Source organism: Clostridium sp. UBA7791, from assembly GCF_002480755.1.
Lineage (GTDB): Bacteria > Bacillota > Clostridia > Clostridiales > Clostridiaceae > Clostridium_J > Clostridium_J sulfidigenes.
Window position 1 is genome coordinate 522,668 of the sequence record NZ_DLCT01000005.1, and the last position, 115,343, is coordinate 638,010.

At 29.7% G+C, this 115,343-nt stretch carries 106 protein-coding genes, 1 tRNA gene, 1 other RNA gene, 3 pseudogenes and 1 other annotated feature (2 of these 112 running past the window's edge); of the genes and pseudogenes, 99 read left to right on the forward strand and 12 right to left on the reverse strand.

All coding sequences use genetic code 11. The features are described from left to right. The 22 genes from B3Z56_RS07890 to spoVAE all read left to right on the forward strand — a co-directional run. Nucleotides 1-278 carry the 3' end of a Gfo/Idh/MocA family oxidoreductase gene (locus B3Z56_RS07890; protein WP_346848616.1) on the forward strand. The gene continues 823 nt to the left of window position 1, outside the view, so 278 of the gene's 1,101 nt are visible here — the last part of the coding sequence; the start codon falls outside the window, past its left edge; the stop codon is at nt 276-278. A gap of 13 nt (nt 279-291) precedes the next feature. After that, entirely contained in the window at nt 292-1,593 is a 1,302-nt protein-coding gene (locus B3Z56_RS07895) for a flippase (protein WP_346848617.1), read from the forward strand. A 1-nt stretch (nt 1,594) separates the two neighbouring features. Continuing rightward, nucleotides 1,595-2,689 (forward strand): leucine-rich repeat domain-containing protein, encoded by a 1,095-nt coding sequence (locus tag B3Z56_RS07900; RefSeq protein WP_346848618.1) that lies wholly within the window; start codon nt 1,595-1,597, stop codon nt 2,687-2,689. Between the two features lie 14 nt (nt 2,690-2,703). Continuing rightward, nucleotides 2,704-4,062, forward strand: coding sequence for an O-antigen polymerase (locus B3Z56_RS07905; RefSeq protein ID WP_346848619.1), 1,359 nt, complete (start codon nt 2,704-2,706; stop codon nt 4,060-4,062). A gap of 75 nt (nt 4,063-4,137) precedes the next feature. Then, nucleotides 4,138-5,241 carry a glycosyltransferase family 1 protein gene (locus tag B3Z56_RS07910; RefSeq protein ID WP_346848620.1) on the forward strand — a complete coding sequence of 368 codons (1,104 nt, stop codon included), beginning with the start codon at nt 4,138-4,140 and terminating at the stop codon, nt 5,239-5,241. A gap of 23 nt (nt 5,242-5,264) precedes the next feature. Next, entirely contained in the window at nt 5,265-6,359 is a 1,095-nt protein-coding gene (locus tag B3Z56_RS07915) for a glycosyltransferase (protein WP_346848621.1), read from the forward strand. A gap of 20 nt (nt 6,360-6,379) precedes the next feature. Then, nucleotides 6,380-7,432 (forward strand): non-hydrolyzing UDP-N-acetylglucosamine 2-epimerase, encoded by a 1,053-nt coding sequence (gene wecB, locus B3Z56_RS07920; RefSeq protein ID WP_346848622.1) that lies wholly within the window; start codon nt 6,380-6,382, stop codon nt 7,430-7,432. A gap of 22 nt (nt 7,433-7,454) precedes the next feature. After that, nucleotides 7,455-8,675, forward strand: coding sequence for a glycosyltransferase family 4 protein (locus B3Z56_RS07925; protein ID WP_346848623.1), 1,221 nt, complete (start codon nt 7,455-7,457; stop codon nt 8,673-8,675). A gap of 12 nt (nt 8,676-8,687) precedes the next feature. Next, nucleotides 8,688-9,857 (forward strand): DegT/DnrJ/EryC1/StrS aminotransferase family protein, encoded by a 1,170-nt coding sequence (locus B3Z56_RS07930; protein WP_346848624.1) that lies wholly within the window; start codon nt 8,688-8,690, stop codon nt 9,855-9,857. 218 nt (nt 9,858-10,075) lie between these two features. Further along, complete coding sequence (locus B3Z56_RS07935; RefSeq protein WP_414632888.1) at nt 10,076-10,750, forward strand: sugar transferase; 675 nt, start codon at nt 10,076-10,078, stop codon at nt 10,748-10,750. Between the two features lie 122 nt (nt 10,751-10,872). Next, a complete protein-coding gene (locus B3Z56_RS07940; protein WP_346848625.1) occupies nt 10,873-11,757 on the forward strand; it encodes a DMT family transporter in 885 nt (294 codons plus the stop codon). Nucleotides 11,758-11,899: 142 nt separating this feature from the next. Then, entirely contained in the window at nt 11,900-13,036 is a 1,137-nt protein-coding gene (locus tag B3Z56_RS07945; RefSeq protein ID WP_346848626.1) for a glycosyltransferase, read from the forward strand. Between the two features lie 236 nt (nt 13,037-13,272). Then, nucleotides 13,273-14,796, forward strand: a complete 1,524-nt coding sequence (gene hutH / locus B3Z56_RS07950) for a histidine ammonia-lyase (RefSeq protein WP_346878553.1) — start codon at nt 13,273-13,275, stop codon at nt 14,794-14,796. A gap of 116 nt (nt 14,797-14,912) precedes the next feature. Beyond that, on the forward strand, nt 14,913-15,809 hold the full coding sequence (gene ftcD, locus B3Z56_RS07955; RefSeq protein ID WP_035134405.1) for a glutamate formimidoyltransferase: 897 nt from the start codon (nt 14,913-14,915) through the stop codon (nt 15,807-15,809). A 22-nt stretch (nt 15,810-15,831) separates the two neighbouring features. Continuing rightward, nucleotides 15,832-17,088 carry an imidazolonepropionase gene (hutI, locus tag B3Z56_RS07960; protein WP_346848629.1) on the forward strand — a complete coding sequence of 419 codons (1,257 nt, stop codon included), beginning with the start codon at nt 15,832-15,834 and terminating at the stop codon, nt 17,086-17,088. A 17-nt stretch (nt 17,089-17,105) separates the two neighbouring features. Beyond that, the gene (locus B3Z56_RS07965) at nt 17,106-17,741 is read left to right on the forward strand and encodes a cyclodeaminase/cyclohydrolase family protein (protein ID WP_346878554.1); all 636 of its coding nucleotides are present in this window, start codon (nt 17,106-17,108) and stop codon (nt 17,739-17,741) included. Nucleotides 17,742-18,151: 410 nt separating this feature from the next. Continuing rightward, complete coding sequence (spoIIAA, locus tag B3Z56_RS07970; RefSeq protein ID WP_035134409.1) at nt 18,152-18,487, forward strand: anti-sigma F factor antagonist; 336 nt, start codon at nt 18,152-18,154, stop codon at nt 18,485-18,487. Nucleotides 18,488-18,504: 17 nt separating this feature from the next. Next, a complete protein-coding gene (gene spoIIAB / locus B3Z56_RS07975; protein WP_035134411.1) occupies nt 18,505-18,936 on the forward strand; it encodes an anti-sigma F factor in 432 nt (143 codons plus the stop codon). Nucleotides 18,937-18,945: 9 nt separating this feature from the next. After that, nucleotides 18,946-19,701 (forward strand): RNA polymerase sporulation sigma factor SigF, encoded by a 756-nt coding sequence (sigF, locus tag B3Z56_RS07980; protein WP_035134413.1) that lies wholly within the window; start codon nt 18,946-18,948, stop codon nt 19,699-19,701. A gap of 266 nt (nt 19,702-19,967) precedes the next feature. Further along, entirely contained in the window at nt 19,968-20,420 is a 453-nt protein-coding gene (spoVAC, locus tag B3Z56_RS07985) for a stage V sporulation protein AC (RefSeq protein ID WP_346848631.1), read from the forward strand. Between the two features lie 4 nt (nt 20,421-20,424). Further along, nucleotides 20,425-21,444 carry a stage V sporulation protein AD gene (gene spoVAD / locus B3Z56_RS07990; protein WP_150844476.1) on the forward strand — a complete coding sequence of 340 codons (1,020 nt, stop codon included), beginning with the start codon at nt 20,425-20,427 and terminating at the stop codon, nt 21,442-21,444. 2 nt (nt 21,445-21,446) lie between these two features. After that, nucleotides 21,447-21,806, forward strand: coding sequence for a stage V sporulation protein AE (gene spoVAE, locus B3Z56_RS07995; RefSeq protein ID WP_346848632.1), 360 nt, complete (start codon nt 21,447-21,449; stop codon nt 21,804-21,806). Nucleotides 21,807-21,878: 72 nt separating this feature from the next. Here the strand turns inward: spoVAE and B3Z56_RS08000 are convergent, their stop codons facing one another. Continuing rightward, nucleotides 21,879-24,464, reverse strand: a complete 2,586-nt coding sequence (locus B3Z56_RS08000; RefSeq protein WP_346878555.1) for a transglycosylase domain-containing protein — start codon at nt 24,462-24,464, stop codon at nt 21,879-21,881. Between the two features lie 184 nt (nt 24,465-24,648). Here B3Z56_RS08000 and yunB point away from each other — a divergent pair, with 184 nt between their 5' ends. Both yunB and B3Z56_RS08010 read left to right on the forward strand, forming a co-directional pair. Then, nucleotides 24,649-25,281: a sporulation protein YunB gene (yunB, locus tag B3Z56_RS08005; protein ID WP_346878556.1), complete on the forward strand. Its 633-nt coding sequence runs from the start codon at nt 24,649-24,651 to the stop codon at nt 25,279-25,281. A gap of 144 nt (nt 25,282-25,425) precedes the next feature. Then, nucleotides 25,426-26,157 (forward strand): class I SAM-dependent methyltransferase, encoded by a 732-nt coding sequence (locus tag B3Z56_RS08010; RefSeq protein WP_035134424.1) that lies wholly within the window; start codon nt 25,426-25,428, stop codon nt 26,155-26,157. 139 nt (nt 26,158-26,296) lie between these two features. Here B3Z56_RS08010 and hpt read toward each other — a convergent pair whose 3' ends face one another. Next, nucleotides 26,297-26,824: a hypoxanthine phosphoribosyltransferase gene (hpt, locus tag B3Z56_RS08015; protein WP_346848635.1), complete on the reverse strand. Its 528-nt coding sequence runs from the start codon at nt 26,822-26,824 to the stop codon at nt 26,297-26,299. A 150-nt stretch (nt 26,825-26,974) separates the two neighbouring features. Here hpt and hflX (B3Z56_RS08020) point away from each other — a divergent pair, with 150 nt between their 5' ends. The 7 genes from hflX (B3Z56_RS08020) (at nt 26,975) to B3Z56_RS08050 (ending at nt 33,053) form a co-directional block, all read left to right on the forward strand. After that, nucleotides 26,975-28,762, forward strand: coding sequence for a GTPase HflX (gene hflX / locus B3Z56_RS08020; protein WP_346877786.1), 1,788 nt, complete (start codon nt 26,975-26,977; stop codon nt 28,760-28,762). 71 nt (nt 28,763-28,833) lie between these two features. Next, a complete protein-coding gene (locus B3Z56_RS08025) occupies nt 28,834-29,538 on the forward strand; it encodes a HEAT repeat domain-containing protein (protein WP_346878557.1) in 705 nt (234 codons plus the stop codon). Then, nucleotides 29,531-30,439, forward strand: a complete 909-nt coding sequence (locus B3Z56_RS08030) for an EamA family transporter (protein WP_346848637.1) — start codon at nt 29,531-29,533, stop codon at nt 30,437-30,439. Before B3Z56_RS08025 ends, B3Z56_RS08030 begins: the two co-directional genes overlap by 8 nt. Nucleotides 30,440-30,512: 73 nt before the next feature. Beyond that, nucleotides 30,513-31,166 (forward strand): YigZ family protein, encoded by a 654-nt coding sequence (locus B3Z56_RS08035; protein WP_346878558.1) that lies wholly within the window; start codon nt 30,513-30,515, stop codon nt 31,164-31,166. A 95-nt stretch (nt 31,167-31,261) separates the two neighbouring features. Beyond that, nucleotides 31,262-32,002 carry a YebC/PmpR family DNA-binding transcriptional regulator gene (locus B3Z56_RS08040; RefSeq protein WP_035134436.1) on the forward strand — a complete coding sequence of 247 codons (741 nt, stop codon included), beginning with the start codon at nt 31,262-31,264 and terminating at the stop codon, nt 32,000-32,002. Nucleotides 32,003-32,374: 372 nt separating this feature from the next. Next, on the forward strand, nt 32,375-32,521 hold the full coding sequence (locus B3Z56_RS08045) for a hypothetical protein (RefSeq protein ID WP_346848644.1): 147 nt from the start codon (nt 32,375-32,377) through the stop codon (nt 32,519-32,521). Nucleotides 32,522-32,804: 283 nt separating this feature from the next. Beyond that, nucleotides 32,805-33,053 carry a BhlA/UviB family holin-like peptide gene (locus B3Z56_RS08050; protein ID WP_150843415.1) on the forward strand — a complete coding sequence of 83 codons (249 nt, stop codon included), beginning with the start codon at nt 32,805-32,807 and terminating at the stop codon, nt 33,051-33,053. A gap of 232 nt (nt 33,054-33,285) precedes the next feature. Here B3Z56_RS08050 and B3Z56_RS08055 read toward each other — a convergent pair whose 3' ends face one another. The 4 genes from B3Z56_RS08055 to B3Z56_RS08070 all read right to left on the reverse strand — a co-directional run bounded on the left by B3Z56_RS08055 (nt 33,286) and on the right by B3Z56_RS08070 (nt 38,430). Then, nucleotides 33,286-33,453 (reverse strand): hypothetical protein, encoded by a 168-nt coding sequence (locus B3Z56_RS08055; protein WP_198028596.1) that lies wholly within the window; start codon nt 33,451-33,453, stop codon nt 33,286-33,288. A gap of 446 nt (nt 33,454-33,899) precedes the next feature. Further along, nucleotides 33,900-36,392, reverse strand: a complete 2,493-nt coding sequence (locus tag B3Z56_RS08060) for a CoA-disulfide reductase (RefSeq protein WP_346878559.1) — start codon at nt 36,390-36,392, stop codon at nt 33,900-33,902. Nucleotides 36,393-36,550: 158 nt separating this feature from the next. Continuing rightward, nucleotides 36,551-36,844: a metalloregulator ArsR/SmtB family transcription factor gene (locus B3Z56_RS08065; protein WP_346848646.1), complete on the reverse strand. Its 294-nt coding sequence runs from the start codon at nt 36,842-36,844 to the stop codon at nt 36,551-36,553. A 194-nt stretch (nt 36,845-37,038) separates the two neighbouring features. Beyond that, complete coding sequence (locus B3Z56_RS08070; protein WP_346878560.1) at nt 37,039-38,430, reverse strand: hypothetical protein; 1,392 nt, start codon at nt 38,428-38,430, stop codon at nt 37,039-37,041. Between the two features lie 233 nt (nt 38,431-38,663). Between B3Z56_RS08070 and B3Z56_RS08075 the strand changes: the two genes are divergently transcribed. The 19 genes from B3Z56_RS08075 to ssrS all read left to right on the forward strand — a co-directional run bounded on the left by B3Z56_RS08075 (nt 38,664) and on the right by ssrS (nt 57,582). Then, nucleotides 38,664-39,077, forward strand: a complete 414-nt coding sequence (locus B3Z56_RS08075; RefSeq protein ID WP_346848648.1) for a DUF3785 family protein — start codon at nt 38,664-38,666, stop codon at nt 39,075-39,077. A 205-nt stretch (nt 39,078-39,282) separates the two neighbouring features. Then, nucleotides 39,283-39,942, forward strand: a complete 660-nt coding sequence (locus B3Z56_RS08080) for a hypothetical protein (protein ID WP_346848649.1) — start codon at nt 39,283-39,285, stop codon at nt 39,940-39,942. Between the two features lie 294 nt (nt 39,943-40,236). Beyond that, nucleotides 40,237-40,830, forward strand: coding sequence for a Holliday junction branch migration protein RuvA (gene ruvA, locus B3Z56_RS08085; protein ID WP_346848650.1), 594 nt, complete (start codon nt 40,237-40,239; stop codon nt 40,828-40,830). Between the two features lie 37 nt (nt 40,831-40,867). Further along, on the forward strand, nt 40,868-41,875 hold the full coding sequence (ruvB, locus tag B3Z56_RS08090; RefSeq protein ID WP_346878561.1) for a Holliday junction branch migration DNA helicase RuvB: 1,008 nt from the start codon (nt 40,868-40,870) through the stop codon (nt 41,873-41,875). Between the two features lie 38 nt (nt 41,876-41,913). Further along, entirely contained in the window at nt 41,914-42,942 is a 1,029-nt protein-coding gene (queA, locus tag B3Z56_RS08095) for a tRNA preQ1(34) S-adenosylmethionine ribosyltransferase-isomerase QueA (RefSeq protein ID WP_346848652.1), read from the forward strand. A 16-nt stretch (nt 42,943-42,958) separates the two neighbouring features. After that, nucleotides 42,959-44,086, forward strand: coding sequence for a tRNA guanosine(34) transglycosylase Tgt (tgt, locus tag B3Z56_RS08100; RefSeq protein WP_346848653.1), 1,128 nt, complete (start codon nt 42,959-42,961; stop codon nt 44,084-44,086). A 51-nt stretch (nt 44,087-44,137) separates the two neighbouring features. Further along, complete coding sequence (gene yajC / locus B3Z56_RS08105) at nt 44,138-44,428, forward strand: preprotein translocase subunit YajC (RefSeq protein ID WP_346848654.1); 291 nt, start codon at nt 44,138-44,140, stop codon at nt 44,426-44,428. Between the two features lie 54 nt (nt 44,429-44,482). Next, the gene (locus tag B3Z56_RS08110; RefSeq protein WP_035134467.1) at nt 44,483-44,851 is read left to right on the forward strand and encodes a TIGR04086 family membrane protein; all 369 of its coding nucleotides are present in this window, start codon (nt 44,483-44,485) and stop codon (nt 44,849-44,851) included. A gap of 27 nt (nt 44,852-44,878) precedes the next feature. Further along, a complete protein-coding gene (gene scfA / locus B3Z56_RS08115; RefSeq protein WP_035134469.1) occupies nt 44,879-45,016 on the forward strand; it encodes a six-cysteine ranthipeptide SCIFF in 138 nt (45 codons plus the stop codon). A 58-nt stretch (nt 45,017-45,074) separates the two neighbouring features. Beyond that, the gene (scfB, locus tag B3Z56_RS08120) at nt 45,075-46,439 is read left to right on the forward strand and encodes a thioether cross-link-forming SCIFF peptide maturase (RefSeq protein WP_346848655.1); all 1,365 of its coding nucleotides are present in this window, start codon (nt 45,075-45,077) and stop codon (nt 46,437-46,439) included. A gap of 168 nt (nt 46,440-46,607) precedes the next feature. Beyond that, nucleotides 46,608-48,752, forward strand: coding sequence for a protein translocase subunit SecD (gene secD, locus B3Z56_RS08125; protein WP_346848656.1), 2,145 nt, complete (start codon nt 46,608-46,610; stop codon nt 48,750-48,752). A gap of 252 nt (nt 48,753-49,004) precedes the next feature. Continuing rightward, nucleotides 49,005-49,850 carry a DHH family phosphoesterase gene (locus B3Z56_RS08130; RefSeq protein ID WP_035134475.1) on the forward strand — a complete coding sequence of 282 codons (846 nt, stop codon included), beginning with the start codon at nt 49,005-49,007 and terminating at the stop codon, nt 49,848-49,850. Between the two features lie 123 nt (nt 49,851-49,973). Then, nucleotides 49,974-50,492, forward strand: coding sequence for an adenine phosphoribosyltransferase (locus B3Z56_RS08135; RefSeq protein ID WP_346877795.1), 519 nt, complete (start codon nt 49,974-49,976; stop codon nt 50,490-50,492). A 106-nt stretch (nt 50,493-50,598) separates the two neighbouring features. After that, a complete protein-coding gene (locus tag B3Z56_RS08140) occupies nt 50,599-52,770 on the forward strand; it encodes a bifunctional (p)ppGpp synthetase/guanosine-3',5'-bis(diphosphate) 3'-pyrophosphohydrolase (RefSeq protein ID WP_346848657.1) in 2,172 nt (723 codons plus the stop codon). A gap of 15 nt (nt 52,771-52,785) precedes the next feature. Then, entirely contained in the window at nt 52,786-53,235 is a 450-nt protein-coding gene (dtd, locus tag B3Z56_RS08145) for a D-aminoacyl-tRNA deacylase (RefSeq protein WP_346848658.1), read from the forward strand. Between the two features lie 36 nt (nt 53,236-53,271). Continuing rightward, on the forward strand, nt 53,272-53,874 hold the full coding sequence (locus B3Z56_RS08150; protein WP_346848659.1) for an MBL fold metallo-hydrolase: 603 nt from the start codon (nt 53,272-53,274) through the stop codon (nt 53,872-53,874). 60 nt (nt 53,875-53,934) lie between these two features. After that, nucleotides 53,935-55,383 carry a coproporphyrinogen III oxidase gene (locus tag B3Z56_RS08155; RefSeq protein WP_346878562.1) on the forward strand — a complete coding sequence of 483 codons (1,449 nt, stop codon included), beginning with the start codon at nt 53,935-53,937 and terminating at the stop codon, nt 55,381-55,383. Between the two features lie 93 nt (nt 55,384-55,476). Continuing rightward, nucleotides 55,477-57,261, forward strand: coding sequence for an aspartate--tRNA ligase (gene aspS / locus B3Z56_RS08160; RefSeq protein WP_346878563.1), 1,785 nt, complete (start codon nt 55,477-55,479; stop codon nt 57,259-57,261). A 141-nt stretch (nt 57,262-57,402) separates the two neighbouring features. Then, a non-coding RNA gene (ssrS, locus tag B3Z56_RS08165) (6S RNA) lies at nt 57,403-57,582 on the forward strand. A 238-nt stretch (nt 57,583-57,820) separates the two neighbouring features. Here the strand turns inward: ssrS and B3Z56_RS08170 are convergent. Together B3Z56_RS08170 and B3Z56_RS08175 are read right to left on the reverse strand one after the other, a co-directional pair. Beyond that, nucleotides 57,821-58,396 (reverse strand): response regulator, encoded by a 576-nt coding sequence (locus tag B3Z56_RS08170; protein ID WP_346848662.1) that lies wholly within the window; start codon nt 58,394-58,396, stop codon nt 57,821-57,823. 8 nt (nt 58,397-58,404) lie between these two features. Next, a complete protein-coding gene (locus B3Z56_RS08175; RefSeq protein WP_346878564.1) occupies nt 58,405-60,234 on the reverse strand; it encodes a sensor histidine kinase in 1,830 nt (609 codons plus the stop codon). Nucleotides 60,235-60,430: 196 nt separating this feature from the next. Here B3Z56_RS08175 and B3Z56_RS08180 point away from each other — a divergent pair, with 196 nt between their 5' ends. From B3Z56_RS08180 to B3Z56_RS08205, 6 genes are all read left to right on the forward strand, one after another. Then, complete coding sequence (locus B3Z56_RS08180) at nt 60,431-60,811, forward strand: hypothetical protein (protein ID WP_346848664.1); 381 nt, start codon at nt 60,431-60,433, stop codon at nt 60,809-60,811. A 1-nt stretch (nt 60,812) separates the two neighbouring features. Then, entirely contained in the window at nt 60,813-61,178 is a 366-nt protein-coding gene (locus tag B3Z56_RS08185; RefSeq protein ID WP_346878565.1) for an NAD-binding protein, read from the forward strand. Nucleotides 61,179-61,180: 2 nt separating this feature from the next. Next, nucleotides 61,181-61,588 (forward strand): NAD-binding protein, encoded by a 408-nt coding sequence (locus B3Z56_RS08190; RefSeq protein WP_051824143.1) that lies wholly within the window; start codon nt 61,181-61,183, stop codon nt 61,586-61,588. After that, nucleotides 61,573-62,262, forward strand: a complete 690-nt coding sequence (locus B3Z56_RS08195) for a TrkA family potassium uptake protein (protein WP_346878566.1) — start codon at nt 61,573-61,575, stop codon at nt 62,260-62,262. The genes B3Z56_RS08190 and B3Z56_RS08195 overlap by 16 nt, the downstream gene beginning before the upstream one ends. A 77-nt stretch (nt 62,263-62,339) precedes the next feature. Then, nucleotides 62,340-63,866: a TrkH family potassium uptake protein gene (locus tag B3Z56_RS08200; RefSeq protein ID WP_346878567.1), complete on the forward strand. Its 1,527-nt coding sequence runs from the start codon at nt 62,340-62,342 to the stop codon at nt 63,864-63,866. Then, nucleotides 63,845-64,351, forward strand: coding sequence for a hypothetical protein (locus B3Z56_RS08205; RefSeq protein ID WP_346848668.1), 507 nt, complete (start codon nt 63,845-63,847; stop codon nt 64,349-64,351). The genes B3Z56_RS08200 and B3Z56_RS08205 overlap by 22 nt, the downstream gene beginning before the upstream one ends. 56 nt (nt 64,352-64,407) lie before the next feature. Here the strand turns inward: B3Z56_RS08205 and B3Z56_RS08210 are convergent, their stop codons facing one another. Next, the gene (locus tag B3Z56_RS08210) at nt 64,408-64,869 is read right to left on the reverse strand and encodes a threonine/serine exporter family protein (RefSeq protein ID WP_346878568.1); all 462 of its coding nucleotides are present in this window, start codon (nt 64,867-64,869) and stop codon (nt 64,408-64,410) included. 1 nt (nt 64,870) lies between these two features. Beyond that, nucleotides 64,871-65,638: a threonine/serine exporter family protein gene (locus B3Z56_RS08215; RefSeq protein ID WP_035134500.1), complete on the reverse strand. Its 768-nt coding sequence runs from the start codon at nt 65,636-65,638 to the stop codon at nt 64,871-64,873. Nucleotides 65,639-65,875: 237 nt separating this feature from the next. On the opposite strand from B3Z56_RS08215, the gene B3Z56_RS08220 reads away from it, so the two are divergent. The 9 genes from B3Z56_RS08220 to B3Z56_RS08260 all read left to right on the forward strand — a co-directional run bounded on the left by B3Z56_RS08220 (nt 65,876) and on the right by B3Z56_RS08260 (nt 76,234). Further along, on the forward strand, nt 65,876-67,234 hold the full coding sequence (locus B3Z56_RS08220) for a sigma-54 interaction domain-containing protein (protein ID WP_346848670.1): 1,359 nt from the start codon (nt 65,876-65,878) through the stop codon (nt 67,232-67,234). Between the two features lie 332 nt (nt 67,235-67,566). Further along, nucleotides 67,567-68,613, forward strand: a complete 1,047-nt coding sequence (gene ord, locus B3Z56_RS08225; protein ID WP_346877804.1) for a 2,4-diaminopentanoate dehydrogenase — start codon at nt 67,567-67,569, stop codon at nt 68,611-68,613. Nucleotides 68,614-68,650: 37 nt separating this feature from the next. Continuing rightward, complete coding sequence (gene ortA / locus B3Z56_RS08230; RefSeq protein ID WP_346848672.1) at nt 68,651-68,947, forward strand: 2-amino-4-oxopentanoate thiolase subunit OrtA; 297 nt, start codon at nt 68,651-68,653, stop codon at nt 68,945-68,947. Between the two features lie 24 nt (nt 68,948-68,971). Next, a complete protein-coding gene (ortB, locus tag B3Z56_RS08235; RefSeq protein WP_346878569.1) occupies nt 68,972-70,384 on the forward strand; it encodes a 2-amino-4-oxopentanoate thiolase subunit OrtB in 1,413 nt (470 codons plus the stop codon). A gap of 72 nt (nt 70,385-70,456) precedes the next feature. Beyond that, nucleotides 70,457-70,819, forward strand: coding sequence for an ornithine aminomutase subunit alpha (locus tag B3Z56_RS08240; RefSeq protein ID WP_346878570.1), 363 nt, complete (start codon nt 70,457-70,459; stop codon nt 70,817-70,819). Then, on the forward strand, nt 70,819-72,999 hold the full coding sequence (oraE, locus tag B3Z56_RS08245; protein WP_346877805.1) for a D-ornithine 4,5-aminomutase subunit OraE: 2,181 nt from the start codon (nt 70,819-70,821) through the stop codon (nt 72,997-72,999). Before B3Z56_RS08240 ends, oraE begins: the two co-directional genes overlap by 1 nt. A 166-nt stretch (nt 73,000-73,165) precedes the next feature. After that, the gene (locus tag B3Z56_RS08250; RefSeq protein WP_346878571.1) at nt 73,166-74,494 is read left to right on the forward strand and encodes a GlmL-related ornithine degradation protein; all 1,329 of its coding nucleotides are present in this window, start codon (nt 73,166-73,168) and stop codon (nt 74,492-74,494) included. A 45-nt stretch (nt 74,495-74,539) separates the two neighbouring features. After that, nucleotides 74,540-75,694 (forward strand): ornithine racemase Orr, encoded by a 1,155-nt coding sequence (gene orr, locus B3Z56_RS08255; RefSeq protein WP_346878572.1) that lies wholly within the window; start codon nt 74,540-74,542, stop codon nt 75,692-75,694. Between the two features lie 30 nt (nt 75,695-75,724). Next, complete coding sequence (locus B3Z56_RS08260) at nt 75,725-76,234, forward strand: flavin reductase family protein (RefSeq protein WP_346878573.1); 510 nt, start codon at nt 75,725-75,727, stop codon at nt 76,232-76,234. A 212-nt stretch (nt 76,235-76,446) separates the two neighbouring features. Here B3Z56_RS08260 and B3Z56_RS08265 read toward each other — a convergent pair whose 3' ends face one another. After that, nucleotides 76,447-76,713: a DUF1294 domain-containing protein gene (locus B3Z56_RS08265; RefSeq protein WP_346878574.1), complete on the reverse strand. Its 267-nt coding sequence runs from the start codon at nt 76,711-76,713 to the stop codon at nt 76,447-76,449. Between the two features lie 311 nt (nt 76,714-77,024). Here B3Z56_RS08265 and B3Z56_RS08270 point away from each other — a divergent pair, with 311 nt between their 5' ends. The 33 genes and pseudogenes from B3Z56_RS08270 to hcp all read left to right on the forward strand — a co-directional run bounded on the left by B3Z56_RS08270 (nt 77,025) and on the right by hcp (nt 112,791). Further along, nucleotides 77,025-84,833, forward strand: a complete 7,809-nt coding sequence (locus B3Z56_RS08270) for an RHS repeat-associated core domain-containing protein (RefSeq protein ID WP_346878575.1) — start codon at nt 77,025-77,027, stop codon at nt 84,831-84,833. Between the two features lie 138 nt (nt 84,834-84,971). Further along, nucleotides 84,972-85,172: a hypothetical protein gene (locus B3Z56_RS08275; RefSeq protein WP_346848231.1), complete on the forward strand. Its 201-nt coding sequence runs from the start codon at nt 84,972-84,974 to the stop codon at nt 85,170-85,172. Between the two features lie 560 nt (nt 85,173-85,732). Next, nucleotides 85,733-85,891: pseudogene (locus B3Z56_RS08280) on the forward strand (RHS repeat-associated core domain-containing protein); the annotation flags it as partial. A 427-nt stretch (nt 85,892-86,318) separates the two neighbouring features. Continuing rightward, nucleotides 86,319-86,645: a hypothetical protein gene (locus B3Z56_RS08285; protein WP_346878576.1), complete on the forward strand. Its 327-nt coding sequence runs from the start codon at nt 86,319-86,321 to the stop codon at nt 86,643-86,645. Nucleotides 86,646-87,055: 410 nt separating this feature from the next. Beyond that, entirely contained in the window at nt 87,056-87,919 is an 864-nt protein-coding gene (locus B3Z56_RS08290) for an RHS repeat-associated core domain-containing protein (RefSeq protein ID WP_346878577.1), read from the forward strand. 97 nt (nt 87,920-88,016) lie between these two features. Further along, complete coding sequence (locus B3Z56_RS08295; protein WP_346878578.1) at nt 88,017-88,448, forward strand: hypothetical protein; 432 nt, start codon at nt 88,017-88,019, stop codon at nt 88,446-88,448. 216 nt (nt 88,449-88,664) lie between these two features. Further along, nucleotides 88,665-88,850 (forward strand): hypothetical protein, encoded by a 186-nt coding sequence (locus B3Z56_RS08300; RefSeq protein WP_346878579.1) that lies wholly within the window; start codon nt 88,665-88,667, stop codon nt 88,848-88,850. A gap of 12 nt (nt 88,851-88,862) precedes the next feature. After that, a complete protein-coding gene (locus tag B3Z56_RS08305) occupies nt 88,863-89,528 on the forward strand; it encodes a hypothetical protein (RefSeq protein ID WP_346878580.1) in 666 nt (221 codons plus the stop codon). Between the two features lie 189 nt (nt 89,529-89,717). Next, nucleotides 89,718-89,927, forward strand: coding sequence for a hypothetical protein (locus tag B3Z56_RS08310; protein WP_346878581.1), 210 nt, complete (start codon nt 89,718-89,720; stop codon nt 89,925-89,927). Between the two features lie 450 nt (nt 89,928-90,377). Next, complete coding sequence (locus B3Z56_RS08315) at nt 90,378-90,686, forward strand: hypothetical protein (RefSeq protein ID WP_346878582.1); 309 nt, start codon at nt 90,378-90,380, stop codon at nt 90,684-90,686. Beyond that, nucleotides 90,687-90,815 carry a hypothetical protein gene (locus B3Z56_RS08320; protein ID WP_346848257.1) on the forward strand — a complete coding sequence of 43 codons (129 nt, stop codon included), beginning with the start codon at nt 90,687-90,689 and terminating at the stop codon, nt 90,813-90,815. Nucleotides 90,816-90,980: 165 nt separating this feature from the next. Beyond that, the gene (locus tag B3Z56_RS08325) at nt 90,981-91,364 is read left to right on the forward strand and encodes a hypothetical protein (protein WP_346848258.1); all 384 of its coding nucleotides are present in this window, start codon (nt 90,981-90,983) and stop codon (nt 91,362-91,364) included. 82 nt (nt 91,365-91,446) lie between these two features. After that, a complete protein-coding gene (locus B3Z56_RS08330; RefSeq protein ID WP_346876412.1) occupies nt 91,447-91,902 on the forward strand; it encodes a hypothetical protein in 456 nt (151 codons plus the stop codon). A gap of 1,043 nt (nt 91,903-92,945) precedes the next feature. Continuing rightward, nucleotides 92,946-93,851 (forward strand): AEC family transporter, encoded by a 906-nt coding sequence (locus B3Z56_RS08335; protein WP_346878583.1) that lies wholly within the window; start codon nt 92,946-92,948, stop codon nt 93,849-93,851. Between the two features lie 72 nt (nt 93,852-93,923). Then, nucleotides 93,924-94,346: a MarR family transcriptional regulator gene (locus tag B3Z56_RS08340; RefSeq protein ID WP_346848262.1), complete on the forward strand. Its 423-nt coding sequence runs from the start codon at nt 93,924-93,926 to the stop codon at nt 94,344-94,346. 99 nt (nt 94,347-94,445) lie between these two features. Continuing rightward, nucleotides 94,446-94,799 (forward strand): carboxymuconolactone decarboxylase family protein, encoded by a 354-nt coding sequence (locus B3Z56_RS08345; protein WP_035134524.1) that lies wholly within the window; start codon nt 94,446-94,448, stop codon nt 94,797-94,799. 96 nt (nt 94,800-94,895) lie between these two features. Continuing rightward, complete coding sequence (gene lpdA / locus B3Z56_RS08350) at nt 94,896-96,590, forward strand: dihydrolipoyl dehydrogenase (protein WP_346878584.1); 1,695 nt, start codon at nt 94,896-94,898, stop codon at nt 96,588-96,590. Then, a complete protein-coding gene (locus tag B3Z56_RS08355; RefSeq protein ID WP_346878585.1) occupies nt 96,583-97,524 on the forward strand; it encodes a lipoate--protein ligase in 942 nt (313 codons plus the stop codon). Before lpdA ends, B3Z56_RS08355 begins: the two co-directional genes overlap by 8 nt. A gap of 253 nt (nt 97,525-97,777) precedes the next feature. Beyond that, nucleotides 97,778-98,011, forward strand: a complete 234-nt coding sequence (locus tag B3Z56_RS08360) for a TIGR04540 family protein (protein ID WP_035134530.1) — start codon at nt 97,778-97,780, stop codon at nt 98,009-98,011. Nucleotides 98,012-98,336: 325 nt separating this feature from the next. Continuing rightward, the gene (locus B3Z56_RS08365) at nt 98,337-99,686 is read left to right on the forward strand and encodes a TrkH family potassium uptake protein (protein WP_346848265.1); all 1,350 of its coding nucleotides are present in this window, start codon (nt 98,337-98,339) and stop codon (nt 99,684-99,686) included. A 54-nt stretch (nt 99,687-99,740) separates the two neighbouring features. Beyond that, nucleotides 99,741-100,193, forward strand: coding sequence for a peptide-methionine (R)-S-oxide reductase MsrB (gene msrB, locus B3Z56_RS08370; protein ID WP_346848266.1), 453 nt, complete (start codon nt 99,741-99,743; stop codon nt 100,191-100,193). Nucleotides 100,194-100,363: 170 nt separating this feature from the next. After that, on the forward strand, nt 100,364-102,376 hold the full coding sequence (locus B3Z56_RS08375) for an ATP-dependent DNA helicase (RefSeq protein ID WP_346878586.1): 2,013 nt from the start codon (nt 100,364-100,366) through the stop codon (nt 102,374-102,376). Nucleotides 102,377-102,758: 382 nt separating this feature from the next. Next, the gene (locus B3Z56_RS08380) at nt 102,759-105,665 is read left to right on the forward strand and encodes an acyl-CoA dehydratase activase (RefSeq protein ID WP_346878587.1); all 2,907 of its coding nucleotides are present in this window, start codon (nt 102,759-102,761) and stop codon (nt 105,663-105,665) included. Nucleotides 105,666-105,668: 3 nt separating this feature from the next. After that, nucleotides 105,669-106,985, forward strand: coding sequence for a 2-hydroxyglutaryl-CoA dehydratase (locus B3Z56_RS08385; protein ID WP_346878588.1), 1,317 nt, complete (start codon nt 105,669-105,671; stop codon nt 106,983-106,985). A 150-nt stretch (nt 106,986-107,135) separates the two neighbouring features. Then, a tRNA-Glu gene (locus tag B3Z56_RS08390) sits at nt 107,136-107,210 on the forward strand. 26 nt (nt 107,211-107,236) lie between these two features. Then, nucleotides 107,237-107,362, forward strand: a pseudogene (locus tag B3Z56_RS08395) (Gp15 family bacteriophage protein); the annotation flags it as partial. 159 nt (nt 107,363-107,521) lie between these two features. Continuing rightward, a complete protein-coding gene (locus B3Z56_RS08400) occupies nt 107,522-107,743 on the forward strand; it encodes a hypothetical protein (RefSeq protein ID WP_346848270.1) in 222 nt (73 codons plus the stop codon). A gap of 118 nt (nt 107,744-107,861) precedes the next feature. Next, a pseudogene (locus tag B3Z56_RS08405) lies at nt 107,862-108,366 on the forward strand (IS3 family transposase); the annotation flags it as partial. Nucleotides 108,367-108,548: 182 nt separating this feature from the next. After that, entirely contained in the window at nt 108,549-108,746 is a 198-nt protein-coding gene (locus B3Z56_RS08410) for a hypothetical protein (RefSeq protein ID WP_035133185.1), read from the forward strand. 158 nt (nt 108,747-108,904) lie between these two features. Further along, nucleotides 108,905-109,075 carry an aspartyl-phosphate phosphatase Spo0E family protein gene (locus B3Z56_RS08415; protein WP_346848271.1) on the forward strand — a complete coding sequence of 57 codons (171 nt, stop codon included), beginning with the start codon at nt 108,905-108,907 and terminating at the stop codon, nt 109,073-109,075. Nucleotides 109,076-109,258: 183 nt separating this feature from the next. Next, a complete protein-coding gene (locus B3Z56_RS08420) occupies nt 109,259-110,227 on the forward strand; it encodes a lysylphosphatidylglycerol synthase domain-containing protein (RefSeq protein ID WP_346848272.1) in 969 nt (322 codons plus the stop codon). A 34-nt stretch (nt 110,228-110,261) separates the two neighbouring features. After that, nucleotides 110,262-110,942 (forward strand): Crp/Fnr family transcriptional regulator, encoded by a 681-nt coding sequence (locus B3Z56_RS08425; protein ID WP_346848273.1) that lies wholly within the window; start codon nt 110,262-110,264, stop codon nt 110,940-110,942. 208 nt (nt 110,943-111,150) lie between these two features. Beyond that, nucleotides 111,151-112,791: a hydroxylamine reductase gene (gene hcp / locus B3Z56_RS08430; protein ID WP_346878589.1), complete on the forward strand. Its 1,641-nt coding sequence runs from the start codon at nt 111,151-111,153 to the stop codon at nt 112,789-112,791. Between the two features lie 101 nt (nt 112,792-112,892). On the opposite strand, the gene B3Z56_RS08435 is transcribed toward hcp, so the two are convergent. After that, a complete protein-coding gene (locus B3Z56_RS08435; protein WP_346876423.1) occupies nt 112,893-113,219 on the reverse strand; it encodes a hypothetical protein in 327 nt (108 codons plus the stop codon). Between the two features lie 644 nt (nt 113,220-113,863). On the opposite strand from B3Z56_RS08435, the gene hflX (B3Z56_RS08440) reads away from it, so the two are divergent. Beyond that, nucleotides 113,864-115,111 (forward strand): GTPase HflX, encoded by a 1,248-nt coding sequence (gene hflX / locus B3Z56_RS08440; RefSeq protein WP_346878590.1) that lies wholly within the window; start codon nt 113,864-113,866, stop codon nt 115,109-115,111. Between the two features lie 78 nt (nt 115,112-115,189). Next, nucleotides 115,190-115,343, forward strand: a binding site (T-box leader); it runs 116 nt beyond the window's last position.

Below are 115,343 nucleotides of genomic sequence, written 5' to 3' on the forward strand. Positions count from 1 at the left end.
CTTGGAGAATTGAAGGCTCAGAAGAAAGTGAGGAAAAAGTTTTGGCAGCACAAGAAGCAGATCCAGATAGTGTTTATGGATTTGGACATACTTTATTATTTAAAGATGTAGTAGACTCTATCATAGAAGATAGACAGCCACTGGTAAGTGGAGAAGAGGCTAAAAAACCTCTAGAAATAATATTAGCTGCTTACAAGTCTACAGCAACTGGAATGCCTGTTAAGTTTCCATTAGGCGATTTTTCTACTATGGATATGAAGGAAATGAAAAATAAGTAAGTGAGGGTTCACTGTGGGATATAAAAAGAATATAGCAAGTAACTTTGTTACTCAAATAATTACGTCAGTTTTGGCCTTTATAGTGAGCATTATAGTTTCTAGAGTGCTAGGAGCAGAGGGAAAAGGTGAGGTGGCATACTTTCTATTGTTTTTTACAACAATAGGACAGTATGGTCACTTTGGAATAACTTATGCTACACCGTATTTTAGTAAGAAGACACAGTATAGTAGTGAGGAAGTTTTTAATAATAATTTTTCTTATATAATATTTATGTGTATTATACAGTCCATTATAGTGGTTATTGGTAGAAGTTCAGGTTTGATTTTCCAAGGTTATAATTATGGAATGATTTTATTGGGGATATTAATATTATCTTTTACTATGATAACTGAATTTTTATCAACAGTATATATATCTAATGAGAAAATTATTGAAGTAAATAAAATTACATTAACATCAAACATAGTGAAAATTGCATTGACTATAATATTATGGTTTACTGGATTGCTAAATATATATAGTTACTTAATGATTTTATCCTTACCAGTAATATTTAATGCTATATTACTAGGAAGAAGATATAATCAAAGATTTAAATTATTAATAAATAAAAGCATAATGATTAAAGAATTTAAGTTTGGAATAACTATATATTTAGCAACTTTATTTATTTTTATGAATTATAAAATAGATCAATTTTTCATAAAATTTATGTTAGGAACTACAGATTTAGGAGTATATAGTATAGCTGTATCTTTAGCAGAACTATTATTTTTAATCCCTGGTAGTGTGGCAAGTGCAATTTTGGGAAGATTATATAATATGAAAAATGATACATCAGAAGAAAGAGCAAGACTAACTAGCAATACTATAAAGGTTACGTTTTACGTTACATTTGTACTTATGATAATTGGTATTTTATGTACATATATTATTCCTGTTTTATATGGAGAGCAGTATCGAGGTGCTATAATGCCTACAATTATATTATTTGTTGGAATTTTATTTGCATCAATAGGTAAAATATCTTCATCATACTTTCAAAGTTCTGGTCAACCTAAGGTACATTTATATATAACTTTTACTGTATTTGTAATAAATATTGTATTTAACACGGTGTTAATTCCAATTTGGGGGATAAGTGGTGCTGCAATTGCTTCTAGTATTTCATATTTTGCATATGGAATTATATATGTAATTATTTTTATTAAAAAAGAAAATTTTACATTTGAGGGACTGTTTTTATTTAGTGAAAATGATAAAAATGTGATTAGAGAGATGAAATACAAGGTTTTGAAAAAGCGTTGGAGGTAATATGAAAAAATATTTAGATTATATCAAAGAAAATAAGCAAAAAGCAGGAATATTATTATTTATAATAATAATAGTTTTATTAACCATATCAATATGTGTTAAAATTAGTATTACAAAGAAACAGAATGCTGAAAAATATAAATATGATAAAATTATAACTTTTAAAGATAATAATTTTGAAAAATCTATAAGAAGAGAAATTAAAAAGTATATTGGTAATATTTATGAGAGTGATTTGGTTGGTATTGGTACTTTAGATTTAAGTGAAAGTAAAATTGAAAGCATTGAAGGAATCCAATATTTTCATTCACTTACTGATTTAAACTTAAGCAAAAATAAAATAATAGATATAGAACCATTAAAAGGATTAACGTATCTTAAAATATTAAATTTAAGTTCTAATCAGATTGAAGATATAACTTTTTTATCAAATCTTAATAATTTATTAGATCTGGATTTATCTTACAATAGTATACGTAATGTTGAACCTTTAGGTAAAATAGATAGTATAATATGCTTGGATATAGCTAGAAATAATATTAGTAGTGCAACTACACTAACTAACTTAAAAAACTTAAAAATTCTAAATATAGCTAATAACAGATTAAATAAATTTGATGATTTAACTAAAATAACACAGTTAGTAAATCTTGATATTTCAAATAATTCAATTATGAGTTTAAAAGGAATTGAAAATTTAATTTATATTAATGAATTTAAAGCAAATGGAAATGGTATAGAGGAAATAGATAGCCTTAAAAGTAATGAATATTTACAAATACTAGAGCTATCTAATAATAATTTAGATAATTTAAGATTTGTTGAAGAAAACATAAATCTTCAAAGTTTAACAGTTTCTTACAATGATATTTCAGATTTGAGTTATATAAATAGACTACATAACTTGGAAAAAATCAATATAAGATATACTAATATAGAAAATATTGAATTATTAGTAAAACTTCCGAGTTTAAATGAAATATATGTAGATGATAGATTAGATAGAACACCGTTATTAGATATGAAAACAAGATTTAAAAATGCAGATACAAAGACTAAAGAATTTTTTATGGATGATATATACAACAATAAGTAAAGGAAGAAAAGTTTATGACTTTAAAAATATTATTAGTTACATTAGGATTGACAATAAGTACTTATTTGTTCAAAAAAGCAGCAGGAACATTAAGTATAAGAAAATTAAATTTAATATCTTATACATTTTATTTATTCATACTTCAAACATATATTGGTACTAGTTTGGTGTTTCTTGGAGATAAGCAGCACTATACTATTAACTATATTTTAAATAATGATACTATACCAAGAACTTTTTTCTATGTACTTTTAACAGCTATATTATTTCCTTCAGTTATAATTATATTATATAAAATATTAAAAGTAGATGTGAGAGATAGTTATAGTGAATATTTAAAGTGTGATACTAATATAGATAATGAAAAATTAGTTTTTTATATTGTTCTAGTATTTTCAAGCTTTTCTATAATTTTAATGATTCTTTTATTCATTAAGATTGGTTATATACCATTATTTAAAATGATATTTACAGAACAAGGATTTAACTTTAAAACAGCTAGAATAAATATTTCTAATATTACTATAATACATCAATATGTAAAGAATATACTTATTCTTTCTTTAATACCTGTATTTTCATATATATCTTTTGTTTACGCATATAAAACTAGGAAAATAAAATGGGCATTATTATTTGTTACTTTAGCTATATGCTCTATACTCACTAAGACATATAATTTTGCAAAAACGCCAGTTATATTTTACTTGTTTACATTTGTAATAGTATTTGTGATGTTAAATGATGGTATTAAAAGATACTTCTTATATATAATTATAGGATTTTTAAGTGGGTTAATTATTTTGTTCTATAAAGTAATGGGATATGTGCTTGAATTTTCTATTCATACAGGACCTATAAGTAGGTTGATATTTACTCAAGCTGGAACGCTTATGTATCATTTTGATTTCTTCCCTAATCACTTTCCATTTTTAATGGGTAGAAGTTTTTCAGGAACGATGCTTAGAATATTAGGTTCAGACTTGACGCCTTTACGTTCTGCTAAATTAATTATGGCATTCTATGGTTCGAGAAGTGTATTTGAAGGAACAGCTGGTGTTATGAATGCTCTTTTTATAGGAGAGGCTTATGCCAATTTTGGTTCAATAGGTGTACTCCTAAGTATAGTGTATGTGGCAATATTATTTGGGATAATATATTATTTATTTACTAAGAAGCTACGTAAAACTGCACTAAATGTTGCGTTATTTGGAATTTTAACTGGTGAATTAGCAAGTATTACTCAAGGTGGATTCTTTGACTTTATATATAATGCAAATATAATAATTATAGTGTTACTATTTATTTTTATTAACTATTTAAGCAAATATATATGTATTTATTTGAAAAATAGAAGAAGTAAGTCTAGTTAATAAGACTATATGTGATAAAATAATAAATTAGAGCAAAAGCCTGTTAATGTTGTAATTTTGTAAAGAGGTGAAAAAATGAAAAAATGTATTATATATTATCCATTTTATATTAATACAAGTTATCCTAGTGCATCTAATATTAGACCGATGAAGTTTATTGAAGGATTTAAATCTGCTGGATATGAAGTAGAAGTTGTTAAGGGGTACGGTGAAGAAAGAAAGAAAAAAGTAAAAGAGTTAAAAGAGAAAATTAAAAATGGAGAAAAATATGATTTTATATACACAGAAAGTGCTACAGAACCTACATTATTAACTGAAGCAAATCATATTCCAATGTTTCCATTTTTAGACTTTGATTTCTTCAATTTCTGTAAGAAGCGTGATATTAAAATAGGGTTATTCTATAGAGATATTTATTGGAGGTTTGATCAGTATAAGAAGAGTGTTCCTTTTATAAAAAGAATACCAGCATATATGTTTTATTATTATGATCTGCTAAAGTATAAAAAATATCTAGATGCATTATACTTACCATCTATAATGATGAAGGAGTATATTCCTATAGATTTAAATATACCAACTTATGATTTGCCATCAGGATGTGATGAATTAAGTGTTGATACTAGCTCAAATAAGAAAAGTAATCAGATTAAGATACTTTATGTAGGTGGTTTAGATAAAGAACTATATAATATAGAAGGTATAGTAAGGGCAATATATAAAAATGAAAAGTTCGCTTTAGATATTTGTTGTAGAGAAAATGAATGGCAAGCAGGAAAGCAAGATTATGAAAAATATTTAAATGATAGAATTAAAGTAATTCATAAAAGTGGTAAAGAGTTAGATGAAATTGCGATGAAAGCAGACTTCTTCTCTTTAGTAGTGGAAAGTTCAGAGTATAGAAAGTTTGCTATGCCGATGAAGTTATTTTCATATGTAGCTTATAGAAAGCCTATACTAGGTATTAAAGGAACTGCTGCAGGAAGATTTATAGAAGAAAATAATATTGGTTATGTTGTAAACTATACAGATAAGGATATAGAAGATATGTTAGATCATATTGCAAATAACTCAGAAAAAGAGAAAAATGATAAGTTAAAGGCAGTAGAAGTAGCCTATGAGAATAATACATGGAAAATGAGAGCAAAAACGGTAATGGAAAGCCTTATTGGTAAATAAGGACTAGTTCAAAGGAGATAAAAATGAAGATTTGTTATTTATCCGATGCAAATAGTATACATACAAAAAAGTGGTGTCAATTTTTTAAGACCAAGGGATACGATATACATGTAATTTCATTAAATGATGGTGAGATAGATGGAGTTACTGTACATAGTCTAAAAATACAATTAGAGAATGTAAGAAATGGAAGCTTTATGAGTAAGCTTCAATATCTTACGTATACAGGTAAGGTTAGAGCTTTAGTTAATGAAATAAAGCCAGATATATTGCATGCACACTATGCAACTAGCTATGCGTTTTTAGCTGGAGCTACTAATTTTCATCCTTACGTTATTTCTGTTTGGGGAAGTGATGTTTATGATTTTCCAAAACAGAATATATTATGTAGAAAATTTGTTGAGCGAAATTTATCTAAAGCAGATGTGTTGCTATCTACAAGTAAAGTTATGGCTGAGGAAACCAAGAAATATACTAATAAATCTATAGAAATAACTCCATTTGGTGTAGATATTAACTTATTTAAACCTAATAATAATAAATATGATGATAGAGAAGGTATAGTAATTGGAACAATTAAAGCCTTAGAAACTAAATATGGAATTGAGTATTTAGTAAGAGCTTTTGGAAGTCTAACAAAAAAATATGAAAATATTTACCTAGAAGTAGGAGGAATAGGATCTCAAAAGGAATATTTAGATAATCTATGTAAAGAATTAAATATAGAGAATAAAGTTAAATTTTTAGGATTTATAACCCAAGGAGAAGTAGTTCAGTCATTTAATAGATTTGATATTGCAGTATTTCCTTCAACGTTAGATAGTGAAAGTTTTGGAGTAGCAGCTGTAGAAGCTCAAGCTTGTGGTACTCCAACTATAGTATCAAATGTAGGTGGGTTACCAGAGGCTACATGTCCTGAAAAAAGTAGTATTGTAATTCCTAAAGAAAATGTTATTGACCTTGAGAAAGCCATAGAAAAGCTAATTATAGATAAAGAACTAAGAGTTTCTATGGGGAAATATGGAAGACGGTTTGTTGTTGATAACTACAATGTTAAAGATAATTTCAATAAGGTAGATGATATATATAAGCAACTGTTAACTAGTCAACGTAAGTAAGTTAAAAAGGAGTAGAAATTATGAAGATAATAACAGTTATTGGTGCTAGACCTCAATTTATTAAAGCTGCGGCAGTATCTAATAAGTTAAGAGAAAAACATGAAGAAATATTAGTTCATACAGGACAACATTATGATGAAAATATGTCAAAGATATTTTTTGATGAGTTAAACATACCTTATCCTAATTATAATCTTTCAGTTGGGTCTGGAGGACATGGAAAGCAAACTGGAGAGATGATGACAAAGTTAGAGGAAATATATGAAAAAGAAAAGCCAGATATGATTTTAGTATATGGTGATACAAACTCTACTTTAGCTGGAGCATTAGTTGCAAGTAAAATGTTAATTCCTGTAGTTCATGTTGAAGCGGGACTTAGGAGCTTTAATAAAGCTATGCCAGAAGAGCAGAATAGAATACTTACAGACCATTTATCATCCAAATTGTTTGCACCTACTGAAACAGCTATTAGAAACTTAAAAAATGAAGGTATAGTGGAGAATGTATATAATGTAGGAGATGTAATGTTTGATGCAGTTCTTCATTTTGGTGAGATCGCTAAGAAGAACAGTACAATAATTGAAAGATTAAATTTAGAAAATAAAGAATTTATATTAACTACAATACATAGGGCTGAAAATACTAATGATATTTCAAGATTAAAAAATATAATAGAAGCTCTTAATGCTAGTGATAAGACCATAGTTCTTCCATTACATCCAAGAACTAAAAAGTATATGAGTGATTATAACTTAGAGTTCGGTGATAATATAATAGTAATTGACCCAATAGGATATCTAGATATGCTTGCGTTAGAAAGCAACTGTATAAAGGTGGTAACTGATAGTGGCGGAGTACAAAAAGAAGCTTTCTTCATGAAGAAACCATGTATAACAATGAGAGATGAAACTGAATGGGTAGAGACTGTAGAAAATGATTGGAATAGAATTGTTGGAACTGATAGAGATAAAATACTAGATGCTATAGTTAATTTTATACCAAGCAAACCACAAATGGATATATTTGGAGATGGGAAATCTTCTGAAAAGATTTGTATCATTATAGAAAAATAAGATTGGTAAAGAGGGAATTCTAATGAAGATATTATTTTTAACTCAGTATTGTCCTCCAGAAGTAGGAGCTCCTCAGAATAGGATTTTTGAGTTTGCCAAACAATTAAAGAAATTTGGTCATGAGGTTACGATATTGACTGCTATGCCGAACTATCCAAGAGGAGAAATATTTGAAGAATATAGGGGCAAGAAGATAGTTAAAGAAACTATTGATGGAATAGATATAGTACGAACAGGAATTTATGCTACTAAAAGTAAGGATTTTGTAAAGAGACTTAGAAATTATTTATCATTTACTTGGAGTAGTGTATTTAGTGGAGCAAAACATATAGAAGAGCAAGATGTGATAATAACAGAATCACCGCCATTATTTCTGGGATGGTCAGGATATGTTTTATCAAAGATGAAAAAGGCTAAATTTGTATTTAATGTATCTGATTTATGGCCAGAGTCGGCAGTAAAATTAGGTGTTCTACATAATAAAGCTATGATTAAAGCATCTACATGGTTAGAAGAATTTTGTTATAGAAAAGCGGCAGCAGTTACCGGGCAAACCAAGGGCATTGTTGATAACATAGTTTCTAGAGGATTTGACAAGAACAAAGTTCATATTATAACAAATGGTGTTGATACAGAATTTTTTAAAAAGGAAAATAAATCTGAAGAGTTTAGAGAAAGTATAGGAATAGAAGATAAATTTGCAGTTGTTTATGCAGGTATTCATGGAATTGCTCAAGGACTTGAAGTGTTAGTTGATGCAGCTGAAATTATAAAAGAAGAAAAAGAGATACAAATTGTATTTATAGGAGAAGGCCCAGAAAAGCCAATGCTTATGAATAGAGTTAAAGAAAAGAAACTTGAAAATGTTACTTTTTTACCTATGCAGCATAAGAAAGATATGCCTAAGATTATAGCTTCAATGGATGCAACTGTAGTACCACTAAAAAAATTAGACATATTTAAAGGTGCACTACCATCAAAGATGTTTGAAAACTTAGCTTCAGAAATACCTATTGTATTAGCTGTTGAAGGTGAGGCAGAAAATTTAATTAATAGTGCTAAAGCTGGAATTGTAGTTGAACCTGAAAATTCTAAGGAAATTGCAGAAGCCATTTTAAGACTATACAAAGATAAAGAACTGAGAGAAAAACTTGGGGAAAATGGGAGAGAATATGCTATAAGAAACTTTTCTCGAGAAGCAATTGCGAGAAAGTTAGAAAATATATTACTAGAGTTAAAGTAAGGAGGCATTAATATGGTTAGAAAAAGAGAAACTTTTTTACCTTATTCAGTACCACTACTTGAGGATGATGACATAAATGAAGTAGTAGATACATTAAAATCAGGATGGGTAGCTAAGGGTCCTAGAACTATTGAATTTGAGAAGAGATTCGCAGAATATACAGGTGCAAAATATGCTATCGCTATGAATTCAGCTACTGCTGCATTACATATTGCTTTAATAGCAGGAGGAGTTAAACCGGGAGATGAAGTTATAACAACTCCAATTACTTTTGCAGCTACTGTTAATACTATAATTCACGTAGGTGCGACACCTGTATTTGTAGATGTAGATCCGAATACATTTTGCATTGATGCAAATAAAATAGAAGAGAAGATAACAGATAAAACTAAAGCGATAGTTCCGGTGCATTATACAGGCCATGCTTGTGATATGGACAAAATAAGAGCTATTGCTGAGAAGTACAATCTTTTTGTATCTGAGGATGCAGCACATGCCATCGATACTTACTATAAAGGTGATTTAATAGGGAAAAAAGGCGATTGTGCATCTTTCAGTTTCTATGCAACTAAGAATATATGTACAGGTGAAGGCGGAATGCTTACAACTAATAGAGAAGATATAGCTGAAAAAGCAAGAGTTATATCAACTCATGGGATGAGTAAAGCTGCGTGGAATAGATATGGCAAAGGTGGGTCATGGAGATATGATATAGAATATCCGGGGCATAAGTACAATATGTTTGATATTCAAGCAGCTTTAGCTAAAACTCAAATGAATAAGTTAGAGTTTATGCAAGATAGAAGAAAAGAAATAGTGAAAAAATATGAAGAAGCATTTTCTCATCTTGATGGAATAAAACTTCCACCAGAGGCAGAGTATACTACTCATTCATGGCACCTTTATGTAGTAAGATTAGACCTTGATAAGCTTACAATAGACAGGGATAAATTTATAGAGCTTATGGCAGAAGCTAATATTGGAACTAGTGTTCATTTTATACCTGTACATTTAATGAGTTATTATAGAGAGAATTATGGCTATAAAGAAGGTGACTTCCCGGTAGCTGAAAGTTACTTTGATACTATACTTTCATTACCATTGTATCCAAAGATGAATGATGATGATGTTGAAGATGTTATTAATGCAGTTACTAATATAATAAAAGAAAATCATAAATAATATCTTACTATATTATGCTAAAGACTTAGTTCTTTTAAAGTAGAATTAAGTCTTTTACTTTATGATTTATATAAATATAACAATTAATTAAATTGTATGAAATATAGGCTTTAGCATTAAAAATATATGATATTAATTCATGCATGATAAATACAAATTAATAAATTCATAATAATTAAAAAATATTTTTTTTGTAAAATAAATGATATAATAGTCTTATGTTCGTACAAGGAGGAAATATTTTGGAGAACAATATAGTAATAGATAAAAAAGAAAAAATAGAAAATAAAAAAATGCAATTTTTTTTAAAAAGAGTTTTTGATATGATACTATCGATTATAGGAATATTATTATTATCACCCATATATTTAATTATTGCTATAGCAATAAAACTAGATAGTAAGGGGCCAGTATTATTTAAGCAAGTTAGAGTAGGAAAAGATAGAAAAAATTTTACCATATATAAATTTAGAACTATGGTGATATCAGCTGAAAGCAAGAGAGAATTGCAAATAGATCCAACTAATATGGATAACTTTGTATTTCAGAGTAAGAGTGATAATAGAATAACAAAAGTAGGTAGTTTTCTGAGAAACACAAGTCTTGATGAAATACCACAATTATTTAATGTTTTATTTGGTCATATGAGCTTGGTTGGACCAAGACCTGAAATACCGGAAGTTGTAAAATATTATCCGGAGAACTATTATCAAAGATTATTAGTTTTACCTGGAATTACAGGTTTAGCACAAGTAAGTGGAAGAGGAGAAATTGAATTAGGAAAAACTATATATTATGATTTAACTTATATAAGCAACTTTTCTATATGGTATGATATTAAGATTTTATTGACTACTATTTTTAAGGTATTTAAACGAGAAGGAGCTTTTTAGTAAACAGCAATATTATTTAATAAAACAAATTGACTGTTATATAGAGTGGATTAGTTTGGTATATTCCTTTCATGAGTATTTAAAAAAGTTTAAATATCATGAGTCATAGGGGAGGAAAAATTATGGACAAGAGTAGCAATAAAATTAAGGGGATTTTTTATATTGCAGTAGCATCTATAGCCTTTGGATTAATGCCAATTTTAGCTAAGTTAGCATATAGTGGTGGAGCAAATCCTATAAGCACTTTAGCACTCAGGTTTACTTTTGCGTCAATAATACTTTTATTATACATAAGGAGTAGGAATATTTCACTTAAATTAAATAGATGTCAAATAAGAATTATATTATTTTTAGGTGTAGTGGGATATTCAATGACATCAATTTTATTATTTGTATCGTACCAATATATTGATGTAGGGATAGCTGGTATGATACTTCATACGTATCCGTTAATGGTTATGGTTTTATCTGTATTATTTAATAAAGAAAGATTCAATCCGAAAAAATTTTTATATTTGATTATAACAATTATTGGTATATTTATTATGCTAGATGTAAAAGTTCAAAAGGTAAGTAATGTTGGAGTAATATTAGTTCTATCATCAGCTCTATGTTATGCTATTTATGTAATCGGTGCATCAAATGAAAATATTAAAGGATTAAATAATTTTGTTATAACATTCTATATATCTTTAATTTCAGCAATAGTTGGAGGATGTATAGGAGTTATAACTGATAGTTTTAATAGTGTTATAAATTTTTATGGAATTATATCCATATTATTGATTGCATTTATATCTACCGTTGTTGCATTAATGGCATTTCTAAAAGGAGTAAAACTTATAGGAGCAACAAATGCTGCTATTTTTAGTGCTTTAGAACCTATAGTATCTTTAGTTTTAGGGGTTATTGTTTTAGGAGAACCCATATCATTTAAAATAATCATTGGAAGTTTTATAATAATAGTAATCATGGTTAAATTGGCAAAAGATACCGTAAAAAAATAAAATTTACTTTATGAAATGGATTATGTCACTTAAAGATAGTTATTTATATTGATAATATGTGATGAAAAATGGAAATTAATCTTATATATAAGTTATAATGATATAGTAAGGTATATTGATAAATATAATAAAGGAGTTTTATATGAATGTATTAATATTACCAGCCTGGTATCCTAATAAAAAAGATTATGTTGGAGGTATTTTTATAAAAGAACAGGTTAAAGCTCTTAGAAGTATTGGCATTAATCCAATAGTATATTATCCTTTTGATGAGGAAATTTTACCCAATAATCTAAGTTTGAGCATAGAAGATAAAGTTAAGATATATAGAGCTAATACGGATTATATGAGAAATAGCAAACTGTCTAAGTTTAATAGCTTCAAAAATGCAATTAGATATTTAAAAAAAATAATTAAAGATAATAGTATCGATTTAATTCATGCTCATGTTGGCTATCCAGCAGGAGTCATAGCTTATTTGAATTGTTTTACAAATACGAGTAAACCTTATATTCTAACTGAGCATAGATCTAATACAAGAGAATTTGCAGATAGATTTTATAATATAGTTCTTAAACAAGTATATAAGAATGCAAAAAAAGTTATAACTGTTAGTGAATTTTTAAAAAAAGAACTTGAATGTTTAGGATATGTTTTTAATGGGAAGGTCATAGGAAATGTAGTAGATATTTCTAAAGATAGAGTTGCAAATAATCCTATAAAGGATAAGGTTACTATACTCTTTATTGGAAGTATGGAATCTAATGAAGTTAAAGGAATAAAATATCTAATTCCTGCATTGGAGCGATTCATTAAAAATACACATCTTAAAATTGAAGTTTTATTTATAGGTGAGGGTACATATAAAGAAAATTATGAAAATCTTGCTCAAAATTTTGGAATACAGAATAATTGTACTTTTATTGGAAAAATCCCAAATGGAAAAGTTGGTTATTATATAAAAAAAAGTAACTTTTTAATATCTTCTAGTATAAAAGAAACTTTTGGGGCAGTGTTAATTGAGAGCATGAGCTATGGAAGACCCGTTCTTGCAACTAAGTGTGGTGGGCCTGAAGAATTTGTAAATGAAACAAATGGTATTTTAGTTGAAAAAGAAAATGTGGATGCATTGTATAACGGATTAAATATGATGGTAAGTAAATATTCACAATTTTCTAGTGAAACTATTCGAAGATATGTGGAAGACAACTTTTCTTTAAAGGTGGTAGGAGAAAAATTAAAAAAAGAATATGATGATATAGTAAAGTCTATAAAATAAGCATAAGATATAATAACTGTTGTATTATAATGATTTAATTATCATAATACAACAGTTATTGTTTTGTTAAATCATTATTAAATTAATAGAACAAAGAATAACTAATTCTTTAGTAAGTTAAAATGATAATACATTAAAAATATTCATAATATTCAGACGTAATAATTAAAAGGTTATTTTGATTTTATAAAGAATAGTAATTATATAGGAAAGTATATTGTAAAGGGGAGATATTAATGAATAAAGTAATAATCAATGGAAATGACTTAAGACTTGAAGATATAGTAAATGTGGCTAGAAATAATTATCAAGTTGAGCTTAGTGAAGAAGCCATAAAAAGAGTAGAAAAATCTAGAGGAATTGTAGATAAAATTGTTGAAGAAGATAGAATAGTCTACGGAATAACTACAGGGTTTGGAAAATTTTCTGATGTATCTATATCAGGTGAAGATTGCAAAACTCTTCAAAGAAATTTAATTATATCTCATGCTTGTGGCTTTGGAAACAGCCTTGATACAGATATAGTGAGAACAATAATTTTGCTTAGAGCTAATGCTTTATCCAAAGGATATTCAGGAATAAGATTATCAACACTACAAACCTTGGTGGCTATGCTAAATAAGGGAGTTCATCCAGTAATACCAGAGAAAGGGTCTTTAGGAGCATCCGGTGATTTAGCACCATTATCTCATATGGTATTACCAATGTTAGGAGAAGGAGAAGCTGAGTATCAGGGTAAAATAATAAGTGGTAGAGAAGCTATGAATAAAGCTGGTATAGAAGTAGTTCAATTAATAGCTAAAGAAGGTCTTGCATTAATTAACGGTACTCAAGTTATGACTGCTGTTGGAGCTTTGGCTTTATGGGATGGAATAAACTTAATTAAGAGTGGCGATATAGCTGCTGCATTAACAGTAGAAGCACTAAGAGGAATAAGAGATGCGTTTGATTTAAGAACTCATAACATACGTCCTCATGAAGGGCAAATTGAAACAGCAAAGAACATATTAGCTTTAGTAGATGGAAGTTCTCTTGTGACATCTCAAGGGGAAATTAGAGTACAGGATGCATATACTTTAAGATGTATACCACAAATTCATGGAGCTTCTAAGGATGCATTAAATTATGCAAAACATAAAGTAGAAATAGAGATTAATTCAGTAACAGATAATCCAATAGTAACAGAGGAAGGAGACGTTATTTCAGGAGGAAACTTCCATGGTCAACCTATGGCATTAACTTTTGACTTCTTAGGTATAGCTATGAGTGAAATTGCCAATGTATCTGAAAGAAGACTTGAAAGATTAATTAACTATCAATTAAATGATCTTCCAGCTTTTCTTGTTAAACATGGTGGCCTAAATTCTGGATTTATGATAACTCAATATGCAGCAGCAGCTTTAGTTTCTGAAAATAAAATCCTTGCTCATCCTGCTAGTGTTGATTCAATACCTTCTTCTGCAAACCAAGAAGATCATGTTAGCATGGGTACAATAGCAGCTAGAAAGGCAAGGGATATAATAAGAAATGCAGAGAGAGTCGTAGCTACTGAAATTTTAGCTGCATGTCAAGCTATCGATTTTAGAGAGGATTATACTTTAGGTAAAGGAACTAAGGTTGCCTATGAATCAGTTAGAAACGTAGTTAACTTTATAGAAAATGATGTAGTTATGTATAAAGAGATAGATAAGGTTACAGATCTTCTTCGTAGTGGAGAACTAGCTAATAAAGTTGAAGAAGTAGTTAAGGTTAATTATTAATGCAACCCTAAAGACTTTAAAGAATTAGTATATTATAATTTAAAAATAAAAAGTGATACCAATATCTATAAATACAGGTATTGGTATCAACTACAAATAAATAGGAGGAGTTAATTATGGCAAGAATAGTAGAATGTATACCTAACTTTAGTGAAGGTAGAGACAAGGAAAAAATTGAAGCTATAGTAAATGTATTTAGAGGAGTAGAGGGAGTAAAGTTACTAGACTATTCTAGTGATGCAGACCATAATAGATCTGTTGTTACTGTGGTAGGAGAACCAGAAGCTCTAGAGAAAGCGATAATAAATATGGCAGAAAAGGTTTATGAAAATATAGATATGAGTGCTCATACAGGAGCTCATCCAAGAATGGGTGCTCTAGATGTAGTTCCATTTGTACCTATCGATGGAATTACCATGGAAGAGTGCGTAGAAATAGCTAATAGAGTTGGTAAAGTAATTGCAGAAAGATTTAATATTCCAGTATATTTATATGAAAAAGCTGCTACAGCTTCACATAGAGAAAATTTAGCAACGGTAAGAAAAGGTCAATATGAAGGCTTCTTTGAAAAAATAAAAGAAGATAAATGGGCACCAGACTATGGTCCAAAAGAAGTTAATGTTAAGGGTGGATGCGTTGCTATTGCTGCAAGACAACCTTTAGTAGCCTTCAATGTAAATTTAGGAACAGACAATTTACAAATAGCAGATACTATTGCTAAGACAGTTAGACATTTAGGTGGTGGATTAAGATTTGCAAAGGCTATGGGAGTAATGCTTGAAGATAGAAATATAGCACAAGTATCTATGAACTTAGTAAACTATGAAAAAACAGCAGTATACAGAGCTTTTGAAATGGTTAAGATGGAAGCAAAACGCTATGGAGTACCAGTAGTTGGTAGTGAAGTTATAGGACTTGTACCAATGGCTGCTTTAATCAATAGTGCTGAGTACTATCTTCAAATAGAGAATTTCTCCATGGATCAAATACTAGAAAGAAGAATAAGCGAATAAAATAGCTTAGGAGTTGAAAGACATGTCTATATTAATTAGGAATATTGATTGCTTGGTTACCTGTGAAGGTAGCCATAGAAAAAAAGGCAAGGAAATGAATGATGCCAATATCATAGAAAATGGTTTTGTATTTATAGAAGACGATATAATATCTGCTGTAGGAAAAGATGAGGAATATAAATCCTATATAGATGAAGATACCATAATTATTAGTGGTAAAGGCAAAACAGTTACACCGGGACTTGTAGATCCCCATACTCATTTAGTTTATAGTGGAAGTCGTGAAAATGAATTACCTCTAAAATTAAATAAGGTAGGATATATTGAAATCCTAAATATGGGTGGAGGAATATTAAGTACCGTAGAAAACACTAGAAAAGCATCTCTAGATGAATTAGTAGCAGAAGCTAAAAGTAGACTTAATATAATGTTAAATCACGGTACAACTACTGTAGAGAGTAAATCAGGCTATGGTTTAGACTTAGAGACCGAGAAAAAAATATTAGAAGTAAATAAAAGATTAGATAAGACTCATCCAATAGATGTGGTATCTACTTTTATGGGAGCCCATGCTATTCCTAAGGAATATAAAGGTGATAGAGAAGGTTTTATAAAACTTATAATGGAAGAAATGATACCAGGTATAGCAAAAGAAAATTTAGCAGAATTTATAGATTGCTTCTGTGAAGAAGGAGTATTCACTACTGAGGAATGTAGAAAAATCCTTGAAAAGGGTAGAGAATATGGAATGAAACTCAAGCTTCATGGTGATGAAGTTGAATCTGTTAAGGGAGCAGAGCTTGCAGGAGAGTTGAAATGTATTTCAGCAGAGCATTTAATAGCAGCTTCGGATGAAGGAATAAAGGCTTTAAGTGAAAATGATGTGGTAGCGGTATTATTACCATCTACAGCTTTCTATTTAATGCTTGGTAAGTTTGCAAGAGCAAGAGATATGATCGATAATAACGTGGCCGTTGCACTTGCTACAGATTGTAACCCAGGAACATCTCCTACTGAATCCATGCAAAATGTTATGACCTTTGCATGTTTCGGAATGAGAATGCTTCCTAATGAGATAATCAATGCTATGACTATAAATGCAGCTTGTGCTATTAATAGAGAAAAATCTGTAGGTTCTATAGAAAAAGGTAAAAAGGCCGATATAGCTATATTTAATAGCAAAAACTTAAATTATCTAGTTTATCACTTTGGAATAAATTCTATAGACAAGGTAATAAAAAATGGTAAGATAGTTGTAGATAGAGAAAAAAATAAGTAATTACAGGAGGAATATTTATGTTAGATACAAAAACTGTGAGAGAGTTTATTGGAGAATTAGGTTCAAATTCACCAGCTCCAGGTGGTGGAAGTGTAGCAGCTCTTTGTGCATCATTATCTAGTGCATTATCATCAATGGTTTTTAACTTAACTGTAGGCAAAAAAGCTTATGAAGCATTAAATGAGGAAGAAAAAGCATTAGTAAATAAATATTTAGAAGTATCAGGAAGAGAAAAGGATGAATTCTTAGACCTTATGAATGAAGATACAGAAGCTTTCAATGAACTTATGGCTGCATTTAAAATGCCTAAGGATACTGATGAAGAAAAAGCTGCTAGAAGTAGTAAAATACAATTAGGGTATAAGGCAGCAACACAAGTACCATTAAAAGTAGCAAGAAGATCCTATGAAATTTATGAAGGAATTCTTGTATGCGTTAAATATGGTAATAAAAACGCTATTTCTGATGGTGGTGTAGCAGCATTATTGGCTCAAAGTGCTATAGAAGGAGCAATTTTAAATGTAAAAATAAATCTTTCTTCTATAAAGGATGAAGCTTATACAGAGGAAATTAGAAGTAAATTAAAAAAATTAAGTGAAGATGGTATGAAAAAGCAAAAAGAGATATTAGCTATTGTAAATCAACATATGTAGCTTAAGATAATTACAAACACTATATAAAAGAGAATGTCTCAGGGAAGAATATCCATTGAGTGCATTCTCTTTTTTAATAAGATTATATTTATAAATATAGTTATAAATATGAAGAACTCACTAAATAATTTTTAAATTAATAAGATACAGAGAAGCGATACCACTAATTTTTATTACGCTAAGTTGCTAAGTTTTAAATCAATATTATTTGTGCAAATATGAAAATTATGCTTAAATGTAAAATAATGAAGGCGATGAATGTAAAAATATGTTGACAAGTAAATATTTTTGTATTAAATTTCTCAAATAAATTTTGGAAAAAACTGTAACGGATTAACAATATAGTGTATAATTAGTGTATGTTCTAAATGTAAAAATTTATGAATATAATATAGGTTGGAGGGAAGCGTATGTTACTTAGGTTTGAACCATTAGATGACAAAATCGTAGTTACACTTCAAGGAGAACTTGATCATCACAGTGCAGAAGAAGTTAGAACTAGGATTGATGATATTTTAGATAAAGATGGATATAAGGCTTTAATTTTCAATTTTTCTGGTGTGAATTTTATGGATAGTTCAGGAATTGGAGCAGTAATAGGAAGATATAAGAAGATGTCCTTAAGGGGTGGCAAGGTGTGCTTAACAAATGTTACACCTACAGTTAAGAGAATATTTGAACTTTCAGGTATGTTTAAAATAATTTCAATGTATGAAAATGTTGAAGAAGCACTAAGGAACATTTAGTGGGAGGAATTAATGATATGGAAAATAAAATCAAAGTTGAATTTAGTAGTTTATCTAAAAATGAAAGCTTTGCAAGAGTTGTAATAGCAGCTTTTGCTGCGCAGTTAGATCCTACATTAGACGAGCTTAGTGATATAAAAACTGCAGTATCAGAAGCAGTTACCAATGCAATTATTCATGGCTATGGCAATGAAAGTGAAGGTAACTTTGTAAAATTAGAGGCTACAATTATTGAGAATGAGTTTACAGTAAAAGTAATAGATAATGGTGCGGGAATAGATAATGTAGATATGGCAATGCAACCTCTATATACATCTAGACCTGACCTAGAGAGATCAGGAATGGGCTTCACAGTTATGGAAACTTTTATGGATAGCCTAATAGTAGAATCTGTAAAGGGTGAGGGAACAACTGTAACAATGAAAAAAGCTTTCAACACTGTAAGATAGGTGAAAAATATGAGTGAGAAAATTCATAGAAATAATAACTATAATTATGACGATAATAAGGAACTTATAAAACGGGCTAAAGAAGGAGATAATGAAGCTTTAGAATATTTAACAGAAATGAATTTACCTTTAGTTTCTTCTATAAGCAAAAAGTTTTTAAATAGAGGCTATGAGTACGATGATATATTTCAAATAGGATGCATAGGCCTAGTGAAAGCTATAAATAACTTTGATGAGAACTTTAATGTAAAATTTTCTACATATGCTGTTCCAATGATTATAGGAGAAATAAAAAGATTTTTAAGAGATGATGGAATGATAAAGGTAAGTAGAAGCATTAAAAATACGGCTAGAAAGTTACACTATGATAAGGATGCATTAACCAAAGAACTCGGAAGAGAACCCACCATTGAAGAATTATCAGATTATTCAAAAGTAGATAAAGAAGATATAATCACTGCACTAGAATCTGCTAGTAGCATGCAATACTTATATGACACTATTCATCAAGATGACGGAGCTCCAGTATTACTTATAGATAAGCTTAGTGAGGATTATGAAGAAGATAATGAGGTAATTGATAAGCTAGCATTGAAGGAAGCCTTAAATAAATTGGATGTTAAATCAAGGCAAATTATAATACTTAGATATTTTAAAGATAAAACTCAAATTCAAGTAGCTAAGATGATGGGCATAAGTCAAGTACAAGTTTCTAGAATTGAAAAAAAAGTTCTAAAAATTATGAGAGATAGGCTATCTGGGTAAACAGAGTTCTTAGCTTCTTCGAAGGTTAGAAATCGTTATCCAGGGACGTAGCAGCTCTTTACTACCAATTTGAAAAAGATGGGAGTATTAGAGCTGATAGTCATCGGGTAAACAGAGTTCTTAGCTTCTTCTAAGGTTAAAAAAATCATAAGTTTTTAATTTGTAAATTTGAAAAAGATGCGTAAGCATCTTTTTTTGTTTAAATTTTAGTAAAATGCAGATACTATCATTAATACTTTTACAATTTTGATGTTAGGAGGATAATAATGAAAGTAAAAGAAACTAAAATAAAAGCTAAGTTTCAAAATGTATATGAAAGTTCCAAACCTAAACCTACTATATTTAAGAATTCTTTCAGAGCCTTTTGGACTGGTGGATTAATATGTGTAGTTGGAGAGATTATTTTTAAAACATTGATTTATTTAGGTCAAGATAAATTACAAGCTACTGCATGGGAAACAGTTATTATGATATTTCTAGGAGCCCTTTTAACAGGGATAGGTATATATGACAGAATTGGAGATTATGCAGGAGCTGGATCGGTAGTCCCAATAACAGGCTTTGCAAACTCTATTGTATCACCAGCCATAGAATTTAAAAAAGAAGGATATGTGTTTGGAGTTGCATCAAAGATGTTTACTATAGCAGGACCAGTGCTTGTTTATAGCATTAGTGCCTCTGTTATACTTGGAATATTATATTATATTTTTAGGTGGTAATAATATGGGAAGAAAAGTAGGATTACAAACAGTAGAATTATTGACAAAACCAAGACTTATAGCTACATATACCGTTGTTGGTCCCAAAGAAGGGGAAGGTCCATTAAAGGATAATTTTGACGAGATTCTAGAGGATGATTTATGTGGTTGTAAGACCTTTGAATCGGCAGAAAGTAAAATGCAACTACATGTAGTTCAAGAAGTACTTAAAAAAGCACACCTTAAAGAACAAGATATCTCTTATGTTTTTGCCGGGGATTTAATAAATCAATTAATGCCATCTTGTTTTATGGCAAGAGAAGTAGATATTCCATTTTTGGGTTTATATGGGGCATGTTCAACATTTATAGAAGCACTTTCACTAGCATCAATATGTTTAGAAGCAGATATAGGTAATCATATGATGGCAGTATCTTCATCTCATTTCTCATCATCAGAGCGTCAGTTTAGAGTACCTCTAGAAATGGGAAGTCAACGAGCTCCATCATCTCAATGGACGGTTACAGGTGCAGCAGCGGTGGTATTAGCTAAAAAGGGAAACAATGTACCTCGTGTAACTCATATTACCCTTGGTAAGGTAAAGGATTATGGAATAACTGACCCTAATGAAATGGGAGCAGCCATGGCTCCAGCAGCAGTTGATACTATAAAACAACATTTTCAAGACACAGGTAGAAAGCCTAGTGATTACGACATCATTGTCAGTGGAGATTTAGGTTCTGTTGGTAAGCAAATAACTACTGAGTTATTAAAGGAATATGGCTATAATATAGGATCAAATTATATTGATTGTGGTGATGAAATATTTGATTGTAAATCACAGAGTACCAACTGTGGAGGTAGTGGAGCAGGATGTTCTGCTACAGTTATGAGTAGTATGATTTATAAAGGAATGATACAGAAAAAGTATAAAAAGGTGTTACTAATTGCTACAGGAGCTCTTCTAAGCACCATATCTAACTATCAAGGTGAAACTATACCAGGTATAGCCCATGCCATTGCTCTAGAGTTTGGGGGTGAATAAATATGTGGGGAGATTTTCTAAGGGTTTTTGTAGTTGGTGGAATCATTTGTGTAATAGGTCAAGTTTTAATGGATACCACAAAATTAACTCCATCTAGAATATTAGTTATCTTTGTAGTATCAGGGGTAGTTCTTCAAGGATTTGGCATATATGAAAAGATAGCTGAGATTGGTTTATCGGGAGCTAGGATTCCTCTACCTGGATTTGGATATTCCTTAGCTAAAGGTGTTATGGAGGAAGTTGATAAAAATGGTTTATTAGGAATTGTTACAGGAGGTGTAAGTGCTACTTCTGCAGGTATAGCGGCTGCTGTAGTATTCGGATACCTAATGTCAGTACTATTTGACTCTAAAACGAAGTAAAGCATATAAAAAGTCTTCTCAAATTTGTGTATTTGAGAAGACTTTAATTTTATAGTTTTATAATAGAATTATTTAGCCTCTTATACTATTACTAAATATTTTAGGGATCATAGTATAGATATTTAACAGATGATTGAAAGCTTCAGGCTTACTTTCACTATTTCCAGTGTTACCTTCATCTCCAGTATCACCACCAGGATCAGATGGGCCTACAGGAGGTGTAGTTGTATCACCAGGATTTGTATTTTCACCAGGTTTATTAGGATTAGGTATTTTATCTTTATTTTTATCTTTATCCTTTTCTTTATCTTTATCTTTATCTTTTTCTTCAACCTTATATTCTGTAGGATCTTTAGCCACTGGAGCTAGGTATTTATTATCAAGCATGTTACCAGAATATAATCTAGTATCACGAGTTATAAATACTACCTTTTGTATTTTATCTTTAGGTGTTTTATCAGAAGGTAAGTAGTATTTACCATCAGCAGCCTTTACAACGTCAAGTTCCACATGGATATTATCCAGAGTAGTTGGTTGAGTACCACTTATAAAGATTTCAGAGTAAATTCTATTTCCCCTAGGATCCCTCTTAGTAAGCGCCGTTGGAAGGGTTCCAGAATCTTTAGAAATATAAGCACTAGTTAATCCACCAGGAGCCTGAAGAGATTTATATTCAAGCCCCTCATGAGCTGCTGCCATAATCTTACCCCATAGACCAGCTGGAACGCTACTACTAGTAAAAGGTAATTCCTTACTATTATCATAGCCCATCCATACAGCGCCTGAGTAGTAAGGTGTTAATCCACTGAAATAAAGGTTTTTGGTAGATTCAGAGGTACCAGTTTTACCCCTAACTTCCATATTCCCAAATCTTGCTTGTGGACCTGTGTTGTTCACAGAACCTTCAAGCATATCATAAACAATATAAGCTGTTTGTGGAGAAATTACTTGTTTAGATTCAAGTTTTGGCTCGAGTAGAACTTTACCATTCTTATCAGTAACCTTAGTATATATTCTTGAAGTAGTCATATTTCCTTGATTTCCAAAGGTACCAAAGGCTTGAGCCATTTCATAAGGTGTAGTTCCATCTATTTCACCTAGAGATAAAGCAGAAATACTAGTTCTATCTCTATCAGTTATACTTAATCCAAATTTTTCTCCATAGGATGCTGACGTATCTAAACCTATTCTATCAACTACAGATACTGCCACGGTATTTTTAGAAAGAGCAAGAGCATCACGGATAGTAATATATCCGTCAAATACATAATTCCAGTTCTGTGGAACGTAGGAACTGCCTTTATCTGGATATTTAGAACCAATAGAAGTTGGTAATGGACCATCTACAAATACCGACCCTGCAGTTAAAGTTTTACCTTCAATAGCTGGAGCATATACAGTAAGTGGCTTTATACTAGAACCTGGTGAACGTAGGAAGGTTTGACCATCCTTTCCAACAGAGATAGCTCTATTATAAGACATAGCTGGTTGATCACCAATACCACCAATTATAACTTTAACTTCACCCTTAAGATAATCTGTTATTATAGCAGAGGCTTGAACTCCATCTGCCTTAGAGCCTTGAGTATCTTTAAGATAATTGTTCATAATTTTTTGTACTGAATCCTGAAGTTTTCTATCCATGGTTGTATATATTCTTAAACCACCAAAGGTGATTTTTTCATAGGCTTCAGCTTCAGTATATCCATAGGTTTTCATTAAATCCTTTGCCACTTGTTTTATTACAGGTCTTGAAAACCATTCATAAACCATTTTGTCACCCTCTAAAGTTGAGAAATTTAGCATAAGAGGTTCTGCTAAAGCAGTATCATATTCCTCTTGAGTTATTTTTCCCAGCTCTAGCATTTTAGCAAGAACCAATTTAGTTCTTGGTGAGTCAAAGGCTTCTTTCTTTTCAAAGGCTTCATAGGCATTCATATAAGATATAGTTGGATTCTGAGCAGCACTTGCTAAAAATGCACATTGCTTAAGGGTTAAACCATCTGCTACAGATTTTCCAAAATACATGGTTGAAGCAGCTTCAATTCCGTGAGCGTTACCGCCTAAAAAGATAGTATTCATGTATTCGTTAAGAATTTGTTCCTTAGATAGAAGCTTTTCTAACTTACGTGCCAAATAAATCTCCTGAACTTTTCTTTCTATATTAGCTCTATTATTTATAGAATCTTCAAGGAAAAACTTATACTTAACCAACTGTTGAGTAATAGTTGATGCACCTTGGATTTCATCATTAGATAAACCAAGAATTATTTTAGCATCTTGGATTACAGCTCCTCCAAGTCTTCTTATGTCAACACCTTTATGTTCTAAAAATCGTTGATCTTCAATACTTACAAAGGCGTCCTGTAGATATTTAGGTACTGTAGATATATCTACAGAGATTCTCTTTTCAGGAGTCTTATACTCATCCATTTCTTTTCCTTTATTGTCATATAGAAGTGTAGTTTCTCCATTAGATAAAAATATATCAAGATCAAGCTCTGGAGCTGTTTTAATCATGCCAGATATAATACCAAAACCAGCAGCTGCACAAGTTATTATTAAAAGTAGTAAAACTATATATATTACTTTAAAGACTTTACGACTTTTCTTCTTGGGCTTTTTTTGCTTAGGTTTAATTTTTTTATTTTCTCCCATATTCTCCTCCTTTTATGATGAACATATCTTCGATACTATATTATAACTTATATGCTAGTATAAATACAATATAGTATTCTTCAATGAAGTTCTTATACATATACATATATTAGATATTGAATAATTTTATGTAACATATTATACATTTATTAACATTATACCACATTTATAAAGGAGTAATACTATGAAATCATCTTTGAAGTTAAAATTTACCATAATAACTTTTTTAATTATGACTTTTTTAATAACTTTTATATATACTTTAGATAAAATTATAATGCCAACGGTAAAATTAGTGGCAGATGCACAGATGAGAGCAGAGGTCACTAATATAATAAATAAAACAATTTTCCAGGAATACTCTAAGAATTTTAATTATAATGATATAATAAAATTTGATAAGGATAATGATGGAAACATCATAATGATGTCAGCAGATACTTTAAAACTAAGTGAAATTGCTACATTGACTGTATTAAAAGCACAAGATGAATTAGAGGAAAAATCTAAAGTAGACATAAAGATACCCATGGGATATGTGACTAAAAATAATATTTTAGGTAGATTTGGTCCAGATGTAAAAATAAGAATGAGGCCAATAGGGCATATTACTACTAGATATATATCCGAATTTGAAGATGCAGGAATAAATCAAACTAGGCATAAAATTTATATAGAAACAACCACTAGAGTAAAGATGATTATGGCAGTATCTTCTAGTGAGTTAGAAATAGTTAATGAAATACCTATAGTTGAAACCATTATAGTTGGAAGGGTACCAAGTACTGCAATACAAATGGATCTTAACGGTAATTAGAAAGTGTGATGCTAATCACTGAATAAATTCTTTATATATCATACTATTTATGTAAATAAATATAGATATATGAAAATATATAATTAATTTAAATAGTAGGAATTTCCTATAGAATAAATAATTAAAGAACAGGAGATGAGTAATATGGATCAATGTATAAAATTTTATAATGCCTTAGCTAAATATTATGATGATATTTTTCCAGCACCATTAGGTAAAAAGAAGTTTGCTTTAAAGAATATAGAAAAGGGTGGATTTGTTTTAGATATTGGATGTAGTACTGGAGAAACTACAGAATATATTTCTTCACAAGGATATAGGGCTTTAGGCATAGACTTAGACCAAGAAATGATAAGAATAGCTAAGGATAGGTATAAGGAAAGTGATACTTTGAAGTTTGAAGTTATGGATATGAAAACTATAGCTAAGTCCTTTGGAGAAGAGTTTAATGGTATTGTATGTATAGGGAATGTACTTCCTCACCTAGGCGGAAAAAGTCAAATAAAAGAATTTTTAAAAGGATGCTATGAAGTATTAAAAAAGGATTCACCATTATGTATTCAAACTATTAATTTTGATAAGGTGAAGAGAGAGCATATTAAAGAATTGCCTCTTATTGATGGTCCTAAAGTTAAATTTGAAAGGTTTTATAGTATTAAACCAGATAGTGATATTGTAAAGTTTACGGGAAGAATAACTGATAAAGAAAATAATGAGATTTTAGAAAACACAGTAGATCTATTTATGTTAGAAAATGAAGAGTTATTTGAAATGTTAAAGGAAATTGGATTTGAAAAATCCTGGAGCTACGATGATTTTAATAGAAGTACCTATACAGGAAATGCTCTTCCTTTAATAGTAGAGGCTATTAAGTAGAAAATTATAGTAATGTAAATATATAATTTAATAAATAAAAAAACATACTAGAAGTTAATAAGTTAATATTAGCTTTTAGTATGTTTTCATGTTTTTTCTTCTATTAATATATTAAGTATTTAAAACATTTGTAAGGTTATTATTTAGATTCCCAGTTAAATATGTAAGGAATATTTCTATATAAGTCACCATAATTTAAGCCATATCCAACTACAAATAAATCAGGAATCTCAAAACAACAATAGTCTGGAGATATTTCTACAGTTCTTCTTTCTGGTTTGTCTAAAAGAGTACAGCATTTTACACTTTTAGCACCCAACTTTTTAACGTGTTCAACCACAAAGTTCATAGTAATACCACTATCTACAATGTCATCTACTACAAGTACATCCATACCTTCAATATTATCAGGTACATCTTGAACTATTTTACAAGTACCACTAGTTTCTTCGCCATGACCATAGCTTGATGTAGTCATAAAACCTATAGTTGTAGGTACAGTAATTTCTCTAACTAAGTCAGCAGCAAATATGAAGCTTCCTCTAAGTAGAGATAATACGTAAACAGTTTTTCCATCATAGTCTTTAGAAATTTTTGCTCCAATTTTAACTACAGCCTCATTGATTTCTTCTCTAGAAAAGAGAACATTTCTTTGTTTATCTTCCATGTAATCACACCTCAATTTATATTTACATTAATGTTTTCATAGTATAAAATTAAGGTGAAATTGTCAATAGTATAAAATGTATAAGAATGCAGTGTTTGTTTAATGTAGAAAAATTATTAATAAAGAAAAATAAGGTTTGGAGATGATTATATGATAAATGGAAATACTGATGGAGTTAAAAACTTCATCTTGAAAAAGTTAGATACTATATATGATATGAGATTTCAAAAATCAGACATATTAACTGAAGAGTTAGCAGAACTTCTAAGAGAGGTTACCCTTGAAATTGAAAGAGAGGTTAGCGTTGCTATAGATAGAAAAGGAAGTGTTGTTAGTGTTGCCATCGGAGACAGCTCAACAGTTGAAGTTCCTATGATTGACACTAGAGAGGGGAGATTATCTCAAGTGAGAGTAATCCATACCCATCCCAATGGAAATCCTAAACTATCCGCATTAGATTTATCTGCACTTCTAAAATTAAAACTAGATTGTATAGTTGCCATTGGTGTATCAGAGGATAAACCTCTAATTTATAATATGGGTTTCTGTGATGTGAAGGATAACATGCTCATAGAAGAAGAAGTTGAAAATTTAACTATCAATAAAGTTTTAAGCTACAAGTTTTTAGATAAGGTTAGATATATTGAAGATGTTTTTAAAGTAGATAACATAGTGGAAGATAATTCAGAAAGAGCGATATTAGTATCTATAGAAGATGAGGAAAGCCTAGCTGAGTTAAAGGAACTTACTAAAGCCTGTGATGTAGAGCCAGTTTTTGAAATACTTCAAAAACGTAATAAAATTGATTCAGCTTATTTTATAGGTAGTGGTAAGGTTGAAGAAATAGCATATTTAAGACAGTCACTAAGAGCCAATGTAGTAATATTTGATGAGGAATTATCAGGATCTCAAGTAAGAAATCTAGAGCAAGCTATAGGAACAAAGGTAATTGATAGAACTACTCTTATTTTAGAGATATTTGCAAGGAGAGCCAGAAGTAAGGAATCTAAAATTCAGGTAGAGTTATCCCAGTTAAAATACAGATTAAGCAGGCTTAGTGGATTAGGAACTATGCTTTCAAGAACAGGAGGGGGTATAGGAACAAAGGGACCAGGAGAGAAAAAGCTAGAGACAGACAAAAGAAAGATCAGAGATACTATCTATGATTTAAATAAAGAATTAGAAAAGATAAAAAGTATAAGAGCAACCCAAAGAGAAAGAAGAAGTAAGGATAATATTTCTAAGATATCATTAGTGGGATATACTAATGCAGGAAAATCTACCCTTAGAAATGCTCTTTGTGAATACTCACCAGTTAAGTCAGCTACGGTAAAAGAAAAAGTTTTTGAGGCTGATATGTTATTTGCAACCTTAGATATTACAACCAGGGCTATGGCTCTTCCAGACAATAGAGTTGCCACAGTAACAGACACTGTAGGCTTTATAAGAAAATTACCTCACGATTTAGTAGAAGCTTTTAAATCAACTTTAGAAGAGGTAGTTTATTCAGACTTATTACTTCACGTAGTAGATGCATCTAGTAATGCAGCAGAAAAGCAAATAACAGTGGTAGAGGAAGTACTTAAGGAGTTAGGTGCAGGAGATAAGCCAACTTTATTGGTGCTCAACAAAATTGATAATTCTAATGATGATATTTTAAATTCTTTAAAGGAAACATTTAATAACTATTCTATTTTAGAAGTTTCAGCTAAACATAAAATCAATTTTGAAGAGTTGCTAAATAAATGTACAGAAATACTTCCTTATAAATTAAAAACCTTTAAGGTATTAATACCATATAGCGATTCATCATCAGTTGCATATCTACATAGAAATGCTTTGGTAGAAAGTGAAGAGTACGGTGAAGAAGGTACTATTCTTGTAGTTCAAGGTGATGATGAGGTCTATAACAAAAGTTCAAAATATATTATAGAGTAGTAACTAAAGTATCATTATATTGTTAGGAGCGAAGTTAGAGCATTATTTGAAGGGGAGAGTAGGGAGAAAATTTGAGTACAGGATTAGTTAAATATGATTGGAATTTCATTGAAAATTATAGTGATGAAGAAATCAGCTATTTTCTAAGCTTAGAAGGAAAATCTATAGAAGCCATATGTAAAATTAGAAATTTAGATAGAGCCACAGTTCAAAAACATCTCATAAATTGCAAAATAAAATACAGGTTTTTAGTTAAAAGTGAATCGTCATCAGATCTATTTAAATCCCTAATCTTAGCAGCTAAGGAAGAAAGAATTTTGGTTTTGAATAGTTTAGATAGAGTTAATAAAGAAAAGTTAATTCATTTTTTAGTTAAAAACTATATGGAGCTAGGACTTAAGGACAAAGAAGCCGCCATATGGATCATGGGTGAACTTAGAAGTAATGTCACTGTAGACATACTTATAAAGGCAACGGTTAATAATCATGTAAATATTAGAAGAATGGCAATTTCAGCTCTTGGAAAAATAGGTAATTCAAGAGCTGAGAGAGCCCTTATTAGAGCTTTGGAGGATAAAAATCCTCAAGTAATAAGTTATGCAGTTAAGTCCTTACAGAAGATAAGCAGTGGAGAAGCCGATGATAAAATAAGAGCTTTATTTAATAGTACTGATAAAGAGTATATTAAAAAGGCTTGTGAGGGTTATATTAAGCAAAGAGATAATGAAGAATTAAATTTTCAAGATATAAGTGACGGAGATAAAAATAATGATTAATATTTTATTATCTATATTATGCAGTTCTTTAATAGCTATTGTATTTAAGTTTAGTGAAGGTAGAGAAAGTAATAGATATATGGTAACTAGCATAAATTATCTATCAGGAATGATGGCAAGTATAATAATGATGGGAAGTTTAAATATTTTCCACATAAATTGGTTTTCTATGTTTATGCAGGAATTTAATCAGGTACTTATAAGTGGACAACTTTTCTCTAAAGAAGGAACAGGAGCTTTAGCAATAATTCTAGGTATAATAACAGGTATTTTATATTTTTTAAGTTTTATTCTATATCAAAAATCTGTAGGAAAGAATGGAGTATCTGTATCTGCAACTTTTATGAAGCTAGGAGTATTAATACCTACAATTTTATCTGTTATACTATTAGGAGAGACCATAGAATTATTACCTATATTAGGAATAATCTTGTCTATCATAGCTATAATAGTTATAAATCTAAATAACAAAGAAGAACAAAAGGTTAAAGATACTATGAAAGTAGATTTAATACTTCTTTTTATACTAGCTGGTGGAGGAGATTTTGTAACAAAGCTATTTCAAAACTTTGGTATGGTACAATATAAAAATTTATATTTATTTTATACTTTCCTAACGGGATTTACTATAAGCTTAATTATGTTAATTATTAAAAATAGAAAAGTAAAGTTAATAGATATGTGTTTTGGTGTCATGGTAGGTATTCCTAATGTATTAATGCCAAGCTTTTTAATAAAGGGCTTAGAAGAAGTAAGAGCAGTTATAGCCTTTCCTATGGTAAGTGCAGGAACTATTTTAATCACAAACTTTTGTGGAGTTATATTCTTTAAAGAAAAGTTAGGGAAGAAGGAGATTACTGCTATAGTACTTACCATAATAGCCATAATACTTATGAGCTAACAGTCTTCGAGAAATCTTCATTATGGTTTAGAGTACAGAAATCTATTTTAAATATTATAGAGGGGGCTTAAATATGAGTTATTTTACAGTGAAAGGGAGTGCTACTTCAGAATTTCAAGAAAAGAAATCTACATTTATAGGATACATAAAGAGAGTAAATACTGAAGAAGAAGCAAAGAACTTTGTAAATGAAATAAAGAGTATGCATAAAGAAGCAACCCACAATGTTTATGCTTATATGGTGGGAGAAAATAAAGGCATACAAAGATACAGTGATGACGGTGAACCCCAAGGAACAGCAGGCATTCCAGTTTTAGAAGTCATAAAGAAAAATGATTTAACCGATGTAGCGGTGGTAGTTACTCGTTACTTTGGTGGTATTCTTTTAGGGGGAGGTGGGCTAATAAGAGCTTACTCTAAAGGAGCCTCTTCAGCCATTGAAGAAGTAGGTGTTGTAGAAAAAGTAAAGGGCTTAAAATTAAGATTTACTTTAGAATATGATTTAATAGGTAAAATACAATACCTATGTGGTACAAATAATTGGCATATTGAAGATACCATATATACAGATAAAGTGGAGTTATCACTGTTCACAGAGGTAGAAAATAAGGAAACAATAATTGCAGATTTTGTAGAGGCTACTAGTGGAAAAGTAACTATATGTGAAGAGGATGAAGAGTATTTATTTAAAGAAGGATACAGATATTATAGAGCTATTGAAGGATAGCTCTTGAAATTTGAAATTATTAGACATATTATGTTATAATAGGTACATTGATTTTAAAGTTAATAATTATATATATAGTACAGGAGGAAGTTAATATGTCAGGACATTCAAAGTGGCATAATATCCAAGCTAAAAAGGGTAAAGCAGATGCTAAGAGAGGTAAAATATTTACTAAAATAGGTAAGGAAATAGTTGTTGCAGCTAAAAACGGTGGCTCTAATCCAGAGACAAATGCTAAGCTTAGAGACGTTATAGCAAAAGCAAAAGCAGCTAATATGCCTAATGATACAATTACTAGAGCAATTAAAAAAGCCGCAGGAGAGTTAAGTGCAGTAAACTATGAAACTATAATCTATGAAGGATACGGACCAGAAGGAATAGCAGTTATAGTTGAGTGTCTTACTGAGAATAAAAATAGAACAGCAGGAAATGTAAGATACGCCTTCTCTAAACAAGGTGGAAATATGGGAACCGTTGGATGTGTAGGCTTCATGTTCCAAAGTAAAGGTGAAATCATCATAGAAAAAACTGATTCAGTAGATGAAGATGAGTTAATGATGATGGCTTTAGATGCAGGTGCTGAGGACTTTGTAGCTGAAGATGAAGTATTTGTAGTAACTACAACTCCAGAAGACTTTGGTACTGTGAGAGAAGCCTTAGAATCTAACGGAATAGAATTCTTAGAAGCAGATGTTAAAATGATTCCAGACACATACACTGAAATTAATGAAGAAGTTGCGACTAAATTCCAAAAGATGTTAGATGTTTTAGAAGATGATGATGATGTACAAAATGTATATCATAATGCTGAATTCCCAGAAGGATGGGAAGGGTAGTAGTGAGTAACCGTTGGTATTACTAACTTTGAAATTTATTCATTAATTACTAATAAATAATATGATTATGACATACAATGATTATGAATGATATGTGTTTAAAATTGCAAGTTGCTTTCTATAAATAGGATAGTAAGTAACTTGCAACCATATAATTTAACTTTAATGTTGCATTATTAATAACAATATACCCTTAATGATACTCTTGTTGAATTTCATGTTGCGTTTCATCCATCTTAGGCTTTATTAGTTGTATTATTATTGATTGTAGCATAAACTATAACAAAATATCATAAATGATAATTGAACTAGTTGTCTTTTACATAAAATAACTTCTTATTTTATTAAGTAATCTTAAGGAGGATGTATAGAATGGGATTAATAGTGACTCTAGTGAAAGAAGCAAAACCTTATGATAAGAATAGTATGGAATCATTGTTAATTAAATTTGATTCTATTACTAATAGTTTACCAAGGAAGCTAAGATATGACTGTGCTAAAAATAATTTATTTAATTAGGGAATATCTTTAACTTATCTGAGGGAACATTAGTAAATTACATCAAGAAATCCTTATATTAGATTATTATAGTCTAAATAAAACTCATATTTAATGAAGTTGAAATGGATAATTAATTTTCAGAATTATCAGATAATTTGTAGTTATAAAAATAGAATACTTTTATATTAATTTATAGGCTTTAGGCATATAAATAATAAACCCAAAATGTGTTCTCTTAGCAAAAAGTCATTACAGTCTTACTAATAAATAAATATATCAAGTAAGGAGTGTGAAATAAATGATGGAGAATGAAATTCTAAAGGTAGCTTTATCCCAAGGTATTTGGGCTGTACTAAGTATATTTTTATTATTCTATATACTAAAAGCTCAAGAAAAAAGAGATGTGAAGCAAGAAGAAAGAGAAAAAAATTATCAAGATGTGATATCACACCTTACCGATAAATTAAGGATAGTAGATGAAGTGAAAAAAGATGTAGAAGATCTAAAAAAGGATGTAGGTGATCTAAAAAATTATATGAGAAAAAGTTAATAAGTCAAAAATATAATCAAAGCATTAATTCTTATATAAAATCATAACACTCCCATATTAAAATCTCTGAAACCCGCATGGACAGAACAAATAGTTAACTAGTTAACTAGCGAAATAGGCATATATTTATATATTTAAAGATTTCCCTATATAAATAGTTATATAGGGAAATTTTTTAATAATACATCTAGTAAATTAGCAATTTCTATAAAGACTTCTCTGCTAATCTTTATTAATAAGTTATTTCATCCTTCTCAGAATGATCTTTGCTATTAGCGTAGGAGCCTATTTTAACTCCATCTATTATTCCTACATCTGCACCATCCTTAGGATACATTTTTCTTAGTTCAGCTTGACTTCTTTTTTGATCCTTAAGACGACTTTTATTATTATCAACCATAAAAACACCTCCTTAAATGATATAAAGGATAACTACACAATTATTTTGTCCTTAAAGTAAGAAATTATTAAGGAAAGTAAAGGATTAGCTTCCTTAGAAAGAGACATTACCATTTTATTAAAGGTATAGATTGAATGTTTGGACACATAATAATATTGACAATAAAATTATATGGGAGGTATTAAAAATGGCTAAAAATCATAAAAAGCATGAACATACTCCAAGTAACCCTAAGACTGGAAATGTAAAAGATCATATATCTTCAAAGGCAGGAATTAAATCTCCTAAGGAAAAAGAATAGCTTAATATATTTACGTAAGGTATAGGTTATTTTGAATAAGTAAATGACTATCTCAATAAAGAGATAGTCATTTACTTAAATAGAAACATAAAGTTTTAATTAAGGAACTATTCATCTAGAGGTAGACAAATATATGAGTTATACATTAGATAAATAAGTTAAGTCCAGCATCTTCTGTGGAAGCTAAATACGTTGCAACTCCACCAACCTCAACTTCAGGAATTAATTCTTCATGTTTAATACCCATTAAATCCATAGACATAGCACAAGCAATGATTTTAACTCCCATTTTAAGAGCATTAGCAATTAAAGTATCAAGGTCATCTACATTATTTTTAGCCATAATGTTTTTAATCATAGCAGGGCCCATACCAGCCATATTCATTTTAGATAATGGAAGCTTTCCAGTGCTGCTTGGAAGCATCATATCAAACATTTTTTCCATGGTATCCTTTTTAACAGAAGGCTTATCTTTTCTTTTTAAGATATTAAGTCCCCAGAAAGTAAAGAACATGGTAACTGGTTTTCCCATGGATGCTGCACCAGTAGCTATGATGAAGGAAGCTATAGCTTTATCAAGGTCACCACTGAAAACTACAAGGGTTGCACCATCCTTTTTAGAAATATCACAACTAATAGGCGATGAGCTACTTGTTAGATCTTGAGAGGTACCTTTTTTGATTAATGCTACAAAGGCTTTTTCTTTTTTATCAAATTCACCTTTTACAAGGGTATTTCCTGTTTTACTACACCAACTATTGATGTCCTTTTGGAAACCTGGATCAGAAGCTTTAACTTCTAAGATATCTCCATCCTTCATTTTGCCAATTTCCTCAAAAACTCTTCTAATAGGACCTGGACATTGAAGTCCACAAGCATCAAGACTTACAGTAACTTTACTAGAATCTTCTATATTAGAAGAAGTACTAGTTTCACAAGTACAGTCTTCAGTATTATTATTTAAGTTAGATTGAGTATCTTTATTATTTAAAGAAGATTTAACGGTAGCATAAGTTTTATAACCACCATCTAAGTTCACACAATTAAATCCATATTGAGAAAGTATTCTACAGCCGATATATCCACGAAGACCTACTTGACAATAAACATAGATTGTTTTGTCCTTTGGTATTTTATTTAAATTATTTCTAAGGGTACCTAGAGGAATATTTATAGCATTTTCTATATGACCAACTTCAAACTCCATCTCTTCTCGTACATCTAGGATAAATTCATTGTTAGCTATTAAATTATCAACTTCATCCCATTGAACTATAGAAACTAAATTATCCATTATATTAGTTCCTATATATCCAGCCATATTAACAGGGTCTTTTGCAGAAGAATATGGTGGAGCGTAGCATAATTCTAACTCAGGTAAATCTGTAACCTTTAGATTACCTTTTATAGCAGTAGCTATAACATCGATACGCTTTTCTACGCCATCTAAACCTACACCCTGTGCTCCTAATAGTTTTCCATCCTTTGGATTGAATAAAACTTTAAGAGAGATAGGGAAGGCACCAGGATAGTAACCAGCATGGGAATTTGGATGTAAATGGATTGCCTTATACTCTAAGTTAAGTCTTTTTAAAGTTTTTTCATTATTGCCTGTAGTTGCAACAGTTAGTGAAAATACCTTTGCTACAGAAGAACCTAAAGTACCATTATATTCAGCTTTTTTACCACAGATATTATCAGCTACAACATGCCCTTGTCTATTAGCTGGCCATGCAAGTGGAATCATAGTTGGATTACCATTTATATAATCAATTACTTCTACAGCATCACCAAGAGCGTAGATGTTTTCATCAGAAGTTTTCATTTCTTTATTTACAACAATTGCTTTTCTATTGTTAACTTCTAGACCAGCATCTATGGCAATCTTACTTTCAGGAGAAACTCCTATTGATAAAACAATCATGTCTGTTACAATTTCTTTACCACTATTTAAAACTACTTTTTTACCACGGTTTTCAAAGGATTTAACTCCATCTTTAAGAATTAAATTAACTCCATTTTGAAGTAGATGTTCATGAACTATTGCTGCCATTTCGTAATCTAGAGGAGCCATTACTTGATCTGCCATCTCTACAAGAGTTACAGAAACTCCTCTTTCATTAAGGTTTTCAGCCATTTCAAGACCTATAAAGCCACCACCAACAATTACAGCTTCCTTTGGAGAGTTATTATCAACAAAGGCTTTAATCTTATCTGTATCTGGTATATTTCTAAGAGTAAATAAATTGGTTGCTTCTTTAAGGCCGGGAATAGGTGGGGTTATTGGACTAGCACCCGGTGATAAAACTAATACATCATAACTTTCTTCATAAACTTGAGAAGAACTATGATTTTTTACAGTAACTTTTTTTGCATCCTTATCAATTTTAATAACTTCACTAAAGTTTCTTATGTCAATGTTAAATCTAGAACTCATGCCTTCTACTGTTTGCACTAGGAGATTATCCCTTTCCTTTATAGTTTCACCTATATAATAAGGAAGTCCGCAATTGGCAAAAGAAATATATTCCCCTTTTTCAAACATAATTATTTCTAAAGATTCATCTAGTCTTTTTAAACGTGCAGCAGTAGAAGCCCCACCAGCAACTCCACCAACGATAATAACTTTTTTACTCATAATAAAATCTCCTTTCAATATTAAACAATACAAATAGTATAAACAATATAACCTTTACAATACTCAGGAACAATTAAATCTTAATATTTATATATAATAATAATACGATGTAAAATATTTATAAAAAAGAAGTCTAAAGAATTTTGACTTCTTAATAGTTAAAATAATACTTCTATTAACTTTTTTATATTCTCATCACTAACACTATATATAATTTCAAGACCGTTACGCTGCCAGTCTATAATGCCAAAAGTTTTTAGCTTTCCAATGTGCTGCGATATAGTTGATTGAGGCATATTTAAGCAATTTTGCATATTGGTAACATTGCTTCCACCAGTTTCAATGAGACCTTTAACAATGCATAGTCTTACGGGGTGGGCTAATGCCTTTAAAATATTTGCTTTTTCTTCAAAAAGTTTTGGGTTAGTTAAAAATGTGTCATTCTCAGTCATGTTTTATACACCTCCATATCACTATATTCATATAATACGATATAGTTACAAATGTGTCAATGAAAAATAAAAAAATATATATTTAAAACATTAACTTATTTTAATTTTAGATATTGTGTTGTAATATAGAAAATTAAACTCAACTAAACTTCAGTGAGAGTAAACCTCTCTATGAAGTTTAGTTAAATTATACATTACAAGAAGAATAGGGCCACTATGGTAGTAACAATTAAACCTAAAACTACTGGTTTAAAGTTGCGCTTTGCAAGCTCAAAAGGGGATACCTTGCATATAGCAGAAACGGGGATAATTGCCCAAGGTATTAATGTGCCTCCACCTACCCAAATAGCACCTAATTGTCCAAGAGCGGTTAAAGTAGCCACATTTCCACCAGTGGCTGTTCCAAATAAATTTGCAGTGGAACCGGTTAGAGCTATACCGGAAAATCCAGAACCATCTAGTCCAGTGATTGCACCTACAGTAGTTACACCAAAAGCACTTAAAAAATTGTTTAGTGGAACTGCCTTAGAAAGGGCAAAACCTAAGTCGTTTACTATACCTAAGGAGCCAGTAGGTAAATAGTTACCTATAATAGCTGTAAATCCATCACCCCCTACATAGAAAAAGGCAGCAATTGGAACTACTATTCCAAAAACTTTAAAGCCAAATTGGAAACCTTCTACAAGATATCTAGTGATTTTATCAAGAGAAGCCTTTTTATAAGATTTTATAGATATCAATATGAGTATAATTAAGGTTGTACCACCGATTAGTGCTGTAGCATCTCCACCTTTTAAGTTTAAAGAAACCATCAAAAATACATCAATAGAAAAGAGAAGAGGAATTAATATTGCAAAAAAAGATTTCCATCCTTTGCTTAAAAGAGATTCATCTGTAGACTGAACCTCTTCTGAATATTCAGTGTAGGTGAGATTTTCAAGGGTTCCATTTTTCATATCTTTCTTTAGCATGATAAAGGCTGTAACAGTAGTGACAATTCCCATAATAATTATTAGAGGAATACTAGCTTTAACTACTTCAGATACAGGAATACCAGCAGCATCCGCAGTTAATTTTGGAGCAGCTTGAATTACAAAGTCTGTAGACAATGCAATACCATGACCGAAAAGATTCATAGCTATGGCAGCACCTATGGCAGGGAGACCAGATTTGATAGCAACAGGAACTAATACAGCTCCAACTAGTGCAACGGCTGGAGATGGCCAAAAGAAATAAGAAATAATCATCATTATTATACCTATACCCCAAAAGGCTATAAAATCATTTTTCATAAACTTACTAAAGGGTTCTATCATAACTTTACTTATGCCAGTATAGGATAATGCTTTACTTAATCCAGCAATTATAGATATTATAAGTATTGTTGGCAGTAATTCCGTAATTGAGTAGATAAAACTATTAAAAATACTAATTAGAGATGCAGGAATAGATTTAGTGCTAATTAATGCAATTAATACTACTCCAACAATGCAAATAAGGGAACAGTCTAATTTTTTTATCATTGCTATTAAAATTAATATAATAAAAATTAAATATATATAGTGTATTGCGGTTAATTCAATCATTTGTAGCCTCCTACTAACTTATCCTAATTTAATAATAGAATATGCTGACAGGAGAAATTAGTGTTAAAAAAGCAAGATGGAAATTTTAAAAATTCAGATTTTCATTGGTTAGTTCTATGGACTAAAAATATAAGAGGTTTTATATTATGAATAAAACTGTTTAAATAGTTTTAAATAATATATAATAATAGTATGATATTTTGGAACAAATTGAAGAATTGAGGAGAAATAATATGAATAATTTTAAATTTAAACATAAGGATGAAGAGTTTATTTTATCAGAAGATAACCTTTCTTATATTGAAGCTGAGGAAGTACAAGATTTTACCATAGAAAAAGCATTAGAAATTTTAGAAGAAGGTAAAGAAAAAGTAGAATTTGACTATGAATATTATGCTGATAACTGTGAAGCATGTGGAAATAGTGAAGTTATAGATAAAAAACATTATAGATATTTAGAGTATCATTTTTATATTTTTACTAAAGAAGGAAAATATATAATTAGTAATATAAGTAATGAGTTTGAAACCACTACTTATTCCAAATTAGAGAGAATGAAAAAAATTGATGAAAGTTATATAGTATCTATTATCATCTGTGAAAGTTGTAAGAATTTTGCAATAGAAGTTGAACAGTGTGATATGTAAATAAATAACTGTGATATATAATTAAATAATTGTGACATGAATTTAAATAACTGTGACTTGAATTTAAATATCTGTGTATATTTTTAGGTTAATTCCATATACTCTTTAATGGAAGAAGAATGGAGATGTATAATTTATAAATTTTTGTAAGCAATAGTGTATAAACATATCAAAGCTGGATACAATTCCTAGTAGGAGGGATTGTATGATTGAAAGATATAAAAAAAATAAAGGATTATATATTTTTATAGCCTCTGTAGGAATAATAGTTTTTTTACTTAGCTATACTGTAAGTATAGCATTCTTAAGAAGTTCAAAAGATGGAGGAGCTGGAATTTTAGGCGAAGCATCTCAAGCAAGCTTTTTAAATATGAATGATGTATTAATTTCAGATAAAAGTAATATAGAGTTCATGTTAAACTATAAAAACTCTTTAGGTAAGGTAAAGATTAATGATAAATTAGATAAAACTATAAATGTAGAAAAAGATAATTTGATTGGTCTTAATCAGGAGCAGGCTGAAAAGATATTTTCTAGTTTTGGATACAAGGTAGAAAAATTCACAAAAGAAGATATTATATTTGTAAAGGACATAGAAGGATATTCCTACAAAGAAGATTCTTATTTTATAGGAATAAAGGATGAAAATATTGTTATTTATAATAAGGATTCTAATGGAACAATAAAAGTAGTAGAAGAGAAGATATTGAATCCTAAAGATGATAATGGACAGTCGTATTTAAAAATTAACGACATAGAGAACAGAGGTAATCTTTTGAGGACATTCTACGAAGGACATAAAGATTATCAGTTTTCCAATATACAAGAGGCTATGGAATATGCTCAGGCTCTTTGTAGCACATAGTGTCAGAAAGGGAGTGTTTCAAAAGGAATTTTGAAACACTCTTTTTTCATGAGAAATTGTAGAAATGGTATAAATTTAATTTGAAATAAGTTTAAAATAGTTTTTATTGAATTGTTATATTGTAGATGGTAAAGTATAATATAGTTACGATTGTAAGGTAATATAATTAATTAGTGAAGTTTAATATCAATACATATAGGTATATAATAGATTATAGGTCTAAATTTGCAGATGATGACTATATAGTAATGAAGAATTAACAAATGGTTAAATAAAAAAGATAGGTGACAAAGCATGTATGAATATATAAAAGGAATTTTTAAGTCTATAGAAAAGGAATATATAGTTATAGAATGTGGTAATATTGGATATAAAATTTTCACATCAGGTAGTACAATTTCTAATATGCCAGCTATAGATCAACAAATAAAGATTTATACTCATCAAATTGTAAGAGAAGATTTCATTGGACTTTATGGTTTTTTAACTAAAGATGAAATATCCATGTTTAATCTTCTTATTTCCATTAATGGTGTAGGACCTAAGGCGGCACTATCACTCATGTCTATTGCCAATGTTTCTACATTAAAGTATGCTATAATTACCGATGATGATAAATTAATAACTAAGGCACCGGGCATTGGTAAGAAAACTGCTCAAAGGATCATATTAGAACTTAAGGATAAGATAACCGTAGGAGGCGCCATGCCAAAGGGAACTACTATTAGTGATATTGACATAGATAATGAAAAACTATCAGAAGCAGTGGGGGCACTTATAGCTCTTGGATACTCAGATAAAGAGGCAGAAAAAGCAATAGAAAAAGCTAATAGAAGTAATAGTGTTGAAGATATTATAAAGGAATGTTTGAAAATTTTAATGGGATAATAACCTTATTAAGGGTTTTTAGTTAAGGAGGGGGATTATGGAAGATAGAGTTATTACATCTAATATTATTGAGGAAGATATAGAAGTAGAATATTCCTTAAGACCTCAGCGACTTAAGGAATATATAGGACAAGAAAAAGTTAAAAATAAGTTAGATATATTTTTAAAAGCTGCAAAGATGAGAAAAGAACCCTTAGACCATTTATTATTATATGGACCACCAGGCCTTGGTAAAACTACATTAGCTAACATAGTAGCAAAAGAAATGGGTGGAAATTTAAAAATTACATCTGGTCCTGCTATAGAGAGAGCTGGAGATTTAGCAGCATTGTTAACTAATCTAAATACCAATGATGTATTATTCATAGATGAAATTCATAGATTGAATAGGTCTGTAGAAGAAATTTTATATCCAGCCATGGAAGATTTCGCTTTAGATATTGTTATTGGTAAGGGGGCATCAGCAAAATCTATAAGACTAGATTTACCTAAATTTACTCTCATAGGAGCAACTACAAGGGTAGGACTTTTGACTGCACCTTTAAGAGATAGATTTGGAGTACTATGTTCAATGGAATATTATAATGATGACGAGCTTAAAGAAATTGTTTTAAGGTCTTCTGAAATATTAGGAGTTGAAATTGATAAGGAAGGTGCCTTTAGTCTGGGAATGAGATCTAGAGGAACACCAAGGATAGCTAATAGGTTACTAAAAAGAGTTAGAGATTACTCTATGGTTAAAGGTATAAATGTAATTGATATTAACATGGTGGAGCAAGCAGCTGAACTTTTAGAAGTGGATAGAGAAGGCTTTGATAGATTAGATAATAAGATATTAGAAGCTATAGTGGATAACTTTAATGGGGGACCCGTTGGAGTTGAGACACTAGCTTATTTTATAGGTGAAGAAGTCAGTACCATAGAGGATGTATATGAACCATACCTGATACAAAAGGGGTTTATTGTAAGAACTCCAAGAGGTAGAATGGCGGCAAAGAAAGCCTATGAACATTTAGGAAGGATTATTCCAGATCATATATTATAGAAATAAACATATAGATAGAATAGGGAAGTGTATAGACTTTGAAAGTAAAGGATTTTTATTTTGATTTACCAAAGGAATTAATAGCCCAGCATCCTTTAAAAAAAAGAGATGAATCAAGGCTTATGGTTCTAAATAAAAAAAGTGGTGAAGTAGAACATAAAGTGTTTAAAGATATTATAGAGTATTTAAATCCAGGAGATTGTCTTGTATTAAATGATACAAGAGTTATGCCGGCTAGACTTTATGGAGCTAAGGAAGGCTCCGGTGGTAAAATGGAGTTTTTGCTTTTAAATAGGCATGAAGACGATATATGGGAAACCTTAGTTAAGCCTGGTAAAAGAGGAAAAGTTGGAGCTAAATTTGTATTTGGAAATGGAGAACTAAAAGCCGAGGTAGTAGAAGTTTTAGACAATGGAAATAGAAAAGTAAAGTTTTACTATAATGGTATATTTGAAGAAGTATTAGATAGACTTGGCGAAATGCCATTGCCACCATATATAGAAGAAAAACTGGAAGATAGAGAAAGATACCAAACAGTTTACTCAAAGGAAGTAGGTTCTGCAGCAGCCCCTACAGCAGGACTACACTTTACAGATGAGTTACTACAAGCTATCAAAAAAAAGGGAATTAATATAGCTTTTGTAACTTTGCATGTGGGACTTGGAACCTTTAGACCAGTAAAAGCTGAAGATATTCAAGATCATGAAATGCATTCTGAGTATTATATTTTAGATAAGGAAAACGCTGAAATAATAAATAATGCTAAAAGAAGTGGGAAAAGAGTTATAGCTGTAGGAACCACATCAAATAGAACCCTTGAAAGTATAGCTAATGAAGAAGGTCAAGTTAAAGAACAATCAGGATATACTAGTATATTCATATATCCAGGGTATAAATTTAAAATAGTAGATGCCATAATAACTAATTTTCATTTGCCAGAATCTACTTTAATAATGCTTATAAGTGCTTTTTCAACTAGGGAAATAGTGATGAATGCTTATAAAATTGCAGTAGAAAACAAATATAGATTCTTTAGTTTTGGTGATGCTATGTTTATCCATGAATAGGAAGGACGATGAATAGGTGTATAAATTACTTAAAAAGAGTGGAAAAGTTAGACGTGGGGAATTTGTTACTCCTCATGGTACAATACAGACCCCTGTGTTCATGAATGTTGGAACTTTGGCTGCAATAAAAGGAGCAGTATCATCCATGGATTTAAAAGAAATTGGGTGTCAGGTAGAATTGTCAAATACATATCATCTTCATTTAAGACCAGGAGATGAAGTAGTTAAAAAAATGGGAGGACTTCATGAATTTATGAATTGGGATAGACCTATTCTTACAGATTCAGGTGGGTTTCAAGTGTTCTCATTAGCAAGCATGAGAAAAATTAAAGAAGAGGGTGTATACTTTAGCTCTCATATAGATGGTAGGAAAATATTTATGGGACCTGAAGAAAGTATGCAAATTCAAAGTAATCTAGCTTCAACTATTGCTATGGCCTTTGATGAGTGTATTCCAAATCCATCTTCAAGAGAATATGTAGAAAAATCTGTAGCAAGAACTACTAGATGGCTTGAAAGATGTAAAGTAGAGATGGATAGATTAAATGCAGATCCTAATACAATAAATAAAAAGCAAATGCTATTTGGTATAAATCAAGGTGGAGTTTACGAGGATATTAGAATAGAACATGCTAAGACCATTAGAAAACTAGACCTGGATGGATATGCAATTGGAGGATTGGCTGTTGGTGAAAGTCATGAGGACATGTATAGAGTTATTGATGCGGTAGTTCCATATCTTCCAGAGGATAAACCAATTTATCTTATGGGAGTTGGTACTCCAGAAAATATATTAGAGGCAGTTTCAAGAGGTGTAGATTTCTTTGATTGTGTATTACCAGCTAGAAATGGAAGGCATGGACATGTGTTTACTAAGTATGGTAAAATAAACATCATGAATGCTAAATATGAATTAGATAAAAAACCTATAGATGAAGGATGTGATTGTCCTACTTGTAGGCATTATACAAGAGGATACATAAGGCACTTATTTAAAGCCAAGGAAATGTTGGCAATGAGACTTTGTGTGCTTCATAACTTATATTTCTATAATAAATTAATGGAGGATATAAGAAATGCAATTGATGGGGATTACTTTGAAGAATTTAAAAATCAAAGACTTTCAGAGTGGGGAAAAAAATAATTAGGTATCTATTTTTTAAATATATACATAACTAGTGAAAGGAGAGATATTATGCAAAACTTAATGGCGTTTCTTCCAATGGTACTTGTACTTGTGTTGTTTTACTTCATGATTTTCATGCCAGAAAAGAAAAGAAAGAAACAATACAATGATATGTTGAATTCTTTAGCTATAAATGATGAGATTATGACTAAAGGTGGAATCATGGGAAGAATAATAAATATTCAAGAAGAATATATTATTTTAGAAAGTGGTCCAGATAGAGCGAGAATAAAAATGAGCAAACTAGGTATTGCTTCAGTTACAAAATCAGCTAATGAACCAGAAGAAATAAAGGCATAATCATCATAAAACCCCTTATATAAACATATTTATTAATATAAGGGGGTTTTGGGTATGTATAAAAAGTTTAATTATTCCGCTATAGGAGTAGGGGTGCTAAGAGCATCAATTTTAACAGTAATTTGCGTTTTAGTATATTCACTAGTTACTTCATATTTCCCATTTAGTGACGCAGTCACATCAGTATTTTTAGTTATAGCTACATTGGCTAGTGTGGTATATGGAGCTATATATGCTACATTAAAAATGGGAAGTAAAGGTTGGCTTGTGGGGTTGCTAGTAGCAGTATTTTATATGTTAATACTTTATATAGTATCCTTATGCTTTGGAAATGACTTGGCATTAGGAGGAAAAGACGTAGTTAGATTAATTTTAGCATTAGCAGCAGGATCATTGTCAGGAATGCTAGGAGTGAATCTATAGATATTATCAATTTTAGGAGGAATAAAAATGAAACATATAAAAACTATCAACAAATCTAACATTAAAGAAAGTTTAAAAAAACCAGGTTGTAAAGAGTGTGCTAACTCATGTCAATCAGCTTGCAAAACTTCTTGTACAGTAGCTAATTTAGAGTGTGAAAACTAATCATTTTAAAGGCAGTAACAAAAAGTTACTGCTTTGTGTTTAGTTAGGAGGAAAAACAATGGAATTAATTCACAAATTTAGACAAGGAAATGATTTTTATGTTATAGATGTAAATTCAGGTGCAGTTCATGAAGTAGATGAGCTTGTATATGACATGTTAGACTCAGATAAACTTAAAACTAAAGACGAGTTAAAAGAAATATATAAGGATAGATACTCCAGTGAAGAAATTGATGATGTATATGAGGAATTAGAATCTTTAGTTCATGAAGAAATGCTTTATTCTAAAGATTTATATGAAAATATAGCAATGATGAGTGGACAAGCAGAGGTAGCCATTAAAGCCCTTTGTCTTAATATAATTCATGATTGTAATTTGAAGTGCAAATATTGTTTTGCCGATGAAGGAGAATATAAGGGTTGTAGAAAAACCATGAGCGCACAAACCGGTAAAGACGCTATAGATTTTGTTATAAAAAACTCAGGTAAAAGAAAAAATATAGAAATTGACTTATTTGGTGGAGAGCCACTTATGGCCTTTGATATCATAAAGGAAATAGTAGATTACGGTAGAGAACAAGAAAAACTTCACAATAAAAACATTAGATTTACTATGACTACTAACTCTACTCTTTTAAATGATGAAATAATGGACTACCTTGATAAAAACATGGGAAATATAATTTTAAGTATAGATGGAAGAAAAGAAGTCAATGATAAAGTAAGAATAAGATTTGATGGAACTGGTACCTATGAATCTATATTACCTAAAATAAAGAAAATGGTAGATATAAGAGATAAGTCTAAGACTTATTATGTAAGAGGTACTTTTACAAGAGAAAATACAGATTTCTTTGAAGATGTAAAGCATATGGTGGAGCTAGGCTTTGATGAAGTATCTATTGAACCAGTAGTACTTCCAGATGACCATGAACTTTCATTAAGAGAAGAGGACCTTCCTACAATTTTTGAACAATATGATAAATTATATGAATATATGGTTGAAAAATATGAAGCAGGAAAATCCTTTAAATTCTATCACTTCAATATAGATTTACAAGGAGGTCCATGCATCTATAAGAGAATTTCAGGATGTGGAGCTGGACATGAGTATGTAGCAGTTACTCCTGATGGAGAAATATATCCTTGTCATCAATTTGTAGGGAATAAAGACTTTCTTATGGGAGATATATATGAAGGGGTTAAGGACTTTTCTATAGTTCAAAATCTTAAGGATGCTCATATATATAATAAACCTACATGTAAAAACTGCTGGGCAAGATTCTACTGTAGTGGAGGATGTCAAGCTAACAACTTTAACTTTAATGGTGATGTTCACGTGCCATATGAATTAGGTTGTAAAATGCAAAAGAAGAGAATAGAGTGTGCTATTGCTTTAAAAGCGAAAACAATGAATAAATAATTGTGTTTTAAAGGATAGAATTAAAAATTCTATCCTTATTTTGATAAAAAATAAGAAGTATACAGAAAATTAAGTTATATGTACTTGATTTTATCCATACAATACCTGTAAAATAAATAATAAATAGACAATTAGAAAATACAATTAGAAAACAGGAAGGGGATAACCATGAGGAGGAAAAATAGAAAAAGTGGAATTGTAGTTATCATAGCAATAATATTAATAGGTCTTTTTGCATACGCTGGTCTTTATGGGGTGAATTTAGGTAATTATAGAATCAAAACCTTTGGAAGTAGTATTGATAAAGGGCTTGATTTAGTAGGAGGAACTTCTCTTTTAATGGAGATAAAGGAGGAGAAGGTAGATCAAGCTGTTATAGATAGAACTATAGAACTTATTTCTATGAGAATAAATAAAGATGGAGTAAGCGAAATTCCTATAACTCAAGAAGGCGAAAATAGAATTAGAATAGAAATACCAGGAGAGTTTGATACAGATAAGGTTTTAGATACCATTGGTAAAACTGGTGAATTAACCTTTGAAGGTCCAGATGGAAAAGTAATTTTAACTGGTAAAGAGGTTAAAGAAGCAGGAGCATATATATCTCAAGATAATAAGTATGTTGTTAATCTTGAATTAAATGAAGATGGAACTGCAAAATTTGCGGAAGCAACTAAGACTTTCTTAAATAAAAGTATAGCTATAAAAATGGATGGTGAAGTTTTAACTAATCCAACAGTTAATGCTGTTATTAGTGATGGAAAGGCAATTATTGAAGGTATGAGTTCTTTAGAAGAGGCAAATTCCATTGCTAGTATCATAACTTCGGGAGCTCTTCCAGTAAAAATAGAAGCTACTTCAGTTAAAACAGTAGGACCAACTATTGGAGCTGAGGCATTATCCCTTAGTAAAAAGGCAGCCATGATTGGTATAGCTTGTATAATACTATTTATGGTTGCATACTATAGAGTTCCAGGAATAATTGCTTCTGTGGCTATAGTTTTATATGTAAGTTTATTACTTGTAATATTCTCTCAATTTGGAGTAGTATTAACTTTAGCAGGTATAGCAGGGTTAATTCTTACCATTGGTATGGCTGTAGATGCTAATGTTCTCATATTTGAAAGAACTAAGGAAGAGTTAAGATTAGGTAAATCTATAAAGACTTCTGTTGAAGCTGGTTATAGTAGAGCATTATCGTCAATTTTAGACTCTAACATAACTACAATTATTGCAGCACTAGTATTATATTTTCTAGGTTCAGGTTCTGTTAAGGGATTTGCAGTAACGCTACTTATAGGTATTATTGTAAGTATATTTACTGCCTTATTTGTTACAAAGTTTCTACTCAATAATGCTGTAAATGCAGGTTGGATAAATAAACCATCATATTTTGGCGTGAGAGAAGGAAAAAAACATGAATTTACTAGTTTAAAAATAATAGAGAAGACTAAAATATGGTTTGCTATATCAATTATTATAATTGCTATTGGAGTTGGATTTATAGCAACTAAAGGTTTAAATTATGGTATAGATTTCAAGGGTGGTACATTAATTACTTTAGATATGAATAAAGAATTCAATAAGGCTGATGTAAATACTATTATTGATAAGTATGCTAAAGATAAATACTCTACCAAATTAGCTAGTGAAGGAAAAGAGATACAAATTATTGTTCAAGAAGGGGTATTGAATGAAGAAAAAACTAATGCTCTTATTGATGAAATAAAAGAAAAGTATTCATTAGAAGATAGTGCACTTATTGGCAAGGAAAGTATAGGAGCTACTGTTGGAAATGAATTAAAGAAAAAGGCATTGTTAGCATTAGGAGTTGCATCTATTGCTATGCTTATATATATTACTGCTAGATTTGAATTTAGCTATGCAGCAGCATCTATTATAGCTTTACTTCATGATGTATTAATTACACTTTCTTTCTATGCTATATTTGGAATTCAAGCCAATTCACCATTTATAGCAGCTATTTTGACTATAGTAGGATATTCTATTAATGATACTATTGTTATCTTTGATAGAATAAGAGAAAATGTTAAGAGAAACAGAAGGATGGATCAATCAGAGGTTGCTAATATGAGTATAACAGAAACTATGACTAGAAGTATAAATACATCCTTAACAACACTTATAACTATAGTGGCAGTTTATGTTCTAGTACCATCCATAAGAGAGTTCTCACTTCCACTTATAGTGGGAATTGCCTGTGGAGCGTATTCTTCAATATTTATAGCTTCACCACTATGGGTAATAATTAAAAATGCAAAGCAAAAAAAGAAAGCTAAAGTAGTAGCATAATATAAACAAAGTTCATGGCGAAAAACATTTTATCATGTTTTTCGCCATTTTTATAATAATTTGTTTGTAAAATTGTCAGTTTTAAATTATAATATATTTGTTTTCTATAAATAGATTTCTTAAACTCCATAATATGTACAAGTAATATGGAGTTAGAAGTTTTTTGTTCAAGGAGAATGTGATCACTGAAATATATGATGAAATTATAAGGGATCAAAAAACTACTCATGGAACTAATTTGGAGGAGCGCATATGGAGTATAGTATGAATAGGAAAGATAATGATCCGTTTCTATTAGGAAATATGAAAATTGCATTAAACAGAATTGTGAAAGCTATCAATGAGAGAGAAAAGATAGTTATATATGGCTATCATGACTTTGATAGCGTATGTGCCATATCTCTTCTTATGTTAGTATTACGATATGTAAATAGTGATGTAGAGTATTATATACCCAGTGTATATAGAAATGATAGAAATTTAAATAAAGAAGATATAGAGAATAATTTATTATGTCTTGGAGCAAATTTAATTATAACAGTTGGTTGTGGAGTTAAATCTAAAGCAGAAATACAACTTTGTAAGGAAAACAACATAGATATAATTGTAACGGATTATCATAATCACATAGTAGAGGATAATAATTGTATAACAATAAATACCTATCAAACAAATTGTAATTATCCTTTTAAGGATTTTACAGCTTGTTCCCTTATATATAAATTCATAGAAGTTATAGCTTCTTATTATAAGATAAGTTGCACACAAAAGTATTTGGATTTAGTAATGATGGGTATAATTACAACAGAGATAGAAATAGAAGAAGAGAATAAATACTTTGTAGAAGAAGGGTGCAAGAAATTAAAACAAACTAATAACTATGGAGTTAGGGCGTTGATAAGAGAACATGAGCGGAATTATGGTGGTATAATGAAGTTTTATGATGAAGGTATTATAAAGCTCTTACCAAAGATGATTTCCAAGAATAAGCTAGATAATGCAAGAATAATTGTTGAACTTTTTACTACTAATGATAGTTATAGAGCAAAGCAAATATCAAAATACTTATATAAAGAGGTTATGATGAGTTTAGAATAGAATAATATATATAAGCATTTAAATATACATATTTTTTAAAGTATTGCATTAAATATCAAGGTTAATATATAATTTAATTATGGTAAAGATGTGTTTGGGTAAAGGCTTTAGGAGGAGTAGAAAATGAATTTAAAGGATAAAGTTAGAATAATAGAAGATTTTCCGAAAAAAGGTATAAGTTTTAAAGATGTAACTACTTTACTTCAAGATAGAGAGGCATTAAGAGAGTCAATAGATGTTATTGCCAATCATTTGAGGGATAAAAAAATTGATATAGTAATAGGACCAGAGGCTAGAGGGTTTTTATTTGGAGTACCAGTAGCTTATGTTTTAGGAGCTGGTTTTGTACCAGTTAGAAAACCTGGTAAATTACCCTATGAAACTATTAAAACTTCCTATGATTTAGAATATGGAAGTGATGCGTTAGAAATTCATAAGGATGCTATTAAAAAAGGTCAGAGAGTAGCAATTGTTGATGATTTACTTGCTACAGGAGGAACCGTAGCTGCTGTTGCAAAGCTTGTTGAGGAATCAGGTGGAGAAGTTGTAGCCATAGACTTTTTAATAGAGCTAACAGAACTTAAAGGTAGAGAAAAAATAGCACAATATGATATTATGTCTGTTATAGACTATCCATTTTAGAATTGAACATAAATTGCAATAATTTGGGTTATAGTATATAATAATTACTGAGTTTAAATAGGTGGCTGGTTCATTAACCAGCCTTTAATTTTAGGAGTGTATTACAATGATTGATAAATTGATAGAAAAAATTAATAGTAATTGTCACAATGTAGATATCAATTTTGTAAATAAGGCCTATGAATTTTCTGTAAATGCCCATAAAGAACAAAAAAGAGAGTCAGGAGAGCCTTATATTATTCATCCTTTAGAAGTAGCTTGTATTTTGGCTGAACTAGGACTTGATACCTCTACCATAGTGGCAGGTCTTTTACATGATGTAATTGAAGATACAGAATATACATATGAAGATGTTTGTAACATCTTTTCTATAGAAGTGGCAGATTTAGTAGAAGGGGTATCTAAGCTAGGTAAAATAAAATATAAGTCAAAAGAAGAACAACAAGCAGATAATGTTAGAAAAATGCTTCTTGCGATGGCTAAGGATATAAGAGTAATACTTATAAAATTGGCTGATAGATTACATAACTTGAGAACGTTAAAATACATGCCAGAGAATAAACAAAAGGAAAAGGCTAAGGAAACTCTAGATATATATGCGCCATTAGCTCATAGATTAGGTATATCAAAAATAAAGTGGGAGCTAGAGGATTTAGCATTAAGATACTTAAATCCAACAGAATATTATGACTTAGTAAAGCTGATTTCAGATAAGAGAAATGAAAGAGAAGAGCAAATAAGTCATATCATATCACAACTTAAATTAAATCTTAATATGGGTGGAATTACAGCAGAAATAGAAGGTAGACCAAAGCACTTCTATAGTATTTATAGAAAAATGATAAAAAGTAGTAAAACCATAGATCAAATATTTGATCTTACAGCAGTGAGGATATTAGTAGATGATATTGGAAATTGCTATGCTGCATTGGGAATAGTACATACTATGTATAAGCCTATACCAGGTAGATTTAAGGACTATATTGCTATGCCTAAACCTAATATGTATCAGTCACTTCATTCAACGGTAATAGGACCTTTCGGAAAACCCTTTGAAATACAAATTAGAACCTTTGAAATGCACAGAACTGCTGAATATGGTATTGCAGCTCACTGGAAATATAAAGAAAGTGTTCAAGATGAGGATAAATCTCTAGATTCAAAGCTATATTGGCTTAGAGAAATGCTAGAATGGCAAGGAGAGACTTCTGACGCTGAAGAATTTATGGAAGGCTTTAAGATAGATTTATTTTCAGATGAAGTATTTGTTTTTACTCCAAAGGGTGATGTTATAAATTTACCAAATGACTCTACACCTATAGACTTTGCCTATGCTATCCATACTGCAGTAGGTCATAAGTGTGTTGGAGGTAAGGTAAATGGGAAGATAGTACCTCTAGATTATAAGCTCAGAACAGGGGAAATTGTAGAGGTAATTACAGCTACTAATTCAAAAGGACCTAGCATAGATTGGCTTAATATAGTTAAGAGTAATCAAGCAAGGAGTAAAATTAAACTTTGGTTTAAAAAGGCAAATAGAGAAGAGACCATAGCAAAGGGAAAAGAATTAGTAGATAAAGAGTGTAAGAAGCAAAATTGTATATTTTCTCAAGTAATTAATGAGGACATTATTGAGAAAATTATTAGAAGATATAACCTAAAGAACATGGATGATTTATACCATGGTGTAGGCATTGGAGACATAAACCCTAATAATATGATAAGCAAGCTAAAGGATGCTTATGATAAAGAGAACTCTAAGCAGTTAAAACTTGAGGAATTAAGGCTAATTCATGAGGAAAAAAGTAAAAAACAAAAGAATAATACTTATTCTGGAGTTACAGTTAAGGATATGTCTAATATTCAAGTAAGATTTGCAAAATGTTGTAGTCCTGTATATGGAGATGATATTATTGGATATATTACAAGAGGCAAGGGTGTATCTATTCATAGAAGTGACTGTAAGAATGTAATTAACTTACAGGAAAAAGAAAGTCACAAAATAGTTGAAGTGGCTTGGGGAAAAGAAAATAAAGATAAATATATTGCTGACATAGAAGTAATAGCTGAGGATAGATTAGGTCTTCTTACAGATATTATAGAGATACTAGGGCTTGTAAAAGCTAATATTTTATCAATAAGTGCTGTAACAAATAAAAAAAATATAGCAGTTGTAAGCCTAAAAATAAATATTTCTAGTATAGAGCATTTAAAGGATATTCAAACTAAACTTAAGAAAATCAAGGATGTTAAGGATGTCTATAGAAAGAAACAGTAAAAAGGAGTGCTTAATATGAGAGCTGTAGTACAAAGAGTTAAATCTTCAAAGGTTGAAGTAGATAATAAAGTTATTAGTGAAATAGGAAAAGGAATTAACTTACTTGTGGGAATAAGTAAGGAAGATACTAAAGAAGATATAGATTATATAGTAAGAAAAGTTCTTGGAATGAGAATTTTTGAAGATGAAGATGAGAGAATGAACTTTTCACTTCAAGATATAGAGGGGGAGCTATTAATAATATCTCAATTTACTCTATATGGTGATTGTAGAAAGGGAAAGAGACCTGATTTTATGAAGGCACAAGGTGGAGATGTTGCTAGAGAATTATATAATGAGCTAGTTGAAGCCTTTAAAAAAGAAATACCTAATCTTCAAACAGGGGAATTCGGAGCTGATATGAAGGTTGAAATTATAAATGATGGACCAGTAACACTTTTATTAGAGAGTAAGAAGGATTTTTAAAATTTTAAGAAATATATGGCATTTTGAGGTGATACTATGATTATAAAAAGAATGATGGCAGGAGTTTATGCTGCCAACTGTTATATATTATTTGATGAAGAAACAAAGGAAGCTGTAGTTTTAGACCCGGGTGGAGATATAGATGATGTATGTAAAGCTCTTAATCAACTAGAAGCTAAGGTTAAATATATCATATTAACCCATGGTCACTTTGATCATACTACAGGGGTAGATGGATTAAAGGCTGAAACAGGAGCAACTGTAGCTATGGCTAAAGAAGATAATGATATGATTTTAAATAATATAATGTATTATGGACCACTTATTGAAGGTGGAGCAGACCTTTTATTAAAACATGGTGATATATTAAAGTTTGGTAATTATAAAATAGAAGTTTTGGCAACACCAGGACATACACCAGGAGGAATAAGTCTTTTAGTAGATGGAAATGTGTTTACTGGAGATACTCTATTCAAGGGATCTGTTGGCAGAAGTGATTTAGCTGGTGGAGACCACAATGAGCTTATAACAAGTATAAAAAATAATTTAATGCCTCTTAGTGATAGTGTGGCAGTTCACCCAGGTCATGGACCAAGTAGTACCATAGGCCAAGAAAGAATGGAAAACCCATTTCTATAGGTAAAATTAAACTGTATATTGGGTTATAAGAAGGTAATTTGAAATAAGGATTTGATAAATATGATAAAGGATATGAAGTCTATAAAAGTAAAGCTAAGCAATATGAATTTTAGATATGATGTCTTTCTTATGATAAATCTATTTTATAGTTTTATTAATATAGAATTTGTAAATGAGGAATTTGACTTATCTATAGATATAGATGAAGAAACGGGAAGTATTATAATTGGAGGAACAGAAGGATTCTTTAATTATGAAATTAATAGAAATTATAAGCTTTCTGAGGAAGTTAAAAAGTCCTTATTCATATATCTTAGAAATATTACTGGCAAAGTTCTTCCATGGGGAACTTTAGTTGGGATAAGGCCTTCTAAAAAAGCACTAGATCTTTTAGAAAAAGGATATAGTGAAGAGGAGGTAATAAAAGAATTTAAGGATAGACATGAAACTAGCAAGGAGAAGACAAAACTTTGTATTGATGTAGCTAAGTACGAAAAAAGTGTAGTTAACAAAGATAAAGATACTATAAGTATATATGTGGGTATGCCCTTTTGTCCAACTAGATGTGTTTATTGTTCTTTTACCTCAAATCCTATAGGGGGAAAGTCAGCTTTAGTTAAAGACTATCTTAATGCTATTACCAAGGAAATAAAAGCTATAAGTAAATATGTATCTGAAAAGAATTTAACTATTGAAAGTGTCTATTTTGGAGGAGGTACTCCTACTTCTGTAAATGATGAAGAATTTGAAGATATAATGAATAAGATATATAAGTGCTTTGTTGAAGGTAAGGGTGTTAAAGAATTTACTGTAGAATGTGGAAGAGTAGATAGTATAACAGAAAGAAAACTTCAATCTATGAAAAAATATAAGGTTCATAGGATTAGTATAAATCCTCAAAGTATGAATGATGATACTTTAAAAAACATTGGTAGAAATCATAGTAGTAAGGATGTAGAAAACTGCTTTAATCTAGCACGAAGTCTAGGCTTTGATAATATAAATATGGATATGATAGTTGGTCTCCCAGGAGAAGAGCTAAGTCATATAAATAGAAGTTGCGAAGAAATACTTAAACTAAATCCAGATAGCATAACTATACATGGTATGTCTATTAAAAGAGGCTCTAGACTACATGAAAATCTAGTTAATAAGGGAAAGTTTACTATTCCTAATCAACATGAGTTAAATGCTATGTATGAAGCTACAAAAAATCTTTCTTTAGATTTAAATATGAAACCGTATTATATGTATAGACAAAAAAATATGGTAGGTAACATGGAGAATGTAGGCTATTGTAGAGATGAAAAAATATGTATATATAATATTCAGATGATAGAGGAAAAGCAAACTATTATTGCTCTTGGAGCAGATGGAGTTTCAAAGGTTGTTTTCCTAGATGAGAATCGAATAGAGAGATTTGCAAATGTTAAGGATGTAAAAGAGTATAATAGTAGAATAGACGAGATGATAGCTAGAAAGATAGAATTACTCAATACTCTATATTAAAACAATTATGTACATAGGTTTTAAAGAAATATTCATTTGGGTAATGATATTATAATATATTTTAGACTTAATAAGTAAATAGGAGGAATTTAAATGGGAGAATCACTTAATGGACTTAAAAGAACCATTATGTGTGGTGAAGTAAGAGAATCAAATATCTCTGAAAAAATCACTGTTATGGGTTGGGTCCAAAGAAAAAGAAATTTAGGAAGTTTAGTTTTTGTAGATTTAAGAGACAGAACTGGATTGTTACAAGTTGTATTTGGTGAAGAAATAAATAAAGAAGCCTTTGAAAAAGCTGATTTAGTTAAATCTGAGTACTGCATAGCTGTTACTGGAGAGGTTATAAAAAGAGAATCTCCTAATAAAAATTTACCAACAGGAATGGTAGAGCTTAAAGGGGAAAGTATTAAAATACTTTCAGAATCAGAAACTCCACCTATATATATTAAAGAAAACTTAGATGCTGGTGAAAACATAAGACTAAAATATAGATATTTAGATCTTAGAAGACCAGATATGCAAAAAATATTAATGATTAGACATAAAGCTGGAAAAGTAGTAAGAGATTATCTAGATGAAAATGGATTCTTAGAAATGGAAACACCAATGCTTACTAAGAGCACTCCAGAAGGAGCTAGAGATTACTTAGTGCCTAGTAGAAATTACCCAGGAATGTTTTATGCATTACCTCAATCTCCGCAAATATTTAAGCAATTATTAATGGTTTCTGGATATGATAAGTATTTTCAAATAGTTAAATGTTTTAGGGATGAAGACTTAAGAGCTAATAGACAACCAGAATTTACGCAAATAGATTTAGAGATGAGCTTTGTTGAAATGGAGGATATCATAGCCCTAAATGAAGGTCTTTTAAAAAGAGTATTTAAAGAAGTTATAGATGTAGATGTACAACTTCCAATAAAGAGAATGCCTTATGCAGAAGCTATGAATAAATATGGTAGTGACAAGCCAGATTTAAGATTTGGTATGGAGATACAAAATATTACTGAAGCAGTAAGAGGTACAGATTTTGCTGTGTTTAAAGGAGCCATTGAAAATGGTGGTTCAGTAAGAGCTATTGTAGCTAAAAACTGTGCAGACATGGGTAGAAAGAAAATTGATAAACTAGGTGAGTTTGTTAAAACTTATAAAGCAAAAGGTCTTGCTTGGATAGCTTATAAAGAAGGAGAAATAAAATCTCCAATAGCTAAATTCTTCTCAGAAGAAGATATGGCTAAATTGCTAAGTGCTGCTGGAGCAGAAGTAGGAGATTTAGTTTTAATAGTTGCAGATGTTGATAGTGTAGTACTTCAATCTCTTGGAGCTTTAAGATTAGAACTTGCTAAGGAACTTGGAATCTTAGAAGGAAACAAAGACTTTAACTTTGTATGGATTACTGAATTCCCAATGTTTGAATATGACGAAGAAGAGAAGCGATTCGTAGCTCTTCACCATCCATTCACAGCACCTATGGATGAAGATTTACAACTTCTAGAAACAGATCCAGGAAGAGCTCGTGCTAAGGCTTATGATATAGTATTAAATGGAGAAGAACTTGGTGGAGGAAGTATAAGAATTCATGATACAAACCTTCAACAAAGAATATTTAATCTTCTAGGCTTTACTGATGAAAGTGCGTGGGAAAGATTTGGATTCTTATTAGAGGCATTCAAATATGGACCACCACCACATGGCGGACTTGCATATGGTTTAGATAGAATGGTAATGTTCCTTGCAGGAACTGATAACATAAAAGACGTTATTACCTTCCCTAAAAATCAAAATGCTTATTGTCCAATGAGTGAAGCACCTAATGTAGTTGATAAAAAGCAATTAATTGACTTAGGAATAGAAGTTAGTAAAGTAGAAAAATAATTTAATAGAAGATTTTATTATTATAGAGAATAATAATAAGTTATATGGACATAATAACTTCATAAAACTATTGATACTTAGTGATTAATATTTATTTTACAATTGCAATTTAATTACAATTGCTATATAATAATACTAAAGAATATTCTGCTGTGTGCGTGGAAATGGTTTATGTTGAGCCAACATTTAAACGTTGTGGCTGATGTTCTCATTATGGAGTGTTGACTGACTATTTTATAGTCGGTACCAGAAGTAGTGAGGCGATTCCACCCCTGGTAGACAGGGTTCAAATACATCATGAATACGGCACAGTGGGTATCAATAGTTTTAATATTAAAGAGTAAATACTTTGTATTTACTCTTTTTTTTACATCCATGGATATTATTAAAAAAGTTAAGAAGAAAGTGAAACACTGCAGGGAATATAAATAATAGAATAGGTAAAAAAATTATAAGTCTATTGAATAAAAGAGTATACGTATAAATTAAGTTGGTTACATAATTATAGCGAATTTGCATAATAGTTATTAAATACCTAAGTATTGTGATTTTATAGCAACTACTTCTTAAAGGTGGTATAGCAATTTAAAAATTTATCTCTATTAGCGTTATCACCTAGACCTTCATAACATTCCGAAAGAAGTTTATATATATTAGAATTAGTTGCATCTATAGATAATGCTTTATTTAATAGAAGTATTGAATCGTCATATTTTTTTAGATACATTAACTTTGATACTCCTTTTATTATATTTTCAAGAATTTTTGTGTCTTCAGTAAGATTATTTAATCTATAGATTAGTGAATTAATTTTGTCTGTAGTAAATGGCTTAAGTAAATATTCAACAGCTCCCAATTTAGTACAATCAACAGCATTTTTAACTGTTGGGAAAGCTGTCATAATTATTACCGTAGAAAATATTCCATCTTCCCGAATTCTTTTCAATACTTCAGTGCCACTTAATGTTGGCATTTTAATATCTAAAAAGATTAAATCAAAGGGTTCTCTAGATAATATTTCTAATGCCTCTAATCCATTTAGAGCTTCAGTGACAATGTATTCATTTAGTTCTAATGATGTTTTTAATAATTTTCTTATATTTTTGGTATCATCAACTACAAGTGCTTTTTTCATAGTACCTCCTAATTATATGGAATAATAATTGTAAATGTTGCCCCTTCACCTAAATCACTTTCACATGTTATTTCACCATTGTGAGCAGCTATTATGTCTTTACATATCCAGAGACCAAGACCAGAATTATTTTTAATGTCTTTATTAGTTAATTGAGTATATTTATCAAATATTTTTGTAGTATTATTCTTTAAAATTCCAACACCAGTATCAGTTACAGTTATATTTAATTTATTATCTTTTAAGAATCCTCGTATAGAAATTAAATCGCCATCCTTGCAGTGTCTAATGGCATTTATTATTAAATTATTAAGTACCCATACTAATTTTTCACCGTCACAGGATAACGGTTTTACATTTATATCTACATTGTATTCAAGAATAATTCCACTATAATTTGCGATACCTTTGTTACTAGAGACTGAGGCTTTTATCAAATCCTCAATGGAATTATACTCTTTATTATAAATCTCAGTTGAAGATTCCAGTTTCGATAATAAAAGCATATTTGAAACAAGTAAGTTTAATCTTTCGCCATCTTCCTTAATAGTGGTTAATATTTTTCTTTGTTCGTAACTTAAATCTCCTAATTTACTACTTTCTAGTAGACCTGTACCAATCATAATTGAAGTTAATGGAGTTTTAAATTCGTGTGAAATTGTTGCAAAGAAATCCTTACTAGTTTGCTCTATTTCTTTTAAGTGTGTTACATCCTTTAATAAAATTACATAGCCAACTTGAAGATCTTCCTCTTTAATTTCTTTAATTGATATATTGTAATAGAGTATATCTCCATTTTTGTTTTTTAGAGTGATAATATTCAAAAAATCCCATTGGCAGTTATTTAATATTATATCATAGATAACTGAAAAAAAACTTCTATCATTAACCAAATGAGTTAAATATCGTCCTTCTGGTTTTTCATCGCTAATATCAAAGGCATCAATAAAATTTTCGTTAACCATGGTAACTTTATAATCTTTATCAATAACTACCATTGGAGAATCTATGCTTCTTAATATGGAGTTTGAATTATTTCTTTCTTTTAATATTTGACCTAGTGTGCTTTTTTCAAAACTTTCAATTCTTTTTGCCATTAAGTTAAATTGATTTGCTAATTCTCCTAGTTCATCTTTTGTTGTTATTTCCAATTCTTTATATGCAGAGTTAGTTTTTATATCTTTAATAGCATCAATGATATTATTTAATGGGTATAATATCTTTTTAAGAAGATGTCTTGATAAGAAAAATGAAATTAATATTGAAGCTAAAGTAAAAAGTATTGTTGCATTTATTATAATTTTAGTTTTATTTTCAACTCTAGTTTTTGAATTAATCATCATAGTTTCATTTAGACTACTTATATTATCTAGAGTCTTTACAATTGTATCATAATTAATTTTAATTTCATTGAAGAAAAAATTATACCCTGATACTTTACCATTATTTTGAATGATTTCAGATAAGGTAAAAAAATTCTGGCTATATTCAAGATAGTAAGTATCAAGACTATTTACATATTCCATTTCTCCATCTTCAGTTATATTATTTTTTTCAAAGTAAAAGTTATCTAAAAATAAAGAGTTATTTTTAGAATATTCAGCGAGGCCTTCTTTTTTATCGCCAGATATGTAAAGAAATAAGCTCTGTTGTTGATTATAAAGTGCATCTTTCATATTTTCAACAGATTGAATACTTTTATAATTGTTAGTTAAAAGTCCATCTATATCATTTGAAATTGTAATTAAATTTCTAACTGAAACTAATCCTAGCAATGACATTGCTAGGATTATAACAATATAAATAAGTGATAGTTTTCCATTTAAGGTTTTAACCATAGTTTTTCCTCCTTAAGTTAATTCTTATAGTAAAGCAAAGTAAAATATAGCAAAGCTAAGATTAATTAAGCTAATTTAAAAACTCCAATTTCTGAAGTATGGATAATTGTTAATAGTACTTTTAGCTTACTTTGATATTTATATCTAATAAGATTAGAATTAGTAGGTAGTAAAAATTACGTAGGAAGGTAGTATTATGTATAACTTAATTATAGGTTACAATAACTCAAGTATCAACTTAATTAAATCACTTATTTGTAAAGAAAAAATTGTATTTTTGATTGATGATAAATCACCAGAAGAAATTAAAATAAAGAATAAATTTCTTTATTATTATCAAGTCAATATAACTGATATGAAACAGATACTAGATAAGTCATCGAAAGCAATGTTATCACATGTTTTTATAATAACAGAAGATGATTATTTAAATTTAATGATTGAAGATAATTTGAAATTTTTAGATAATGTACAAGTTGTTTATAATTTTAGAGCATTAGAAAAGATATCTAACAACGGTAATAAAAATTTATATCTTCAAGATTTCTTTGAGCCATTAGGTAAGGAGGTAATTTAATTTGTTTGTTGTTGTTATAAGTGAAAGTAAATTTATTAATCGATATAAGGAAAGTTTAGAAGGTTTAAGCTTAGATTTCTCAAATGTAATTTCAACACAAGAACTTTCGCCCGCGTCTTCCGATATATTTAATAATTACTTATTAAAAAGAGCAGATGTGGTGGTGATTATCACACCTAAAGATCAGTTTAATTTCTATATTTCAAAGGTTTGTAAAACTTTTTATGAAACTAAAAAGGTTATTACATTAATTAACAATTCAAACAATAAAGATGTTTTCGCTTCAATTGGAGTTTTTGATGTAATAGATTTTAATTGTTATGCAAAAGAAACTTTATATAAATTTTTAGAAAAAGGAGCAATTTAAATATGTATATTATTATTATTGGATGTGGCAAGATGGGAAGCAAATTAGCTGCAGATTTAGCTGAAACATCCCATGATATATGTGTAATAGATAGGGATGAGGAGAAAACGAATAAACTAGGTTCAGGGTTTAATGGAAGGATATTAAATGGGGTTGAAATTGATATTGACTTACTAGAAGAAGCAGGTATTGAGGAAGCTGATGTGCTACTTGCTTTGACTCAAAACGATAATATAAATATTGTTGCATGTGAAATAGCACAGAATATTTATAAGGTTCCAACTGTAATTGGAAGAGTATTTAATGATGATAGGGGCCACATTTATAATTCCTTAGGCATTAGAACAATTAATCCGATAAAACTAGCTGTTAGAAATATTAAGGAGGATATAAAATGCGAGCAGTTGTAATTGGTGGAGGTAAAGTTGGGTATTACTTAATAAAAAACCTCTTAAACATTGGGTGTTTAATAACTTTGATAGAAAAGAATTATGATATATGTAAGAAAATATCTAATGAACTAGATATTGAAGTAATATGTGGTGATGGTTCAAATTTAGAAGAATTATCAGAGGCTATAGAAGGAACAAATACTATTGTTGCAGCAGTTACAGGTAAAGATGAGGAAAATTTAATTATCTGCCAAATGAGCAAGCGTAATTTCTCTATTAAAAGTGCTATTGCAAGAATTAATAATCCTAAAAATAGACAGTTATTTAGTAAATTAGGTGTAACATCTACTGTTTGTAGTACAGAAGTTATTTCAACTTTAATTGAAAATGAACTTGTAGAGGATAATTTTAAAATTGTAAAAACTTTAGATAGAGGAGAAATGGTAATAATTGAAGCTTATATAGATAAAAATTCCCACTGGAGAGATATGGAGATTAAAAGCTTAATTTTACCAAATGATAGTATAATAGTTTCTATTTTAAGAAACAACGAGATTATCTATCCTAGGGGACATACAAAGATCTTACTTGAGGACACTGTTGTATTGATAACAAATACCAGTGTATCTCATAAATTAAGAAAATCTATTTATGGAGATGGTAGTAATGGTAAGAAATTCGGATTATTTTAAGGGAATATTATTTGAAATCCTAGTTGTAGCTATGTATATAATAGTAATTTTTATTTTGAGTTTTTTAGGGTGATTAAATGAGTGAAAAATATTTAAAGGACTTTAAAGTCATAAATTATTATGTTGGAATAATTATATTGGGAACAATTTCATTAATGATTATACCTATCTTCGTAACTGTTTTTTATAAGGAGTGGAGTTCGCTTGTAGATTTTATTCTTGCTCTGTTTATTGGATTATCTATAGCCTTTTCACTGATTCTTTCGGGAAAAGACGAAAAAGAAAATAACAAAATTGAATGGAAACACGGTCTTATAATTGCATCATATTCATGGCTGATTCTAATGCTTTTATGTGCCCTTCCCTATGTTTTTAGTGGACATGCAAAATCTTATATAGATGCTTGTTTCGATGTTATGAGTGGTTTTACTACAACTGGAGTATTTCTTATTCAGGATCTAGATCATATGTCCCTTGGACTTAATATGTGGAGACATATACTAACATTTGTAGGTGGGCAGGGCATGGTTGTATTAGCTTTATCAATACTAATTAAAAATTTTTCTGGTGGATATAAGATGTATGTAGGTGAAGGAAAAGATATTGGGCTTTTACCTAATATTAAAGGAACTACCAAGGCCATTTGGAAAATTAGTATAATATATTTAGTAATTGGTACAGTGGCACTTACAGTTAATGGTTTATTCATAGGGTTATCACCATCTAATTCATTTATGCATGGACTATTTATATTTGCGTCAAGTTGGAGTACAGGTGGATTTGCTCCAATGTCTCAAAATATATTGTATTATCATAGTTTTTCATATGAATTAATTACAATGGTATTGTTCATCATTGGTTCATTAAATTTTGGTCTTCATTTTGCAGTTATAAAGGGTAAGAGAAAGGAAATTTTCAAAAATGTTGAAACACAAAGCTTTTTTATAACTTCTTTTATTCTTGCAGGATTATTAGTTATGTTCTTATCAAAGACAGGAGTATACACAGATGCAGTTTCTCTATTTAGAAAGGGTGCTTATCAGCTCTTATCTGCACATACCACCACTGGATTTGGCAACCTTTATGCTAGGCAACTATTATTCGAATGGGGAGATTTTGCAATTTTTATTATGACAATTGCAATGCTTATTGGAGGAAGTGCATGTTCAACAGCCGGTGGATTTAAGGGACTAAGGATGGGGATTATCTTTAAGGGAATAATTGCAGATATAAAAAGAGTTCTTAGTTCTGATAGAAAGATTTTAACTACAAAAGTTCATCACATTAAGGATATAATTTTAGATAATGATTTAGTAAAATCATCAATGCTTATAATACTTTGTTATATTGCTATGTTTATTTTTGCAACGCTACTTGGAACATATTATGGCTACTCACTTGTAGAATCAGCTTTTGAGGCAGCTTCTATATCTGGAAATGTTGGATTATCTATAGGTGTAACTTCTATAACCATGCCTATACCACTAAAGATTTGTTATATCATTATTATGTATCTAGGGAGATTAGAGTTTATTTCAGTATTTGCATTAATAGGGTATTTTATAGGAGGAATTAAAAAGTTATGTGTAAGATACAAAAAATAATGTTAATTGTAATTATTACAGCGATTTTTTCTTCATTTCCAGTATTAGCTAGTGAGGCTATAACTTCTGTAAGTGAGCTTATTGATAACGGTTGGGAATATGACTCTAAAATTATAAATATTCAAGGTGAGGCTATTGGTGAACTTTTAGAAAGGGGCAAATATTCATTTGTTAATATAAATGATGGAACCTCTGCCATAGGTATTTATTTAAAAACTACAGATGGGGAAATGATTAAATCTTATGGAAATTATCATAAGATTGGAGATTCAGTAAGAATTACTGGGGTTTTCAATAGAGCCTGCAAAGAACATGGTGGTGATATGGATATTCACTGTGATTCAATACAAATAGTTTCAGATGGTTATAAAAGGACTCATGACATTAACAAACATAAGATAATTTTGACTATCGTACTGATGCCTTTTGTAATCTATGGAACAATGAAGACTTATGGAGTAATTAGAAAAAATAGTAAGAATTAAGTATGAGTAATAAAAGAGAAAAACCACATCAGTTTATATGTGTTTTTTCTCTTTTGTTATTCCTCAACATTTCCTAGTTTACGTTGATTTCTTCTGATTTTTAATTTTTGCATCAATCTACTCAAGGTAGATACTAAAATAATTCCAACAGCTATAACTCCTGCTAAAGAAAGAGTTTCGATTCCATTATTTAAGGAACCAAATACATTACCTTCAACTGCTTCAAAAACTGTATAATACATTCCACTTCCAGGAACTAAGGGAATAAGAGAGCAAACTAAAAATAATGTTACAGGATTTTTTAAAACTCTAGAGAAGATTTCAGCATAGATACTGATGCTTATAGATGCTATAAGCATAGCTAAGATGCTAGAGCCAGATAAGTTCATAGTAAGGCTGTAAAAAAACCATCCAACGGCACCTCCAAGGGCTGCAAAGAACAAGTTTTTATCCCTTACATTAAAGAGAACTCCAAAACCTAAGGAAACAATAAATGCATATATAACTTGCAAAAACATTTTACATCCCTCCTATAATAGACATCCATATTTTGAAACTAAAAGCAGCTCCAATAGCAATGGCTCCAGCTATCATAATAGCTTCCAGAGTTCTTGAAAGACCTGAAAGTAAATCTCCAGCTATGGTATCACGAATAGCGTTAGTTATAACTAAGCCTGGAACAAGTAACATAATTGAACCAATAATTATTTCATCTTTATGAAATATGGGATTTATGTAAGAGAAGAAAAGTCCAATTATAGCTGCTAAAGCACCACCTGCCACATTAATGAAAAATTCATTAACGCTTAAACGAGATAACATAGAAGATAATAAATTAATTAAAATTCCTACACCAAAGGCTATAATGAAGTCACTAAAGCTACCACCAAAAAGTAAGGTAAATGTACCAGTAGTTACTCCAGCAAAAAAAGTTTTTATGCTGTTAGAATATTTGGGAAAGCTGCGTATATATTTCAATTCTTTTCTAAGTTCATCTAAAGTTAAAGGATGACTTTGTATTTGTCGAGATAAGTTATTAATTAAAGCTACTTTTTCTAAATCTGTGGCTCTAGAAGTAATTCTCTTAATTATGGTACTATTCCTACCGTTTTCATCCATAGTAGAGGTGATTATTGCTGTAGGAGATACAAAGCTTTCCGCATTATCTATGCCATAAGACTTACATATCATATTTATTGTTTGTTCAACTCTGTAGGTTTCACCACCATTTTCAAGCATTATTTTTCCGGCCTCTGCAGCCAAGTTTACTATATTATCAGTAATCATAATGGTACTCCTTTGTTATATTAACAATATCTTATTATTAGCATTCATCAAAGATATTATAGAACAAAAAACAAGATAATGTATAATTGTTAGAATAATAAATTTATTATATTACAATATTGTGTTAAATTTATTATATAGGCAAATATTATAAGGTTACAATAATCAAGGGCAACTTTCAATATGATATTGTTTTCAAGTTTAGGGTCAATTAAAGAGATAGCTAAGGGGGATTTTATGGATAATGTAAATATATTATTAGAAAGTCTAATTAGTAACTTAAAAGAAGGAATTCACATAGTTGATAGTAAAGGAAAGACCATCTATTATAATCATGCCATGGAAAACATAGAAGGCATGAAAAGTGAAGATGTTATGGGAAAGGAAATTCAAGAGTATCTTAGGGATATAGAACACTCAACTATATTAGGAAGTTTAAAAAGTGGACATACCTATAGAGATACTTTACAAAACTATAGTAATGGAGCAGGTAAGATAATAACCAGTGTAAACTCTACTATTCCAGTAATGGTAGACGGAAAAGTTGAAGCAGTAATTGAGATAGCTAGAGATATGACACAAATAAAGAAATTAAATGAAACTATATGTCAGTTAGAAAATAAAAGTAAATCAAAGAAAAATTATTATACCTTTAATGATATTATAGGAAGTAGTAAGGTATTAAATGAAGAAATTTTAAAAAGTAAAAGAGCTAGTATATCTAATTCTTCAGTACTCATATATGGAGAAACTGGATGCGGTAAGGAACTATTTGCACAAGGTATACATTATGAAGGAATAAGAAGAGACAAGCCCTTTATAGCTATTAACTGTGCAGCAATACCAAGTGCACTGTTAGAGGGAATGCTCTTTGGAACGGTTAAAGGTAGTTTTACAGGAGCAGAAAATAAAAAAGGGCTTTTCGAAGAAGCTCATAGAGGAACTATTCTACTTGATGAAATAAATTCTATGGATCCATATTTACAATCAAAATTATTAAGAGTGCTCCAAGATGGATATATAAGACCACTAGGAAGTAATAAGATTATTGATGTAGATGTAAGGATTATAGCAACAATAAATGAGGAAGCAGACAAACTTATAAGAGAAGGAAAGCTTAGAAAAGATTTTTATTATAGATTGAGTGTAATTAAAGTAATGATACCACCACTTAGAGAACGTAAAGAAGATATAAGCCAGTTATGTGATTTTTTTATAAACTATTATAATGGTATTCTATATAGAAATGTAAAAGGAATTAGTGAAGATGTTATGGAGGGATTTTTAAACTATAGTTGGCCTGGAAACGTAAGAGAACTTAAGAATAATATAGAAAGTGCTATGAACATGGTTGAAGATGGAGAAATATTAACAAAGGAGTGCTTTGGTAATAAGATTAATTCTGTAGTAGAAGTAACTTCAGAAGAGGGATTTAGAGGAGATATCCCTTTAAATGAATATATAGATAGTCTTGAAAAAAATATAATAGAAAAAAGCTACAAAAAGAACAATAAAAACATAACAAAAACTTCAGAGGAATTAAAAATATCAAGGCAAAATCTTCAATACAAACTTAAGAAGTATAAATTACTTTAGTTAACTATTTTTTATGAGGATATAATATGAAAAATATAAACAATATGTTAATAAAAAGAATTAATTAAATATTAAAAAGATTTACAAACATATATGCCTAAAATTCGGCAAAGCGTATGCAAATAATTTTGCATACGCTTTTTAAGTGGATAGAACCTAAGTAAATATAGAAAAATTTTTTGCGGTAAATTTTTAAAAGTGATGAAATTATATACATTTAACCTATTTAAAGTTATGAAAGTATCTAAATAATGTATTTTCTTTGGCATGTGAATTGCTCTAGTAAAATATAGAATTTATAAAAATAATTTAATCACGAGGGGGATTTTACAATGGAAAATGTTAAGGTAGCAATTTGGGGCTTTGGAGCTATGGGAAGTGGAATGGCAAAAATGCTATTAACTAAAAAAGGTGTAGACATAATAGGGGTTTGTGATATGCATCCTGCTAGAGCCGGAAAAAGTATTTTTCAAGTTTTGGGAGTAGAAAGAGGAGATAGGGAAGATGTAATAATAAAAGCTAACATAGATGAAGTGTTAACAGAAAAATGCTGTGATATTTGTTTATGTGCAACAGATTCTTTCACAAAAAATGCTTTTCCAAAGTTGAAATCTGTACTTGAAAAGAAAATAAATGTTATTTCTACAGCAGAAGAAATGTCTTATCCTCAAGCTAAAAATCCTGAACTAGCTGCAGAGTTAAATAGAATTGCAAAGGAAAATGGAGTTACAATTCTTGGAACAGGTATAAATCCAGGATTAATCATGGATTTACTTGTTGTATGTTTAACAGGTTGTATGACTGAAGTAACTCATGTTGAAGCGAAGAGAGTAAATAGTTTATCACCATTTGGACCAGCTGTTATGGAAGAACAAGGAGTTGGGATGAAGGTTGAAGATTTTAATGCAGGAGTTAAGGATGGAAGTTTAGCTGGACATGTTGGATTTATAGAATCTGTAAATATGATAGCTGATTCTATGGGCTGGAAAGTTGATAAATTTGAACAACAAATGGCTCCAATAGTAACTACTGTAGATAGAAAGTCACCTTATGGATTTGCAGCTGCTGGAGATGTTGCAGGTGTTAATATGACAGGTCAAGGATATGTTGATGGAGAGGTAAAAATAGATATGATTCATCCACAACAAATAGAACCTGAAATGGAAGGTACATTTACTGGAGATTATATCACAATAAAAGGTACACCAGAAGTTAATATGTCAATTAAGCCAGAGGTTGATGGAGGACTTGGAACAATTGCTATGTGCGTTAATATGATTCCACATGTAATTAATGCAAATCCAGGATTAAAAACTATGATAGATTTGCCAGTACCAAGGGCTATAATGGGAGACTTTAGAAATTTCATAGATAGATAAACTTATTTAATTATAGAAATTTACTTTGGAGGTGAAGGTGTTGATTAAGAAGGACACATTTATTGAAATAGAAACAGTAGTATTACAATGTGAGGATAGATCACCAGCAATTCCAGACGATACAAAGGAAACTCCACTTAAAATGTGGGTTAGGGGTTTTGTAAATTCAGATTGTGAGCTGGGTGATGAAGTTGAAATCACTACAACTATTGGAAGAACTATGAGAGGTATCGCTAAGGTGGTAGAACCTTCATATTCTCATAATTTTGGTAGCTATGTAAGTGAAATAGCCTATATTGGAAAGCAAGCTAAGGAAATGATTTTCAATAAATAGTTATACAGAAAGTAGGTGATTGATATGAATAAGTATGAAGAGGTTATGAGCAGAAAAAATCAAATTATGATTAAGTCTGTAGGAATGGATTTTGATAAATATGAAAAGGGAAGTATAGCTTTTGATTATGAAGCAATGATGAGAGATATAGGATATTCCCTAAGTGATATTATGAAAATTCAACGAGAAGTGGGAGTTGGAAATACACCTCTCTTAGAATTAAGAAATATTACTGCCTTGGCAAGAAAGGTATCAAAGACTGGAAAAGCAGCTAGAATATTTGTTAAGGATGAAAGCTGTAATCCATCTGGAAGTTTTAAAGATAGAAGAGCATCTGTATCTGTGTATGATGCTAAGGAAAGAGGCTATAAGGGTGTAGCATCAGCTACTTCTGGAAACTATGGGGCAGCAGTAGCATCCCAAGCAGCTATGAAGGGATTAAAATGTACCATAGTTCAAGAATGTTATGACTCTAAAAAAATAGGACAACCAGAGATTCTTGAGAAGGGCAGAAAATGTGAATGGTTAGGGGCTGAAGTTTTACAATTAACAGTAGGACCAGAATTATTCTACACCTATCTAGAGACTTTAGAAGAAACAGGTTTTTATAATGCATCTTTATATTCTGCTTATGGAATAGCTGGAGTTGAAACTTTAGGTTATGAGATAGCTACAGAATGTAGAGAACGATTTGGAAAGGATCCAGAAGCAGTAGTAATTACCCATGCAGGTGGTGGAAATGTTACTGGTACTGCAAGAGGACTTATAAAGGCAGGAGCAAATAATACAAAAGTTATTGGAGCTTCTGTAAATTTACAAGGTCTTCATATGGCAAGTGATAAAGCCTTTAATAGAAAATCCTTCACTACTGGACACACTGGATTTGGTATTCCATTCATGGTATGGCCAGATAGAAGTGACGTACCAAGAAGTGCAGCAAGACCTCTAAGATATTTAGATAGATATGTAACCTTGCCACAAGGGGAAGTTTTCTACATGACTGAGCTTTTAGCACAGCTTGAAGGACTTGAAAGAGGACCAGCTGGAAATACTTCTTTAGCAGCAGCCTTTGTCATAGCTCAAGAGATGGAGGATGATGCAATTTTAGTAGTTCAGGAGACCGAGTATACTGGTGCTGGAAAGCATATAGTTCCACAATTAACCTTTGCAAAGGAAAATGGAATTAAAGTGCTTAGAGGTAATCCAATGGATGAAGTTCCAGGAGAAAATATTATACTTCCAGAGGATCCATCTTATTTACAAATAGATAATAAAGAGCTAGACGATTATAGAAAATCATTAATTAAAAACACAGTAAAGCTTTTAAAAGAAAAAGAAATTGGACAGGTAGATTTAGATTTCTTATGTGAAGAAACAAAACTTAGAAAAGAAACAGTAATAGATATTCTTAAAGAATTTGGGGTTAATGTGAAATAGGGTTAATAAGTAAATAGGGTAAAGATAAATAATGTGTGAAATAATAAAAAAACCATTAGGGGGAGAGAAGTAGTGAAAAGAGAAGACGATTTTGAAATAAGAAGAAAACATTTAGAAAGTTTAAGTGATGAAGAATTATATGAAAGGTTTTGGAAATTGACAGAAGAAATAGTAAATCCTATGGTGGATTTAGCATATGGAAATACCTCATCCTCTATAGAAAGGTCAGTACTTCTTAGAATGGGCTTTTCAAGCATAGAATCTCAAGCTATAGTTCAAGAAGGCTTAAAAGCAGGACTTCTTGGAAAAGGTATGGGAAATGTAGTTTTAAAATATGCAAAATTAAAGAATGTGCCATATTTAGAAGCTGGTAGAGAACTTGGAGAAGGAAAAGGCTGGAATGAAGTAACTAATTTGTTTGGGGGGGTTAAATAATGCTAGATATAAATAAGAAAATAGATGTAGCAGAAATACTTAAGGACTTAGATAAGTATGAACCTAAAAGAAGAGGTTGGCATTGGAGAGAAGAATATAATGAGCCAATGGGAGAGTTTGAATATAAGGAGATATCAAAACCCCTAAAAAATAGTAAAGCACTTCCATCAGCAACCAGCTTTGCTAATATAGACCCTCAACCAAAAGCTGTAATAACTTCGGAAATAGCTTCAGGAAGATTTGAAGATGATATTAGAAGAATGAGAATGGCAGCTTGGCATGGTGCAGATCATATAATGGTTATAAGAACATCAGGACAAAGTCACTATGATAGTTTAATTGAAGGAAGTCCAGAAGGAACAGGAGGAGTTCCAATAACAAGAAAAGAAGTTAGAGCTACAAGAAAAGCTCTTGATATGATAGAGGAAGAAGTAGGAAGACCAATAAATTTCCACTCCTATGTATCAGGGGTTGCAGGTCCAGATATTGCTGTAATGTTTGCAGAGGAAGGAATAAATGGAGCTCACCAGGATCCTCAATATAATGTACTTTACAGAAACATAAATATGGTTAGATCCTTCGTTGATGCAGCAGTAGCAAAACATATAATGGCATGGGCTGATATTTTACAAATAGATGGAGCACATAATGCAAACGCAACTGCAATGAAGGGTTATAAGGTAATGCCTGAACTTATGGTTCAACATGCTATAAATTCAAAATTCTCTGAGAAGGTTGGTATGAAACAAAGCAATATATCACTATCTACAGTACCACCAACAGCACCACCAGCTCCATGTTTAAGATATGATTTACCTTATGCTGTAGCACTTAGAGACTTATTTAAAAACTATAAAATGAGAGCACAGATGAACACAAAATACATGGCATCTTGTACTAGAGAAGCTACAGTAACCCATTCACTAAACTTGTTAATATCTGAACTTACTTCAGCAGATATTCAAAGTACAATCACTCCTGATGAAGGAAGAAATGTACCTTGGCATTATAATAATATCCATGCTGTAAATACAGCTAAGCAAGCTTTAATTGGTATGGATGGCTTAATGGATATGATAGAGCTTAAAAAGGATGGATATCTTCCAGAGAAGGTTAGAGAACTTAAGGAAAGAGCAGTATTATTCCTAGAGGAAATGATTGAAAATGGTGGATATTTCAAAGCTGTAGAAGATGGATTCTTTGTAGATTCAGGAGAATATCCAGAAAGAAATAGTGATGGTATTGCAAGAAAGATAGATGGAGGTATTGCTGTTGATACAGTAGTTCCAAGAGATAAAGAATACTTTGCTCCAGTATGTGCTCACTTTGGATATAATAATATTCCAGAAGAATATAACAAACCATGTGATGCAATAGATGAATGTACATTATGTAATCATAGCAAAATAGTTTATATAGATGAACTTGATGAAGAAGATAATGTTAATGTAAGAATGGCTAAAAATAGTAAAGAGGAAGGAACTATAATTCCAGAAGTAGAGTGGAAGAATGATGGCTATGTATCTACAACATTATTCCTAACTGAAGAGGAAAATATAGCAGAGGCTGCAGCCCTTGAAATAGGAAGAAGAATGAATTTAACTGACGTAGAAGTTATTCATAAACAGGTTATGCAAGATGCAGAAGGTACTTTAGTAGAAATCAAAGGTAGAGTAAGCTTTGCAATTAAAAAAGATGAACTTAAGATTCCAGAAAAGCAAGAGCTTTTACCAGATGATGTAATGAGAGATTACGTTAAGAATAATCCTATTAGAGTGGTAGCTGCTACTGTTGGAGAAGATGAACACTCTGTTGGACTAAGAGAAATTATAGATATTAAGCATGGCGGTATTGAAAGATATGGTATAGATGTAGTATATCTTGGAACTTCTTGTCCAGTAGAAAAATTAATAGATGCAGCTATTGAAACAAAGGCTCAAGCTATAATAATGAGTACTATTATCACTCACAATGATGTACACACTAAGAACATGCAAAAGATTCATGATCTATGCATAGAAAAAGGTGTAAGAGACAAATTCATAATAGCTTGTGGAGGAACTCAAGTAACTAATGAGATTGCTGTAGCTCATGGTATGGATGCAGGCTTTGGTAGAGGAACTCATGGAAATAATGTTGCCTCCTTTATCATTGAAACCTTAATGAAAAAAGAACAATAATAATTTGAAGATTTATTATTAGATAAACTAGATTAAATAATAAAAAATATATGATATTTATATAAAGTACTGGGGGTGTCTCAAATAATTAAACTAAGTTTACCTTAAGGATAGATTAATGCTTAGTAAAATTTTGAGGTATCCCCTTTAAACTAGGAGGGAAGCTATGAGAGTTGAATATTTAATAGCGGAAATCGGAAGTACAACCACTGTAGTAACAGCCTTTAATTTTAAAAAAGGAGTTGAGGTTGTAGGACAAGGTAAGGCCTTTACTTCTGTTTTACAAGGTGATGTAACTATTGGACTTAGAAATGCAATTAATGAAATGGAGAAGCAGCTAGGAGAATCTATTGAATATGACAGAATGATAGGTACTAGTAGCGCCGCAGGAGGCTTAAAAATAACTGTTCATGGATTAGTACAAGATATGACAGTTAAAGCTGCAAAGGAAGCAGCCCTAGGTGCAGGCGGAATTATAAAAATGGTAACAGCAGGTAGGCTGAGAAGAACGGATATTAAAAAAATAAAAGAAATAAATCCTAATCTTATAATGATTGCAGGTGGTACAGACTATGGAGAGAGAGAAACTGCCTTAGACAATGCTGAGATTATAAGAGATGCTGAGCTGAATATCCCTGTGGTTTATTGTGGTAATATAGCTAACCAAGAGGAAATAAAAGAGATTTTTGAAGGTAGAGAACTTTATGTAATAGATAATGTATATCCTAGGGTAGATGAATTAAATGTGGAGCCTGCTAGAGGAATAATTCAAGATGCTTTTGAAGTAAATATTGTTAAAGCAGGTGGTATGGATAAAATTAAGGAAATGGTGGATGGAGCTATAATGCCAACCCCTGGAGCTGTAATGGAAGCTACAAAGTTACTCTATGAAATAATAGGTGATGTAATAGTGGTGGATGTAGGAGGAGCTACTACAGATGTTCATTCCGTAACAGAAGGTAGTGTGGAAATTTTAGATATATTAGTGACTCCAGAACCAAAAGCAAAGCGTACCGTAGAAGGTGATTTAGGGGTATATGTAAATAGAGAAAATGTATTAGAGCTTTTACAACATCACGAGTTAGAAGGAAGAACTAAGGATAGTATAAGTAGTTTCATTAAGCCTATTCCAACTACAGAAGAAGAGAAATATTGGAGTAGGGTACTTGCTCAAAAGGCTGTAAACACTGCCATAGATAGACATGTAGGGCAAATTAAAAGAGTATACAATTCAGGAAGAAAGTTTAGTGCCTATGGAAAGGATTTATCAATGGTTAAATATATCATAGGTACAGGAGGTGCTCTAACTAGGTTAGGTAAAGGCAAGGAAATGCTGGAGAGTATAAAGGATGTTAAGGGAGACATTACTATGCGTCCCACAAAAGAGGCAAAGGTACTCCTAGATAATATGTATATCATGGCCTGTGCTGGAGTTTTAAGTAGAGAAAATAAAGAAGCTGCAATAGAATTGCTTAAAGCTAGTTTAAATCTATAATAACAAATTAGATTTTTAGTTTCTGTAAAAGAGGAGAGTTAGAGAATGGAAAAATGTTATTCAGAAGTAGAATTAAATCAAGAAAATTTAACTTATAATACTGTCCTTGAACAAGAGTTATGGAAAGAAGAAGTAAAGGATAGATATCCTAGAATTGAAATTGATTTAAAAAAATTAACCTATAATACTAAATTTTTATTAAACATGTGTAATGGAAAGATGATAGATGTAGCTGTAGTAACTAAGGTATTTTGTTCACACCCAGATATAGTTCAAGGGGTTTTAGATGCAGGGGTAAAAACCATAGGAGATTCAAGAGTGGCAAATTTAAAAAAGATAGCAAATTTAAATTGTGAAAAGCTACTTCTTAGAATTCCAGCTCTTAGTGAAGTAAGAGAAGTAATCATGTATAGTGATATTTCCCTTAATTCAGAGATAGATACAATTAAGGCATTATCAAATGAAGCTATAGGAGCTAAGAAAACTCATAAAATAATTTTAATGGTAGATTTAGGAGATTTAAGGGAAGGTGTTTTAGAGAAAGATGTACTAGAAATGTCCAGGGAAATTATTAAATTGCCTAATATAAAGCTTATGGGGATAGGAACAAATTTAACTTGCTATGGAGGAGTAATACCCGATGAAGTAAATTTAGGAAGGTTGCTTAAAATAAAAAACACTATAGAAGAAGAATTAAATATTAAGATACCTATAGTATCAGGAGGAAATTCTAGTAGTTTGTATATGGTAATGAATAAAACTATTCCAGAAGGAATTAATAATTTAAGACTTGGGGAATCAGTGGTTTTAGGAAGAGAAACTGCTTATGGAAGAGATATTCCAGGAATGTTTAAAGATGTGTTTACTTTAAAAGGTGAAGTTATAGAAATTAAGGATAAGCCATCAGTACCAATAGGAAATATTGGCATGGATGCCTTTGGAGAGGTTCCAACCTTTCAGGATAGAGGAACAATAAAAAGAGCTATAATTTCAATGGGAAGACAAGACGTAAAAATTGATGGAATAACTCCTAGAGATGAAAAAATAAGAATATTAGGTGGCAGTAGTGATCATCTTTTATTAGATGTAACGGAAAGCGAAGCTGACTACAAAGTTGGTGATATAATTTCCTTTGATGTAGATTATGGAGCATTATTATCTTCAATGACCTCCTCCTATATAAATAAGTGTATAATGTAAATAAAAAAATAATTTTAGGGAGAGATTTAAATGGTTGATTTTAAATTATTTACTGAAGACTTAAATATAGCAATAAGGAATCTGCATGAAAAAGGTGCCTTTTTAACTGTAAAGGCTGGAGATGAAGTTAATACTATGACAATAGGTTGGGGAAATGGTGGCTTCCAATGGGGAAAACCTATATTTACAGTACTAGTGAGAAAGCATAGACATACCTTTTCTATTATAGAAAAAGCTGATAACTTTACTGTAACAATTCCTCTTGATGATAGCTTAAAGGAGGAAATTAAATTCTGTGGTACTAAATCAGGAAGAGATTATGATAAATTTAAGGAATGTAATTTAAAACTAATTCCAGCTAAAACTGTAGATACTCCAATAATAGAAAAATCTAATGTATTGACTTATGAATGTAAAATAGTTTATAAACAAGAAATGAATCCAGAGTTTTTATCTGATGCTATAAAGAGCTCAAGCTATCCAGCAGAGGACTATCATGTGTTATATGTAGGTGAAGTAGAAGCTTGCTATAAACTATAGAATTATATTTTAAATTGAATTAATGGCTTCCTATATAAATATTTGTATAGGAAGCTATTTTTATATGGAACTATAAAAATAGTTAACTATGAAGCTATTAAACTATATAACTAGTTAACTATTTGTTCTATTCATGCGGGTTTCAGGGTTTTTCAATGTAATGGAAGCGTAAATCTGTTGGAAGTTTAAGAAGTATGAAGTCATTTCTAAAATTATAAGCTGATAAAATAAGTTAATATAGCTATTTGTATAACAAGGATAAGAGGAATACCAATAGTGAATTTTTTATGCTTAGTTTTATGTCTAAAAGTGCTCATACCAGCTAACATACCAATGGAACCTCCTATTATAGATATACATATAAGAGCTTTTTCACTAACCCTCCATTGTCTTTTTATAGCCTTCCTTTTATCTATTAACATTATAAAAAATCCAATTAGGTTTATTACTATTAAGTATAAAATAAAATTATTAAACATAAGACCTCCTAAAGTATTTATATATTTAATTTATATTATATAAAAATAAAAAGCAATAAGGATATATTTATTTTAATGGGTTGTATTAGTTAAAAGTACAATGTAAAAAACTCTCACCCATTGTTCAATTTAATAATAAAATACAACTAATCATTTGAGAAGAAAATATATTTTAGAGTTAGGTAGTTATTCAAATATACAAAATGTGCATGAAAGTATCATTTTTGAACATGAAAGTACATGGAAATAAAAAGGTAAAAGATGAAATTTGTAGAATTGTAAAAATGTAATAAATATTTGGGGGGATAATTGTGACGAAATTTTATAAAAACGTATGTAAATTACTTATAATTACATTATTGGTAACAATGACACCAATAAATGCAATCATAGTAAGTGCTACGGATGACACAGAAGAAGTAACTACTAAAAAAAATCAGGAGGCAGAAATAGTTAGAGAACTTGAAGAGAAGAGAGAGGAGAATACAAAGTACTTTTTAAAAGACGATGGAACTTATGAAGCAATATTATATGAAGAACCTATACACTATTTAAAAAATGGCAAATGGATAGATATCAATAATTCATTGCATGATAAAGGGAATTATTATGAAAATAAAGAAAATGAATTCACTGTTAGGATAGGTAAAAATGCCAGTGATAAAGAGCTTATTTCTGTATCAAAGGATAAGTATAAAATATGGTGGAACATAGGTGTTGGTATCGGAGAAAAATTAGAAGAAGTACCAGCATCAGATGATAAAGGTGTTGAAGAAGAAAAACCAACTATAGATAATAAGAAAAACGAAGAAACAGAAAAGCCATCAACAGAGGATAAACCAAGTGAGGAAAGTGAAAAACCATCAGATGATGATAAACAAGAAGGGGAAATAGATAATCCACCTTTAGATGGCAAAACAGACGGTGAAACAGAACCACCATCTACTGAAGACAAAAAAGGTGGAGAAACAGAAAAACCAACTACAAATGAAGAAATAAAGGATAGAGTAGATGATTCACCTATTGATAGTGAAACTACTAAATTAAAAAAGAAAACTAATTTAGTAGGAAAAGTATCAAAAAATACTACAATAGATAACACTTCAAATAAAGAAAAAGAGAATAAAGAAAAAGATTCAAATAAAGATTCAAATAAAGATGAGAAAGTAAGTAAAGAAACTAAAGAAAATAAAGAAAATAATAAAGATGATATTAATGGAGATGTAAAAAAATCTAATAGTAGTGATAAAAATAAGAATAAAGATAATGATAAATTAAATAAAAAAAATAAAAATAGAAAAATAAAAAATATAAGCAAACTAAGTAAAGCATCAGTAGAAAATACAGATATAGATAAAGTTATTGATGAAATGGTGGAACAACAACTTGGAGGTAATAGAAGGGCAAAAAGATCAATTAGTGATAATAAGAGTTTAAGAGATAAGATTAAAAAGGAAATTGATAAGAAGTTTTTACCCAATGTTAAATCAAGTGTGGAATTTAAGTCTATTTACGAAAATATTGACTTAGAGTATAAATTGATAGGAAAAACAGTAAAGGAAAATATAATATTAAATGAAAAAATAGATAATCCTTCAATTTTGTTTAATTTGAATATAGAAAATCTAAAACCTAGAGTTGAAGGAAATATAATTATATTTGAAGACCTGGAGACTGGAGCTGAAGTATTCCAATTAGATAAGCCTTTTATGTATGATGCAAAGGGAGAATTGTCTGAGGATATTGAGCTAATATTCAAAGAAGCAGAAGAAGGAGGATATACATTAGAGATAGTTCCAAATAATGAATGGATTAATGATGATAAAAGAGAATTTCCAATTACAGTAGACCCAATAGTAAGAACAGATACTAATACTAATTATATAGAAGATACTTTCGTAGCATCAACAGATACTGAGAATAAGTGGAACAACTTATTTCTAAGGGTTGGAAATGTTCAAACCATAGGAACTACAGAAACATATGTTAAGTTTACTAAATTACCAAAATTAAATGCTGGCGATATGGTAGTAGATGCACAATTAGCTTTGTTTAAGCAGGATAACTATAGTGGGGCTGATGGTCAAATAAATGCATATACTGTTACTAGTCCCTGGGCTGCAACACAAAGTAATGGAGTAATATGGAAAACTAAACCTAAAGTTGAAAGTAGAATATTAGATATTCAAACTGTTAAGAATGGTTGGTATTCTTGGAATGTCACCAAAGCTGTAAAAGGTTGGTATACAGAAGGAAATAATTATGGTATAGCTTTAAAAAGAGATAATCCTGCATCTGGAAATACGTCATTTTTATCTTCTGATTGTCATAGTGCCTATAGCTCTGGATGGCCATTAGTACAAATTCAGTATGTTAATAATACAGGATTAGAGAGCTATTGGACATATCATTCACAGGATATGGGAAGAGCAGGAATAGGATATATTAATGACTATAATGGTAATGTTATTTTTACCCATAATGATTACACTGCATTAGATAGTAGGTTAGCTTTAAAGGTAGAGCATGTTTATAATAGTAATGATAAAGAGACTGATATAGGATACGGAAAAGGGTGGAAACTCAACATTCAACAAAGGATAACTGAAGAAGTAATAAATGGTACAACTTACTATAAATATTTTGACAGTGATGGAACTAATCATTACTTTTATTATGATTTAGCATCTAAAACTTATAAATGTGAAAGTCTTGAAGGTATTAAATTCACTAAAAATAGTGATGGAAGCTATATGATTACAGATAAAGATAGAAATAAATTATATTTTGTTCCTGGTGGGTACCTTAAAACTATTACAGATACTAATAATAACAATAACACTATACTTTATGATGGAACTAGAATAAGTGGAGTTAAGGATAGCATAGGAAGAACTACACTTTTACAATATACATCAGGAGGAACGTTAATTGGTATCACAGATCCGGCGGGAAGAAAAACTAGCTATGCTTATAATGGAATACAATTAAGTAGAATAACTTATCCGGATGGTAAGGCATCTTATTATACTTATGAAGGTAATAACAATTTATCTTCTGTTAAAAGTTTAGATGGTGCTAAATTGCTTTATACCTATTATGGCGGTTCTACTTCAAGAGTTAAAACTGCCACTTATGTAGATACAGCTGGGACACAGGGGCAAAGTCTAGCCTTTAAATACAGCTATAATGAAACTGAAATAAAGGATGTTAAGGGTAGAACTAATACTTATCAATTTAATAATGGAGGAAATACAATATCTATTAAAGATTCTAATGGAAGTGCACAATACTATAAATATGATAGTAAAGATAAAGCTAAAAATAGATTGGAGCTGGAATCTAAGGTTCAAAAGACAAGCAATAATTATTTAATGAACCATAATTGTGAGTTAAAGGATGGAAATTGGAGTGCTGGTTCTTGGTCAGGTTCTGCAGGTACTAATGAATTTACTACTACAAAAGCTAACATGGGAAAATATTCATTAAAGGTAAATATGACAAATAAAACTAGTAGGAGATTTTATAGTCAAGCTGTCACCTTAGAAAAGGGTAAGACTTATACATTTTCAGGATATGTATCCACTGATGGAATAAGTAATACTAATAAAAAAGGTGCTGCTTTATTTGTAAATTATACTGATAATACAGGGAATTATGTAACAAAAGATTCTAAATATATTAGTGGAACTACTGGATGGGATAGGGAATCTATAACATTTACTTTGCCATCAGATGCGACATCTAATCTTGTATATATTAGATGTGGGTTAATTGAGGAATCAGGAACTGCATATTTCGATAACTTACAAGTAGAAGATGGAGAAGTTGCTAATAGATATAATTTGGTTGAAAATCCCAATTTTGTAGTTAATGGAGCACCTAATGCCAACTTTTGGACTACAAGTAACTGGGAAAGTACAAATGGATTATATACAACTACAGATTCAACTTATCCATCAAATCTAGATAAAATAAAAGCTGTTTATAAGATGCCTGGTAATACAGAAAAAGATAAAAGTATATATCAAACAATAAACGTTTCAGGAAAAAAAGATGATGTTTTTGTAGTAGGAGGTTGGGCAAAGGCAGAATCACTTCCTCTAATAGGCAATGGTAGATATTTTGCTTTAGATGTAGGATTAGAAAAACCAGATGGTAGCTATGAATGGACTGTTATTCCTTTTAATGGAGATTCATCAACATGGCAATATGTATCAGGACAAGTTGTGGCTAAGAGTGATTATAAAAGTGTAAGAGTATATGGACTTTACTATAAAAATGCTAATATAGCTTATTTTGATGGATTCCAATTATATAAAGAAGAGTTTGGTGCAAGCTATCAGTACGATGATAAGGGTAATATAACGTCTACAGAGGATTTAATAAAACAAAAAACTAATTATAAATATGATGGTGATGATAAATTAACTTCTGTTACAGATCCAAAAGGAAATACAACTAAGTATTCATACGATGGTAATAGGAATTTAATTCAAACTACTACTGCAGAAAACATTGTAAGTTCTTTTATTTATGATGAGTATGGAAATTCAGTAGTATCAAAGATATCTGGAAGTGGATTGTTTATGGAAAGCAGTAATATTTCAAGTGATACTGCAGGATACACAAAAAGAACTATAGATACCAGTGGAAACGAAATACTGAACGTATATAGCGAATCTAAGGATAACTTAGATGTAACTATTAATTCACAAGAGGTTTCTACTTATTATGGATATGATGAAACAGATAAGCTTATAAATACAAGTGCCTATAACCCATATGGTGACAAAAAGACAGGAGAAACTTTCCTTGTAAATGGTAATAGTAGTGGAGATTTAGGAAGTAAATCCCTTGGGTTGGGTGCTACTCCAGTTAAGGATAACAAAGGGCATTACACTTTCAAAGTTCAAGATGGAGGAGGAGTTCCATATAATTTAGGGATAAGCAAAAATAAAGGGACTATTGCATTAAAATTCAAGCCACAAAGTAATGGTAGTCTTAGGTATTTACTTTGCAGTTCATCACCTAATGGTGGATCTTTAGCTGTATATGTAAATACGAGCAATAAATTATGCTTGGCATTTAAAGATAGTAGCGGAATTTGGAAAGAGTCTATTGTATTAAATAAAGCTATAAGTGCTAACACTTGGTATTCTATGATAGTACAATGGGAAAATACATCTTCAGGATTAAAAGCTACATTAACTATAGATGATGAAGTAAAGAATGCTACTGTTAGTAATGTAAAAGACTTTACTGGTGGTAAGGTTATAGTTGGAGCAGATTTTAATAATAAAAATGCATTAAATGGAGAAGTGGAAGAATTATATTGTTCTACAGGTGTGGACAATTTAACAGAACTAAAGCAGCATTATAATAAATTGAAGAGTGGTAACTATGGATACTACAAAAATTGGGATGAATATGTTCCTTTAAGAGGAAATTCTTCAAGTATTAATGGACTTAGAGCACTTACAGATAAGAGCAAGTATGATTCATCTAATGAGTTAACTATGCAAGCTACAGGAGACAGATATGCTAACTATAGTAGTGGAATAAGGGACAACTCAGGAACAATGAATCTTTGGCTTAAACCTAGTGCAAGTACTAGTACAAGATATATATTTTCTGGAACAACTAGAGAAAATATTGGTGTGATAGAGGCATATTTAGCTTCGGATAATAAAGTAAAGTTGTCTGTTAAGAATAGTAGTGGAAATATTGTAGACATAATAACATCGAATACAGCTGTAACCACAGGACAATGGAATATGTTAACAATATCTTGGAATAAAAGCGGAACAACTCTTACAACCAATATGTATATTAATGGCAATAAAGAGAAATCAGTTTCAGGTACCTATAAAGATTTTTCAGGAGCTAATATATGTATAGGTCAAAAATTATCTGGTAGTTCAATAGAAGGAAATCTAGATGAACTCATACTTTCAAGCAAATGCTATGATGACAATACTGTAAAATCAATGTATACTAAAGGAAGAGGAAAGGTAACTGCTAGGGTAGGACAGAACAACTATGCTTATAATAATGATAGATTATCAAAGGTTTCTAGCAATAGTACAAGCTACAACTTTACCTATGATGGAAATGGAAATCAGAAATCTGTAGCAGTGGGAAGTAGCACTTTAATAACTAATAACTATGATAATGTATCAGGTGTATTAAAAAATGCTACCTATGGAAATGGCAATACAGTAGCCTATGCTTATGATAATTTAAATAGGGTAACTAGTAAAACCTTAGATGGTAAGACAGCTTCAAAATATACCTATGATAATTCTGGGAATTTAGCTATATCACAGGATTTAAAAAGCGGAATTACTAATAAATACACCTATGACTTAGCAGACAGACTAGTAAAAACAGAGGATTCAAGTGGAAATTGGTTTAAATATGATTATGATAAGACTGATAAAACTAGTAAAAAAGAAAACTATATAGCAGGAAAATCATATTCCACAAGCTTTAATTTTGATAAAGACGGAAAAACTACTAAAGTAGCATTACCATCAGGAAAAAGTTTAGCTTATAGCTATGATAGTATAGGACGAACTAAATCTAAAATATTAAACCTAGATAATAGCAAAACATTTAATACAGAGTATGAATACAAAGCTGGTTATGCAGGTTCAACAACTTCAATGGTATCATCAATAAAAAATGGCAATAGCGAAATAAAATATACCTATGATGCTTTAGGAAGAATTGAAACTGTAAATAATGGACAGAAAATAGAATATTATTATAATGAATTAAATCAACTTATAAGAGAAGTAAACAATGTATTAAAAAAGACTATAGTATATACCTATGATGCGGGAGGAAATATACTAAACAAAGTAGAACATATACAAGCTGGTATAGTTGCAGGAGCACAAAGGAGTTACAGTTATGCTTACGAAGATCCAAACTGGAAGGACAAATTAACATCTTACGGTGGAAAAGCCATAACTTATGATTCCATAGGAAATCCACTAACCTATGATGGATATACCTTTAAATGGGAAGGTGGAAGAACATTATCTTCTATAACAGGAAACGATAAAAATATAAATTATAAGTATAATAGTGATGGAATAAGAACAGAAAAAACAGTAAATGGAGTAAACTATAAGTATACATTAGAGGGAAGTAACGTAGTTTATGAAGAAATAACTAATGGGAGTGCTGTAGATAAGATAGTATATAATTATGGTGATAATGGTTTAGTAGGCTTTACTCTAAATGGTAAAGAGTATTTCTACATTAGAAATGCACAAAGTGATATCATAGGAATACTAGATTCTAATGGAACTGAAGTTGTTTCTTATATTTATGACACCTGGGGCAAATTAAGATCTATAACAGGAGATAAAGCCTTAGGAGAAAAGAATCCTTATAGATATAGAGGATATAGATATGATACAGAGACTGGATATTACTACTTACAATCAAGATATTATAATCCTGAGTGGGGAAGATTCTTGAATGCAGATGCTATTGGTGGTAGTATAGGTGAATTGTTATCACATAATACTTTTGCTTATTGTAATAATAATCCTGTTATATCAAAAGATCCTAATGGTTTTAGACCTATGTATACTCAAGGAGAAGAAACAGCTGCAATGAGAGATGCTTCGTATAAGGTTATGAATAATTATGGAAAAAGAAAAAATAAGAATACTAGTGGTGTAATTACGACAAGGACTACTAGCGGGTATACGAGACATGTGGCTGATGCTGAGATTGCAAATGTTACGGGGATTTATGGTAAGTCTGGGGTATTTGGAAGTTGTGAAATAAGCACTCCCGACTTTCCGATACAAGCCTATTTAGGCGGAGCAACAGGTATTGGAGCAGTATGGAATGGTGATAATAAATGGGATGTCTATGAATTAGGTCTACATCTTACGCCACTTAAAGCTGGGGGTAGACTCAAAGGAGGTATTGGAATTTTCAACTGCGAGCTACAAGTTGGAGCATCTCTTGGAATTGGAGTTAGCTTTACGACTGGAGGATATGCTGACAGTAGTGGATTTGGGGTAGTATTAGGAGCAGCAGCTAGTTGGTTTTTTGGAGCTGAAGTTACTGGAAAGGTATGGATTGATTTTTAAAGTGTTACCCCAAATTATTACTTTAAAAATAAATTAAGTGAGAATACATGAACAATTTTTAGGAGACTAATGTATTACTAAAATTTTTATTAAGTAATAAGGTGTTAAGTTTAAATATCTACGAGAGGAGAGAACGTAATGGGTAAGGATGTTTTAGTAAATATTTTATGCTTTATAATAAGTGCATGTTTAAATATTAAGTGGGTATATCATATGTTGAGAGGTATTATGCCACAAATTAATTTAGAAAACAAAAAGAAAAAAACTGAGTTAAAAAAAGCATTAAAATATCTATTTATTACGATTGTATATATTATTATAATAAATAAACTTGTTTAAAATTTTTTAAATAGATAGCAAATGTTTAGTAGTCTTTATAATCAAAAATTGTTTTTATTAGGGAGAGGATTAATTATAGAAAATTTATCAATAAAAATTTTAATAAATATAGTATATATAATTTTACTATTAATTTTATTATTAATTGGATATGTAATATTTAAAGAGTTTTCTAAAAGTGCAAAAGAAAAGAAGCAGCAACCAGGATACAAATTTCTTATGAACTATTATAAGTTTTTAGGTATACTTACTATAATTTTTAGTGTTACATATATATTTAAATTAATATTTGAAATATTTGGATATATATTATGATTATAACCAGAACCTATAAAATATTTATATTATAGTGAAATTGTATAATATAAATTTATCTTATTCTGAAGCGAAGTAAATTATATATAATATACTTTAAAAATGAGGGAGGGTTTTCATAAAATAGAATTATTTATTTTGTGAAAGCCCTCTGTGTATATTAATTTTAAAATATATAAATAAAAATATACAATTAATAAAACATTAGAAATGCTCAGAGTGGTATTATAGGAATAATAAACTCTATTGGAAAACAAGTTGTTTCTTATACCTACGATACTTGGGGTAAATTAATATCTATAACAGGAGATAAGGCATTAGGAGAAAAGAATCCTTATAGATATAGAGGCTATAGATATGATACAGAGACTGGATGTTACTACTTACACTCAAGATATTATAATCCTGAGATTGGAAGTAGAGCAGGTAAGATTATAAACACTGGTTATAGAAAAGTTTGTGAGGTAAAAGCTCTTGGTCCAGCATTTAGAATTAGTGTAGATGGAGAAAGCTTTGCAAAAAGTCTAGGTAAAGAGGCATTAGGTTATGTTGGAGATATTGGTATAGGTGCATACTCTGCATTCGATAGCTTTAGCAAAGGACAAATTGCTGGTGGACTTATTGATTTAGGTGCTACAGCTGTAGGAATTGGCATAGGAGTGGGAATTGGAGCTATAACTGGATTACTAAATTACTAATAACAGCAAGTACTCCATTTTGGGCTGTTGCAGGTATAACTGTAGCAGCATTTGCAGTGTCAACTGCAGCTACAGTTTATATAGATAAACGTGCAACGGAAATAAAAGATAATCATTATGTGAGGTGATTAATGTGAATAAAAAGAATATGCCAAAGATAGGTGCAACAGTAGGTCTTTTTAATATACTAATTATTAGAGCGTTATCTGAGAAGTATGGAAATGATATAAGAATAATGATTGGAGGAATATCAGTTATAATTGGAATAAGTATTATATTATTTATGCTGTGTATGAAAGAGTATGTTGTAGCATTAATATTATTAGCTATGATGTTACCAATTGTAATTGGATTTATTGGTTTATATTTGGAAAAATCATATCTTATGGATATAGGTATAATATCACTATTAATTATTATACCTATACTAATTAAAATTATACCTAAGTATAGAAAATGATAGATGTAGTGATAAAGAATTATAAGGGATAACACTACCTTTACTATGATTAAATCATAATTTTAATTAAATAAAGAATTATTAAAAGCCAGTTGTAGTGAATTATTCACTTTACTGGCTTTTAATGATAAGTTTAATGTAAAAAGTAACAACTGACGATTGATATATATTTAAATGCGAATGGTAGGAGAATTCTAGCCTAAATAGAAGGGAATAGTGTAGTTCATGAAGAAATAACTAATGGAAGTAATGTAGATTAACAGAGTTCTTAGCTTGTGTGAGAATGGTTTTCTCTCACAGAAGGTTAGAAATCGTTATCTATGGGCGTAGTAGCCTTTAGTGAAACTTAGGGATACTAGCCATCAGATAAGATTTTATATAACTATGGAGATAAAGGTCTTGTAGGCTTCGTGCTAAATGATACTGAAGAATATTTCTACATTAGAAATGCTCAAAGTGATATTATAGGAATAATAAATTCTATCGGAAAACAAGTTGTTTCTTATACCTACGATACTTGGGGTAAATTAATATCTATAACAGGAGATAAGGCATTAGGAGAAAAGAATCCTTATAGATATAGAGGATATAGATATGATACAGAGACTGGATATTACTACTTACAATCAAGATATTATAATCCTGAGTGGGGAAGATTCTTAAATGCAGATGCTATTGGTGGAAATGTAGGAGCATTGCTATCACATAATATATTTGCTTATTGTAATAATAATCCTGTTATATCAAAAGACCCTAATGGATTTAGACCTATATACACTCAAGGAGAAGAAACAGCTGCAATGAGAGATGCTTCGTATAAGGTTATGGCAAAGGCTGCGTCAGTTATATCAAGGAATAACAGCTCAAATAAAGTTGGTAGTACCGTTATAAATCAACTTTTAAATATAGGAACAACTTATATAAATTCAGACCACTTTAAGATTAATATCAAAGAAGCTGATGATATATATAAATCCTTAAAAGGAGTGTCAAGTGGAGCACCGAAATTAATGTCATTTTTAGGGGGAGGACTTAAAAAGTATTCATATTTTATGGATATAAAAAGTTTTGCTACAGAAAAATCTTGGTTTAAACGTCAACTTTCTGTTGTATCTATAGGCTCTGCTGCTCTACCACAACCATGGGGAGCAATTGTTGGAATAGGATCTGGAGGATTAAAGGATGCTTATGATTATATGCCAGAAAACATTCAAATTATGGTTGATTGGACATGTCAACCAATAATTAGTGCTCCATCAATGGGAATTAATTAAAATATACCATTAATGTTATATAAATATAAGTTGTTTAGAGCTTAATATTAAGTAAATTATAATTTAGAATAGAAATTAAAAGGGAGAATTAGGATATATGAACAATAAATATTCAGTTATTAAAGATATAATTGTTTGGATTATAATAGACATTATTGGAACTATAATTCTTGTTAATACAACAAATATTTCTAAGATAAGTGCTATTATTATTAGTATAATAGCAACAGTACCAATTCTAATAGCAAGGTATAATAATTATAAATTAGTAATATCTGATAAAGAAATTGTACTCTATAAATCATTTATAAAAAAGACACGAATTCTGTTAGAAAATATAGTGGAAATAGAAATTGGCAATTCTTTTACGGGGAGTAGTATTCAGGGGGTGGTAAAATACATGTATATAAAAACAGCGGAAGATAATCATAAGTTTAATATTGTTAATATAGAGAGTGAACAGTTTTATGATGACATTAAAAATCTTGCAACTAAGCTAAATATCAAATATTTTAACAATCAGGAATAAACTATAAAATTATTTAATAAGTAATGTATGTATTAGAGTAGCAGTAAAAAAAGTAAACTTTAAAATAGTGAAGGGTTAATAAAGGAATTACTATATAAATAGAATAAAAAACTTATGGAAAAAAGTGATAGTTATTAATATAATTGAATGCTATCACTTTTTCTATTAGGTTAGTAATGAAAAATATAGATTAATCATACTACAATAGGATGTTCAGTGGATACTTTAGCAGATATAGCAATAGGGACCAGCAGTATTTATAGCAGCGGGAGTAGCTTACCTAGGAATAACAGCTCCATTATGGGGACTGCTCTTTTAGCATCTAGTATTAGTTATGGAGTAGCAAAATATTATCAAGATGATATAGGTAAATTAAAAGACTCGGTTATATTAGGATTTTAGAAGGAGGAGAAAATGAAATCATCTAAAATTAAACAATCAGATGAGATGGAAGTTAAAGATTTAAAGAAATTAAATGTTTTTATTTCAATAGGATGTATGTTAGGAAGTATACTTTTTAATTTGATATTAAGTAGTGATGATAAAGTGTACCATAGTATAGCTCCAGTATTATTAGTACTTACTTTAATATTAAATGTAATAAATATAGTATTAAACGTTAATAAGAAACCAATATATAAAAGTGTTTACATTTTAATTCCAATACAAGGAATTCTAGTAGTATTATCATTATATCTAGAAGCTGCAAATTGCCTAACACTAGAAAGCACAATTACAAAAATAATAATATTTTTCAACTTTATAATAGTAAATTTATATATTTTTTATAAAAGAATAATAGTAAAAAATGAAGACTATATTAGCAGTGTTAAAAAAGGTACCCATGGAAGATATATAAAGAGAGATTTAAGTGTTTCATTAATTGTAACTGCAATATTATTAACAATTGCTAAAGTTATAGACTCTAGTCCAATAATAATTGAAGAAGGTAATGGAGATAAATTTATTTCAGGTATTTTTTTGATAGGAGTTACTGTATGTTTAAGTATTGTTTATATAATAGCAATATCTAACTATTTGTATAGTGTTAAGGATAAAAAATTACCCAAAACATATTAAATTAATATGATAAAAATATAATATATTACATCTTTATAAGGAGAGATGAAAGATGAATGGCAATAATAAAGGTACATATGCAGTAGCAGGAATAGCTGTCTTTATTATATCGAAGATTATACTGGAAATTTAGGAATAGAGAATATACCAGTACCCATTAGCATAGGTGTACTAGCAGCTTCATATGCTATGTTTTTAATTGGAATATCGAATAAAAAGCTAATAAGAGGAGAGAGAGCTTGTTATAGAGTACTTGCAATTCTATTCGCAATTGCAAGTGTTAGTGCTATTATAATGGCTTTATTTTTAAGTTATTTTCCTCAAATAATCACAGAATATAAGGTATTGTTGTTAGTACTACTAATAAGTGGTATATTGGCACAATTATTATATCAATGATAATTATAAAAAAATATCGAAATTAGATATTCTATAATTAAAACTTATATATGATATATAAGAAGGATATTATTAAAGATATGGTTATAATCTAGAATTACTTATATTAAGTAAAAAATTAGAAAGTAAATTTCGGTATACCTAATATATTATAAATTTCTTTATTCTATATATAATGGAATTAATTTATTATCTTAGTTTTATATAAAAAGATTTAAAGATTTAAAAGTATTTCTATGTAAATTTACCTTAAATAGTATAAGTGGGTTTTAATAACTAAATCCCTGAATTTTGATATTAAACTTAGATATACCCTAGAAGGAAATGATGTATTTTATAAAGAATTAACTAATGGAATTTGTGTAGAATAACAGAGTTTTTAGCTTGTATGAGAAGTATGAAGTAAATTGTAGTTTAATATAAAGTCAAAGGTGGGGGGAATTAAGATATATGAACAGGAAATATTCAGTTATTAGAGAGATAGTTATTTGGATTATAATAGACATTATTGGAACTATAATTCTTGTTAATACAATAAATATTTCCAAGATAGTTGCTATTATTAGTAGTATAACAGCAACAGTACCAATTCTAATTGCACGGTATAATAATTATAAATTAGTAATCTCTGATGAAGAAATTGTGCTCTATAAATCATTTATAAAAAAGACACAAATTCCATTAGAAAATATAGTAGAAATAGAAATAGAAATTGGCAATTCTTTTACGGGGAGCAGGATTCAAGGGTGTGTAAAATAAATGTACATAAAAACATCAACGGATAATTATAAGTTTAATATAGTTAATATAGAGAGTGAACAATTCTATAATGATATTAAAAATCTTGCAACTAAGCAAAACATCGAATATTTTAAAAATCAGGAATAAACTATATAATCATTTAATTTATTATAAAAATAGTTTATGAAGAAATATTATGAATATAGTGGTTTTGTAGGGTTGAGACTAAATGACGCTGAGCAATTTAGTCTATTATGCAATAGAGTGGACAGGAATTGCAATACCATAAAATTGAGAAAGTAGGAAATTTATATGATAAGCAAGAAAAATATTTTAGCTACTATAATAATTCTTATAATAATGGCATTTATTAGAATTATGGGCATAGATGATATACCACAGCCAATGCTTTTTGCTATATTACTATTGATTATTTTATACTTATTTATATTTGTTTTTAAGTATAAAGGTGATAAAAAAGAACGAATATATTTATTAGTTATGACCATACAAGCTGCAATACTAGTAATTATATTAGTAGTTTCAGTAACCGTACAAAATAAATATCAGGATATTTCTTATAGATACAAGCCCATATTTGTAACTTTAATGGCAATCCTATTTTTAAGTCTCATAGCAACTGTATATAGTTTAGGGTTCTGTAAATATAAAAACAATAAATTTAGAGATAAGTAATTAAGGTTTATTAAAAGAGTTAAATGGACTTTATTGTTATGAATTTAATAGGAAATAATAAAATGGGATAGGAAGTGAAAAGATGGAATTATTCGAAGATAAAATAATTGAAGAATATATTATATGGCAAAAGGCTAATCCTAAAAGTTTTTCATGGTGGAATTATGTAAATATGAAGTCAGATATTCAAATTGCACTGGGATTCGCTAAGTTTTTCTACCCTGAAATAATTGAGATAGACAACTGTATCTTTATAAAGGATAACTTTTCAAGCGAAAGGTATGAACAATGGAAAGTTGTGTGTAATGATAAAAAAACTTTAGAGAAGGCTATTAATTCATATGAAATTAAAGAATTTTTTCATATGAATACAGATTTTGAAGATAAAAATATAAATGAACAAATACAAGCACTAGGAAATATATTAAAAAAATTTTGGACTTTAGGTTTTAATGAAAGATTCCCTGATATGAATATAGTTGTAGATATAATTGAAGATGATGAATCATTATATATTACTGTATTTCAAGATAGTTAATTATGTTGAAAATTATTAATAGCCGTGGTTGGTAGACATAAGTATAAAAATAAGTAACTTGTAAAATTAAAAGTAAATACCTAAAAAGGGGGTAGTTGTTCCAAGCAAATGGAACAACTATTATTTTTCAATAAGATATGATGACATTAGATACTTAATAAAATATATTAATGTTACTAAATATAATATAGATTTAAGTATTAAAAATAACATCAAAAATAATGTCTTGTTATATAGTGAGATAATTCCAATAGATGATGCTATAATTAGTCATGAAATATTAATGTCAAATAGAAATAGTGCATACATGGAGTTTAAGAAAATTATGTTTAAGAAGATAAGTTAAAATAAATTTTTGTTCAAAATGTAATTAAGTAAACCTTAAATGTACATTAGAAGGAAATGATGTGTTTTGTGAAGAATTAACCAATAGAGTTAAGTATATTATCGTGTTGAAACTTTTACTAAAGGGGAAGTGAAAAATAGTATGATAAATATCTTTATGAATATTATTATTTTCTGTATAAGTATATATTTAAATTGGAAATGGGTTATATCTTTTCAAAGAGCATTTAAACCATTTGATGATAGTTTAGAAAAGAAGAAAAGAAAAGATGAACTTAAAAAGGGAATAAAATATTTGATTTTAACAATTATATATTCTTTCATAGGCTTACATTACTTGAATAACATAAGATGACATAAAGTTAAAGTGAGAATTTGTAACTTAACATTATTAAATGAGGGGTGGTCAATATAAATCAAAATGTATATAAAATTACAATAGATAAAAGTGTATAGTAGAAGATCAATTGTGCAAAAGTAAATGGAAACTATGAATGAGACTATTTTACTATATACATATAAAACTAGTATAATATTTAGCTATAAAACTATATAACTATTTGTTGTGTTCATGCGGGTTTAAGAGGTTTACCCATTAGAATAGTATTAAGGTAACAATAAAATAATAATTAAAAACCAAAGAAAATAGAGTATAATTAGTATGGGATTTAATTTTTTTATATATGGGGGATAATTTAATGGATGCAGTAAATCAAGTTTTAGTTCTATCCATTATGATGGTTATAGGAATATATGTTAGAAAGAAAGGCTTTATAGATGATAGAGTAGAGAAGGGATTAAGTGCAATATTAATCAATATAACTTTACCATTAATGATCATAAATAGTTTTTGCTTAGAATTTGATAAAGCTATTATGGGAAATGCTATAAAGATATTCTTCTATTCCGTAGTTATACATTTGGTGTTACTTATTTTATCAAGATATATTTATATTAAGGCTAGTGATAGAAAAAAACCACTACTTATATTTACAACATCTTTTTCTAACTGTGGATTTATGGGTTATCCAGTATTAAACAGCATTTTTGGAGAAATAGGAGTGTTTTATGCTTCAATTTTTACTATGGTATTCACTGCTTTAGTGTGGACCATAGGGGTATCTTTGTTTACAGGGAAAATATCTATGAAGGAAGCTAGTAAAAGCATTTTAAAGAATCCATCCATATGGGCTGTAATTATAGGAATTATAATATTTGTAGGTCAAATTAAACTACCCTTTGCCATTAACTCAACTGTAAAAAGTGTAGGAAATATGACGACTCCAATATCTATGATAATCATTGGATCTATGCTTTGTGGTTCTAACATAAAGGAAATGATAGGAGATTTTAGTTTATACTATTTATCTATAGTTAGACTAATTTTAGTTCCTATAGCAACATATTTTACTATGAATATGTTTAATATAGATTCAATGTTGGTAGCTATATGCACTTTACTTATGGCTATGCCAGGAGCGGTGGTAGGACCTGTAATTGCATTATCTACTGGTGGAGATGGTAAGTATGGCTCACAGTGTGTATTTATAACTACACTTTTATCCGTAATAACTATTCCACTATTTATATATTTAGTAAGATAATTAATTAAATAGGTAATAGGTTTTAATGATTTGGCTATTTTAAATAAGTATAGAAGGGAATGTAAATTATATATGTTTGATTTAGATGATTGCATTGCATTTATAACAAATAAAAGTGCAAAGAAATTAGCTGACGAATTTAATAGAAGATTACAAGAGAATGGTACAACTAGAGTACAATGGATAGCTTTATTTTATATAGGTAAAGCAGGAGAAATTTCTCAAAAAGAACTTTCGGATTATATGGATATTAAAGAGTCTTCAATGGTAAGACTTATAGATAGAATGGAAAAGGAAGAGTTAGTGGAGAGAAGAAAGGATTCAGAAGATAGAAGAATAACAAAGATAATATTAACTGATAAAGGTAAGTTTTTAAAAGAAGAACTTATGCCTAGAGGACAAGTGTTCCAAGATGATGTATTAAAGGGAATATCGAAAGAAAATTTAGAGATTTTTAAAGAAGTTTTGCAAAGGATGACAGATAATATATGTTAGCTATTGACAATACCACCCCATGGTGGTATTTTTATATCATAAATACTTGTAGTGCTAACTATTGCACTAGCAACTATTAAATGATATGGGGGTATAGATATGAAAAAAGATGTAAGAGAAATGTTAAATGACTTTATGAACGGACTTGGTGAATTAGGCGAAACTAATGGAGAAAATGTTAACGCTTTCATGGGACTATTAGGTAAGACTTATGAAGAGGGTGCATTAGATACTAAAACAAAGGAATTAATTAGCGTTGGAATTGCTGCTTATAACAGATGTGAATATTGTATAGTTTTCCACGTTTACAAAGCTTTAGAAGCAGGAGCAACTAGAGCTGAAATAATGGAAGCTGCTATGGTATCTGTTGCCTTTGGTGGAGGTCCTAGTATGGCATATTCTGTAACTTTATTAAAAGATGCTGTTGATGAATTTGAAAAAGATTTTAACTAAATAAGATTTTAAATTTAAGACCTTGAGTATTATACTCAGGGTCTTAAATCCAGAATCTTAAACTAATATATATTTGGTATTAAAGGAGAGGTTGAAATGGATATTAAGTTGGAAAGTCTATCAGGAAAAAGCAAGTCTGCTAAAGTAGGCAAAATTAATATACAAGTTGGAGAGAATGTTAAGTTAAATGATGTAATGTTCCAGCTAGAAACAAATAAAGGAAATTCACCTGTAAAAGCTAAAGGAAGCTATAAAATTGAAGAAATAAAGGTTACAGAGGGACAAGAGGTAAAGGTTGGAGATACATTACTTATAGTAAGTGGAGAAGCTTTAGCTGAAGAAACTAAAAAAGTTGATTACTTTGGTAGCTTAATAAAGGGTAAAAAAGAAAATTTAAATATAGATCTTTTAGTAATAGGTGCAGGACCAGGAGGATACGTTTCTGCTATATATGGAGCTAAAAAAGGTTTGGAAACTATAATAGTTGAAAAGGATAATTTAGGAGGGACTTGTCTTAATGTAGGATGTATTCCTACAAAATCTCTAGTTAAATCTGCTGAAGCATACAATGAAGCATTAAATGGAGAAGAATTTGGATTTGAAGTAAAAGATATAAAGCTAGACATGAAAAAGGTCATAGCTAGAAAAGATAAAATTAGAAATAATTTAGTTGGTGGCATCGACTATTTATTAAATAAAAATAATATAAGACTTATTAAGGGAGAAGCATCTTTTATAGATAACCATAAAGTATTAGTGAAAAAAGGTAAAGATGAGTATATTATTGAAGCTAAAAATATCATTATTGCTACTGGTTCTAAAATATCAAAAATAAGTATCCCAGGCATAGAGTTACCTTTTGTATTAAATAGTACAGAAGCTCTTAGTAACACAGAATTACCAAAATCAATTACTATAATTGGTGGTGGAGTTATTGGTATGGAATTTGCATTCCTTTATTCAAATTTTGGTGTTAAAGTAAACGTGGTTGAATACGAAAATAGAATCCTTAACATGGTGGATTTAGATGTCTCTGAGGAAATACTTGATATAGCAAAATCAAAGGGCATAGGTATATATACAAGTTCAAAGGTTACTAGAATTGAAAAATCTGAATCAGGTGAAGGTATAGTTATATTTGAAAATGAAGGTAATGAGAAGCTTTTAGTTTCAGAAAAGGTATTAGTAGCAATTGGAAGAGAGCCTAATATGGAAGGGCTAAATCTTGAAAATACTGATATAGAACTAAATGATAGGAATAGAGGTATAAAGGTTGAAGGTAATTTAAAGACAAATGTGGAAGGAATATATGCTATTGGAGATGTTAATAGCAAGATCCAATTAGCCCATGTAGCTTCACATCAAGGAATTGTAGCAGTTGATAATATATTAGGAAAAAATAAAGAAATGAAGTATGAATGTATTCCTAATGTAATATTTACAGCTCCAGAAATTGCTTCAGTTGGTCTCACTGAAAAACAATGTATTGATAAAAATATGAATATAAAAATAAGCAAGTTCCCTTTTGCAGCCAATGGAAAAGCCTTAACTATGGGTCAAGAGTATGGATTTATTAAAATAATAAAAGATTTAGATTCAGGTAAAATGGTTGGAGGGTCAATAATAGGTCCAGATGCTTCATCATTGATAAGTACGCTAACACTTATTATTCAGCAGAATATTTCAGAAGAGAGCATAGCAGAGACTGTATTTGCACATCCAACTACAGGTGAAGGTATACATGAAGCAGTATTAGGATTATCTATAGGAGCAATACATTATAATGAATAAAGTAATTATTTCAAAGGAAGTTAATCCTTATTATAATTTAGCCTTAGAAGAAGAATTGTTAAGAAATATAAAGTCAGAAGAAACCATATTATATCTTTGGCAAAACGAAAATACTGTAGTTATTGGAAGAAATCAAAATCCTTATAAAGAATGCGATTTAGATTATATGAAAGAAAACCATATTATATTAGCTCGAAGAATTTCTGGAGGTGGAGCAGTTTTTCATGATTTAGGAAATTTAAACTTTACTTTTATAACAAAGGAAATTGAGAGTAACTTAGATAAACAACTTAAGGTTATAAAAGGTGCTGTAGAGTCCTATGGTTTTAAGGTTGAGTTTTCAGGAAGAAATGATTTGCTTTTGAATAATAGAAAGTTTTCAGGACATGCATTTTATTGTGAAGATGGTAATTATTTTCATCATGGTACTCTTATGATTGATGTAGATATTACTAAACTTGAAAAGGTTCTTACTCCATCTAAGTTAAAATTAAAATCTAAAGGCATAGAATCAGTAAAAAGTAGGGTTATAAATTTAATAGAGGTTTGTAGTGAATTAAATGTAGATAATTTAATTCAGTCATTGGTAAATTCCTTTAAGAATATTTATGGAGAGTTGCAAAACTCATATATTTATAATATGAGTAGTTATGTACCTAAATTATATGATAAATACTCTAGTAAGTTGTGGAATTATGGTGAGAGTCCACAATATGATGTAGTTCTCGAAGAAAAAACTGTTATAGGTAATATAGATATAAATTTATCAGTGGAGTCAGGAAAAATAGTAAAGGCTAAAATATTTTCAGACACTTTAGAGAATATAAATTTAGGAAAAGTTGAAGAGCAGCTTATAGGCATTATATTCGCTAGAGATGAAGTTGTAAAATTAATAGATGACTATATAAGACAGGTATCAGAAAAATATGTATAAAAATATTTGTATAAATCATAATATTCATAGGCTAAAATATATTTACCTAATCTAGATAAGTCAAGAAAATTTAACATTTTTGATATGGATTATATTTTAATGATATAATCCATATTTTTATGTAAAATAACCTTGGTAATTAAAAATAATGTAGGGTATAATATGTATATTGTAAATATAGTAGCTAACAAATAAATTATTGCTAATATATTAACAGTATATTTATTATTGTAAAACTATGGAGGATTATAGCATGAGAACAATTTATAAAAACCCTAAGGAATTAGGTGCTTGTTTAAGAGATATTGTAGATTTATACAGAGATGATTTAATGACCTATGAAAAATTATCAGATAAGGTTATTAAAATTGTAGATTCTAATGTAGAAAGATTCTTTAAAAATGGTGATGTTGAAATAAAGATTGCAAATATTCTAGAGGAAGATAGAATAGCAATTATAAAAGATATATTAGATAAAAATAATTAAAAAATCTTATTATAAATTTATAAAAAAAGATGAGCTTTATTGATTAAAATAATGTAAGCTTATCTTTTTTATTTAGCGTTAAAAAATAAGTATATAAAATATACAAACATTTATATAGAAAGAGTTGTGTATACTAAAGTTAATATATTAAATTTAATTTATATATAGCAATGTTAAATCCGTGTTAAATAATCAGGTTTTGTTACAAAATCTATTTAACAAGGTGTATAAATTATATATGATATATGAAGGAAATCAATTACAAAAAACTAAGTATAAAATTATAAGATATTTATTTCAAGACTTATAGACTGGAGGTTACTTTATGGAAAGTCTTAAAATTTTAAAAAAAACTAAATTTAGTGAAGTACAGGTATTAGCCCTTGGGTTTTTTATAGTAATTTTTATTGGAGGTACAATATTAAGTTTACCCATATCATCTGCTAGTGGAGAGGCCACAAATTTCTTGGATTCAATATTTACAGCTACATCTGCCACCTGTGTTACAGGGTTAGTTACAGTAGATACAGGTACTCATTGGAACCTATTAGGACAGACCGTTATTATGATATTAATTGAAATCGGTGGTCTTGGATTTATGTCTTTTGCCACTTTTATATCTGTACTAATAGGAAGAAGAATTACTTTAAAAAGTAGATTATTAATGCAAGAAGCAATGAATACCTTTAATATTCAAGGGTTAGTAAAAATGCTTAAAAAGGTTATGTTATTTACTTTTATAATACAGTTTATAGGAGCATTAATACTATCCACTCAGCTCATACCAGAGTTTGGTGTAGCTAGAGGTATATATATTAGTATATTTAGCTCTATATCTACCTTTTGCAATGCTGGTTTTGATTTATTTGGAAATTTTAATAGTTATACAGCATATTATGATAATTCCATTATACTTTTAACTGTAAGTGCATTAATAGCTATTGGAGGGTTAGGTTTTATTGTATTGTTAGAACTTTATAATTATAAAAGTACAAAAAAGTTATCTTTACACGCTAAGGTAGTGTTATTAATAACTACTATATTAATAGTGGGAGGAACTATAGTAATGTTTATCCTAGAATATAATAATCCTAATACCTTAGGAAATATGAATATTAAGGACAAAATAGTAAACTCTATTGTAGCTTCCATAAGTCCAAGGACAGCAGGAATTAACAGTGTACCAATAGATAAGATGACTACAACATCAAAATTTATAACTGTTATACTTATGTTTATTGGAGGTTCTCCAGGTTCTACAGCAGGAGGATTAAAAACATCCACCTTTGGTATAATTTTATGTACAGCTATTTCTGTAATTAAAGGAAAAGAAAATGCTGACATATTCGGAAGGACCATTCCAAGAGGATTACAATTAAAAGCTGTTACTCTTTTAATAATAGGAATGGGATTAGTAACCACAGTCACTATGGCACTTACTATAGCTGAACCTAATGAAGCCTTTTTAGATGTGTTATACGAAGCTACATCAGCCTTTGGAACAGTAGGATTAACTACAGGTGTAACTCAAAGGCTCAGTGAACCAGGAAAAATTATAATTATTATGTTGATGTATTTAGGAAGAGTTGGTCCACTTACTGTAGTAATGGCTCTAATTAGCAGAAAGAAAGGTACTAATTACAAGTATCCTGAAGGAAAGATATTGATAGGATAAACACATTTGTGAAATATTAAATAAAAAAACTATTATATAGGAGGTTAATATGGTATGGATAATAAATATATGAAAAGAAGTAAGGAAGAGTTGAAAAAAATATTAACCAAGGAGCAATATAACGTAACTCAAGAAAATGGTACCGAGCTACCTTATAAAAATGAATACTTTGACTTTTACGAAGAAGGTATTTATGTAGATATAATAACAGGAGAACCATTATTTATATCTAGTGATAAGTTTAACTCAGGATGTGGATGGCCAGCTTTTTCCAAGCCAATAGATAGAGATTTTATTAAAGAAAATATAGATAAAAGTCATGGAATGGTCAGAACCGAGGTAAGAAGTAAAAGTGGAGATTCCCACTTAGGTCATGTATTCTGTGATGGACCTGAGGAACTAGGTGGATTAAGATATTGTATAAATTCAGCTTCACTTAAATTTATTCAAAAGGATAAGATGAAGGAAGAAGGGTATGAAGAGTACTTAGATTTACTTGATAAATAAATATACAGATGAGAGTATGGCACTAAGATGTGGTTAGATGGATTTATCTATTTAATCACATCTTTTTCTATGTTTAAGAGATTAAATGTGGAAATCTACGGTTGTATTTTAAGGAGAAAAATGTGAAAATAAAGCTATATTACAAAAAGTCTTAATAAGGAGGGATATAGATGTTTTGGTTTTCAGAAGATAGTAAGAAGGTAGATAAAAATCTTTCAAAAGAAGATGAATTACAGCAGCTAGTATGGAATTTTTTTATGAACAAAATTCCTAAACTAGGTTTTGAACAGAGAGAAGGGCAAGAAGATATGGCGTTAGATATATGTAACGCTATAGCTGACAGACAACATACTATAGTGGAAGCAGGAGTAGGAATAGGAAAATCTTATGCATATATAGTTCCCTTACTTTATTATAATAAACTTTTTAATAAACCTGTATTAATAGCTACGTCAACTATAGCTCTGCAAGAGCAACTAATTAAGGATGTAAAAAAAATTTGTTCTTATATTAATCATAAACCAGAAATAGTTTTAGCTAAAGGCATGACTCATTTTGCATGTAAAAGTAGAGCCGATAAATATTTTAAAGAGATTAATAGGAAAGAGTTTAATGATAATCTAGAAATACTATGTAATTACATAAATAATGGAGTAGTAGATAGAAAAAATATAAAGTTAGATGTAGATAATAATATATGGGACAATGTGAATGTAAAGGCAACAGAGCATAATAGGTGTGAACATTATAATAATTGCAGTTTTATGTCTCTAAGAAGAGATATGTTAAATACTGATGGCATAATTTTATGTAATCAAGACTTATTAACTGTACATTTTCAAAAGTTAAAGAAAGGTCAAAAGGGGCTTTTAAATGAGAAAATAGATTTAATTGTTATAGATGAAGCTCATAATTTGGAGGAAAAAGTTAGAGCATCTTTAATAGAAAGCTATAACAAATATAAAATAAAATCTATTTTAGGAGATGTAATTGAAACCATAAAAATATCAGCTATAAGAAGAGAGAGTTACGAAAATTTTAATAATATAGCTCATATTTTGAATGTTATTTCTAATAAACTAAATAATCAAGTAAAAAAACAAATTAACTCATCACCTAAGGGTGAAGAAATGGAAAAGTATTTTATTAATATAGATGAAATACGAGAAGAGCTTTTACTTTTAAATAGTAAAATTGATTTAATAAATTATAAAGTACAATTTTATAGTGATGATAATTTATGTGAAGAAGTATTCGAAGAGCTAGAGAATCTTCAAGACTTTATAAAAAGTTTGATATCTATAAAGAGTAGGGATTTATTTTGGTTAGAAAATTTTAATGATATTCATATATTTGCATGTCCTAAAAATATAAGTAAGGAGATAAATTCTTTATACTTTGATAAGTTAAAAACTACTATATTAACTTCAGCAACTATTGCAGATAAGAGTCAAGGTAGTGAAGAAGAGAGATATGAGTATTTTATTAAAAGTACAGGCTTTCCAACTAGTACAGGATTTTTATCAACACCAAAACCATCACCTTTTCCGTACAATTACAATGCCATGATATATTATACAGAAAATATGCCTCATCCAGTAGAGGCGAGAGAAAGGTTTATAAAATTGGGGGCAGAAAAAATAGTAAAGCTTCTGAATATTACAAAGGGAAAAGCATTAATTTTATTTACATCTAAAAGTGATCTAAAGGAAGTTTATGAGATATTAAAACATAAAAATTTAGAATATAGGATTTTAAAACAGCAACATATGTCCTCTCAGGATGATATACTTGAAGAATTTAAAAAGAATAAGAATTCCGTATTATTAGCTACAGGAACATTTTGGGAAGGAATAGATGTGCCTGGAAAATCATTATCGAATTTAATTATATTTAAGCTACCATTTCCGGTACCAGATCCAATTATAGAATATAAAAGGACTTTATCAGAAGATTTTTTAATGGAGGTAAGTGTACCATTAATGATAGTAAAACTTAGGCAAGGAGTAGGAAGGGTAATAAGAAAGCATGATGATAAGGGGATAGTGGCAATCTTAGATTCTAGAATTGGTGAATTGTCTAATAGCCCGTATAAAAATATAGTGTTTGATTCCCTCCCTATTAAAAATAGAACTAATGATATAAGAGAAATAGAAAGTTTTTGGATGAAAATGGATGAATAGAGCTTAAGCAAGATATAGAAAGGAAGTTATTCTATATCTTGCTTTTTATTATAAATATCATGAAATAACGACTTAAAGCACATTAACAGTAACTTGAAAATAATTTATATAAGTAATATAAATTAAAGTATATGGTTATATATTTATAAATATTTAATAATAAAGTAATATTTATAAAATTGAAAAACTATAATTTCTAAAGATAGAGAAATAGTTATTTACAGTATGTTAAATAATAGTTAAATATATGTTATTTAGTAAATAATATGGTATAATATGGTGTTTAGATAATATGTAGAAGATTTATAAAACTAAATCTTTAATTGTTATTTTTAAGAGGGTAAAAGCTATATAGTATGGCATTTATTTAGGAGGATTTACTATGAAAATAGGAATTGATGTGGGCTCAACCACAATTAAATCTGTTGTTTTAAATAACTTTGGAAAAGTTATTTATCAATCATATGAACGTCATTATTGTAAAATAAAAGAAAAGACTTCAGAACTGCTAAAGAAAATTAGAGACAAGTATCCAAGAGAGAAGTCTATGGAACTAAGCATTTCTGGATCTGCTGCTATGGGCATGGCCGAAAAATGGAAGGTACCCTTTGTTCAAGAGGTTTATGCAACAAGGATTGCTGCAACTACTTTAGAAGATGATGTGGATGTTATCATTGAATTAGGGGGAGAAGATGCTAAAATACTATTTTTAAAGGATGGTATGGAAGTAAGGATGAATGGCTCATGTGCAGGTGGAACAGGAGCATTTATTGACCAAATGGCTACTTTGTTAAATATGTCATTAGACGAAATGAATGAGACTGCTAAGGATTATAAAAAGATTTATACTATTGCTTCTAGATGTGGAGTTTTTGCTAAGTCAGATATTCAACCTCTTCTAAATCAAGGAGTTGTTAAAAGTGATTTATCAGCAAGTATTTTCTTTGCTGTTGTAAATCAAACTATTGCAGGATTAGCTCAAGGTAGAGTTATAAAAGGTAACGTATTATATCTAGGAGGACCACTAAGCTTTAACTCAGAATTGAGAAAAGCCTTCGACAAAACTTTAAATTTAACAGGAAAGTGTCCAGATAACTCACTATATTATGTAGCTTTGGGGGCAGCCTATTATGCTAGTGAAAAGATAGATATAGATAACTTGATTATTACTTTAAATAATTATCGTGAAGATGAAACTTATTCTATGGCACCACCACTATTTAAAACAAAAGAAGAGTATGATGAATTTAAGCTTAGACATGAAAAAAGCAAGGTGCTTGCCAAGGAGGAAATTGATGTTGAATCACCAATAACTATAGGAATAGATTCTGGTTCTACAACTATAAAAATTGTTGCTATTAATGAAAATAAAGAAATTGTATCTTCAATTTATAGACCTAATAGTGGAAATGCTGTAGAGGTAGTTAAGGAATACTTAGAAAATATATATAACACATATCCCGAAGTTAAAATTTCAGCAGTTGCAGCAACAGGATATGGTGAACAATTAATAAAAAATGCCTTTAAGGTAGATTATGGTATGGTAGAAACGGTAGCTCATTTTACAGCAGCCAAACATTTTATGAATAATGTTGATTTTATTATTGATATAGGAGGACAAGATATAAAATGTTTTAAAATACATAATGGAGCTATAGATAATATATTTTTAAATGAAGCTTGTTCATCAGGTTGTGGCTCTTTCTTGCAGACCTTTGCTAATGCATTAGGATATTCAGTTGAAGAATTTGCTAACTTAGGATTATTCTCTAAAAATCCAGTAGATTTAGGTTCTAGATGCACTGTATTTATGAATTCTTCTGTAAAGCAGGTGCAGAAGGATGGAGCTACCATAGAAGATATATCAGCAGGATTATCTGTTAGTGTAGTTAAAAATGCACTATATAAAGTAATTCGTGCCAGTAATGCAGAGTCTCTAGGAAAAAATATTGTAGTTCAAGGAGGAACTTTCCTAAATGATGCTGTACTTCGTGCCTTTGAACAAGAATTAAATGTACAAGTCCTTAGGCCTACAATTTCTGGGCTTATGGGTGCTTATGGGGCAGCTTTGTATGCTCATGGAAAAAATAATGATAAAAGTACTATTCTTAATAAGAGTGAATTAGAGAATTTTAATCATGAAGTAAAAATGACTAACTGTGGGCTTTGCAATAATCATTGTAGATTAACTATAAATACCTTTGGAGAAAGTAGAAAGTATATTGGTGGAAATCGATGTGATAGACCTATAAGTAATAAAAATCATGGAGAAGTGTCCAACATATATGAGTATAAGAGAAGCTTACTAGATAGTTATCCTAAAATTTCAGGTAAAAGAGGAAAAATTGGGATTCCTATGGGATTAAACATGTATGAATTATACCCATTTTGGTATAAATTTTTTACAACCTTACAGTTTGAAGTAGAAAAATCTGAACCATCTTCAAGAGAAATTTATCTGAAGGGGCAAACAACTATACCATCAGATACAGTATGCTTTCCAGCAAAACTAATTCACGGACATGTACAGTCACTAATAGATGGTGGATTAGATACAATTTTTTATCCATGCATGACCTATAATATACAAGATAGTTCAGCTGATAACTGTTATAACTGCCCAGTAGTTGCATATTACTCTGAAGTAATTCAAGGAAATATGCCAGATGTTTCAAAGGTAACCTATATTTATGATTATATAGGAATTCATAGACCTAAGGATTTTTCAAAGAAGATGCATAGCATATTGTTAAAATATTTTAAGGACATATCTTTAAAAGAAGTTAAGGAAGCAACTACTCTTGCTTACAAAGAATATGATAGATATTTAAAAAAAGTAAGGACAAAGGGTGAAGAAATTATTGAGAAAGCAGAAAAGGAGGGTAAAGATATAATTGTCCTTGCTGGTAGACCTTATCATATAGATAGTGAGATAAATCATGGAATTGATAAGTATATTAATAGCTATGGAGCTGCAGTTATATCTGAAGATGTGATTTCTCATAAGGTAGATAAGGTGAGCCTTCAGGTGTTAAATCAATGGACATATCACGCTAGATTGTATAAGGCAGCTAAGTATATAACAGACAAGCCTAACATGAATTTAGTTCAGTTGGTTTCCTTTGGTTGTGGTGTGGATGCAATAACTACCGATGAGGTAAGAGAAATTTTAGAAGAGTCAAATAAGATATACACCCAAATTAAGATAGATGAAATTACTAATTTAGGAGCGATACAAATAAGACTTCGTAGTTTATTTGCAGCAATCCATCAAGGGGAGGGTGAATAAGTAATGGATAATGAAAATAAAGTAACCTTTACTAAAGAAATGAGTAAAGATTATACTATATTAATGCCTATGATGGCACCCATACATTTTGAAATTTTAAAAAATGTATTCCTAAATAGTAAATATCACATAGAACTATTAACTAATAAAGGTGAATCAGTAGTACAAACAGGACTAAAATATGTTCATAACGATACTTGCTATCCAGCTTTACTGGTTATAGGTCAAATGATAGATGCTTTAAATAGTGGAAAGTATGATATTAATAAAACAGCTTTAATTATCACTCAAACTGGAGGAGGATGCAGAGCATCAAACTATATATACTTACTTAGAAAGGCATTAAAAAAGGCTGGATATGGACAGGTTCCTGTTATTTCTTTTAATTTAGCCGGAATGGAAAAAGATAGTGGCTTTAAAATAACATTGCCTATGATTCATAAAATGTTATCAGGAGTCATTTATGGAGATCTTTTGATGCATTTGAGCAATCAAGTGAGACCCTATGAAATAAGTAAAGGTGAAAGTGATAAAGTAATAAAAAAATGGATTGAAGAGTTAACTTTGCAATTTAAAAATAATAAGGCTTATTCTCTAAAAAAAATTAAGACCAATATGGATAACATAACAAAAGACTTTGCAAATATAAAAATTGAAAAAACTCCTAAAGTAAAAGTGGGTATAGTGGGAGAGATATATATTAAATATGCAAGCTTAGGGAATAATGATTTAGAAGCATTTTTAGCTACACAGAATTGTGAAGTAATGATACCAGGAATTCTTGGATTTGTATTTTATTGTACAGATGAAAGAATAGACAATATAAATCTTTATGGTGGAAGTAAGGTAGTTAAGTTTATTGTTCAAAAATTTATGAATTACCTATTGAAAATTGAGAGTTTACTTATATCTTCAGTAAAGGAAAATTCAGATTTTATACCACCATCATCCTTTAAAGAAACTAAAAAGTTAGCAAAGGGTGTAGTTGGATATGGTAATAATATGGGAGAGGGATGGCTTCTTACAGCAGAAATGTTAGAGTTGAATAATTTAGGATATAAAAATATTATATGCACTCAACCCTTTGGATGTTTGCCAAATCATATAGTAGGTAAGGGAATGGTACGAAAAATAAAAAACATTCATCATGATGTTAATATAGTACCTATAGATTATGACCCTGGTGCTACTAGAGTAAATCAGGAAAATAGAATTAAACTTATGCTTGCCATTGCAAAGGAACAACTAGATCATAAGGAACTTAATATCAATCCGAAAGATATTAATAGTGATATAGATAAGGAAATTGCATTAGTGTAAAACCACAATTTTTAAAAAGTTATTCAATTATAAATTTGAATAGATGTTAAGAAATCTATTGTATAATAAAATAATTCATAATATGGAATTAAATTAAATTGTATGATATTATTAACAGGTAGAGAAAATAAGTAATCAAACTGTTAATAAGGCTTGTTGGTCAAGTGGTCAAGACGCCACCCTCTCACGGTGGAAACAGGGGTTCGATCCCCCTACAGGCTACCATATATTTGTAATAATTACATTGGTACAGGTTTAAAGCCATGTTCAAAGCTCTTAAAGAGGATAATGAGATAGTTAAAATTATGGGTTATCGTGCTATGGATATTAATAAAATAAAAGATAAGGAACAAAAGGCACACTATACAAAGATATAAAACTTATATAAGATACCTATTAACAATGATGAAGAAGAAAAGCTTGATGAAATTAATCAAATTCTACTTAATGGTGGAGATGGTAGTAAAGTATTGTAATTTATTCCTTGTATAATGTATAATTAATTTATATTTACATAGGGGAAGGGGTTACATATTATGAAATGTCCTAAATGTGGAAGTCAGAATGTTACAGTTCAAGCAGTTACAACAACGAAAACAAAACATAGAGGTTGTTTAGGGTGGTTGATATGGATTATGTTAGCTATTTGTACTTTGGGTTTAATAATAATTATACCTTTAATAACTAATAGTAAAACTAAATCTAAAACACATAGTGAAGCAGTTTGTCAGAATTGTGGCAAAAGGTGGAAAGCATAAAATAAATTTAAGCACTTACTTTAAAATGTACCCTATATAATAGACACTTTAAAAAAAGTCTATTATATAGGGTATTTTTATGTATAATACAATTAATATATAGCTTTAGGAGTGATAATATGAGCAACAAATACCTGGTAAGGTGTTGTTAACAGATATAACTTATTTATTTTATAAGAATGGTCAAAAGGTTTATTTGTCAACTATTTTAGATGCTTCTACCAATGAAGCTTTAGCATATAACATTTCTAAAAGTTTAAAAATTGATATTGTTACAGAAACAATTGATAATTTGGTGAAATCGAACAAGCATTTACTCCGTAAAGATGTATTTATTCACTCTGATCAAGGTGCTCATTATACTAGTCCAATATTCCAATCAAAATTAAAGCAAAAACAATATAGGACAATCAATGTCTAGACGTGGAAATTGTTGGGACAACGCTCCGCAGGAGTCATTTTTCGGTCATTTAAAAGATGAAACAAATCTAAAGCATTGTGAAACCTTTGAAGATGTTTTATGTGAGATTGAGGATTACATGGAGTATCATAATAAGTATAGAGGTCAATGGAACTTAAAAAAGGTGACTCCTGTTCAATACAGAAATCATCTTTTATCTTAGAGCCTTTTTAAAAATGTACTTGACTTAGGGTACACTTTATTATAGCTAAGTCCTTTAATTTTTTATATTGAAAATAATTTATGAAGAATAGATAATAATTAAGTTTTTCTATTATATAAATAAGTATATGAATCTTACTTAATGAAGATAATAATATAAATTACATTTTAGGAGGTAAGATTATGAATTTAAAAAGTGAACATCATTCTTTATTAAATAATAATCCAGGAACTATAGAAAGAGATCTTGGAAGGGAAGTAAGAAATAAGGTTAGTGATAATGAATTAAAGAGTGAAGCTAATACAAAGAGGAACAAGGAGTCTATAGAAAATTCCATAGAAAAGGGAGAAGGATATCTTTATAACACATTAGAGGATTAATATATTGAAATTATTATATCTAGAGGAAAGCAAATTTACTTTATAAATAAGTAGATTTGCTTTATTTGTTTTAACATTTATAACCGTATAAAATAATTAATTTTATATTCAAGTTATTAACCTCTTATTGCTATAATTATAGCGAAAGGAGGGGCGATATGGGAAAAATTGATGAAATGGATAAAAGGGTTTGTGAAATGAGACAAAATTTACAAAAGTTAATTAGTGAAAAAACTAATTTACTAGATCCAGAAGTAATCATCGCAAGCCAAAAACTCGATGTGGTTTTAAATGAGTATCATGCAATACTGAGAAAAATCCTCGAGTAAAACAAAAGTTGGAGAGATCTAAAGTCTCTCCTCCAAGGAGATAAAATAAATAAAAGTATCTATAAAATCTAAAATATAGATTTTAATGCATATAAGTAGTAGAATGGTAATATGTTGAAAATATAAGCTAAGTAAAATATATATATTTTATTTAGCTTTCAAATTGGATTAGGGGGACATAATGTGAGTGGTAATCAAAGAAAAAGTAAAGTGAAAAGTGGAGGAAAGATTTTAATTCCCATAATAATTATGCTTTTTGTAATTTATGAAGCTAGGAGTATATTTAAGGAGATAGATATAAATCAGGTTCTAGATATATTAAGAAATATACCTAATACATATCTTGTAATATTCTTAATATCTGCAATTATATCTATATCGTTTTTATGCTTTTATGATGTAGTACTAGCTGATCATTATAGATACAATATAAATAAGTTTAAGGTATTTGTAGTTGCATGGATTGCTCATAGCTTTAATGACATAATAGGGTTTGGAGGGCTTACAGGAGCTACACTTAGAACTGTTTTATTTAAAGATGAAAATATTGATACTAAGGACATGATAAATTTTAATATGATACTAATACCTACAACTATAGTGGGCTTATCAGTTATGTGCTATTTAGGTGTATTAGACGTATTTAAAATATATCCATTATTACATAACCAAAAGTGGCTTTGGATAGTAATATTAATATTTTGTGCTTTTCTACCTATATATTATTTTTTAGATAGGTTCACTTGGTTAAGCAATAAACTTGAAAAATTTAATTTATACTTTGAAGGAAGTATAAATTTAAAGGTCAGATTAACCCTTCTATCTACCTGTGAGTGGATAGTGAGAAGTATGATGTTTTTTACCATAGCTAAATATTTTAAAGGTGATGCAAGCTTTGTATCGGTTACAGGAGTAAATATATTAGCATGTATTGCTGCACTTATAAGCTTTATACCAGGAGGTGTAGGGTCCTTTGATTTAGTAGCGATACTAGGACTAAAGACTCTGGGGTTTTCTCCTAACTCAGCTTTATCTATAACGCTTTTATTTAGACTATATTACTTTATAATACCTTGGATTATTGGAGTAATTCTATGGGTAGGAAGAGTAGTATTAAGGTCAAATAAATTAGGTAATCATATACGAGAATAAAATAAGTTAATACAATAAAAGAAGAGGATGAATAATGAAAGATATATTAAAATTACTACAAAACAATTTCCTTTTTAAAGGAATTGATTCTGAGAATCTAAAAAAAATTTATGAGGAAACAAAATATCATATTAATAAATATGATAAAGGGGAAATTATTGCCCATGAAGAAGAAGAATGCAGTACTATAGGACTTATATTAGAAGGAACCATTGAACTTCAAAGGATATATCCAAGTGGTAAATATATAGTTTTAAATAAACTTACCCTTGGTGATGTATTTGGAGAAGCCATAATATTTTCAAAGCAAGAGAATTATCCAGCAACAGTTATTGCACTAAATCAATGCAGTATATTATACATTGATAAGGTAGATATGTTAGAACTATTTTCAAGAGAAAAAAGAATTCTTGAGAATTTTTTAGAACTTCTTAGTAATAAAGTGCTAATGCTAAATTCTAAAATTAAAAATATATCTTTTAAGAATATAAGGCATAGAGTTATAAATTACATATTAGAAGCTATGAAACTACAGAAGAATAGTACAATTAAATTAAAAGAAAGTAAAGAAAGTATTGCTGCAGCTTTAGGAATACCAAGACCATCATTGTCAAGGGAGCTAATAAATCTTAGGGATATGGGATATATAGATTTTGATAGAAGCAATATAAAAATATTAGATATAGAAGCTTTAGAAGAAGAAATGTTTAATTAAACATTATATAAAAGATAAGTATTAATAAATATGGAATACAAACAATGTAAATAAAAACATTTAAAAAAATATATTATCACAGGAGTTCGTAACATAGGTTACGGACTCCTGCATTTATTTTATGTACAATAAGACCATAGTTCAAATGAATTCAATTATTAAATCAACAAAGTAAAAAATATTATTAAGAAATAAAGGGGAGTTAAATATGGAGAATAAGATGTTTTGTTTTCAATGTCAAGAAGCAGCTGGTTGCAGCGGATGTACTGTAAGAGGAGTTTGTGGTAAGACTCCTGATCTTGCAAAACTTCAAGACTTATTAATATACAGTTCAAGAGGATTATCAGAAGTAGCTACAAGAGCTAGGGAAGAAGGAGTAACTGTTTCTAATATAATAAATAGAGCTGTGACTATGAATCTTTTCACTACAATTACAAATGCAAATTTTGATGACGCGGTATTCTATAAAATGGTTAAAGAAACTTTAAATCTTAAGGAAGAATTACTTTCAAAATTAAGCAATAAAGAAGATTTAAGTGACGCTGCATTATGGACAGCTAAAACAGAAGCTGAAATGTATAGTAAAGCTGGTTTAGTAGGAGTACTGTCTACTGATAATGAAGATATTAGAAGTTTAAGAGAAATGATAACTTATGGATTGAAAGGATTAGCTGCATATGTTAAACATGCTAATGCATTAGGATATGATGATGAAGCCATATGTGCATTTATGCAAAAAGCTTTAGCTGCAACAGCAGATAATAAGATAACAATAGATGAATATATAGCATTAACATTAGAAACTGGTAAAGTTGGAGTAGACGGTATGGCATTACTTGATAAAGCTAATACTGAAAGCTATGGACATCCAGAAATTACAAAAGTAAATATTGGAGTAAGTAATAAGCCTGGAATTCTTGTGTCTGGACACGACTTAAAAGACTTAGAGCAATTATTAATTCAAACAGAGGGTACAGGAGTAGATGTATACACTCACTCAGAGATGTTACCAGCTCACTACTATCCAGCATTTAAAAAGTACTCACACTTCATAGGAAACTATGGAAATGCATGGTGGAAGCAAACAGAAGAATTTGAGAGCTTTAATGGACCAATTCTTATGACTACAAACTGTATAGTACCACCTAAAGATAGCTACAAAGCAAGAGTGTTTACTACAGGTGCTGCAGGATATACAGGATGTACACATATTGCAGCTGATGAAAAAGGAAATAAAGATTTTTCAGCATTGATAGAATTAGCTAAAACTTGTGAAGCTCCAATAGAAATTGAACATGGTGAAATCATTGGAGGCTTTGCACACAATCAAGTATTAGCCTTGGCTGATAAAATTGTAGAAGCAGTAAAAACTGGAGCTATAAAGAAATTCTTTGTGATGGCAGGTTGTGATGGTAGACAAAATAAAAGAGAATACTACACTGACTTTGCAAAGGCATTACCACAAGATACGGTAATCTTAACTGCAGGATGTGCGAAATATAAATATAACAAGTTAGACTTAGGTGATATTGGAGGAATTCCAAGAGTACTTGATGCAGGTCAATGTAATGATTCATACTCACTAGCATTAATTGCTTTAAAATTAAAAGAAGTATTTGAGTTAGAAGATATAAATGAATTACCAATAGCATTTAACATTGCATGGTATGAGCAAAAGGCTGTAATAGTTTTATTATCTCTACTACACTTAGGAGTAAAAAACATTCACTTAGGACCAACGCTTCCAGCATTCCTATCTCCAAATGTAGCTAATGTTTTAGTTGAAAACTTTGGAATAGGTGGAATAACTAACGTAGAAGATGATATGAAAATGTTCATGGAAATGTAATTGAAAAAATAAATATATAATTAAGCCCAATATGTAACTATTAAAAGAGGTTCACTAAAATTAATATTCTAGTGGACCTCTTAATTTAGTATATATTTCTTTTACTTAAGACGAGATTCAATCCAAGCTAAGGCACCTGGATGCATAGAACCATCATTATCCAAAGTAACTTGAGAAATGAAAAATATTTCATTATCTTCTTTTACTTCATCTAAAGCTAGCTTTATATCCTTAGAATTCATTTCAGTATGTAAAAGAAATGTGGTTGGCATAATGTTTGCCCAAGACCCTAAAGATTTAATTTTTCTAGGAAGATTACTATGGTGGTGATGATGGTCGTGGTTGCAATTCTCATCATGCTGGTGATCATGATCACATTCATGATTATGAGTTTCAGCTATATAATAAGTTATTTGATATACAGACATTTTATTACCTCCTCTAGGTAAGTTTATGGTTATTTAACATGTATTATACATAAAATGAAAGTGATTTGCAATTAATAATTCATTAAAATGATTATCAGTAAGAAATATAAAATATAAATTTTGTAGACCTAAGAAATAAAATAATTTATTATAATGTTTACAACTTAAGTAATGTATGCTATATTATTGGTAAATGATTACAAAGAAAAGGAGCGGTATGAAATGAAAAAATTATTTATAGTTTTAAAGAAATTTAATAAAATCCATACTGCTTATAATAATAGGGTTATTTAAGGCTTTATTTATGTAATTTATAATATTTTATTTAAGTAATTATAATACCTTGAGCAGAGAAATGGATAATTTTCTATGCCAAGGTATTTTTTTATTAAATAATTCAAGGTTATGGAGGCGTGTAAGATGAGAATTAAGAGTGGAATTTTTAGTGTTAGATTAAGAGGCTAAAAGGTGGATTTATGAGTTGCCTTAAATGTGGCTATCTAAACATATGATTTAGATAGTAGAATTTACTCCGTATATATCATGGAGATTTCTTTAAAGAAGTAAACTTTAAAGTTAAAATTCTATAATCATGAATCCGTACTATAGTAGCTTAAATAGTATGATTAAAGGAGATTATGGAAATGGAAAGAAAAGGAATAGTAGTAGGAATAAATATAAATAATGAAAATGGATTTGAAGAATCTATGGTTGAACTTAAGAATTTATGTATGGCCTGTGATATTGAAGCTATAGGAGAGCTTGTACAAAATTCAAAACAAATCAATAAGGCACATTATATTGGAAGTGGAAAGCTAGATGAATTAAAATCATTAGTAAATAGTGAAGAAGTAGACATAGTAATTTTTAATAATGAGCTATCGTCATCACAATTAAGAAATATAGAAAAGGCTATTGAATGTGAAGTTATTGATAGAACTGCACTAATAATAAGTATATTTGCTGAAAGAGCAAAAACTAGAGAAGCAAAACTTCAGGTAGAGGTAGCAAGACTTCAGTATTTATTACCAAGACTAATTGGGGCTAATGAAAATTTAGGTCGTCAAAGTGGAGGTGTAGGAACAAAAAACAAAGGTGCTGGAGAAAAAAAATTAGAGCTTGATCGCAGAAAGATTGAGGCCCAAATAGCTGCCTTAAACAAGGAACTTGAAGAGTTAAAACATCAAAGAGAAACACAGCGTAACTTAAGAAGAAAGTCTAGTGTGCCCCAAATAGCCTTAGTTGGATATACTAATGCAGGGAAATCATCAATTATGAATAGTATGATAGATACATTTAAAGATAGTGAAGAAAAAAAGGTTTTTGAAAAAGATATGCTGTTTGCAACCTTAGAAACGTCTATAAGAAGCATAAAGTTAGATGATAATAAAAAATTTTTATTGTCAGATACAGTAGGGTTTGTAAGTAACTTACCACACAATTTAATAAAGGCTTTCAGATCTACCCTAGAGGAAGTTTGTGAAGCTGACTTATTACTCCATGTTGTAGATATTTCTAATCCAGATTATAAACATCATCTTAAAGTAACAAATGAAACATTAAAAGAGATAGGAGCAGAATCAGTTCCTATGATTTATGTTTATAATAAGATTGACTTAGTAGATTATTATTTAACTGAAAAAAATGGAGTTTATATATCAGCAAAGAAAAATTTAGGTATAGATAAACTTGTAGAAACTATATCTAATAAGGTATTTAATAATTATATAAATTGTAATATGTTTATACCTTATGATAAAGGAAATTTGTTATCTTATTTAAATGATAATGCAAGAGTTATAGATAGAAAATATAGAAATGATGGTACTGAGTTATCTATTGAGTGTTCCAATATAGATTATGAAAAATATAGGGAATATGTAATAGGCTAAATTAAAAATAATTAAAAAATATTAAAAAGTATTGACAGAAGTTCAATATGCATATAATATTAATAGCATATAAATTCAAGAAATTCTATGAAGAGAAAAAGTAAGTAGTATTTTTGTTCCAAAGAGAGTTGGCATTTTGCTGAAAGTCAATGTTCAATATACAACTGAAAATCATCTCTGAGAAGCAACGCCGAAATATTTTAGTAGGTTTTGCCGGAGTCTTTCACCGTTA

Excerpts from the sequence above, each read along its gene's own strand:
- B3Z56_RS08040 (WP_035134436.1), top strand. The coding sequence starts at position 31,262 with ATGTCAGGACATTCAAAGTGGCATAATATCCAAGCTAAAAAGGGTAAA.
- hflX (WP_346877786.1), top strand. The coding sequence starts at position 26,975 with ATGATAAATGGAAATACTGATGGAGTTAAAAACTTCATCTTGAAAAAG.
- B3Z56_RS07925 (WP_346848623.1), top strand. The coding sequence starts at position 7,455 with ATGAAGATATTATTTTTAACTCAGTATTGTCCTCCAGAAGTAGGAGCT.
- aspS (WP_346878563.1), top strand. The coding sequence starts at position 55,477 with ATGGGAGAATCACTTAATGGACTTAAAAGAACCATTATGTGTGGTGAA.
- B3Z56_RS08215 (WP_035134500.1), bottom strand. The coding sequence starts at position 65,638 with ATGATTACTGATAATATAGTAAACTTGGCTGCAGAGGCCGGAAAAATA.
- B3Z56_RS07900 (WP_346848618.1), top strand. The coding sequence starts at position 1,595 with ATGAAAAAATATTTAGATTATATCAAAGAAAATAAGCAAAAAGCAGGA.
- secD (WP_346848656.1), top strand. The coding sequence starts at position 46,608 with ATGAGGAGGAAAAATAGAAAAAGTGGAATTGTAGTTATCATAGCAATA.
- B3Z56_RS08140 (WP_346848657.1), top strand. The coding sequence starts at position 50,599 with ATGATTGATAAATTGATAGAAAAAATTAATAGTAATTGTCACAATGTA.
- B3Z56_RS08200 (WP_346878567.1), top strand. The coding sequence starts at position 62,340 with ATGAGTGAAAAATATTTAAAGGACTTTAAAGTCATAAATTATTATGTT.
- B3Z56_RS08425 (WP_346848273.1), top strand. The coding sequence starts at position 110,262 with ATGAAAGATATATTAAAATTACTACAAAACAATTTCCTTTTTAAAGGA.
- B3Z56_RS08175 (WP_346878564.1), bottom strand. The coding sequence starts at position 60,234 with ATGGTTAAAACCTTAAATGGAAAACTATCACTTATTTATATTGTTATA.
- B3Z56_RS08220 (WP_346848670.1), top strand. The coding sequence starts at position 65,876 with ATGGATAATGTAAATATATTATTAGAAAGTCTAATTAGTAACTTAAAA.
- scfB (WP_346848655.1), top strand. The coding sequence starts at position 45,075 with ATGGAATTAATTCACAAATTTAGACAAGGAAATGATTTTTATGTTATA.
- oraE (WP_346877805.1), top strand. The coding sequence starts at position 70,819 with ATGCTAGATATAAATAAGAAAATAGATGTAGCAGAAATACTTAAGGAC.
- ruvB (WP_346878561.1), top strand. The coding sequence starts at position 40,868 with ATGGAAGATAGAGTTATTACATCTAATATTATTGAGGAAGATATAGAA.
- B3Z56_RS07915 (WP_346848621.1), top strand. The coding sequence starts at position 5,265 with ATGAAGATTTGTTATTTATCCGATGCAAATAGTATACATACAAAAAAG.
- B3Z56_RS08315 (WP_346878582.1), top strand. The coding sequence starts at position 90,378 with ATGAACAGGAAATATTCAGTTATTAGAGAGATAGTTATTTGGATTATA.
- ord (WP_346877804.1), top strand. The coding sequence starts at position 67,567 with ATGGAAAATGTTAAGGTAGCAATTTGGGGCTTTGGAGCTATGGGAAGT.
- B3Z56_RS08135 (WP_346877795.1), top strand. The coding sequence starts at position 49,974 with ATGAATTTAAAGGATAAAGTTAGAATAATAGAAGATTTTCCGAAAAAA.
- hcp (WP_346878589.1), top strand. The coding sequence starts at position 111,151 with ATGGAGAATAAGATGTTTTGTTTTCAATGTCAAGAAGCAGCTGGTTGC.
- B3Z56_RS08070 (WP_346878560.1), bottom strand. The coding sequence starts at position 38,430 with ATGATTGAATTAACCGCAATACACTATATATATTTAATTTTTATTATA.
- ortB (WP_346878569.1), top strand. The coding sequence starts at position 68,972 with ATGAATAAGTATGAAGAGGTTATGAGCAGAAAAAATCAAATTATGATT.
- scfA (WP_035134469.1), top strand. The coding sequence starts at position 44,879 with ATGAAACATATAAAAACTATCAACAAATCTAACATTAAAGAAAGTTTA.
- B3Z56_RS08180 (WP_346848664.1), top strand. The coding sequence starts at position 60,431 with ATGTATAACTTAATTATAGGTTACAATAACTCAAGTATCAACTTAATT.
- B3Z56_RS08275 (WP_346848231.1), top strand. The coding sequence starts at position 84,972 with ATGGGTAAGGATGTTTTAGTAAATATTTTATGCTTTATAATAAGTGCA.
- B3Z56_RS08345 (WP_035134524.1), top strand. The coding sequence starts at position 94,446 with ATGAAAAAAGATGTAAGAGAAATGTTAAATGACTTTATGAACGGACTT.
- spoVAC (WP_346848631.1), top strand. The coding sequence starts at position 19,968 with ATGAAAGTAAAAGAAACTAAAATAAAAGCTAAGTTTCAAAATGTATAT.
- B3Z56_RS08295 (WP_346878578.1), top strand. The coding sequence starts at position 88,017 with ATGAACAATAAATATTCAGTTATTAAAGATATAATTGTTTGGATTATA.
- B3Z56_RS08150 (WP_346848659.1), top strand. The coding sequence starts at position 53,272 with ATGATTATAAAAAGAATGATGGCAGGAGTTTATGCTGCCAACTGTTAT.
- hutH (WP_346878553.1), top strand. The coding sequence starts at position 13,273 with ATGAATAAAGTAATAATCAATGGAAATGACTTAAGACTTGAAGATATA.
- B3Z56_RS08055 (WP_198028596.1), bottom strand. The coding sequence starts at position 33,453 with ATGGTTGATAATAATAAAAGTCGTCTTAAGGATCAAAAAAGAAGTCAA.
- B3Z56_RS08195 (WP_346878566.1), top strand. The coding sequence starts at position 61,573 with ATGCGAGCAGTTGTAATTGGTGGAGGTAAAGTTGGGTATTACTTAATA.
- B3Z56_RS08410 (WP_035133185.1), top strand. The coding sequence starts at position 108,549 with ATGAATTTAAAAAGTGAACATCATTCTTTATTAAATAATAATCCAGGA.
- B3Z56_RS08010 (WP_035134424.1), top strand. The coding sequence starts at position 25,426 with ATGGATCAATGTATAAAATTTTATAATGCCTTAGCTAAATATTATGAT.
- B3Z56_RS08155 (WP_346878562.1), top strand. The coding sequence starts at position 53,935 with ATGATAAAGGATATGAAGTCTATAAAAGTAAAGCTAAGCAATATGAAT.
- sigF (WP_035134413.1), top strand. The coding sequence starts at position 18,946 with ATGAGTGAGAAAATTCATAGAAATAATAACTATAATTATGACGATAAT.
- B3Z56_RS08190 (WP_051824143.1), top strand. The coding sequence starts at position 61,181 with ATGTATATTATTATTATTGGATGTGGCAAGATGGGAAGCAAATTAGCT.
- B3Z56_RS08305 (WP_346878580.1), top strand. The coding sequence starts at position 88,863 with ATGAAATCATCTAAAATTAAACAATCAGATGAGATGGAAGTTAAAGAT.
- B3Z56_RS08335 (WP_346878583.1), top strand. The coding sequence starts at position 92,946 with ATGGATGCAGTAAATCAAGTTTTAGTTCTATCCATTATGATGGTTATA.
- B3Z56_RS08380 (WP_346878587.1), top strand. The coding sequence starts at position 102,759 with ATGAAAATAGGAATTGATGTGGGCTCAACCACAATTAAATCTGTTGTT.
- B3Z56_RS08260 (WP_346878573.1), top strand. The coding sequence starts at position 75,725 with ATGGTTGATTTTAAATTATTTACTGAAGACTTAAATATAGCAATAAGG.
- B3Z56_RS08075 (WP_346848648.1), top strand. The coding sequence starts at position 38,664 with ATGAATAATTTTAAATTTAAACATAAGGATGAAGAGTTTATTTTATCA.
- B3Z56_RS08320 (WP_346848257.1), top strand. The coding sequence starts at position 90,687 with ATGTACATAAAAACATCAACGGATAATTATAAGTTTAATATAGTTAAT.
- B3Z56_RS07965 (WP_346878554.1), top strand. The coding sequence starts at position 17,106 with ATGTTAGATACAAAAACTGTGAGAGAGTTTATTGGAGAATTAGGTTCA.
- wecB (WP_346848622.1), top strand. The coding sequence starts at position 6,380 with ATGAAGATAATAACAGTTATTGGTGCTAGACCTCAATTTATTAAAGCT.
- B3Z56_RS08035 (WP_346878558.1), top strand. The coding sequence starts at position 30,513 with ATGAGTTATTTTACAGTGAAAGGGAGTGCTACTTCAGAATTTCAAGAA.
- B3Z56_RS08050 (WP_150843415.1), top strand. The coding sequence starts at position 32,805 with ATGGAGAATGAAATTCTAAAGGTAGCTTTATCCCAAGGTATTTGGGCT.
- B3Z56_RS07935 (WP_414632888.1), top strand. The coding sequence starts at position 10,076 with ATGTTCGTACAAGGAGGAAATATTTTGGAGAACAATATAGTAATAGAT.
- B3Z56_RS08205 (WP_346848668.1), top strand. The coding sequence starts at position 63,845 with ATGTGTAAGATACAAAAAATAATGTTAATTGTAATTATTACAGCGATT.
- B3Z56_RS08265 (WP_346878574.1), bottom strand. The coding sequence starts at position 76,713 with ATGTTTAATAATTTTATTTTATACTTAATAGTAATAAACCTAATTGGA.
- B3Z56_RS08170 (WP_346848662.1), bottom strand. The coding sequence starts at position 58,396 with ATGAAAAAAGCACTTGTAGTTGATGATACCAAAAATATAAGAAAATTA.
- spoVAE (WP_346848632.1), top strand. The coding sequence starts at position 21,447 with ATGTGGGGAGATTTTCTAAGGGTTTTTGTAGTTGGTGGAATCATTTGT.
- B3Z56_RS07905 (WP_346848619.1), top strand. The coding sequence starts at position 2,704 with ATGACTTTAAAAATATTATTAGTTACATTAGGATTGACAATAAGTACT.
- B3Z56_RS08060 (WP_346878559.1), bottom strand. The coding sequence starts at position 36,392 with ATGAGTAAAAAAGTTATTATCGTTGGTGGAGTTGCTGGTGGGGCTTCT.
- B3Z56_RS08030 (WP_346848637.1), top strand. The coding sequence starts at position 29,531 with ATGATTAATATTTTATTATCTATATTATGCAGTTCTTTAATAGCTATT.
- B3Z56_RS07910 (WP_346848620.1), top strand. The coding sequence starts at position 4,138 with ATGAAAAAATGTATTATATATTATCCATTTTATATTAATACAAGTTAT.
- B3Z56_RS08330 (WP_346876412.1), top strand. The coding sequence starts at position 91,447 with ATGGAATTATTCGAAGATAAAATAATTGAAGAATATATTATATGGCAA.
- B3Z56_RS08210 (WP_346878568.1), bottom strand. The coding sequence starts at position 64,869 with ATGTTTTTGCAAGTTATATATGCATTTATTGTTTCCTTAGGTTTTGGA.
- B3Z56_RS08250 (WP_346878571.1), top strand. The coding sequence starts at position 73,166 with ATGAGAGTTGAATATTTAATAGCGGAAATCGGAAGTACAACCACTGTA.
- B3Z56_RS07940 (WP_346848625.1), top strand. The coding sequence starts at position 10,873 with ATGGACAAGAGTAGCAATAAAATTAAGGGGATTTTTTATATTGCAGTA.
- B3Z56_RS08325 (WP_346848258.1), top strand. The coding sequence starts at position 90,981 with ATGATAAGCAAGAAAAATATTTTAGCTACTATAATAATTCTTATAATA.
- B3Z56_RS08000 (WP_346878555.1), bottom strand. The coding sequence starts at position 24,464 with ATGGGAGAAAATAAAAAAATTAAACCTAAGCAAAAAAAGCCCAAGAAG.
- spoVAD (WP_150844476.1), top strand. The coding sequence starts at position 20,425 with ATGGGAAGAAAAGTAGGATTACAAACAGTAGAATTATTGACAAAACCA.
- B3Z56_RS08365 (WP_346848265.1), top strand. The coding sequence starts at position 98,337 with ATGGAAAGTCTTAAAATTTTAAAAAAAACTAAATTTAGTGAAGTACAG.
- B3Z56_RS08080 (WP_346848649.1), top strand. The coding sequence starts at position 39,283 with ATGATTGAAAGATATAAAAAAAATAAAGGATTATATATTTTTATAGCC.
- ruvA (WP_346848650.1), top strand. The coding sequence starts at position 40,237 with ATGTATGAATATATAAAAGGAATTTTTAAGTCTATAGAAAAGGAATAT.
- lpdA (WP_346878584.1), top strand. The coding sequence starts at position 94,896 with ATGGATATTAAGTTGGAAAGTCTATCAGGAAAAAGCAAGTCTGCTAAA.
- B3Z56_RS08065 (WP_346848646.1), bottom strand. The coding sequence starts at position 36,844 with ATGACTGAGAATGACACATTTTTAACTAACCCAAAACTTTTTGAAGAA.
- B3Z56_RS07945 (WP_346848626.1), top strand. The coding sequence starts at position 11,900 with ATGAATGTATTAATATTACCAGCCTGGTATCCTAATAAAAAAGATTAT.
- B3Z56_RS08045 (WP_346848644.1), top strand. The coding sequence starts at position 32,375 with ATGGGATTAATAGTGACTCTAGTGAAAGAAGCAAAACCTTATGATAAG.
- B3Z56_RS08385 (WP_346878588.1), top strand. The coding sequence starts at position 105,669 with ATGGATAATGAAAATAAAGTAACCTTTACTAAAGAAATGAGTAAAGAT.
- yajC (WP_346848654.1), top strand. The coding sequence starts at position 44,138 with ATGCAAAACTTAATGGCGTTTCTTCCAATGGTACTTGTACTTGTGTTG.
- hflX (WP_346878590.1), top strand. The coding sequence starts at position 113,864 with ATGGAAAGAAAAGGAATAGTAGTAGGAATAAATATAAATAATGAAAAT.
- B3Z56_RS08130 (WP_035134475.1), top strand. The coding sequence starts at position 49,005 with ATGGAGTATAGTATGAATAGGAAAGATAATGATCCGTTTCTATTAGGA.
- hutI (WP_346848629.1), top strand. The coding sequence starts at position 15,832 with ATGTCTATATTAATTAGGAATATTGATTGCTTGGTTACCTGTGAAGGT.
- B3Z56_RS07930 (WP_346848624.1), top strand. The coding sequence starts at position 8,688 with ATGGTTAGAAAAAGAGAAACTTTTTTACCTTATTCAGTACCACTACTT.
- B3Z56_RS08355 (WP_346878585.1), top strand. The coding sequence starts at position 96,583 with ATGAATAAAGTAATTATTTCAAAGGAAGTTAATCCTTATTATAATTTA.
- hpt (WP_346848635.1), bottom strand. The coding sequence starts at position 26,824 with ATGGAAGATAAACAAAGAAATGTTCTCTTTTCTAGAGAAGAAATCAAT.
- orr (WP_346878572.1), top strand. The coding sequence starts at position 74,540 with ATGGAAAAATGTTATTCAGAAGTAGAATTAAATCAAGAAAATTTAACT.
- ftcD (WP_035134405.1), top strand. The coding sequence starts at position 14,913 with ATGGCAAGAATAGTAGAATGTATACCTAACTTTAGTGAAGGTAGAGAC.
- B3Z56_RS08110 (WP_035134467.1), top strand. The coding sequence starts at position 44,483 with ATGTATAAAAAGTTTAATTATTCCGCTATAGGAGTAGGGGTGCTAAGA.
- dtd (WP_346848658.1), top strand. The coding sequence starts at position 52,786 with ATGAGAGCTGTAGTACAAAGAGTTAAATCTTCAAAGGTTGAAGTAGAT.
- B3Z56_RS08375 (WP_346878586.1), top strand. The coding sequence starts at position 100,364 with ATGTTTTGGTTTTCAGAAGATAGTAAGAAGGTAGATAAAAATCTTTCA.
- B3Z56_RS08360 (WP_035134530.1), top strand. The coding sequence starts at position 97,778 with ATGAGAACAATTTATAAAAACCCTAAGGAATTAGGTGCTTGTTTAAGA.
- spoIIAB (WP_035134411.1), top strand. The coding sequence starts at position 18,505 with ATGGAAAATAAAATCAAAGTTGAATTTAGTAGTTTATCTAAAAATGAA.
- B3Z56_RS08415 (WP_346848271.1), top strand. The coding sequence starts at position 108,905 with ATGGGAAAAATTGATGAAATGGATAAAAGGGTTTGTGAAATGAGACAA.
- spoIIAA (WP_035134409.1), top strand. The coding sequence starts at position 18,152 with ATGTTACTTAGGTTTGAACCATTAGATGACAAAATCGTAGTTACACTT.
- msrB (WP_346848266.1), top strand. The coding sequence starts at position 99,741 with ATGGATAATAAATATATGAAAAGAAGTAAGGAAGAGTTGAAAAAAATA.
- yunB (WP_346878556.1), top strand. The coding sequence starts at position 24,649 with ATGAAATCATCTTTGAAGTTAAAATTTACCATAATAACTTTTTTAATT.
- B3Z56_RS08340 (WP_346848262.1), top strand. The coding sequence starts at position 93,924 with ATGTTTGATTTAGATGATTGCATTGCATTTATAACAAATAAAAGTGCA.
- B3Z56_RS08400 (WP_346848270.1), top strand. The coding sequence starts at position 107,522 with ATGAAATGTCCTAAATGTGGAAGTCAGAATGTTACAGTTCAAGCAGTT.
- B3Z56_RS08310 (WP_346878581.1), top strand. The coding sequence starts at position 89,718 with ATGTTTTTAATTGGAATATCGAATAAAAAGCTAATAAGAGGAGAGAGA.
- B3Z56_RS08435 (WP_346876423.1), bottom strand. The coding sequence starts at position 113,219 with ATGTCTGTATATCAAATAACTTATTATATAGCTGAAACTCATAATCAT.